Genomic DNA, 115,343 nt, shown 5'->3' on the forward strand with positions numbered 1-115,343 from the left:
GATCTGGAGCCGCTGTTGCAGCAGGCCACCATTGCGCCGATCGAGCCGGTCAAGCTGGTCAGTCACACGCATACGCCGCGTGCGCGGCGCATTCTCGAAAGCACCGCGCGCAAGGCCATGTACGTGGTCATCACCGGCGTGTTTGCGGTGCCGGTCTGGTACGCAACGCGCTCGCATCTGGATGGCAAGGCGCCTAGCACGGTGTCCTTGGACAGCATGCCGGAGGCTGCAAAGTCCGCTGCGCCAGGTACTCCGGCAACGCAGCCGGCCGCCGCGCCGCGCGAGCAGCCGGCGCCGTATATCGCGTCGATGACCCCGGTGCCGCGTGCGACCGCCGACGCCAAGGCGCCTGCGGCGGCAGCTGCTCTCGGCGGCAGTTTGTCGCTGAGTTTCAGCGGCGACAGCTGGGTGCAGATTTTGGCACCGGATGGCAGTGCGGTGGAAAAAGCCCTGATACGTGCCGGTGAACAACGCACGTATTCGCCCGGTCAGGTGGGGCGCATCGTGCTCGGTAATGCCTCGGCGGTACAGGTTCAGCAAGGCGGCAGTATCGTCGACGTGAAACCGTTCCAGCGCGCTAACGTGGCCCGTTTTGCGGTATCCTCCGACGGCTCCGTGGTACCTGCTTCCGAGTGAAGCGGACTGCGGTTTTTCATTTATCCCTTTTGATGTTCCGTGCCTCCGGGATGACGGAGCGAGAGTACGCATGGCGATCGACGATCTGCTGGACGAACACGAACAAGGCGAACGCGTTCGTTCCTGGTTGAGAAAGAATGGCGCAGGTCTGGTGGGCGGTGTCCTGCTTGGTCTGGCACTGATCCTGGGCTGGCAGTGGTGGCAGACGCGCACCAATACCGCATTGGTCGAGGCCAATGGCCGCTACGAGGCGGTGGTGAAGTCGATTCAGGCCAAGGACCTGGACAAGGCCGCCAAGGACATCGTGGCACTGGACGACGGCAAGGGCGGTATTTATGCCGAGCTGGCGGCGCTGCGGCTGGCCAAGGCCCAGGTCGATGCCGGCAAGAATGCCGAAGCGATCAAGACCTTGCGCGACGTGCCCGCCGAAGGCGAGCTCAAGCAGATCGTGCAGCAGCGCCTGGCGCGCGTACTGACCGAAAGCGGCAAGCCCGACGAAGCGATCAAGCTGCTGGCCGACGCGCAGGACCACGCCAGCCTGGAGATTCGCGCCGATGCATTGGTCGCGCAGGGCAAGCCGGATGAGGCGCGTGCGCTGTACACCCGCGCCCTGACCACGGTGGATGTGGCTTCGCCGCAGCGCCGGTTGCTGGAAACCAAGCTGATGGATGTGGGCGGCAAGGTGCCCGATCCGGCGGAGCAGATTTGATGAAGCAGGTTGATATGTATAAGCGCGTTGCGTTGATTGCCGTGATGGGTCTGTCGCTGGCTGGCTGCAGCACCGTGAAGGGCTGGTTCGCCGGGAAGGACGCTGCTGCCAAGAAGGCGCAGGAACCTGCCGAGCTGGTGAAGTTCGAGCAGTCGGTCAAGGTCGAGAAGATCTGGTCTGCCGGTGTGGGCAAGGGTGAAGGGCATATCGGTGTCCGTCAGCGCCCGGCCGTGGCCGATGGCAAGGTGTATGCAGCGGCGATCACCGGTGGCGTGGAGGCACTCGACCTGCAGACCGGCAAGCGCGTGTGGGAATACAAGCCCAAGAAAGAAGAGCGTAACGACCGCAAGTTCAAGCAGCGCCTGTCCGGTGGTCCCGGTGTGGGCGAGGGCCTGGTGGTGATCGGTAGCCTGTCCGGCGATGTGATCGCCTTGAACCAGGCCGACGGCACTGAAAAATGGCGGGCCAAGGTGCCGAACGAAGTGATCGCTGCGCCGGCCATTGCACAGAATCTGGTGCTGGTGCGTAGCAACGACGGTCGCGTGACTGCGTTTGATGCGGCAACCGGCGAGCGTCGCTGGTTCCATGCCGAAGAAGGCCCGACCCTGTCCGTCCGCGGCAATGCGCCGATCGTGACCGGCCCGGGCGTGGTGTTCGTCGGTAACGACAGCGGCACCTTGAGTGCGCTGGCGCTGCAGGACGGTCGCCCGTTGTGGGAGCAGGCCATCGGCGTGCCGGAAGGCCGTACCGAGCTGGAGCGTATGTCCGATGTGGATGGTGCGCCGGTGCTGGATGGCACCACGCTGTACGCGACCAGCTTCAAGAACGAAACCCTCGCGCTGGAAGGCCCGAGCGGCCGTCCGCTGTGGACGCGCGATCACGGCGGCGCCGGTGGCGTCGGTGTGTCGTCGGCCGTCGTGGTGGTGTCCGACAATGCTGGATCGGTGTGGGGGCTGGACAAGAGCAGCGGTGCGGCGATGTGGTTGCAGGCTGCGTTGGCACGCCGTTCGCTGACCGGTGTGGCCATCCAGGGCGATTACGCCGTGGTTGGCGACTACAAGGGCTATCTGCACTGGCTGAAACTCAGCGACGGCGCACTGGCTGCGCGCGCACGTGCCGGACGCGATACGCTGCTGGCGCAGCCGCAGGTGGTCGACGGCATTTTGCTGGTACAAAACACCGACGGCGATCTCACCGCCTTCCGGTTGGCACAATAAGGACCTTGCGATGCTGCCCCTGGTCGCCCTGGTTGGACGGCCCAATGTCGGCAAGTCCACCATCTTCAATGCGCTGACGCGCACCCGTGACGCGCTGGTCCACGACCAGCCTGGCGTCACCCGCGACCGTAACTACGGGGTCTGCCGTCTCGACGAGCAGCAGCCCTTCATCGTCGTCGATACCGGTGGTATCGCCGGCGACGAGGAAGGTCTTGCTGGAGCCACGGCCCGCCAGGCACGGGCCGCCGCCGGCGAAGCCGATCTGGTGCTGTTCGTGGTCGATGGCCGAGAAGGCGCGTCCTCGCTCGATGACGAGATTCTGGCCTGGTTGCGCAAATTGGCGCGGCCGACCGTGCTGGTGATCAACAAGATCGACGGCACCGACGAAGAAACCGTGCGCTCGGAATTCGCGCGCTACGGCTTCTCCGACGTGGTGGCGTTGTCTGCGGCACATCGGCAGGGCATCGACGAATTGCTTGACGAGGTGGGGGCGCGGCTGCCCGAGGAAGGTGCCGGCGAGCTGCTGGACAACGATCCGGCACGCGTGCGGATCGCCTTCGTGGGCCGGCCGAATGTCGGCAAATCGACCCTGGTCAATCGCCTGCTGGGCGAAGAACGCATGATCGCCTCGGAAGTGCCGGGCACCACGCGCGATTCGATCGCGGTGGACCTGGAGCGCGATGGCCGTCAGTACCGCCTGATCGATACCGCCGGCCTGCGCCGGCGCGGCAAGGTGGAAGAGGCGGTCGAGAAGTTCAGCGCGTTCAAGACGCTGCAGGCGATCGAGCAATGCCAGGTGGCGGTGCTGATGCTGGACGCTACCGAAGGCGTGACCGACCAGGATGCGACGATTCTCGGCGCGATCCTGGATGCCGGCCGGGCGCTGGTGGTGGCGATCAACAAGTGGGACGGGCAAAGCGATTACCAGCGTGCGCAGGCCGAAGACCTGCTGTCGCGCAAGCTGGGCTTCGTCAATTGGGCAGAGGCGGTGCGGATTTCTGCATTGCACGGCTCGGGCATGCGCGAGCTGTTCCAGGCCATCCATCGTGCGCACGCATCGGCGACGCACGAATTCAGCACCAGCGAAGTGAACCAGGCACTGGAAATCGCTTACGAGACCAACCCGCCGCCGAGCATTCGCGGGCATGTCTCCAAGCTGCGCTATGTGCACCCGGGCGGCGCGAATCCGCCGACCTTCATCGTGCATGGCACGCGCCTGAAGGTGTTGCCGGAGTCGTACAAGCGCTATCTGGAAAACTTCTTCCGCAAGCGTTTCAAGCTGGTTGGTACGCCGGTGCGTTTCATCTTTCGCGAGGGCGCCAACCCGTACGAGGGCAAGAAGAATCCGCTCTCCGATCGCCAGGTGGCCCGCAAGCGGCGCCTGATGCGGCATGTCAAAGGGAAGTAAGGGCCCCAGGCTGCCTGAGGTGTGATGTTCAGGCGGTTCGGCAGGCGCGCAGATCGGTCAGGCTGCGCGTTCGCCGCTTGCAGGCAGGGTTCTAAACGTTCCGCGCATCCTCCTGATCGCTCGATCGATACGTGAGGCAGTTCCTGCCGCGTGCAGGCGTTCGTTCTTTGGCGCGGGTGGCGGCGCGTGCAGGTGCAATCGAATTCGCTCGCAGCGCGGCGTGTCGTTAAAGCCCATCTCCTTTGGCCGACGCGTGGCGCGGCCACCCTTCGCGTTGGCGATGCGCTGGTATCCTGCGCGGCATGACCGATTATCCTTCCCGCATTCCGTACGCGCAGGCGCTGCAGATTCTGCGCAGTGTCGCTGCCACCAACCGTTCGCCCGATGAAAACATCGCCACCTCGCGTGCCGATGGGCGGATCTCTGCTGGCGACCTGATCGCACCGCTGGCGCTGCCGCCGTTTGCCAATAGCGCGATGGATGGCTTTGCGCTGCGGCACGCCGATGTCGCTGGCGGCGATGCGTCGCTGCAGCTGGTTGGCGAACAGTTTGCCGGCGAGCGCTGGGCCGGCACACTGGGCGCCGGGCAATGCCTGCGTATCACCACGGGCGCGCCACTGCCCGATGGCGCCGATACCGTGATTCCCAAGGAAGATGCCGACGAACGCGATGGCATGGTGCGGTTTCAGACCGCGCCTGCATCGGGCGCAGCCGTACGCCTGGCCGGCAGCGACGTGCGTGCCGGCGACCTGGTGATCCAGGCCGGGCAGGTGTTGACGCCTGCACGTATCGGCCTGGCCGCTGCGCTGGGCGTGTCGCGGCTTGCGGTCGCGCCGCGCCCGACCATTGCGGTGCTGGCCACCGGCGATGAGCTGATCGAGCCGGGCATGCCGCTCGGCCCGGGTCAGATCTACAACAGCAACCGCGACATGCTGATGGCGCAACTGCGTGCACTGGGCTATGCGCCGACCGCGTGGCCGACCTTGCCGGACGACCCGCAACGCATTCGCACCATGCTGGAAGATGCGGCCGCAGCGTTCGATGTGGTCATCACCTGCGGCGGCGTTTCTGCGGGCGAAAAGGATTATCTGCCGCGTCTGATCGGCGAATTGGGGCGCATCCATTTCTGGCGTGTGCGGATGCGCCCGGGCATGCCGGCGGTGTTGGGGCAGATTGGCCGCTGCCTGGTCCTAGGCTTGCCGGGCAACCCGGTCTCTGTGCTGGCAACGCTGATCGCCTACGGCGTCCCGTTGCTGGATGGATTGCAGGGACGCAGCGAGCCGCGCCCGGTCTGGCATGCGGCGTTGGCAAGCCCATGGGACAAGCGCCACGAACGGCTGGAATTCCTGCGTGGGCGATTGGAATGCGGCGAAGATGGGCGGCTGACCGCGCTGCCGCACCGTGGCGATGCATCGCATCTACTGCGTGGCGCGGCCGACAGCAACGCATTGATCGTGCTGCCCGAGCAGGCGCGGCGCTTTGAGGCTGGCGAGATCGTGCGGGTGATTCCTTACGCGTTGTGAGTGTTTGCTCGATCGTTGGTGCCCGGCAGAATGATGCGCGCCCTGTTGGAGTGTTTACGTCATGGGCAGCGCATGCGACGTGCGTGTCGCGGCGTTTCAACATGTAGGGCGATCGTCAAACTGCTCAAGCGTCTTGGGCGTGGCCTGGAAGCGAACGCCTCGACAATGGGAGCCAATCGCTCGATAGCCGCTCTCCCGGTGGGAGAGTGGTGAGGTGGGGCGCAAGACAGCCATCCACGCAAACGTCGCCGAAGTGCTTGACGTATCGATATACCTCGCATTGCATCGGTGGCAAGCCAATCAGTCAGCGACCGACACCACACGCCGCTGTGGGCTCGCTCAACCAACCGCACTGCCGCAGAACGCCGCGTAATCCGCATAGCCGCGAAATGCCGCGCCAGGCGCGCACACCGGGCAGTGCGGGTCCGGCGGCAAGCGGATGTCGCGAAAGCGCATCGCCAATGCATCGAAACTGAGCAGGCGGCCAGTGAGGCCGTCACCAATGCCGAGCAGCAACTTGATCGCTTCGGTGGCTTGCAAGAGTCCGATCACTCCGGGCAGTACGCCGAGCACACCAGCCTCGGCACAACTGGGCGCAAATTCCGGCGGCGGTGGTTCGGGAAACAGGCAGCGGTAGCAAGGCGCATGACCGCGGTGGCGGCCGGCATCGAACACGCTGACCTGTCCTTCGAACTGCTGCACGGCGCCGTAAACCAGTGGTTTACCGAATTTGACGCACGCATCGTTGAGCAAATACCGCGCAGGAAAATTATCTGCGCCATCCACCACCACATCCACATCCTGCAGCAGCGCTTCGACATTGTCGGCCGTCACGCGGGTTTGCACCGCCTCGATGTCCACGCGCGGGTTGAGCGCGGCAATGCGCTGCGCGGCGGAGTCGACCTTTGCAGTGCCGACGCTGTCTTCGGTGTGCAGAATCTGGCGTTGCAGGTTGCTGCGGTCCACCACGTCGTCGTCGGCAATGCGCAGATGCCCCACACCGGCTGCGGCGAGGTAGAACGCGGCCGGCGAGCCTAGTCCGCCTGCGCCGATCAGCAACACCCGCGCGCGCGCCAGGCGCCGCTGACCTTCCAGGCCGACCTGGGACAGACGCAGATGGCGTGAATAACGCTCAAGAAAATCCTGCTCGTCCGCCGGCAACGTCGGGCGTACCAACGGCAGGCCGGCGCTGGCCCATGCGCTGGTGCCACCGGCCACCGACGCCACGTGCGCATAGCCGTGCGCGCGCAAGATGGCGGCCGTGTGTGCCGAGCGTTTGCCGCTCTGGCAGATCAACACGATTGCGCGGGTTTGCTCCGGCAGATGGGCTGCAGGCTCGGTTTCCAGGGAGTTCTGTGCGATCGCCAACGCGCCTTCGGCCTGGCCGCCGGCACGCTCATGCAGTTGCCGGATGTCGACCAGCAGGGCGCCTTGCAGGGCGCGGGCACGGGCGTCGGCGGGAGAGATGTCGTGGCTGCTCATGCGGCCATTGTCGCGCAAACGCAGCAGCTGCGATGTGCAGTCTTGCCCATGACACGCACGCACCTCGCCGTTGATGAAAGGCGCGTCATGATTGCGGCGCGATGGCGGACGCGATCACGCTGCACTGCGAGCGGCACCGCTGTAATTCGGCCTTGTTCAACACCTCGCGGCTCGTCCGGCCCGGTTTGCCTGACTTGCGCGGGCGCGCCCAGCCGCGCGTCATCGCACTGCTGCCCCAGGAGGCCATCATGCTTGTTCCGTCGCAGCATGCGTCTGTCGCGCGGCGTGCCATCACGTATCGGCCGCTGGGTGTGTGCATCGGTTTGGTCCTGAGTTGCAACGCGGCGGCGCAACAGGCCGCGCCCAACCCCGATCCCGCGGCGCCGGCCACATCCACGTTGGAAGCGGTGCAGGTCAAAGGGGTGCGCAGCAGCGTGGAAAGCGCCATCGCGATCAAGCAATCGAACGCGGAAATCAGCGATTCCATTGTCGCCGAAGACATCGGAAAGCTGCCCGACAACAGCGTGGCTGCGGCCCTGCAACGCGTGACCGGCGTGCAGGTGGCGCGCGCCGGTGGCGAAGTGGGGCAGGTGCTGGTGCGCGGCTTGCCGAACGTCATCACCACCCTGGATGGGCGAAACGTCTTCACAACGGTGGGTCGCGACATGGAGTTGGCCGATGTTCCGGCCGAATTGCTGCGCAGCGTGGATGTGTATAAGACCACTGGCGCGCAATTTCAGGAAGGTGGGATCGCCGGGGTGGTCGATGTGCATCTGCGGCGGCCATTCGATTTCGATCAGGACAGCACCATTGCCGGCAGCATCAGCGCCTTGCGGGGCGACCAATCAGGCAAGACCGTTCCCAATGGCAGCCTCACCCTCAGCCAGCGCCGCGACACCGGGCTGGGCCGCATGGGCTGGATGGGAAGCGTGTCCTATCAACGCCGCCCGTATCAGGAATCCAACACGTTGTACGGCACTTACGACCGGAAGGCGAACCCGCTCGATCCGGCCCAGCAGATTTACGTGCCTTACAGCGCAGGCGGATTGATGGCGCGCGGCGATCGCAAGCGCAAATCGGCGAATTTTTCGTTTCAATGGGCGCCAAGCGAGAACAGCGAGGTGTATTTCGACACGCTGTACATCGGGTACGACAACCGGCCCCAAGTGAATTACTGGTTGCCATTCCCGGGGCTGGCCACGCCAGAGAACACCGAAGCGGTCAGCCTGCGGCCGGGCAGTGATGTGCTGGCTGGCCTGGTGGCGCGCGAGGTGCGCACGCTCTCCAGCACGCAAGCGCACAAGAACGCATCCGATACCTACCAAGCTGCGCTGGGCGGGCGTTGGACCGGCGAGCGCATGCGTGCGAGCAGCGAGCTCGCCTATACCCATAGCACTGCCAGGAACCGCTCGTTCACCCTGGACATGACCACGCAGGCGCCGCGATTGAACATGCGTTCGTCAGGCGGCGCTGCAGATGTCTGGATCACCCAGGCCGATGGCAGCGCTTATGACGTCACAGCGCCAGGAAATTGGGAGCTGAGTCAGTACTACGACAGCTGGAACACGCAGAGAGGCGAAGAGTGGGCATGGCGGGCCGATGCCACCTTCGACCTGGAGCTGGGGCCGTTGCGATCGGTGGACGTGGGTGCGCGCGCAAGCCGGCGGACGGCGACCAATCACTCCGGCGATACCGGCGCGCGCAACAATCTGACCGGCGCACCGATCTACTTGAGCGAGGTGTCCGGCCTGGCATCGGTAACGCCCGGCAACATGCTCGACGGGGCGCGTGCATTCACCAGCGATCGCTGGGCATCGGCCAACCAGGACGTCCTGCTGCAGCAAAGCACCCGGTTGCGTACCGTGATGGGGCAGCCGCCGGGCCGGCCCGATGAAAACCCTGCCTTGTTCTTCGACGATCGCGAAGACAGCTATGCGATCTATGCGCAGGTGAATTACGGGTTCTCGCTTGGGTCCATTCCTGTCGATGGGCGTGTGGGGGCGCGCGCGACGCGATTGGATTCGCAACTGCAGGGCAGCCAGTCGGTGGATGGCGTGCTGAGCCCGGTCAGCATCGATCGGCGTATCGACAAGGTGTTACCCAACTACAGCGCCAACCTCACCTTGCATGACAACCTGATGCTGCGGCTGGCAGGCAGCACCACGATCACGCGCCCGGAATTTGCCGATCTCAATCCGCAGCTGGCCTTGTATCAGTCCACCGAATCGTTGCCGGCGCGCGGCAATGGCGGCAACCCGCAGCTGCGTCCGGTGGAATCGCGCAATGCCGATGTGTCGCTGGAATGGTATTTCCGTCCCGGCTCATTGCTGTCGGTTGCCGGCTTTCATCGCAAGATCGATGGCTATATCCAGAATTACGCAGCCGATGAATCCATCGGTGGCATCGTCTATTCGATCAGCCGGCCGCGCAATACCGGCGAGGGCAGCTTGAAGGGCGTGGAGGTGGGATACACGCAGTTCTACGACTTTCTGCCGGGTGGGTGGTCCGGCTTCGGCAGCCAGCTCAACTACACCTATATCTCGGCGAAGGCCGAATCGCCGGAAGGGATCAGCCAGCCGTTGACCAACGTCTCCAAAAATTCCTATAACGCGATCCTGATGTACGAATACGCGCGGTTCTCGGCGCGGGTCGCCTACAACTGGCGTGGCGACTATGCGGTGAGCTTCAACAGCTCAGGCGATCAGCCCGAGCAAATCAATCAGGGGCGGGAGCAATGGCTGGATGCCGCCTTCAATTACGAGCTCAACAGGCATGTGACCTTGTTTGCCGAGGCCACCAATCTGCTCGGCACCACGACCAACAATTATTTCGGTCAGCGGCATGGCGATTTCCCGCGCGAGATCGCATCGCCCGAGCGGACTTACACCCTGGGTTTTCGCTTCCGTTTGTGATGCGGATAACGTTGATGCGGATAACGCGGTCTGCGCACCACGTTGGCATCGGGCTCACCGGCGCAGCGGTAGCGTGAGCACAGCAGAGGAGACCGTGATGACACCTGACATCGATGCACAATTGAAGCAGCTTGCCGAAGCGTTGCCGGAGATGCGCAGTCAGCACCCGGACGATTTTTGGGATGTGTTCCGGGCCCGTTCCGAGAAGATCACCGGTGCGGCGCAATCGCAGGAGCAGGCAGCGCAGATCGTCAAACGTATCGACGAGATATTGGCCGCCAATCAGCTGGGGCCGGCGGATCCTGGCGCATGACACGGGACGCTGACGGGATGCGGTAGGCTCGACCCTATGCCGTGAATCGACGTTGCAGCGCCAAGCGCTGCAGCGACAGCTTGCCCGTGATTACGCCCTTGCTGCGGGACAAAGCGGCTCGCGGTGCGCGTGCATCGCCACAGCACTGCCAGTGGGACGATTGCAGCACAAAATGCACGTAGAGCCGATCCTCGATGTCTCGGGGGAAGCCGACCATTGCCTTGATGATTGCAGCGCCAGGCGCTGGCGGCGAGCGATTACGTTCCCAAACAGGGTTTTCGATAGCCGATGATGCGGTATCCCGCGCTGCCGCGCAGCGGCATGGTCGTCAGCGAATTCAAAGTTGGAGGAAAACCCCGACTGCGTGACCTTCACACAGTGTGACGATGCGTTGCGCTGCAGCACGCAGCCTTCGCCAGTTCTCGACGCTAGCGCGACGATCGAGTCACGCAGCCAAGCCCAGCATAGAGCTACATCATCCAGCTGGAGACTTCCATGAACACACGTCGCCCGATCATCCTTGTCCTGGCCCTGTGCGTTGGCGCCAGCATATCTGCGCAAGCACAGAACCGGACACAGTCTGCAATGCCCGCCGGGCAGCAAACCGCGGGTGCAGCGACACCCAGCGAGGACGAGCGCGAGGCGCTCGGTATGCTGAGTGCCATCAACACCAGCGAAATCAACGCGGCAAATCTGGCATTGCAGAAGCAGGTGCAAGGCGGCGCACGCGACTACGCCACGCGCATGATCAAGGAACACACCGACAACAACCAGAAGATCGCCAAATGGCAACCGGACACGTCCGCCGCGGGTGCAAAGCTGCAGATGACGAAGGGCAAGGCGGAGTTGGCCAAGCTGCAGAAGCTGGACGGTCATGCATTCGAAACGGCCTATATCACTGCGATGGTGAAAGACCACACCGACGCATTAACGGCGCTCGACAGCAAGCTGATCCCGCAGGCAAAGACATCGCCGGTGCTCGAACACCTGCAGACCACGCGCCATCACGTCGCCGATCATCTGAGCAGCGCCAAGGCATTGCAGGCCGACGACAAGAACGCCGGAGCCCGCTGAGCCATGGCTGTATTACCGACCGATCCGGTACGTACCGACGATGATGGTACGCACATCGTACGCAGCATGACCATCCGTGCCGAACCTCATCAGATACTGGATGCCTGGTGCGATGCGAATGTGCAGCAACGCGTGTTGGAAGGTGCTGCCGAGCTGGTCTCCGGCGACGGCCATGCGTCCCGCTGGAAGCTGCACGCGCCGCTGCGTCAGGATATGGAGGTGACCTTGCGCCGCGCAGATGCGCGGCTGGGCGAGTCGGTGCGTTACGAGGCCGAGGGCGAACATGGGCTGCAGCTCGCTATCGTATTGCAGGTGCGCCCTGCACGTGGGCGCGAAGCCAGCGAAGCGACGCTAAGCCTGCACTATGCGGTCGAAGGCCTGCTGGCGCAGGTGTTCACCAAGCTGGTGAATCCCGCGCCGTACGTGCTGGTCGGCAAGGGACTACGGCGATTGCGCGCATGGCTGGAGGCCGGCGAGGTGCCGACCTTGTTGCATACCCCAGCGGCGCGCGCGTCGACGCACGCGCATTCTTGAGGAGGGCTTTTCTGTGCGAGCACTGTGCTGGAATGGCATCAACGATTTGCGCGTGGAAACCGTGCCCGATCCGGTGCTGGTCAATCCCCGCGATGTGATCCTGAAGGTCGGGCTCACCACCACCTGCGGCTCTGATCTGCATTTCATCGATGGCTACCTGCCAACCATGCGCGAGGGCGATGTCATCGGCCACGAGTTCATGGGTACGGTGGTGGAGGTGGGCAACGCAGTGAAGAATGTGCGCGTGGGTCAGCGCGTGGTGGTGCCGTCGTTTATTTCCTGTGGCGGTTGCTGGCATTGCGAGCGCAAGGAATTTTCGCTGTGCGACAACACCAACCCCAACTGGGAAATGCAGGAACCCTTGCTTGGGCATGCGACCGCCGGGATTTACGGCTATACGCACGCCTTTGGCGGTTACGCAGGTTCGCACGCAACCTACATCCGCGTGCCGCATGCGGATGTGGGGTGTTTCGAGGTGCCCGATGGGGTCTCCGACGAAGATGCGCTGTTTCTCTCGGACGCGGGGCCCACTGGCTTCATGGGTGCAGACTTTTGCAATATCCAGCCCGGCGACACGGTGGCGGTGTGGGGATGCGGTGGCGTGGGGCTGATGGCCCAGCAAAGTGCACGTATTTTGGGCGCAGAACGCGTGATCGGCATCGACCGCTTGCCGGAGCGTCTGGCAATGGCGCGCGATGTGTTAGGTGTGGAGGTGATCGATTATTCGGCGGTCGACAGCGTGGTGGATGTCCTGCGCGAAATGACCGGTGGGCGTGGCCCGGATGCCTGTATCGATGCGGTCGGAATGGAGGCGCATGGCACCGGGATCGGCCATACCTACGATCGGGTCAAGCAGGCTTTGCACCTGCACACCGATCGCGGCCAGGCGTTGCGCGAAGCCATCCTCGCCTGCCGCAAGGGCGGCATCCTGTCGGTCTTGGGCGTGTACGGAGTGATGGACAAGTTTCCGCTGGGTGCCGTGATGAACAAAGGTCTGACGGTGCGAACCGCGCAGCAACATGGGCAGCGATACGTGCCCAGGTTGCTGGACCTGGCGCAGGCGGGACGTTTGAAATCCGGATTTTTGCTGACCCACAAGATGCCGCTGGAAGACGCCGTGCGGGGCTACGACATGTTCAAGCACAAACACGATGGGTGCGTGCGTGCGGGGTTTGTGCCCTAGCGTCGGAGAACCTTGGTCGCACTGAGTTGCGCTGCAGGCGCTGCCGGGAATCGCTTGGCATCTGGCGTGTGCAACAGGGCAGGGTACGTGCGTACTGCTAGCTGCATCACGCGTTTTTCCAGGCTCTAACGCATTGCCAAGTACGGCGCGCCAGGCCTGACCCTGCTGCACGTTGGTGCAGCAAGGTGTCTTCTGGGCTCAGGGGTGATTGCCCCTTGCGTCGGTCACCCCGGGTATGGGTTGGGCGTTGGGAAAATGGGCACGTAATGCATCCACGCCTTCTTGCGGCTTTGCCAGCGGCACAAGCTCTTGACGGTTGGCGCGGCGCTCTGCGGTGGATACAGAAACCGCCTGATCGCGTTGCGCAATCAACGGTTGCTGCAACTCACCATCGCGATTGAACGACCACGCCAGCATCGGCTCGCCCAGCGGCAAGGTGTCGCCAGGCGCGGTGCCCTTGCGCGAATGCCAGGTGTGCCAGGTCTTGCCGTAGCTGTTGATCTTGCTGCGCATCAGTTCCTTCTCTGCGACCTGCGGCAGGTTGGGAGCAGAGAGCTGGCCGGAAAGAATTTCACCGTTATGCGGATGCCAGAAGTTGCGCTCGTGTGCCGGCAACTGCGCAAATAACGTCTCCGAGATGATGTACTCGATACCGGTGAGGTTGGCACGGTCGGTGTTGCCGTCGTAGAGCGCGCATTGGGCAAGATCTTCATTGACCTGTTGGCAATAGTGATGCGCCTCCATTTGCTCATCTGGCGCATCCTTCATCGGATGGAAGCCGACCAGATAGATGTCCAGCTTGCCGACCGGGCCGCTGGGCTGCAGCACTTTCGCGCCGGCTTCCAGCACATTGGTTTTGGGCGTTTCCGGTGCGCCGGGCGGGGTGACCGACGGTGGGCTGCGCGAGCAACTGGCGCAGAGCGCAAGGCCGATCAACAGTGCGGAATGTCGCATGGCAATTCCCATCAATGAATGTGCTTCAAGCTAAGAGCGCCGGTGGTGTGCCACGCGTGAGTATGGGCCGGGGCACGCAGTGCAGCTTCACCTCGCTTGAGCATCGGCTTAATCAAGCGGCGGTCATGCTGTTGCACCACGGAAGCGGCCACTTGCACCCATGTCAGGTACCTTACGTAAGATCGCGACGTTCAACGTCAACGGTATTGCCAGCCGTCTGCCGCACTTGCTGGAATGGCTGCAGCGCGAGCAACCGGACATCGTGGGCCTGCAGGAATTGAAATCGACGCAAGCTGCGTTTCCGGAGCAGGCAATCCGCGATGCCGGGTACGGTGTGATCTGGCAGGGCGAAAAGTCCTGGAATGGCGTGGCGCTGCTCGCGCGGGGGACCGAGCCAGTGGAGATTCGTCGCTGGTTGCCCTGGGATCCACGCGATACGCAAAGCCGCTATCTGGAGGCGGCGATCCATGGTGTGGTGGTGGCCTGCCTGTATTTGCCCAACGGCAACCCGCAGCCCGGGCCGAAGTTCGACTACAAGCTTGCATGGTTCGAACGCTTGATCCGGCATGCGAAAACGCTGGTGGACCTGCCGCATCCGGTGGCGCTGATCGGCGACTTCAATGTGGTGCCGACCGATGCGGATATCTACGACCCCAAGGGCTGGCGCAAGGACGCCCTGCTGCAGCCGGAGAGCCGCGAGGCCTACCAGACCCTGCTGGCACAGGGCTGGACCGACAGCCTGCTGGCCATCCATGGCCACACGCCGATCTATACGTTCTGGGATTACTTCCGTCAGCACTTTGCGCGCGACCGTGGGTTGCGCATCGATCATCTGCTACTCAATCGCACGCTGGCGCACGGCCTGCAAGACGCCGGCGTCGACAAGTGGGTACGTGCGCTGGAAAAGGCCAGCGACCATGCACCCACCTGGATCAGCGTGCGCGTACCGGATGCGCCCGCCGAAGCAGCGGCGGATGCCATGCCGGCCGCGAAGGTGCGCAAGCCGGGCGTAGCGAAAAAGGCGGCCGTGCCCAAGGCGGCCGCCAAGAAGACGCCCAGTGTCATCGCGAAAAAAGCGGCCAAGAAGATCGCTGCGAAGAGGGCCACAGCCGCATCGGCAAGACCACACAAGTCGGCGAAAAGAACGGCTGACTAAGCTCGACCGGCCGGCAGGAGTCCACGCAGCCTGTCTACGCTGCGCGTTCCAGCCTGCGGCGCTTGACCCGCTGCAATGCATAGCCGGTCAGGGCCGTCAGCAGGATCAGCACATTGCTGACGATAAACACCGCGTTGCCAACCAGATAGCTGTAGAGGATAAACAACACCGAAGCACTGATCTGGCCGAGGAACAACCAGCGCGAGACGCCCTGCGCGGCGTCGGAGCGCCATTGTTTGTAGATCTGCCGGATCAAGGTGGCGATCAGGATGATGCTGGCGAGCCAGCCCACGACGTCGACGAATTGCATGCGTGCAGTTGATCAAGGAAGGCCTGCAACCTTGCAGCGCACACTGTCTGCATACCGTTCGAGCAGCTTCAAGCGTGGTGTCTACGGTGATGCCCATCATGTGGCGGATGGACACACGACGGCCCCGCACGGCCACGCCTGTACCTGCTGCGCCAGGGGCCGGTATCCTAGCCGGGTCATCCATTGGTCGGCACTGTCCTGCACATGATCAGCTATGCCGAAGCACTCGCGCTGGTCCACGCGCACGTCGCACCCCTTGCCAGCGAGTGGGTGGCAAGCGCCGATGCCGAAGGTCGCGTGCTTGCCGACGCCTTGTCGAGCCAGGCCGAGTTGCCGCCCTTCGACAACAGCGCAATGGATGGGTTTGCATTGGCGACCGCGGGGAGGGGGGCGTTGGCAGACCGCGAGTACGTGGTGAGCGGTACCGTTGCGGCAGGGCAGGACGCCGGTGCGGCTGCGATCGGTGCGGCCTGGGAAATCATGACCGGCGCCGGCGTGCCGCCGGGTGCCGATGCGGTAGTGCCGATCGAGCAAGTGCAGATCCTCGCGCACGACGGCGAGCGCCCCAGCCGCATCCGCCTGTGTCAGCCGGTGCGTGCGGGCCAGCACATCCGTCGTCGCGGCGAAGACGTGCGCTTGCACGATCGCGTGATCGACGCCGGCACCATGCTGCGCGGTGCGCATCTGATGCTGCTCGCCGGCCTGGGCTGCGCGCATGTGCAGGTGGTGCGGCGGCCGCGCGTGGCCTTGATCGCCACTGGACGCGAGTTGATCGGCGACCCTGCACAACCCCTGCAGCCGGGCCAGATCCGCGATGGCACCAGCAGTTATCTGCTGGCTCAGTTGCGTGCCGCCGGCGCCGATGTCGTGTGGCGTGGGCAGGTAGGCGACGACGATGCTGCGTTCGATGCGTCACTGGCACAGGCCCGCCATGCCGGTGCCGATCTCATCCTGAGCACCGGCGCCGTTTCGCGTGGTCGGTACGATTTCATCCCGGAGGCATTGGCACGCCACGCTGCCGAAGTGCTGTTTCATAAGGTCGCAGTGCGACCGGGCAAACCGGTGCTGCTTGCGCGCTTTAGCGATGGCGCGCTGTATATGGGTTTGCCCGGCAACCCGATGGCCAGCGCGGCCGGTCTGCGCTTTTTCGTCGAGCCGGCATTGCGCGGTTTGTTGGGCATGCCGGTTGAGCATGGCGTGCGCGTCGCATTAGAGGCACCGATGCAGGCCAGGCCGATCTGGCGGCAGCATCTGCGGGCACGCCTGCTGTGCAGTGCGGCCGGCGCGTTGTCGGTGCAGATCCTGCCGCAGCAGGAATCCTTTCGTGTGGCCCCGTTGCTGCAGGCCAACGTCTGGGCGGTACTGGAGCCACAGGACGAAGGCGCCGCAGCGAGCACGCATGCAGAGGTCTTCGGACTGGGCCACCTGCACCCGGCCGCGCCGGCCATCGAGCCATGAACACGCCGGTGGGTGCCGCCCATCCCGGGGCTGTCGCATGACGCTGCAGCAGCCGTGGACGGGCGTGGTGCTGGCCGGTGGACGTTCGTCGCGCATGGGGCAGGACAAGGCCTTGCTGCCCTGGCATGGACGTCCGTTGCTGGAACAGATGCAGGCGCTGCTGCGCCAGGCCGGTGCGCAGCACGTGGTGGTCAGCGGCAACCGGCCCGAATATGCCGGCATTGCCGACGTCCATCCCGATCTGGGCCCGCTCGGCGGGCTGGCAAGTGTGATCGCGAACGCGGCCGACGCGACCACGCTGTTGGTGGTGCCGGTGGATATGCCGCTGTTGTCGGCCGCGTTGCTGGGCAAGCTGCTTGCGCCGTCGCAACATTGCTGTGTGGCCTTCGAGGACCAGATGCTGCCGATGTGCCTGCGGCTGGATGCCAGCGTGCGCGAGGCGTTGACGGTGCTGATGGCGGGCGCTGCATCGTCACGCTCGCTGCGCGCCTTGCAGCATTCACTGCAGTGCCATCGCGTGACTGTCACTGCCAGCGAACGCGCTGAGTTCGTCAATTGCAATACGCCCGAGCAATGGAGCCGGCTGATCCATGAAAATCCAGATTGAAGGCCAACATCTGCGCTTTCGTATCGACGAGGACGAGCTGGCCAGCCTGCTGGCCGGGCGTAGCGTCGACAATCTCAGCCGATTGCCGAGCGGGCAGGGCGCGCGGTTGGTGAGACACAGCGTGAGCCTCACCGGCGGTCACGCCGCATGTAATTGCGCCACCGATCATTGGCAACTGGCGATCCCGCGCGACGCGCTGGAGGAACACGCACGCCAGCTACCGCGCCGTGACGGGCTTCAGTTCAGTTTCGATGCGGGCGCTGGGCATGCCGAGGCGATGACCTTGCAGGTCACCTTCGACGTGGATGTGCGCGACAGCACGCGCAAGCGTCTGTTGCGGGATTGATGGTTTGACGCGCCGGCAGCTGTTGGCTGGACCTGCACGTCATCACTTGCGCTAAAGTGCGGCCGAGCGGTTGAGGCCGCATTGTCGCGAGGACGCAACGCATGCAAGACGTTCGGCTCCGGCCGGCTTGTACCGCCACATGGCACGCGCTGCATTGTGGCGTTATTGGCTGCACGGCACGCTGGCACCGCGGCGAACGCGAACGCTCCGCGGAGCACTGCTGAGCATGCCGCGTGCGCGCGCGGCCGTCACCCGCAGCCAGCCCATCTCCGAGGTCGGCAACGCGCGTCCTGCGCCGGCCGATAACCGCCGCACCGCCAACATCGTTCCCAACACCGTGCGCTCGCTGCTGGGCCTGGTCGAAGATCGCGGACACGCGCCGGAGCGGCTGTGCAAGGGGTTGGGATTCACCGACCGCGACCTGCACGACCGCGACCTGCTGCTGTCCTACCAGCAGGTGCGTGCGCTGATCCTGCGCGCACGCCGTCTGCTGGACGAGCCGGCGATGGGCCTGGCGGCCGGCATGCGGCAACGGCCGGTGTCCTGGGGCCTGACCGGGCTGGCCATGCTCACCTGCGAAACCTTGGGCGAAGCGATCGCCTATGGCCTGGGGCATCAGCACGAAGCCGGGGCGATGATGCAGCACCTGTTCGCACAGCAAGGCCCCGAAGCCTGCATCGAACTGGTGCCGCATGTATTCGACCTGGAGATCGAGCCTTACCTCATCGAGGAAGCCTTTGCCGGTGCCCTCAATGTCAGTCGCTGCATGCTGGGGCCGGACATCCGACCGCGCGCGGTGGAACTGGCCTTCGCGCGATCGGCCCCGCTGGAGATCTACACGCGTTTTTTTCGCTGCCCGGTGCGGTTTGGCGCTGGTCGCAACCGGATGACGCTGGAGGCAAAGTGGCTGGCCGCGCGGTTGCCGGGCTACGACCGCACCACCTGCGGACTGTTGCGGCAACAATTGGAGACCCTGATTCAGCGGCCGTCGTCGCGCAACGAGTTGGTCGAATCGATCGCACTGCGGCTGCGCAGCGATGCCGAGCGTGCGCCGCGGCAACCGGAGCTGGCGCGCCAGGCCAATTGCAGCGAGCGCACGTTACGGCGTCGGCTCGGTGCGCAACAGGTCGGCTACCGGGCACTGCGCGATGCCGCCCGCTACGAACGTGCGCAGGATCTGCTGCGCAATTCGCAGATGACCGTGGCCGAGGTGGCGCAAGCGGTGGGATACGCCGATGCACGGGCGTTTCGGCGCGCCTTTCAACGGTGGTCCGGTCGTTCGCCCGGACAGGCGCGCGATCCGCGCTGAGGGTTCGACCAGACACGGTATTTGGCCGCACTGCGCGCCGGTTTGCCCTCCAACAGCGCTGCCGCCGCATGCGCTGCGTGTGCGGGCGCCAGCAGCGGCTCAGGTCCGCTGCGTAGTTGCTCGCGTTGCGGCGAGGGTGTGCGGGTCTTCGCGGTGAGCGGGCGGCACCACTTCCCATCCGTCCTGGCGCGGGCGAATCAGGCCGCGCTGCTGCAGCGACGCAAGATAGTTGCGATGCCCACGCTCGGCGCTGCGTGCGAACAGCGGCAGGGCGCGCGTCAGCAGGTTGGGCAGCAGCATGGCCAGCCGCACCGTCCACGATTCGCTGGGGCGCACGAAGCGCTCCAGGCACGGTGCGTCCAGGCACCGCAACACCTGCAATGCGACTTCGTCCGGTTGTTGCGGCCGATCCATGAACTGCAACTTGTTGCCGCCGTTGAGGGCCTCGCGCATCAGCATCGGGGTGTCGGTGGCCGACGGGTTGACGATGGAGACGCGAATACCCAGGCGTGCGCCGTCCAGTCCCAGGCAGAGCATGGCACCGCGCAGCCCGAACTTGCTGGCCGAGTAGACCGTCGATTCCGGCAACGGGAACATGCCGCCCAGCGAGACGATGTTCACCACGCGCCCGTCGCCACTGCGCTGCAGCAGCGGCAGCAACCGGTGCGTGAGCAACAACGGCGCCATCAGGTTCAACTCCAGTTCGCCGCGGATCGACGCCGGCGTGCGCTGCTCGAACGGCGTGGTGCCGACGATGCCGGCATTGTTGACCAACAGTTGCAACTGGCCCCAATCCGTGTCGAGCCGCTCGGCGAGACGGTCGCGCGCGGCCGGATCGGTCAGGTCGGCCACCTGCGCGCACGCCAACGGCCCCAGCGCCTGCACCGCACGTGCCAGTGCATCGGCATCGATATCCACCAGCAGGCAGCGCACGCCGCGCTGGATCAGGCGCGCGGCGGTCGCGCGTCCCAGCCCGCCGGCGCCGCCGGTGATCACCGCATTCCAGCCGCGCAGATCCTGCGGCTTAGCCATGGGCAACCTCGCTGTCGGCTAGCCGTGCGGTGGCGGTAGTGCGCATGCGTGGATCGCCACCGGCGTCGAGCTTGAGCGCGTCGTACATGTGTTCGCCCAGTTCGCCCCAGCCCAATCGCCTGCGCAGCTGATGCAGATAGCGTTTGAATGCATGCGCCTCGATGTAGACGGCGTGGCGCTGCGATGCCACGAAACGGATGCCGCCGGACAGGTCCGGTGTATCGTTTTCGATCAATGCATCGAAGCGGCGTGCGCTGGCAGGATCGCGGCGCTGCGCGGTCAGGTAGGACGCGATCATGTGGGCCTGGGTGTCGAACAGCTTGTACGCGCTGGAATTGGTTTCCAGGTAGCCGATCCCGAACAGATTGCGATGCGTGCGGTTGAACATCGACAGGTACATCTGCGGGCGTCCGCCGTTCCAGAGGAAATACTCGCTGGCATACGGGCAGCTCCAGCGGTAGCCGGTGGCGCACAGCAGCAGGTCGATCTGCTCGCGGCTGCCGTCCTTGAACACCACGTGCCTGCCGTCCAGTCGGTCGATATCGGGTTTGACGGCGATGTTGCCGTGCTGGAGATGGTGCAGCAGCTGGGCGTTGAGCAGCGGGTGACTTTCGAACAGGCGATGGTCCGGCTTGGGCAACCCCAGCCGGGCCAGGTCTCCGTTGACCAGCCGCAGCAGGGCCGAAAAGATCGGGCGTGCCAGCCACAGGGGCAGGTGCGGACCGGTTTCGGCGATCTGGTCGACCGGAATCCCCATCAGGTGCTTGGGGATGAAGTGATATCCGCGGCGCACGCTCAGAAAGGCGCGTTGCGCATGCATGGCCGCCTCGCAGGCGATGTCCGCGCCGGAGTTGCCGGCCCCCAGCACCAGCACGCGCTTGCCACGAAATTCGTCGCCATGCCGGAAACTCACCGAGTGGCGGATCTCGCCATCGAAGTGGCCCGGCAATTGCGGCATGCTGGGGTCCCAGTTGACGCCCGACGCGCAGATCACCGCGGCGTAGAGGCGCTGCGAGCCATCGGCCAACGTCACCTGCCAGCGCCCGTCCGCCTGTTTGTCGATGCGCAGGACGGCGGTGTCGAACTGGATCTTCTCGCGCAGACCGAACGTCTCGGCAAAGCTGCGCAGGTAGGCCAGGATCTGCCGATGCGACGGGTAGTCGGGGTACTGGCGCGGCATGGGATGGCCGATGAAGGCCGACAGATCGCGCGAGGAAATGAAATGGGTGGAGTCGTAGATCGGCGAGCCGGGGTTGCTGACGTCCCAAATCCCGCCCAGGTCGCCGTGGCGTTCGAACTGGTCGTAGTCCAGCCCCTGCGCCTTGAGCGCGCGTGCCGCACTGAGCCCACCCGGGCCAGCACCGATGATGCAGACCGCATCGCTGCGGTCGAGCGGGAACGTCTGGGACGGCGAAGGCGTCTGCATGGTGTGGCGATGTCCGAACCGGGATGACGTGCTCGACTGTAGGCGGATGCGCGCGCCGTGCTGGGGACTTTTTCGGCCAGGCAGGGGGTGAAATCGGTCACGCTGGGTGCCGTTGCCTGGCTTGCTGCACGCCGTGACGCGGTGCCGATGGCATGCGCCGGCGGGTAGCAGTCGAGCGCCATTGCGCGGCCGCGGGCCGTCATTTCCCTGGGATGGTATCGGCGGGTGCTCCGGCGATCGGTGTGTCGAACGCACGGGTTGGCAGCAGGACACGGCGCGCCGAGCGTTGCTGGCGCGGTAGGCAGTCGCGTTCAAGCGCGTCGAATCCGGCAACGCGCTTGGAAAAATCTAGCGGAGCGGCAAGCCCGGAACCCGCACCGACAGGATGCCCTGCGCGTGCAGCGCGGCGTCCAGCTCCGCCGGGATGGCATCGCCGCTGCCCATGCGCAGGACCACGACCTGCAGCCCGGCGCCAACCAACTCCACTACGACGGCCTGCTGCGCGCCCGGCGTCTCCGGCCAGGCGCGCCGTTGCGCATCCCGGCGCGCCAGTTCCATCACCGCGGCGGGCACGTCCGACGCCAGCAGCAGCACGTCGGCCAGGTTCAGGGCACGCAAGGCATTGAGCGTGAGCAGGCCGGGATCGCCCGGGCCGGCACCGACCCATTGCACGCTGCCGCGCGCCGGAACGCTGTCCACCGCGTCCAACGCAGCGGCAAAGGCGGCTTCGGCGGCGACGGTATCGCCGGCCTGCAGCAATTGCGGCACCTTCCCGTCGATCACCTGGTCGAACCAGCGGCGCCGCCGGTTCATGTCCGGCAACTGCTGACGAATGCGCTCGCGGTGCCGGGCGAACAAGGCCGCCAGCGTACCCACCGACGCATGCAGTTCGCGCTCCAGTCGCTCGCGCAGTCGGCGCGCCAGCATCGGCGCCGCGCCCGCCGACGAAATCGCAATCACCAGCGGATCGCGGTCGACAATGGCCGGCACCTGGTAGGTGGAGAGCTCGGCATCGTCCACGACATTGACCAGACGCTGGCGTGCGCCGGCCGCTGCGGCCACACGTTGATTCAGATCCACATCATCGGTGGCGGCGACGACCAGCCACACAGTGTCGATCCAGGCAGGATCGAACTCGCCTGTCATTTGCTCAAAGCGCCCGGCCTGCAGCAGCTGGGCAAGTTCGGGCGAAAGCGCATGCGCATACAGCCGGATGTGCGCCTGCGCCTTCAGCAGCGCCAGCACCTTGCGTGTGGCGACTTCGCCGCCACCGATCACCAGCACAGCGCGCCCCTGCAGGTTGGCGAACAACGGGAACAACGGCATCGGACACTCCGAAAAGATGGCTCGCACGAGCGGCATGTTGCATGGCACCATCAGGCCACGTCCATGCCTCGCTGCTGTCAATGCGTGTTTTGCTGGTCAACGATACCGAAAAGCCGATCGGCGAACTGCGCCAGGCACTGACGCGCGCCGGCTACACGGTGCTCGATGACGTGGCCTCGGTCAGCGCGCTGCTGCATGCCGTGCAACGCCAGCAGCCGGATGTGGTGGTGATCGACGTGGATTCGCCTTCCCGCGATACCTTGGAGCAGCTGTCGATGTTGCATGCGCACGCGCCGCGGCCGGTAGTGATGTTCTCCGGCGATGGCGACGATGCGTTGATCCATGCAGCGGTCGGCGCGGGCGTGACGGCGTACGTGGTGGATGGCTTGGCGCCTGCGCGGTTGGCGCCGATCGTGCAGGTGGCGCTGGCCCGTTTTGCGCAGGAAAGCAGCATGCGCAAGCGCCTGGACGAGGTCCAGCAGGCGCTGCAGGACCGCAAGCAGATCGACCGTGCGAAGGGCTTGCTGATGGAAAAACGTGGCCTGAGCGAGGCCGATGCCTATGCCGCATTACGCCAGCAGGCGATGAAGCAGGGCGTCAAACTGGCCGAAGTGGCGCGCCGCATCGTGGCCATGGCCGAGTTGTTGGGATGAATCTATGAGTCAAGCCGAATATCCCGTCCTGCGCGTGGCCTATCTGCCATTGATCGACTGCGCGCCGCTGGTCGCTGCGCAACACCTGGGTCTGGACCATCGACATGGTCTGCAGCTGGAGCTGCAACGACAGGCATCCTGGGCCGGCGTGCGCGACCGTTTGCTGGCCGGTGAAGTGGAGGCAGCCCACACCCTGGCCAGTTTGGTGTATGCGATCGACCTGGGCATCGCCGGCCCGCAGTGCCCGATGGCATTGCTGATGACGCTCAATCACAACGGCCAGGCGATCACGCTGGCGCCTGCACTCGCGCAGGCGTTGGCGGCCGGCCGCACGCTGCCACAGGCATTGGCAGGATTGGGGCGGCGTGCGGTGTTCGCGCAGACCTTTCCCACCGGAACGCATGCGCTGTGGCTGTACTACTGGCTGGCTGCAGGCGGGGTGGACCCGATCGGGGATGTGGATGTGCTCAGCATTCCGCCACCGCAAATGCCCGAGGCGTTGGCCAGCGGATTGGTCGACGGCTATTGCTCCGGCGAGCCGTGGGCGGCGGTGGCCGAAGCGCAGGGCACGGGGCGGCGTGTGATCCGCAGCGGCGAGTTGTGGCCTGGCCATCCGGAGAAGGTGCTCGCCTGCCGCCGTGAATTTGCAGCACTGCAGCCGGAGTTGAGCGAGCGCTTGACCGCTTGCGTGCTGGAGGCCTGCCGTTGGCTGGACGCGGCGCCAGCCAATCGCGCGCACTGTGCGCAGTGGCTGGCCGAGCCGCAGCATATCGGGGTGCCGGCGACGCGCCTGGCGGTGTGTCTGGGGGCGCATCCCGAGGTTGAGTCGCATGTTGGTTGCGTCGCTGCCGCCGATGATGCGACTGCGCTGGCCTTTCACCGCGGCGGGGTGGTGAATATGCCGTGGCTGTCGGACGGCGAGTGGTTCCTGGGCCAGTTCCAGCGCTGGGGATGGCATGACGTTCAAGACGACGACATCGCCCGGCTCGGCGATATCCACCGACTCGACAACTATCGGCGTGCCGCCGCACGTGTGGGTGTCGTCGCGCCGGACAGCGATCATCGCAGCAATCGGTTGTTCGATACGCCGTAACGCGATGGAACAGGCGTGCTGGAGTCTGCGGTGATGGCTGCAGAGCGTAGAGGGATCGCAGGGAGAGCGGCTGGTCTGCAGTTTGGCTGCAGGGCCCTTGCCGGCCCACCAGCGCAGGACAGGCTGCAAGTACGTCCATGTAGGCTCTACACGGCATCCATGCCGCGTAAGCTCCCGCGACGGTGGGCCGGCAAGGGCCAGTGGAGATGGTCGGTGCGCCAGGTTTCAAACAGAGCAAACAGCAAGCCGCACGAGGCGGTTTCCTCGCTCTTCCACAAACCGCCGGCCAACTCCCAGGTGCGGTGTCCTCGCCGCTTGCGGCATGGATGCGGCCATCGAGCCTGCACGGACGTACTTGCAGCGTGTCTGCGAGCGGTGAGGGCGCCGCGCGCTCCATCGGCCAGGCGTTTGATCTCGGCAGTCGCGCCAATGCGTTCGACTGCACCCAGTCACGCCGTCTAGCTTCCCTGACGCGCAATGGCCGGCCTGGCGCCACGATCATGCGTGGAGGGACGGCGTGTCGCAGGAATATCGATCGATCGCGTCCGCCAGCAACGCACGTTGTTGGTGCATTGCTGCACGAAAGCCGGGAATGGTGAGCTGCGCCAGCGGCTACCCGTTACCTCGCGCGAGACCGGCAACCAGCCGCCAACCCTTAATTTATCAAGCGCTTGCAGCGCAGTGAGGCCGCGGTGAGAAAGTTGGCACGTTGATTGCGTAGGACGCACGTGCAGGTACAACGGCGTGCCTGCAACAACATGCAGACGATGCCAGCGGCTCAACGGCGAGCCGCATGCATCCAGGACAACGGCGTCCTTCCGGTTTACCGGAGGGCGCCGTTTTTTTTTGGCCATCGCACTCGAAGAGGTCTCTATGCAGCGCTCGTTCTGGCGATCAGGGCATACGCCCACGTTGTTCGCATCTTTCCTGTATTTCGACCTGAGCTTCATGGTGTGGTATCTGCTCGGTCCGCTGCAGGTGCCGATCGCGCAATCGCTGGGGCTGGATACGCAGCAGCGTGCCTTGATGGTGGCAGTGCCGATCCTGTGCGGCGCCGTGTTGCGCCTGGTACTGGGCATGTTCGCCGACCGGATCGGCGCCAAGCGTGCCGGCATGGTCGCGCAGCTGGCGGTGATCGCAGCACTGTTCGGTGCATGGCAACTGGGCGTGCACAGCATGGGGCAGGTGCTGTTGCTGGGCGTGCTATTGGGGATTGCCGGTGCATCTTTCGCGGTGGCATTGCCGCTGGCTTCGCGCTGGTATCCGCCCGAGCATCAGGGCACCGCGATGGGGATTGCCGGAGCCGGCAATTCCGGCACGGTGCTGGCGGCGTTGTTCGCCCCGATGCTGGCGGCCGCTTTCGGCTATCAGAACGTGTTCGGCCTGGCGTGCATTCCGTTGGTGCTGACGCTGGTCGTGTTCGCAACCATCGCCAAGGAAGCACCCACGCCGGTCGCGCGCAAGCAGTGGTCCGACTATGGCCGCGTGCTGGTGGGCAACCGCGATGCATGGCGCTTCATGTGTTTCTACGCGATCACCTTCGGTGGCTTCTCCGGCTTTGCCAGCGCACTGCCTGGTTACTTCCACGACCAGTTCGATTTCGATGCGCGTACCGCGGGGTGGGCCACCGCAGCGTGCGTACTGGCCGGCTCGGTGATGCGCCCGCTCGGCGGCGTGATTGCCGACCGCCTCGGCGGCACGCGCGCCCTGTTGGCGGTGTATCTGCTGGTCGCCGGGCTGGTGGCAATCGCCGGATTTGGTGCCGGCGGCGCCACGATCACGCTGGCGCTGTTCGTGCTGACCTTGTTGTGCCTGGGCGCCGGCAATGGCGCGGTGTTTCAACTGGTGCCGCAGCGCTTCGGCCAGGACATCGGCGTGATGACCGGCCTGATCGGCATGGCAGGCGGCATCGGTGGATTTGCGCTTGCCGCAGGGCTGGGCGTGCTCAAGCAGCACACCGGCAGCTACGCGATCGGCATGTGGTTGTTCGCTGCCTTCGCGCTCGGCGGCTGGGCGTTGCTGGCCGGCGTGAAGGCGCAGTGGCGCAGCGAATGGTCAACCGCAGGCGCGGCGCGCGTCTGATATGTCGACAGGAGCCCAGGCAATGAAGCAACCCAGACTCGTCGTCATCGGCAATGGCATGGCCGGTATCCGCACCGTGGAAGAACTGCTCAAGCTGATGCCGGGCATGTACCACATCACCGTATTCGGCGCCGAGCCGCATCCCAACTACAACCGCATCCTGCTCTCGCCGGTGCTGGCCGGCGAGCAGGAATTCGACGACATCGTGCTCAATCCGTTGCAGTGGTATCAGGACAACGGCATCCACCTGCATTTGAACAAGGAAGTCACGCGCATCGACCGCGTGCGCCGCCGCGTGATTGCGGCCGATGGTACGCAAGCCGAGTACGACCGGCTGCTGATCGCCACCGGCTCGGTGCCGTTCGTGCTGCCGATTCCCGGTAACGACCTGAAAGGGGTGATTGGGTATCGCGATATCCAGGACACGCGCACCATGATCGATACCGCGCGTACCAAGCAGCACGCGGTGGTGATCGGTGGTGGGCTGCTCGGACTGGAAGCGGCCAATGGGCTCAAGCTGCGCGGCATGGAGGTGACGGTGGTGCATCTGGCCGGCTGGTTGCTGGAGCGCCAGCTCGACCCGGTGGCCGGCAACCTGCTGCAACAGGCCCTGCGCGCGCGTGGCCTGCACTTCAAGCTGAGCACCTCCACCAGTGCGCTGCTGGGCAATGCGCAGGGCGAGGTGATCGGGGTGAAGTTCGCCGACGGCAGCGAGATTCCCGCCGATCTGGTGGTCATGGCGGCCGGCATTCGCCCGAACACGCGTCTTGCCGAAGAAGCAGGGATTCATTGCTCGCGCGGCATCGTGGTCAACGACAGCCTGCAAAGCTTCGACCCACGCGTGTACGCGGTAGGCGAGTGCGCAAACCATCGCGGCATTGCCTACGGCCTGGTCGCGCCGCTGTTCGAGCAAGCCAAGGTCTGCGCAAACCACCTGGCGCAGTTCGGTATCGGCATTTATCGCGGTTCGGTGGCATCGACCAAGCTCAAGGTCACCGGCATCGACCTGTTTTCTGCCGGTGATTTCATGGGCGGCGACGGCTGCGAAGAAATCGTGCTCTCCGACCCGGCCGGTGGCGTCTACAAGAAGCTGGTCATCCGCGACGATGTCCTGGTGGGCGCGTGCCTGTACGGCGATACCAGCGACGGCGGGTGGTACTTCAAGTTGCTCAAGGACGGCACGCCGATCCAGGCGCAGCGCGATCAACTGATCTTCGGCGAAAGCGCGCTGGGCGATGCCGGCACCGGTGGCCAGGACCGCGCCAGTGCGATGGCCGACAGCGATGAAGTGTGCGGCTGCAATGGCGTCTGCAAGGGCACGATCGTCAAGGCGATCAGCGAGCAAGGCCTGTTCACCGTGGACGAGGTGAAAAAGCACACCAAGGCGGCCAGTTCGTGCGGCTCGTGCACCGGCCTGGTCGAGCAGATCCTGATGAATTGCCTGGGCTCCAACTTTCAGGAAACCCCGAAAACCAAGGCGGTATGCAGCTGTACCGACCTCAGCCACGGCGAGGTGCGCCGCGCCATCCGCGAGCACAAACTGCTCACGCATGCACAGGCCTATGCCTTCATGGAATGGCGCACACCCAACGGTTGCGCCACCTGCCGGCCGGCAATCAACTACTACATGCTGTCGACCTGGCCACATGAGGCCATCGACGATCCGCAGTCGCGTTTCATCAACGAGCGTGCGCACGCCAATATCCAGAAAGACGGCACGTTTTCGGTGATTCCGCAGATGAAGGGCGGGGTGACCAATGCCAGCGAGCTGCGCCGGATTGCCGATGTCGCCGACAAGTATGCGGTGCCCATGGTCAAGGTGACCGGCGGCCAACGCATCGATCTGCTTGGGGTCAAGAAGGAAGACCTGGTCGACGTGTGGCGCGATCTGGGCATGCCCTCCGGCCATGCGTACGGCAAGTCCATCCGCACGGTGAAAACCTGCGTGGGCAGCGAATTCTGCCGCTTCGGTACCCAAAACAGCACGCAGATGGGGATCGATCTGGAAACCATGCTCGCCAACATGTGGAGCCCGCACAAGGTGAAGCTGGCGGTGTCCGGATGCCCGCGCAATTGCGCCGAATCCGGCATCAAGGACGTGGGCATCATCGCGGTGGATTCCGGCTGGGAGATCCATATCGGCGGCAATGGCGGCATCAAGACCGAGGTGGCACGCTTCCTGGTCAAGGTGGCCACCGCCGACGAAGTGCGCGAATACACCGGCGCGTTCCTGCAGCTCTACCGCGAGCAGGCGTATTACCTGGATCGCACGGTGCACTACATCGCGCGGGTAGGGCTGGATTACATCCGTGCGCAAGTGGTGGACGACGCCGCCAACCGGCGTGCGCTGTACGAGCGCCTGCTGTATTCGCTGGAGGGTCTGGTCGACCCGTGGAAGGCGCGTATCGCCGGCGAGCGCCGACAGGAATACCAACCGCTGCGCGTTGCGGCGCCGGCCGCCACGGTGGAGCAATGAGCATGCATAAGCCGCCTGCCTGGATCCGCATCTGCGCTTTGCAGGAATTGCCCGCATTGGGCGCACGCGTGCTGGAGATCGAGGGCATCGAACCGATCGCGTTGTTCCGCACTGCCAGCGACCAGGTATTCGCGCTACGCGACCGGTGCCCGCACAAGGGTGGACCGCTGTCGCAAGGGATTGTTGCCGGCGACACCGTGACCTGCCCGTTGCATGGTTGGGCCATCGCGCTGCAGAGCGGGCAGGCATGTGCACCGGATGTGGGTTGCGCGCCGCGCTATCCGGTGAAGGTGGAAGCCGATGCGGTATGGATCGTGTTGCAGCCGGTGACCGCGCCGGATGCCGTCGCCGAGCCCGCCGTATGAGCGAAGGCCTGCAGCATCTGTCAAGCGACGAAGTCGCGCAGCCGCAGGCCGCGTTACCGATGCACCGCATCACGCGTTCGACCTGCTGCTATTGCGGGGTGGGCTGCGGTGTGCTGATCCACAGCGAGCATGACGCCGATGGCGAACGCATCGTCGGCATCGAAGGCGACCCGCTGCACCCGGCCAATTTCGGGCGCCTGTGCAGCAAGGGGCTGGCACTGCCGCAGACGGTGGCCAGCACGCAGGGGCGTGTGCTCCAACCGCAGCTACGCCGTCATCGCCAGGCGCCGCGTACCGCAGTGGGTTGGGAGCACGCACTCGACCACGTGGCCCACAAGCTGGCCGCCATCATCCAGGAGCATGGCCCGGACGCGGTGGGGTTCTATCTCTCCGGGCAGCTGTTGACCGAAGACTATTACGTCTTCAACAAGCTGGCCAAAGGCCTGCTCGGTACCAACAACATCGACACCAATTCGCGGCTGTGCATGTCCAGCGCGGTGACCGGCTACAAGCTTGCGCTGGGTGCCGATGGCCCGCCCACCTGTTACGACGATCTGGAGCTGGCGCACACCGTGCTGTTTGCCGGCAGCAACATGGCCTATGCGCATCCGGTGCTGTTTCGCCGGCTGGAAGAGGCACGCGCGCGCAACCCCGACATTCGCTGGATCGTGATCGATCCGCGGCGTACCGACACGGCGGCCATGGCCGATCTGCACCTGGCGATCGAGCCCGGCACCGACGTCGCCTTGTTCAACGGCATGCTGCATCACCTGATCTGGGAGGACCTGGTAGACGCGCGTTTCGTCGCGGCACACACCGAGGAGTTCGATGCCCTCAAGCGGATGCTGCGCGAGTACACGCCGCGCATGAGCGCCGAGATCTGCGGCATTGCGCACGAGGATCTGGTGCAGGCGGCCGAGTGGTTCGGGCGCAGCCCTGCAGCGTTGTCGCTGTACTGCATGGGCTTGAACCAATCCGTGCACGGCACCGACAAGAACCTGGCCCTGATCAACCTGCATCTGGCCACCGGGCAGATCGGCAAGCCGGGCGCGGGGCCGTTTTCGCTGACCGGTCAACCCAATGCGATGGGCGGACGCGAGGTCGGCGGCATGGCGACCATGCTGGCGGCGCATCGCGAGATTGCAAATGCCGACGACCGCGCCGAACTGGAACGGCTGTGGGGCGTACCAGCCGGGCGAATCTCGCCAACGGCAGGCGCACCGGCCGTGCAATTGTTCGAGCGGCTGCGCGCGGGCACGCTCAAGGCGGTGTGGATCGTGTGCACCAACCCCGTGCATTCGATGCCGGAGGTTGCCGGCATTCGCGCCGCGCTGGAAAACGCCGAATTGGTGATCGTGCAGGAGGCCTTTTCCGGTACCGACACCGTGCCGTATGCCGACGTGTTGCTGCCGGCCGCCAGCTGGGGCGAGAAGGACGGCACGGTGACCAACTCCGAACGCCGAATCACTCGCGTGCGCAAGGCGGTGGAAGCACCCGGGCAGGCACGTGCGGATTGGTGGATTGCCAACGAGGTGGCGCGCCGGCTGGAAGCGCGCCTGGCACCAGTGCGCGGGCAGGGCCTGTTCGCATTCAAGCACCCTGCGCAGATTTTCGACGAGCATCGCGCGCTCACGATTGGCCGCGACCTGGATATCGGCGGCCTGGATTACGCGCTGCTGGATCATGGCCCGCAGCAATGGCCGTTTCCGGCAGGCAGCACGCAAGGGCAGGCCCGGCGTTACACCGACGGCGTATTCGCGCACGCCAACGGGCGTGCACGCTTCCACGCCACGCCGTATCGCAAGGTGGCCGAAGCCACTTCGGCACGGTTCCCGATGCGGCTGCTCACCGGACGCCTGCGCGACCAGTGGCATGGCATGTCGCGCACCGGGCGGGTCGCGGCGGCATTCGCGCATAGTCCCGAGCCGGCGCTGCGCATGCATCCAGGCGATGCACAGCGGCGTGGGCTGGTGGCCGGCGAACTGGTGCAGATCGCAAGCAAACGCGGTGCGCTGGTGCTGCCGCTGGAACTATCGGACGAACTGCGCTCGGGCACGGTGTTTGCCCCCATGCACTGGAGCGGGCAGAGCCTGTCCAGCGGCGGCATCAACGAAGTCAGCACGCCGGCAGTGGATGCGCGTTCGCAACAGCCCGAACTCAAACACACGGCCGTGCGGGTGGAAAAGACCGCGTTCGGCTGGCATCTGCTGGCGGCGCGGCGTGGGGATGCACTCGCCTTGCAGCAGGCGTTGCAACCGCTGTTGCGCGACTGCGACTATGCCTCTCTGCGCCTGCATGCCGAGCCCTCGAGCGGCACCAAACGCCGTGCAGCCGGGGATTGGGTCGTGTTGCATGCCGCCTGCGAACGCGCACCCGATGCCAGCTGGATGGATCGCCTGGTCGTCGCCTTGCAGCTGCCGGCCGGCGCGGATGTGCTGGAGTACCGCGACCTGCGCCGCGGGCTGATGCGCCGCGTTGGCTGGCGCATGCAAGACGGGTATCACCATATCGACGGCGTGCTGCTCACTGCCGCGCAACCCGGCGACGCCGATCGCTCGTTGCTTGCCACCGCACTGGCCGGTGAACCGTGGCGGGGTGCGCGGCTGTCGGTCTTCGCCCATACCCACAGCGCACCGAGCGACCCGATTGTGTGCACCTGCATGCATGTCTCGGCCGCCGCGATTCACGCGGCCATCGACGACGGCGCCGATGTTGCGCAGCTCAAGCAACGCCTGGGCTGCGGCACCGTGTGCGGCTCCTGCGTGCCGCAACTCACTCGGCTGTGCCGGCAAACGCGGCTTGCGTGAGTGCACCTGTCCTCTGAATGCACCGTCCCTCCACACCCAACGAGAACTCCCATGTCAGTCACACCTTCCTGCGCACGTGATGTGGTGTTGTTGTCCGCCGGCCCGGGCGACCTGGAATTGCTCACCATCAAGGCGGTGAAGGCCCTGGCGTCGGCGCAGGTGCTGCTGCTCGACGATCTGGCCAACCCGGAGATCGTCGAACTTGCACCGCAGGCGCGCGTGATCCGGGTGGGCAAACGGGGCGGATGCCGTTCGACACCGCAGGAGTTCATCTGCCGGCTGATGCGTCGCTACGCGTTGCAGGGCCTGCGCGTGGTGCGCGTGAAGGGGGGCGATGCGCTGCTGTTCGGCCGCGCTGGCGAAGAGATCGCCTTTCTGCGGCGTGCCGGCGTCGGCGTGCAGGTGATCAACGGCGTGAGTGCGGCCTTCGCTGCGGCGGCCGCACTGGAGGTCTCGCTGACCCATCGCAGCCATTGCCATGGCATCACCTTCGTCACGGCGCACACGCACGACCACGGCGAGCCGAATTGGGGTGCGCTGGCGGCTAGCGGCACGACGCTGGGTATCTACATGGGCCTGCGCCGCGCGGATGCGCTGGCCGCTGCATTGCTGGCGCATTTGCCGGCCAGCACGCCCGCCGCCATCGTGCAGGCCGCCACACGGCCGGAGCAGCAACGTCGCCTCACCACCTTGGGCGAGCTGGGGATGACAGCCGCCGCGCTGCCACCGGGCCTGCCGACCTTGTTGCTGGTGGGCGGTGCTCTGTCCGAAGCTGCGGCAGCGTGCGACGACCGCGATGGGCCGATGGTGGTGCAGGCCGTGGGGTGAGGGCGGCGCACCGCCGCTGACGCGGCTGCGGGGCAGGGCGATTCGGGCTCACGGTTGCCGCCCGACATGGTACGTGCGCGTCCGGAGACTGCTTGTCCAGCCTCTGGGGCAGCCGCATCCGGGCGTGGACGGCACGGCTAATGGTTCCGGCCCGGCGTCAACATCGGCCAGTGGTACCCACTTGCACACAACCGCTAAGTCTTTCGCAAGGCGGGTAGCAACGCCTGAGGCGTTGATGGCGCATCAGTGTGCGCCCAGATCCACGCGCAGTCTGTGTGCGGGCCCTGCCTGTTTCAACCTGTGGCTGCGCCGCTGTCTGGCAGTCCAGTGGGGAATTGGCCGGGCGATCTGCGGCATCGGCAGCACACGCCTTGCGAGGCGCTGCGCACGCCTGCACCGAGGCAACTGGCGCACGCAGACGATAGTGAGCTGTGCGCTGACGGCTGTTCCCGCACCGTGCGTCGCAGCCGGACTACGCGAAATTGCAACACACCTGCATCAGGGGCGGGCGCTTGGTCCAGGCATAGCGGCTGATCCCTGCGACGCCAGCGCAACCCGTCCAGCGGCTGCAGACGGACTGCGCCCCGTGATAGCGCTATCCACCTAAGAGGTAGGCCGAATCGTCCGGCGATGCGAAGGTGTGCAAGATTTGCGCAGCGAGCGCAGCCGTTTTTTCCTGCATCCATCCGCAATGCACCGCGGAGCCTGCCTTTCCGGGTTGGCACGAATGTTGCGGTTAGCCAAATACCCAGGCGTAACCGAAGCATCGAGAGGAGGCACAGTGGAAGACGGACAAAACACGACCCGTAGCCGGCGCGGCTTTGCCGCATTGGATCCGGAGAAGCGCCGCCTGCTGGCGAGTAGCGGCGGCAAAGCCGCGCATGCCAGCGGCAATGCACACGAATTTACCAGCGACGAAGCGCGCGAAGCTGGCCGCAAGGGTGGCCAGGCCGTGAGCCGCGATCGCGATCACATGTCGCGGATCGGCAGCAAGGGCGGGCGTTCCAAGCAGGCCAAGCCGCAGGAAGAATCCGCTTAATCCAGCCATCGGCGCGCCATGGCGCGCCGGTTTGGGAGCGAATCTTGCGGAAGGCTGGACACAGGCGCTACGCCAATGCGGCTAGCGCCTGTGCTGTTTTCGGTTTGAAGCAAGCCGATTGCTGCACGCGGTAATGCGCAATCGATTGCAGATTTTTGCACGCCGTCATCGTGCGTGATGGCCTGTGCACCTGGAAAGATTCATGAGCGCCTGCTGTGCAACGCATCAAGCGCAAGCGAGAAATTTTTGCAGTCGTGCATTGATGTCCGACATCGATTGCATGGAAAAATTTCACTCCAGCCACGATGCCGTTTCCAACATCGGCAGGATTTGCAGCCCACCCGGTTTGGGGCTCACTTGCGCCACGGCGGCATGAAGCGTCCCCACCATCGCTCGCAGGGCCCCGGGGCCTTAGATGGTCAGCGCGGTCAGTGACCCACGCATTGCATGCAGATCCCTCAGCGATCGCCGCGCAGATCCTCGGTTCCGTGCGACGACATACAGACAGGCTGTGGAAGGCGGAGCCGCCAGTGCCTCCGCGTCATGTCAATGCCACGTAGACGTCGCACGCAGCGTTCACTTGGAACAGTCACATCTTTCATCCGCGCCGCTGCAGGCTGGACATATCGCAAACACACAGGAGAACCCCATGGCCGAACCCCAAGAAAACCTGATGGACTGGCTGCGCGATGCGCATGCGATGGAGCAGCAGGCCGAGCAGATGCTCAAGGCCCAGGCCGCACGCATCGAGCACTACCCCCAGCTCAAAGCCCGCATCGAGCAGCATCTGGAAGAGACGCTGGGGCAACAGCGCCTGGTCGAATCGTGTATCGAGCGCCTGGGCGGTTCGCCGTCGATCATCAAGGACGCCATGGGCAAGATGGCCGCGTTCGGGCAGGCAATGGGCGGCATGACCACCTCCGACGAAATCGTCAAGGGTGCCATGGCCAGCTATGTGTTCGAGAACCTGGAGATCGCGACCTACACCGCCTTGCTGGGTGCCGCCAAGACGGTGGGCGATACCGAAACGCAGCGCGTGTGCGAGCAGATCCTGCCCCAGGAACAGGCCATGGCCGATTGGCTGTTGGCGCATCTGCCGGAGTTGACCGAAGAGTTCCTGGTCCGCGACGCCACCCCAGGGGTCACGGCGAAGAAGTAAACATCAGCGACGCAGGTTTCATCGGCCCCGCAGCGCGGGGCCTTTTTGCTTCTGTGCGCAGAGCGCTTACCCTTGGCGGCTCCTTCGCACCGGTGTCTGCAATGACGACAAACCCAACGTATCCGATCGGCACGCCCGGGCAACCGTGGGGTGAGCCGGAACGCGCCCTATGGCGCGCACGCCAGCTGCAGCAACGCAGCTATGCGGAGGATGTCGTGCAGCAGGTCGCCGCACTGGCCGAACAGTACGAGCGCGTGCAGTACGGCACCATTACCCATGCGCAAGGGGAGTATCCGTTGCTGGCACTGCGCAGCGCGCAGTGGGACGACAGCCTGCCGTGCGTGTTGGTCACCGGCGGCGTGCACGGCTACGAAACCAGCGGCGTGCAAGGTGCGCTGCAATTCCTGCAACAGCGTGCTGCCGACTACGCAGGCAAATGCAATCTACTGGTGGCGCCGTGCATCAATCCCTGGGGCTATGAACGCATCCAGCGTTGGAATGCCGATGCAGTCGATCCGAATCGCGCGTTTCGCCACGACAGCCCGGCCGAAGAGTCGGCTGCGCTGATGCGGCTGGTGGCCGCGACCTCCGGGCGAATGCTGGTGCATATCGACCTGCACGAAACCACCGATAGCGACGAGAGCGAGTTTCGCCCGGCGTTGGCGGCGCGCGACGGCGCGGTGTTTGTGCCGGGGAGCATTCCGGACGGGTTTTACCTGGTCGGCGACAGTGAAGATCCGCAGCCCGCCTTCCAGCAAGCGGTGATCGCAGCGGTGGCCGAGGTAACGCATATCGCGCCTGCCGATGCGGATGGGCAGCTCATCGGTGCACCGGTGGTGGGGCATGGGGTCATCAATTATCCGGTGCGGCGACTGGGCTTGTGCGCCGGCGTCACCGATGCGCGGTATCGCACGACCACCGAGGTCTATCCGGATAGCCCACGCGCCACACCCGACCAATGCAATGCTGCGCAGGTGGCGGCAATCTGCGCGGCAATCGATTACGCACTGGCGCAGCACTGAGGGCATGGCACCTGGAGCAGCTAACAAAACGACTGCACAGCCGCCAGGCCCACCTGACGACTGTTCGCTACGTTTGTTGGCCGCTCTTCGGCGCCACGCGGCAGGGTTGGCCGGCAAATCGCTTTACGTCGCGCGCCCGCAATTGCCCGCGCGGATTCGGGCCTGGGTTTTGCGGCGACTTCGCATGTATGCGGCCCATCTGCACGGCTGCGCATCGTCGAAGCACGAACCGGCGCCTTGCCTGCATGGCGAACAGAGGAGGGGCCGCACCCATGCGGCCTTGCGCGTACAGCACGTAAACTACGCGTTCATAAGTCGCAGGAGCGCAGATCCATGCAACACGATGCATTCAATGGCGCACGCAGGCGGGTGTTGGCTGGCATGGTCGGGATGACGCTCAGTGGTGGCGCGTTTGCACAACAGAACAATCCGAGGAAAACCATGGCGCAGGACAGCAGCTGGCACGCCGGAACCTGGCTCAACCGGCCGAAGACACTCGATATCAACGGCGACACGTTGGATGTGGTGACCGACCAGGCGACCGACTTCTGGCGCAAGACGCATTACGGATTCACCCGCGACAGCGGGCACTTTCTGGGCATCAAGGCGGGCGCAGGCTTCACCGCGCAGTTGCGTGTGCGCGCGCAATACGAAGCCTTGTACGACCAGGCCGGCATCATGGTGCGGGTGGACGAGCAGCACTGGGTCAAGGCCGGGATCGAACTCAGCGACGGGCGCGCCATGCTCAGCAGCGTGTTGACCAACCCGGTTTCAGATTGGGCAACTGGGCCGTACGAAGCCGACCCCAAGGATTTCTGGATCCGTGCCACGGTTGCCGATGGTGTGCTGCGCCTGCAGGTCTCTGCGGATGGCCGTCACTGGCCGCTGGTGCGGCTGTGTCCGTTTCCGCCGGCAAGCGCCTATCTGGTCGGACCGATGTGCTGCACGCCCGAGCGCTCAGGTCTGAAGGTGCGGTTCTCCGATTGGGCACTGAGTGCGCCGCTGGGCAAGGACCTGCACGATCTCAGTTGAGCGCTAGGAGCATTGCTGCATTGCAGGCAGCAGGTTGGACGTGCATCGCATCGCAAGGCATCGTGCATGCATCCGCACGGCGCGGCGTGGTGCGATTGCCTGTCCGGCGCATCCGCGCACCGCCGCGGCTCTACGGCAGACGCTGCAGCGCCCCGGTTTGTTTGACGTAGTCGGCCACCAGATGCGCCTCCATGGGTTTGGCGAGCAGATACCCCTGTGCCTCATCGCATCCCCAGCTCCGCAGCAACGCAATCTCATCGGCGTGCTCGATGCCCTCGGCCACGGTGCGATAACCCAACGCGTTGGCCAGGCGCACCACCGCCTCGGCGCGCATCTGCATGCCGGTTTTGGTGGCGATGCCAGTCACCAGCGACCGGTCCAGCTTGAGCACATTGACCGGCAACTCGGTGAGATAGCCGAAGTTGCTATAGCCGGTGCCGAAATCGTCGATGGCCACGCTCACGCCTGCATCGCGCAGCGCGCGCAGCCGCGGCACCGCTTCGACATTGCTGCGCAGCCAGCGGCCTTCGGTGATTTCCAGCTCGATGCATGTGGTGGGAATCGCCAGGTCCTTGCAGCGGTTGATCACATCCGCTGCCAGGTTGATGTTGCCGAAATCGCGCGACGACAGGTTGATGGAGATGGAAAAATCCAAGCCCTGAGTACGCCATTCCGCCAGCTGTACCAAGGCGCTTTCGATCACCCAATTGGTGACCGTGCACATCAGTGCGGTTTTTTCGAAGAGCGGGATGAACTCGTCGGGACCGATCGGGCCGAGGCTGGCGTGATGCCAGCGCAGCAACGCCTCGAAGCCGGTCACCGATAAGTCTTCAAGGTTGATGCGTGGCTGGAACACCAGCCGGAAATCGCCGGCTTTCAGGGCCTGTTCGGCATCCAGCGCCAGGCGGTACGAGCGTTGAATCGCATCGTCGTGCGAAGCGCTGTACCAGCACACGATGGCATGGTTGTTGATGGCATCGCCCAGCGCCACCAGGCCCTTGCGCATCACATCGTTGGTGTCCGGCTGCTGCGGGGCGAAGCGCACCACACCGGCATGAAAGGTCAGCGACATCGGTACGCCGGCGGCATCCACCGGCTTGTGCAGCATGTCGCGCAGATCCAGCAGCAGGTCTTCCATCTCGTCCGGCGCGGAGTTGAGCAGAAAGAACGCAAAGCGCATCGAGGCCACGTGGTAGACGGTGGCCTTGCCGCGCAAGGCGCGGGTCAACACGTAGCTGGCGTGGCGAACCAGCTCTTCCAGCGGCTGCATGCCCAGCGCCTGGCGCGCCTCGTTGGCGGCCTGAGTGTCGTAGACCTCAATGAACGCTGCAATGGTAGGCACGCTATGGCTGCCGAAGGCGAGGGCGTCCAGATCCGATTGCAGCTGACGCGTATTGAGCAAGCCGCTGTGCGGCTCGCGTCGGCCCGCACCGAACTGCAGTTCCAGCTGTGCGGCAGCCACGTTGGCGAACATCAGCAGTTGCTGATGCTCCTGGCTTGCCAGCCGGCGCTCGCGCGTGTCGATCACGCACAGGGTTCCGGAAATTCCTGTCTGCGGCGCACCCACGGGCACGCAGGCGATGAAGCGCGCGGGCAAGCCGGGGAACGCGGCATCGCCGAGTTGAATTTGCGCAAGCGTTGCATGCTCGATCAACTCGGTCACGCCATTTGGCGCTGGCGGAACCTGCTGGCACAGCTCCATGGCCTGTTTGACATGACTGCTGCTGATGCCACGCGCTGCCAGCACACGCAGGCGCCCGCCCTCCGTGATGGTCAGCGCAGCAGCCGGCGCCACCAGGGCATGGCAGAGCAATCGTGCGATTTGCTCCAGGGGCTCCATGCCGCCCAAGTCGATCGGCACGCCTGACCAGTCGAAGTGGCGATCCTGCGGTTTGTCGTCCGGGGCAAGCGTCATGGCATCGGGTTCCGTGTCGAAGATCACACACTGCACCGCTACTAGAAACAAACCGAGGTCATCGATAGGTGACGGAAACTCCACGAACTACGTGTCGAGCCAATCACTTTCGATTTTTTCTGCAAACGTCGAGCAGCCTGGCAGTCCCGACAATAAACCATGCTGTTGCGCTCGCGATATACAAATACCGCACTCCACTGTCCGCTGTCGACTACAAAATGGTCTTAATCTCTAAAGCAAACTCCGAAACTGATTAGCACCCTGCTGGAGGGTGTGTCGGGCTTTGCAACGCAGCAAGTTTCGTTGAACGCGATTGTTATAAGTCACAGTTGCCGGCCCAGCTCAATTGCGCATCAGTCTGCTTTATCAAGCTCGGGCTCATCCGTTCAAATCACTTCAAAAAATCCAAAATGCCGCTTTGCAAGTGATGAATCCGGCATAGATGGTGTGGGTCAGTACAGATGAGGCTGCAAAACCTGCATTTAGCGGGCACGAGCAAACCAGTCCACAGATCTGGCCTGTGTCATGGATGAGGTGAGAGTTAGTGATATTCAGCACAGTTTCAATCGTATTGAATCGCCTATTAATTTAATGGCGCGGCGAATGGAGAGTGGTATTAACTCAACTTCTCCCTGCAAGCGATGTTCGCGGCTACTCGCCATTATTCGTCGAGGCGGCCTGGCTGCTTTAAACCAGCTCTACCGTTATTCCAATCCCGTCTTTGGAGGCGCGCGCATGGGTGCGCGCTGGTCTCTGCCCGGCAATCAGGGGGAATTCAAATGAATCGTGCATTTGCGCTGGTCTGGAACGCAGCCATTGGCAATTGGGTGGTGACGCATGAATTAGTGCGTCGGCGTCGCAAGCCTGGCTCAACCCGTCGTCAATTGCCGGCCCTGGTGGTCCTTGCGGTGGGGGCCGCCGCACCGATGCTGGCCTGGGGCGCATGCACGCCGGCCATCCCCGCGGCGGGCGCAACCGTCACCTGCTCGGGTACGCCGGTCACCAGCAACAGTTTTTCCAGTAGCGCCAACAACCTGACCGTGAATGTCGCCTCCGGCAGCCAGATGACCGCAGGCCTGTTGGGCGGCACCGCCATCGCCCTGAGCGGTACCAATTCCACACTCAACAACGCCGGCACCATCGACCCTTCCGTGCTTGGGCTGCTCTCGGTACTGAGCAGCGGCGTGACCATGGGCAATGCCAGCTCCACTGCAGTCACCGTCAACAATCTTGCCAGCGGAACGCTCTACGGCACCGGCGGCTTGCTGGGCGCCAATCTGCTCAATCTCGACGGCATGGCGCTGGGGCTGACGTCGGCCAGCAACGGAACGGTGCAGATCAACAACGCTGGCGTGATCGATAGTCGCCCGTTGCTGGGATTGTCAATTCTGGGGTCGGACACCCCGGTGATCGCGGTGACCGGTGGAGGCACCGTCAACGCGGTCAATACCGGCACCATCAACGGACGGGTGGGCTTTCAGAGTTCGGCCAACGGCAACACGTTCGTCAACTCAGGCACCATCAACGGCAGTGTTTCGATGGGGGCGGGCAGCACCAACAGCTTCACTGCGGTCACCGGTGGCAGCGTCAACAGCGGGGGAGGCCTTGCACTGGAATTGCTCGGCCCGGGCGGTTTGCTGAGCTTCGCGCAAACCGGTGTGGTGGATGGAGGCCTGGGCGGAAACAACACGTTGATCCTGCAAAATTCTGCGGTGGGTACCGGCAGCGGCAGCACCGGCAACGGAACGTTGAGTACCGCGCAATACATCAATTTCGGAAATTTGCGCGTCAATAGCGGCACCTGGTCGGTGGGCGGGGCGAGCAACTTCGCCAACAGCGCGCTCAATGGTGGCGTGTTGCAGTTTGCCAATCCTGCGCAGTTGGGCACCACCATCACCGCCAACGGCGGCACGCTCCAAGCCACGGCTGCTGGCCTGACCCTTGCACCGACCAATGGCATTGCGCTTGGCGCGGGCGGCCTGACCGTGCAGGGCACCAATAACCTGACCGTTGGCAGCGCAATTACCGGCACCGGCGGATTGACCAAGACCGGCACCGGCGGACTGGCGCTGACCGGTACCAGCACGTTCAGCGGTGGCGTCAATCTGGTCGATGGCGCGTTGACGGTGGGCACCAACAGTGCCTTGGGCACCGGCACGGTCACCGCATCCGGCGGCAGCTTGTTGGCAGGTGCCGCAGTGAACCTGGCCAATGCGTTTTCGCTAAGCAACACGGTGGGTATTGGCGGCGCAAACGCGCTGCGAATCGGAGGGACAATCAGTGGCACCGGGGCGCTCAACAAGGTTGGCGCCGGCACGCTGACCTTGGGCGGCAGCAATACCTACAGCGGTGGCACCACCCTGGGTGCAGGCAGCGTGCTGCTGGAGACTTCCGGTGCGCTCGGCACTGGCACGGTCACTGCGGCAGGCGGTTTGCTGGATAACACTGCACCACTGACCCTGACCAACAACTTTGCGCTCGCCAATGCGCTGGGCCTGGGAGCCAGCGGCAACGCGTTGACCTTGAGCGGCACGCTGGCCGGCGCTGGCGGTGTCAATAAAACCGGCACCGGAACGCTGTCACTCAGCGGCACCAATACCTATAGCGGCGGCACCACGCTGGCAGCGGGCACGCTGCAACTGGGTACCGCGTCCGCGCTGGGCACGGGCGCATTGAATGTCACCGGCGCATCCAGCCTGAGCACCACTGCGCCGTTGACGGTGACCAATGGCATCAGCCTTGCCGCACCGTTGAACTGGACCGGCGCACAAGCGCTCACGCTCAGCGGCGCCATCAATGGTGCCGGCAGTTTGATCAAGAGCGGTACTGGCGATCTCACCCTGACCAACGCCAACACCTACACCGGCGGCACTACGCTCAGCACCGGGCGACTGGTGGTCGGTTCGAATGCGGCCCTGGGCACCGGCACGCTCACCGCCAGCGGAGGCGAGCTCGATGCCACGGCCGCGTCCACGCTGGGCAACGCGATTGCGCTGACCGGAAACCTGGGCGTCGGCAGTAGCGGCAACGCGTTGAATCTCACCGGCACCATCAGTGGCGCCGGTGCATTGAACAAACTCGGTGGCGGGACGCTGACGCTGGCTGGTCTGAACACCTATACCGGCGGCACCAGCCTCAATGCCGGCACCTTGCAGGTGGCCAGCGGCACCGCACTGGGCACCGGTACGTTGAATGTCACTGGCTCTGCGAGCTTGCAAAACACCGCCGCTGCCACGCTGAGCAATGCAGTGACGCTGAGCACCGGCGCGCTGACCCTCAATGGCGCGCAGGCGTTGACCTTGGGTGGCGCCATCAGCGGTGCAGGCAGCCTGGTCAAGGCCGGCGGCGATCTCACGCTCAGCGGCAACAACACCTATACCGGTGGCACCGCGCTCAACACCGGCAAGCTTACGGTGGGCAGCAATACCGCGCTGGGGAGCGGGACCTTGACCGCAGCGGCCGGCACGACGCTGGACAACGCAGCAGTGAGCACGCTCGCCAATGCCATTGCACTGGCAGGGCAGTTCACTGTGGCTGGGAGCAACGCGCTCACGCTGACCGGGGGCATCAGTGGCGCCGGCAGCCTGGACAAACTCGGCCCGGCCAGCTTGACCCTCAGCGGCAACAACACCTATCTGGGCGGCACCCGCCTGACGGCAGGCAGCCTGATTCTGGGCAGCGATGGCGCACTCGGGACGGGCAGCCTGAGCGTGAGTGGCGGCCTGCTCGATAGCACCGCTGCACGCGTGCTGGCCAACAACGTGGTGCTGGATGCGGATCTGCAACTTGGCGGCAGCCAGGACCTGACCCTCACCGGTGGCATCAGCGGCATCGGTGGCCTGGTCAAAGACGGTGCAGCAGCGCTGACACTGACCGGCGCAAACACCTTCGGTGGCGGCGTGGATCTCAACGCGGGGAGCTTGTCGGTCGGCAGCGGCGCGGCGCTGGGCAGCGGTGTGTTGACCGCAGCCGGCGGAACGCAACTGCAGGCCACCACCGCCACCACGCTTGGCAACGATGTGGTGCTCAATGGTGCGTTGTCATTGACCGGCAACAACAACCTGGGCTTGAGCGGTACCGTGAGCGGCGCCGGCAGCCTGGTCAAGCAAGGCACCGGAGCGCTCACGCTCAACGGAAACAACAGTTACACCGGCGGCACCGCGTTGAACGACGGTGCCCTGGTCGTGGGCAGCAATACCGCACTCGGTAGCGGCGCACTTACTGCTGCCAACGGCACGCTGCTCACCGCTGCCTCTGCGGTGACCTTGCAGAACGCGCTCACCACCAACGGTGCGCTGACGATCGATGGACAAAACCTCACGCTCGATGGCGCGATCGATGGCACGGGCAGCCTGATCAAGACCGGCGCGCAGACGCTCACCCTCAATGGCAACAACACCTGGAGCGGTGGGCTGCAACTGCAGGGTGGTTCGTTGCTGGTTGGCAGCGACACGGCATTGGGCGCAGGTACCTTGACTGCCGCAGGCGGTACCACGCTGGATGCAAGCACCGCCGTGGCGCTGGGCAATGCAGTCGCCTTGAATGGCACGCTGACCCTGCCTGGCACGCAGAATATTGCGCTCAACGGCGTCGTCAGCGGCATCGGTGGCCTCGACAAGCAGGGCAGCGCCACCCTGACGTTGAGCAACGCCAATACCTTCACCGGTGGCGTTGCGCTGGATGCGGGCAGGCTGGTGCTTGGGAACAATGCCGCGCTTGGCGTGGGTGATATGCGAGTCAACGGCCCTGCCGAACTGGATGCCACTGCCGCGTTGACGGTAGGCAACAACCTCGCGTTGAACGATCAACTGACGTTGGTGGGCAGCAACGATCTGGTCTTGAACGGCAGCGTCAGCGGCACCGGCAGCCTGGTCAAGAATGGCGCCACCACCCTGTCGCTCACGGCCAGCAACAGCTACAGCGGCGGTACCAGCCTGACCGCAGGCACCATCGCGGTGGGAGCCGACAATGCGCTCGGCACCGGCAGCCTGTCGGTGCTCGGCAATTCGGTATTGAGCAATGCGGTCGCCGTGGCGCTAGGCAACGACATCGCGCTGGGCGCCGCGCTCACCGTGGATAACGCCGCAGACATGTTGGCAAGCGGTGCCATCAGCGGAAGCGGAAGCCTGGTCAAGACCGGCCTGGGCACGTTGACCTTGAGCGGTAACAACAGCTACACCGGCCCGCTGGCGATTCAGGCCGGCACCGTGGTGGCCAGTACCGCGGCCTCATTGGGCAACGCCAGCAGTGTCGATGTGGCAGTAGGTGCGCTGTTGAACCTGACCAACGGGGGCTTGATCAACACGCTCACTGGTGCGGGCGGTGTAGACACCGATACCGGCGCCACGCTGCAACTAGGCGGCGGCGATTTCGCCGGCAGCCTCGGCGGTGGCGGCAACCTGGACAAGGTGGGGGCCGGTACCGTGCGTTTGCTCGGTACCAGCGCGATCGGTGGCAGCACGCAGGTCAGTGCGGGCACGCTCGATGTGGTCGGCAGTCTCGGCACCAGCGCCTTGAACGTCGCATCGGGCGGCACGCTGACCGGCACCGGCGCCGCCGGTAATGTGGGTGCGGCGGTCACCGTCAGCGATGGCGGCAGGCTCGCACTCACCAGCGGTTCGTCGTTGAGCGTGGGCGCGTTGACGCTCGCGCCAGGCGCGTTTGTCGATGTGGCGTTGGGCGCGCCAAGCGCAACCCGCTTGCTGGCCGTCAATGGCGATCTCACCCTGGACGGTACGCTCAACATCACCGATCTCGGCGGCTTCGGGACCGGCGTGTACCGGTTGATCGACTACACCGGCGCGCTCACCAACAACGGCATGCTGATCGGCCTGTTTCCGGGCAGCGTGGACATCAGCCAGCTCGCCCTGCAGACCGCCATCGGCCAGCAACTCAATCTGGTGGTGACCGCGCCGGGCAGCATCGTGCAGTTCTGGGATGGGGTACAGACCACGGCCAATGGCGCTGTCGATGGCGGCGCCGGCACCTGGGGTGCAGCCACCAACTGGACCGGCCAGGACGGTAGCGCCAACAGCACGTGGCAAGGCGACTTCGCAGTGTTTTCCGGTACGGCCGGCACGGTGGGCGTGCAGGGTACGCAGAACACCGGCGGCCTGCAGTTCGTGACCGATGGATATCAGTTGACCGATGCCGGCGCGGGCGCACTGGCGGTGAGCGACCCGTTGACCGCCATCCGCGTCGATCCGGGTGCCACGGCAAGCATCGATGTGGCCATCACCGGCACCGGCGGCGTGCAGAAGCTTGATACCGGCACGCTGGTGCTGAGTGGTCCCAACACCTACACCGGTGGCACGGCGCTGGGCGGCGGCAGCCTGGTGCTGGGCAATGCGCTAGCGTTGGGCAGCGGCACGCTGACCGCCGCAGCGGGCACCACGCTCGATACCAACCAAGCATTGGCCCTCGGCAACGCGGTGGTGCTCGATGGCGCGTTGACGCTGCCCGGCAGCAACGACCTGACATTGGCCGGCGCCATCAGCGGTGCAGGCAGCTTGATCAAGAACGGCACCTCCACGCTCACGCTGGGAGGCAGCAACAGCTACCTCGGCGGCAGCGTGTTGAATGCCGGCACCCTGGCGGTGGGCAGCAATACCGCACTCGGCACGGGCAGCCTGTCGCTGCTGGGCGATGCGACGTTGAGCAATGCCATTGCCTTGGCCCTGGGCAACAACGTCAACCTGGGCGCCAACCTGACCATCGCCAGTGCGGACGATCTGGCGTTGACCGGCGTGCTCAGTGGCGCGGGCGCGCTGACCAAGACGGGCCTGGGGACCTTGACCCTGTCCGGCAGCAACCTGTTCAGTGGCCCGGTGTCGGTGCAGGGCGGCGTGCTGGCCACCTCCGCCACCGGCACGTTGGGGACCAGTGCCAGCGTGGACGTTGCGGCAGGGGCGGGGCTCTCGCTCGGCAGCAATACCGCATTGAGCAGCGTGACCGGCCTGGGCAATGTCGCGATCCAGGGGGGCAGCACCTTGCAACTGGGCGTTGGCAACGTCGGCAGCACCTTCGCAGGTGCGTTGAACGATGCCGGCAATCTCGAAAAAGTCGGCACCGGCACCGTGCAACTCACCGGCACCAGCGCGATCGGCGGCACCACGCAGATCACCGCGGGCACGCTGGATGTGGATGGCACGCTGGGCAGTGCCGGTGGCGTCACCGTGGGCACCGGCGGCACGTTGAGCGGCAGCGGCGTGGTCAATGCCGCGGTCACGGTGAATGACGGTGGCCGCCTGGTAGTGACCAGCGGTGCGCTGCTGACCACCGGCAGCCTGAACATGGCGCCCAATGCCACGCTCGATGCGTTTTTGGGGATACCCAGCCAGACCGGTGTGCTTGCGGTCAACGGCGACCTCACGCTGGATGGCACGCTCAACATCACCGACATCGGCGGCTTCGGCACCGGCGTGTATCGCCTGATCGATTACACCGGCACCTTGACCAACAATGGCATGGGTTTCGGCACCTTGCCGGGCACGGTCGACCCCGCCCAGCTCACGCTGCAGACCTCGCTGGCGCAGCAGGTCAACGTGGTGTTGTTGGCTTCTGGCAGCAACGTGCAGTTCTGGGATGGTGCGCAGACCGTCGCCAACGGCAGCGCCGAGGGCGGTACCGGCACATGGACCGCCGGCACCACCAATTGGACGTCGGTCGATGGGCTGATCAACAGCGATTGGCAGAACAGCTTTGCGGTCTTCGCAGGCACAGCGGGCAACGTGGGCGTGCAGGGCACCCAGGGCATCACCGGCATGCAATTCATCACCGACGGCTATGTGCTGAGCGATGCAGGCGGTGGCGCATTGAGCGCCAACGCAGCGAACACCATCATCCGCGTCGACCCCGGCGTGACCGGCACCATCGACGTCGCCATCGGCGGCAGCGGCACGCTGCAAAAGCTCGACACCGGCACGCTGGTCCTGACTGGTGCCAACACCTATACCGGCGGCACCGCGCTCGGCGGCGGCAGCCTGGTGCTGGGCAATGCGCAAGCGCTGGGCACCGGCACGCTGACTGCCGCAGCGGGCACCACGCTCGATACCGATCAAGCATTGGCGCTGGCCAATGCGGTGGTGCTCGACGGCGCGCTGACGCTGCCGGGCAGCAACGACCTGGCATTGACCGGTGCAATCAGCGGTGCAGGCAGTTTGATCAAGAACGGCACCTCCACGCTCACGCTCAGCGGCAACAACAGCTATGCCGGCGGCACGACGCTCAGCGATGGCACGCTGGCGGTGGCCAGCAACACCGCCCTGGGGAGCGGCACCTTGTCGGTCACCGGCGATGCGGTGCTGAGCAATGCCATTGCCGCGGCATTGGGCAACGCGGTCACGCTGGGTGCGGCGCTTACCGTCGACAACCCGGCCGACCTCACCCTTGCCGGCAACATCAGCGGCAGCGGTGCGTTGATCAAGACAAACACCGGCACCCTCACGCTGGACGGCAGCAATACCTACAGCGGTGGCACGACGCTCACTGCGGGTACGCTGGTGGGCGACAGCGCAAGCCTGCAAGGCGCCATCGTCGATAACGCAACATTGGCGTTCAACCAAGTAGCCGATGGTGTGTTCAACGGCTCGATCACCGGCACCGGCACCGTGGTCAAGGATGGTGCCGGCGCGTTGTTGCTCAGCGGTGCCAATGGCTACACGGGCGGCACCAGCATTGTGGCCGGCACCCTGATCGGCGACACCGCCAGCTTGCAGGGCGATATCACCAACAATGCAGCGTTGGTGTTCAACCAGACCACCGGTGGCGTGTATGCCGGCGCGGTCAGCGGGACTGGCTCGCTGGAAAAGACCGGCAGCGGCGTGCTGCAATTGCTTGGTGCCAATACGTATACCGGCGGCACCGTCATCAGCGCCGGCAGCTTGGTCGGCAATACCACCAGCTTGCAGGGCGATGTGGTCGACAACGCGACGTTGATCTTCGATCAGGCCAGCGACGGCGTGTTCGCCGGCGCGGTCAGCGGCACCGGTAGCGTGATCAAGCAAGGTGCCGGCGCGTTGACCTTGGTGGCGCCCAACACCTACAGCGGCGGCACCACCGTCGCCAGTGGCAGCCTGATCGGCACCACCGACAGTCTGCAGGGCAACATCGTCGACAATGCAGTGCTGGTGTTCGACCAGGCGACCGATGGGACCTACGCCGGCAACGTCACCGGCAGCGGCGTGCTGGTGAAGAACGGCACCGGTACGCTCACCCTGGACGGCGTCAACGGTTACCTGGGCGGTACGACCGTCAACGCGGGCACGCTGGTTGGCAACACCGCCAGCCTGCAGGGCGACATCACCAACAACAGCACGCTGACCTTCCTGCAAAACAGTGCCGGCAGCTATGCAGGCAGGTTGTTCGGGGGCGGTCGCTTCATCAAGCTGGGGACCGGCACGCTGTTGCTCACCGCCAACAGCAGCACCTTCACCGGCCCGACCGAGGTCAACGCCGGCACCCTGAGTGTCGGCAACCTGGCCAACCCGGGCGCGGCGCTGGGCGGGCCGGTCACAGTGGGTCCGGGCGGCACGCTCGCCGGCAGCGGCAGTGTCGGCAGCCTGGTTTCATCGGGCACGGTCGCCATTGGTGGCGCCGGTGGCACCATCAGCGTCGGCGGCAATGCCACGTTTGCACCAGGCTCCACGTTGCAAGTGACGCCCGGCGACGGCGGTGTGGTGACGCCGGTGACGGTCGGTGGCGCAGCCACCGTGGCCACCGGCACCACCCTGGAGTTGGTGCGGGCGACCGACTTGCCGCTGTTTACGGAAATTCCGGTGATCAGCGCCGGCGGCGGCCTCACCGGGCAGTTCACCAACGTCGTTTCCGATTACGCATTCATCGAGCCGAGCGTGAGCACCACCGCCACTGCGTTGTCGGTGACGTTCGGGCGCAATACGGTAGGCATGGTGGACGCGGTCACCACGCCGAACCAGCAGTCCACGGCGGCGGCCGTGGATGGCCTGCCCAACACCAGCCCGATCTATCAGGCCGTGGTGCGTTTGCCCGACGACCCGGAGGCGGTGCGCACCGCGTTTGCCTCGCTGTCGGGCGAAAGTCATGCCAGCACTGCAACGGCCCTGCTGGACAGCCGCTTTCTCTACAGCGGCATCGCCAACCATCTGCGTGGCGACAGCCAGGACACGCTGGTCGGCGACACCATGGTCTGGATCACCGGGCGCAGCCTGCCCACCCGTGTCGATGGCGATGCCAATGCGGTGTCGGTACGTCGCGAGGACAACGGCGTGATGGCCGGTGCGGAACGCCGCTTCGGCGAACGCAGCGTGGTGGGCATTGCGGTCGGCAACCAGGATATCGAGAGCTGGTCGCGCGAATGGGGCGACCGTGCCGATGTGGATGGCACGCATGCCGGCGTGTATGGCCGGGCCGACTGGTCTGCGTTCTCGCTGCAGGGTGCGGTGGACTACGCCAGCTATCGCGTCGACAGCACGCGCCGGGTGATGTTGCCCGGCGTGCTCGAAGAGCGCATGGACAGCCGCTACGACGCCACCGCCGTAACGGTGTCGCTGGAAGCGGCCTGGAATCTGCGCACCGAAGGTGCGGTGTACAGCCCGTTCATTGCGGCCGATTACACCCGCCTGAAGACCGACGGGTTCACCGAAAGCGGCGGCATCTCCGCGCTGTCGGTGGACAGTGCCAGCGACACCTTCAGTACCGCCACGCTGGGCGTACGTGGTTATTGGGACCTCGGCCAGAAGGCGGCGTTGTATGCGTCGGCAGGCTGGCGGCATGCCTTCGGCGACCGTTCCGTGCAGCGCTCGGCCGGCTTCGTCGGCACCGCCTCGGAGTTCTCGGTGCAAAGCGTCACCCTGGCCAAGAATGCGGCCATCGGCGAGCTGGGCGTGAGCCTGGTCACCTCGCCACGCAGCCGGCTGGCACTGTCGCTGCAAGGGCTCAGCGGCGACGGGCAGACGGCGTACGGTGGTCAGGTGACCTGGGGAGTGAGCTTCTGAAGTCTTGTCTTGCGGCATGCCTGACACCGGAAACAAAAACGCCCCGGATACCGGGGCGTTCTTTTTGCCCGCATTCCTGTGTCTGTCGCGCGCGCCGCAAGATACGCACCGGAGCGTCAGGTGCGTTGCGGTGACCAGCGACGTCCCCCCGCTCTGAGTAGCGGCCGGGTTTAGAGTCCGGGGTTGATGATATCGGTGTTGGCCAGCTGTTGGGCATACGCAGATGGCGTCATGCCGCCAATGGCCTTCTTGGGTCGCTCCTCGTTGTATTCGCGTCGCCAGCGTTCGATCTCGGTACGCGCATGCAGCAGGGTTGGGAACCAGTGCTCGTTGAGGCATTCGTCGCGCAGCCGGCCATTGAACGATTCGACGTAGGCGTTCTGGTTTGGCTTGCCAGGCTGGATCAGCCGTAACTGCACGCCACGCGCATGTGCCCAGGCCACCATCGCTTTGCCGCAAAACTCCTTGCCGTTATCTGTGCGGATCACCTGTGGCAAGCCGCGACTGTGCGCCAGCCGATCCAGCACGCGTGTCACGCCATGGCCCGAGATTGCGCGCTCCACCTCGATGGCGATCGCTTCGTGGGTTGCATCGTCCACGATCACCAGACACTTGATCACTCGGCCTTCGGCGCTGCGGTCGAACACGAAATCCATCGACCACACCTGATTGGCCTGCGATGGCCGCAGCAGCGGCTGACGCTCTCCTATCAGCACCTTTTTGCGCTTGCGGCGCCGGACCTGCAGCTGCTGCTCGCGGTACAACCGCTCCACACGCTTGTAGTTCACGATGCGTCCTTCCTGTCGTAATTTGAGATAGATCATCCCCACACCATAACGGCGATGGCGATGCGCCAACGCACAGATGCGTTCGCGCAGTTCGACGTTGCGATCTTCGCGCGGGCAATATCGCAGCGCACTGGCGCTCATGCCGATCACTGCCAACGCACGACGCTCGCTGGCACCACGCCCGATCCACTCGCGCACCAGCATGCGACGCGCCGGTGCGCTCACCACTTTTTTCGCAGTGCATCCTTGATCAGGTCGTTCTCGAACAGCTGCTCGGCCAGCAACTTCTTCAGCCGCGCGTTCTCGGACTCAAGGTCCTTGAGCCGCTTGGCATCGGGCACGCTCATCCCGCCGAACTTGCTGCGCCACAGATAATAGGAAGCCTCGCTGAAGCCATGCCGCCGGCACAGGTCCTTGATCGCCACACCGGCATCAGCTTCGCGCAGGAAGCCGATGATCTGTTCTTCAGAAAAACGCTTCTTCACGTCCAATCTCCTCGAGTTAGGGAATTGGACTCCAAACTGAGGTGCTACTCAAAATCGGGGGGGCGTCGCCAGGTCAATGCATGACATCGAGAGCCGAAAAAGCGCTGCGTGGGTGCTGCGTCATGGCGCTGTCATCCTGGAGCACGCAGGCCGTCATGGCGGCTGGATGCCCGCCGATGGCGCGTGCGCGGGCAGCTAGCACAGCACGCCTGCGCACCGGTCACACAGCGCGCATCACAGCCCGATGCGTTCGGCCAGGCGCACCAGTTCGGCCAGCGAGCCAGCCTGCATCTTGCGCATGGCCTGGCCACGCCGCACTTTCACGGTGATCTCGCTCAGGTGCAGGCGCGCGGCGATCTGCTTGTTCAACAGACCTTGCACCACCAATCGCGTGACATCCTGCTCGCCGCTACTCAGCGACTCCCAACGTGCACGCAATTGCGCGGCCACCGCCTCGCTCTGGCGGCGCGCACGGTCACGCCGGATGCCGTCCTGAATGGCATCCAGCAGGGCCTGATCGCGGAACGGTTTGGTCAGGAATTCGATCGCGCCGTTCTTCATCGCCTCCACGCTCATCGCGATATCGCCATGGCCGGTAATGAAGATGGTGGGCAGGGCAACGCCGGATTCGACCATGCGCCGATGGAACTCCATCCCGCTCTGGCCCGGCATGCGAATGTCCAGCACCAGGCAGGCGGGTGCCTCGTGCAACCGGTGCGCGAGGAATTGATCGGTGGAACCGAACGCGTAGACCTGCAAGCCGACCGAGGCGAACAGATCCTCCAGTGCAGCGCGCATCGAGGCATCGTCGTCGATGAGATACACCACCGGGGCCGGCTCGCTCATGGCCTGCGCTCCGTCGCGACCAGGGGCAGACGCAGGCCGAAGCGCGCGCCGCGTACACCGGCCGGCTCGGCCCAGATCTGCCCGCCGTTGGCTTCCATGATGGTGCGGCTGATGCTCAAGCCAATGCCCATGCCATCGTCCTTGGTGCTCCAGAATGCTTCGAATACATGCGCCAGTGCGTCATCGGACAAGCCTGGGCCGGTGTCGTCGATGCACAGGCATGCCCACCCACCATCGGTGTGCGAGCGTACATGGATGCTGCGCGCCTCGTCCGGCAAGGTCGCCAGTGCCTCCACGGCGTTGAGCAACAGATTGCCGATGACCTGCTGGATCTGTACGCCATCGGCCAGCACCGCGGGCAGGGCAGGGTCCAGCTCCAGCGACAGCGCGATGCCATGGCGCTCGGTTTCGCCACGGGTGAGGGCAATCATGTCGAGCACGGTGCGGTTCAAATCCAGCGGCTGGCGTTGGCTGGCTTCGCCACGCGCCAATGCACGCATGCGCGCGATGATGGCGCTGGCGCGGCCGGCGTCGGCGAGCATGCGCTCCAGTGCTGCATCGGCCTTGGCCAGGTTGGGCGGTTGCTGCGCCAGCCAGCGCTGGCAGGCATTGCCACTGGTCACGATGGCGGCCAAGGGTTGATTGACTTCGTGGGCGATCGATGCGGCTAGCCCGCCCATGCTGCCGCTGCGGGTGAGCCGCAACAGCCGTGCCTGTGCGGCATGTGCGCTCGCCTTGGCCGCTTCCATCTGCACCGCCAGATAGGTGGTGACCGCCACCACCACCGCACTGATGCAGGAGTTGATCACGCCCACGCGGTAGCTGCCGGCCGGGGTGAGATGGAAGCTGAGCACGATCAGCGCCAGGCAGGTGGCCGCCAGCAGCACTACGCCCGTGCGCGTCAGCAGGCGTACCGACAGCAGCACCACCAACGTATAGAACAAGGCTGCCGCCACCGCATAGTCGGTGAAGGTATCGGCCACGAAGATCGCTGCCATGCCCGCCACCAGCCCGACCATGCCGAGCAGGTCGGTACGCGTGGGTGGCGAGCGGAAGAGAGAGGTCATGCGCATGGCGGCGATTGTCTCAGCTGGCGGCGCCGCCGTTACACAACCGGCGCTGGCTGCGGTGCGTGATTCATGGAGCCGCGGGCTTGGGCGTCTGGGCCGCTGGCGACCACCACGGCCCGCCACCCAGGGCCTGATACAGCGCCACGGTGTCGGTGTAGCGGGCGGCTTGTGCCTGGACCGTGGCGGCCTGCGTGCTTTGGTAGGCCTGCTGCGCCTGCAGCAGATCTGCCATGCCCACCGCACCGACCGCCTGTTGGCGTTGCACCAGCGCCAGCGTGCGCTCCGCAAGGGCCTGCGCATCGGCACAGGCGCGCAGGTTCTGCGCGTCGCTCTGCAGCGCGGTGAGCGCGTTGGAAACCTCGCCAAATGCGTTCAGCACTACGCTGCGGTATTGCGCCATGGCCTGCGCGTAGCCAGCTTCGGCCGCCCGTTGCTGATGCGCGAGCGCGCCGCCATGGAACAGCGGTTGCAGCAGGCTGCCGGCCACCGACCATTGTGTATTGCCGGCCGCGAACATGCGCCCGACACTGGATGCAGAGCCGCCGCCGGCCGCACTCAAGGTAATGGATGGCAAGCGCGCAGCGGCCGCCACGCCGATCAATGCGCTGGCAGCATGCGCCTGCGCTTCGGCGGCGCGGATGTCCGGGCGGCGATCGACCAACCGCGAGGGCAGCGATAACGGCAATTGCGCCGGTAATTGCAGCGTGTCCAGCGTAAACGGCGCACCCGCAGCGTCGCCAGGCAACTGCCCGCCCAGAATCGCGAGCAGGGTCCGTTGCTGTTCCAGCTGTTTTTCCAGCCCCGGCACCGCGGCCTGTGCCTGTGCCAGCGCAGTGCGTTGGGCCAGCACCTGCGCTGCACCGAGCGCGCCAAGCGCCTGCTGGCGTTCGGTGAGCGTGCAGAGCTGCTCGGCGATGGCGACCTGGGCGCGCGCAGCCTCCAGTTGCGCGCGCACGGCCGCCTCGCCAATGGCCGCGTTCACGACGTTGGCGGTGAGGCTCAGGTACGCCGCATCGCGCTGATCGCGCTGGGCCTGTGCTTGCGCACCGGCCGCTTCCACTTGCCGCCGCGTACCGCCAAAGACGTCCAGCGTGTAGCTGACGCTGAGTTGGGCGGTGCGTAGCGCATACGGTGTGTCGATGCCGGCATCTGGCGCCGGCACCACCGAATCGCGTTGCCGGCTGGCATCCACATGCAGATCCGCTTGCGGTAGCCAGGCACCGCGTTGTGCAGCCAGCGTCTGCTGCGCCTGCCGGAGCGCTGCGTCGGCGGCCTGCAGGTCCGGATTGGCACGTAAGGCCCGCTCCACCACAGCATTGAGTTGCGGCGAGCCGAAGGCGCGCCACCAGGCGGCCGGCACGTCCTGCCCGGGCTCGAACTGCTGCGCACCACCATGTGCTGCGTCGGCGGCCACGGTCGTTGCCGGTAACGCATTGGCGGTATAGCGATCGGCATCAGGTGGAGCGGGGCGCTGAAAGTCCGGTCCCACTGCGCAGGCGGCGAGCGATACCGCCACGGCACTGGCGAGCAATGCGTTGCGAACGTCGGTCATGCGGTCGTCTCCGGGCGGCCCTGGCGCGTTGCGACGAAGGCTTCCATCAGGTAGTAAAGCGATGGCAACAACACCAAGGTGAGCACCGTGGCGGTGACCAAGCCGCCAACCACCACGGTGGCCAACGGGCGCTGCACATCGCTGCCCAGGCCAGTGGCGAGCATTGCCGGTGCCAGGCCAAGCGCTGCCACCGTCGCGGTCATCAGCACCGGACGCATGCGGCTCACCGCACCGGCCACCACCGCCTCGCGCAAGGACATGCCCACGTCCTGGCGCAGCCGGTTGATCTGCGCGAGCATCAGCACCGCGTTCAGGACCGCCACCCCGAACAGGGCGATGAAACCTACCGCGCTGGAGACATTGAGGGTCATCCCGCGCAGGTGCAATGCAGCCAACCCGCCGATCATGGCCAGCGGCACGGCGGCAAGCACCAATGTCGGCTGGCGCAGGTTGCCGAATGCGCCAAACAGCAACACGAACATGATGCACAACGTGGTTGGCAGCACCACCAGCAAGCGCGCCTGGGCACGCTGCAGGTTCTCGAACTGGCCACCCCACACCAGCTGCATGTGCTGCGGGTCGAGGTGCACTTGCCGCGCGAGCGTGGCCTGCGCATCGCTCAGGAAACTGGACAGGTCGCGGCCGCGCACGTTGAGCCGCACGATGATGTTGCGCCGGCCCATCTCGCGCACGATCACGCTCTGGCCACTGGTGGTGGTGATGCTGGCCACCGCCGAGAGCGGTATCTCGGCGCCGGCAGCGGTGCGCAGGCGCAACGCGCCGATGGCCTGCGGATCGTTGCGATACCGTTGCGGAAAGCGCACGGTGAGGTCGTAGCTCTTCTCGCCGATGTACATCTGCCCGATCGGGCTGCCGCCGATGCCGGTGGAAATCAGATCCGACACATCGGCCGCATTGATGCCATAGCGTGCTGCCGCCGCGCGGTCGAAACGTACCTGCAGGTTGGGCAGGGGCGGCTCTACATCCACGGCGATGTCCGCAGCGCCCGGCACCTTGTGCAAGGTTGCAGCCACCTGGTCGGCAACGCCGCGAACCTGCTGCAGATCGTCGCCGAACACCTTCACGGTCAGATCGCTGTGCGCGCCGGAGAGCTTGTCCTGCACGCCGTCGATCATCGGCTGCATCATGCTCACCGTGTAACCGGGCATCCGTGCATAACGTGCGCCGAGCGCAGCGATCAATGCCTGCTTGTCCATGCCGGCCGGCCAGTCTTTGTAGGGACGCAGGCCAACGCTCGCTTCGATATGCGAAGGCGTCCAGTAGTCGGTGCCATCGTCGTTGCGCCCGGTCTGGGTCACCACGTACGAAACCTCGGGAAATTCCAGCGTGGCCTTGCGCAAGGCATTGGCCATGGTGGCGGCCTTGTCCAGAGTGATGCCTGGCGGCATCTGCACCTGCAGCCACAGCGATCCTTCGTCGATATACGGCAGGAAGTCGCGGCCGATGCTGCCCCCCAACACCGCCAGCACGCACAGGGCCAGCGCCGCGCAAGCTAGCAGCCAGCCGCGTCGGCCCACGCTGCGTTCCAGCAATGCGCGGTAGCGCTGCCCCAGTGTTTCCAGCACGCGGTTGTGCATCATCTTGCGCGGCCTGCGGAACGCCAGCCACGCCAGGCCAGGAACCAATGTCAGCGCCACCAGCAGCGCACCGATCAAGGCCGCGCCCACCGCATAGGCCATCGGCGAAAACAGCTTGTATTCGATGCGTTCGAACGCCAGCAGCGGCAGGTACGCACAGCCGATCACGGCCATGCCGAAAAAGATCGGCCGCGCCACCTGCAGGGTGGCGTCGATCGCATCGCGCGCCGTCAATGCACGCTGGCTGTTTTCTTCGCGCAGGCGCAAGACGTTTTCCACCAGCACCACCGCGCCATCGACCAGGATGCCGAAGTCGATCGCGCCCAACGACAGCAGATTGGCCGGAATCTTGAGGTGGTGCATGAAGATGAAGGCGATCAGCAACGACAGCGGGATGGTCAGCGACACGATCGCCGCCGCACGCGGGCTACCCAGGAAGATCAACAGCACCACGCACACCAGCAGCATGCCTTCGGTCAGCGTGGCGCTCACCGTATGCAGCGTGGCGTCGATCAACGCGGTCCGATCCAGGTACGGCACCACCTTGACGTCCCTGGGCAGCACGCCGTTGTTGAGCTCCTCCACGGCGCTGTGGATGCCTTGCAAGGCCACCGACGGGTTGCTGTCCTTGAGCAGCAACGCGATGCCTTCGATCGTGTCCGGGTTGCCGTCCTTGCCCAGAATGCCGCGTCGCTCGACATTGTCGTAGCGCACCTGGCCCAGGTCCTTGACCAGGACCGGTACGCCATTGCTGCTGCTCACCACCACATTGCCGATGTCCTGCAACGAATGCAGCAGGCCGATGCCGCGGATCACGTAACTTTGTTCGCCACGATCCATCACGCTGCCGCCGCCATCGGCGTTGTTGCTGGTGATGGCGCTCTTGACCTGCTGCAACGACACCCCGTACCGGGTCAGGCGGTCCGGCTCCAGCGCCAGCGAAAACTGCGTGGTGAGGCCGCCGAAATTGGTCACATCGGCCACGCCTGGCACTTTCTGCAGGCGCGGAATCACCGTCCAGAATTGCAGGTCCGACAGCTCGCGCAGGCTGCGTGTTTTCGATTCCAGCGTATAGCGATAAATCTCGCCGGTGGGCGAGGTGTATGGGTCGAGCCCGGGAATCGCGCCATAGGGCAGGGTGACCGCCTGGATGCGTTCCAGCACACGCTGGCGCGCGAAGTAGCCTTCGGTCCCATCGTCGAAGACCAGCGTGATCAAGGAAAGGGCGAACAGGCTGCGCGAGCGCAACACATGCAGGCCGGGCGTGCCCATCAACGCACGTTCCAGCGGCACGGTGATCTGCTGTTCCACTTCTTCTGCACCCAGGCCCGGGACCTGCGTGACCACCTGCGAGGTGACATCGGCGATGTCCGGGTAAGCCTCCACCGGCAGCTGCGTCCAGCTCCATGTGCCGTATAACGCAATGAGTACGAAGACCAGCCAGACGATGCCGCGACGCTGGAAGCAGGTGGTGATGATCGCCTCAATCATTGAGCAAGGCTCCGTCCTTGATCACCACACGCTCGCCGGCCTTCAAGCCGGACAGGATTTCGGTATAGCCCTCCATTGCGCGGCCGGTGGCCACGATGCGCGAGCGATAAGCGAACGGCGCGGTTTCGACAAACACCCGCGTGTACAGTCCCATCTGCAAGAGCGCGCTATCGGGCACCACCAATGCCTGCTGCGGGCGCGACTGGAAGTGGGCGCGCGCAAACATGCCCGGCTTGAGCAGGCCGTCGCGGTTATTCAAGGCCACCCTGACTTTCAACGTGCGGGTGGCGGGGTCGAGCAAATCGTCCAGGTGTTGCACGTGGCCGACGAAGCGTTGGCCAGGATAGGCATCCAGGCTGGCAGTGACCGGCTGACCTTCGAAGACCTGGCCAATCTCGCGTTCCGGCACGCTGGCGGTGAGCCACACCTGCGAGATATCGGCCACCGTCATCAGTGACGCCGACGTGTCGTTCCAGAAGCCGCCCAGCGCAGCGCTCAGCTCCGCCACGCGGCCGGCAATGGGCGCACGCACGACATAGCGCCGGTGCGAGCTCGCCTGAGCAGCCACACCCAGCTGGGCCAGGCGATCGCTGGCCGCCCGTGTATCGTTCTGCGCGCTGTCGAAGGCCTGCTGCGCCGCCTGCAGATCGCGTGCAGCGGAAATGCTGTCCGCTGCCAGCGCCTTCTGCCGGGCCAGTTCCAGGCGCGCCTGTTCCAGCGTGGCGCGCGCCTTGCCGGCATCGCTGTAGGCACTGGCGAGTTCGGCAGAATCCAGCACGCACAGCACATCGCCCGCATGCACGGTGTCGCCCAGGGTCTTGGGCAGTGCGACCACGCGCCCGGCCAACGGCGGCACGACGCGCACCAGGCGCTCGGGCAGCACGTCGATCACCGCCGGCATCTGCAGCAGCGGGGCGATGGGTTGGCTGCGCACCGCCTGCACGCGCAGGCTGGCACGCAGGGGCGAGTGCGCCGGCACCATCACCTGCGTGTTGGTGTGGATCAGCAGCGGCGAGGGAGCAGCCGGCGGCGGCGTGGCTCCGCAGCCGGCCAGCAAGCTGCACACACAGGCAGCTGCCAGCGTAGAACGCAGGAAGGGGGACGACATGCGATGACTCGTACGGGGAGAGGGAAGGCGTTGCACCCGCAGCCTGCGATGCGCGAACGCAGGCCGCGGTTGCATCGGCGATGGATCTACGCGCGCTGCCGGCAGCGGCGTACATCGGCATCGCCTGGCACCCATGGCGCATCGCCACAGGTGTGAGGTTGCGCGCCAGCCATCCGGGCCGGCGCAGTTGCAACGCGTGCTGCAGCCGCGTCGATGGCGTGCATGGTGCCAGCCGTCAGCGCGCGAAACCAGGGGTTTTCGGGCGTTTTCGCCAGTCCATGGACATCGCATCGATATACTTTCGTATCGTCTGCGCGGGGCCGGTACGCAAGATGCCGTGTCAGCCAAGCGCTTGGCAGTTCCGCCATTGGCACGCGGCCGTCAACGAAAAGGCCCCGGACATGCCGGGGCCTTCTTTTAACTGTCACGCAGCAGTATGCGTGACATCGTCACGTGCATCGCCTGCAGCACTTCTGCATCGGCTGCGATCAGAACTGCCAGCGCAGACCGATGTTGGCGTTGATGCTGTTGGTGTCCGAACGAGCGCGCTCGGCACCCACGTTGCCGTAGATGGAGAACGCATCGTTGAGCTGGTAACGCAGGCCAACCGAGGCGCGCAGCGACTGCTTGGACACCGGCTCGCCGGCGACAGTGAAACGCGCTTCCGGCAGGCCGGTGAACCACGCAGAGAAGTCGGCATTCGGGTTGCCCAGCAGCGAGCGATACGCCACCAGACCATCGAAGCTCCAGTTGCCGCGCGCCAGATGGCCACGTACACCCACCTCGCCGTACCCTGCGCGCAGGGTATCGCTGTTCGCGCTCAGGCCCAGGCCCGTCACCGAGGCTTCGCTGAAGGCATCCTGGGTCTGGCTCACCGCACCGGCGGCCACGAACGGCGACAACCCGGCATGCGGCATGAGGCCGATTTCCGCGCGCGCCGACCAGTTGGTGTCGTGGCGACGGTCCTGCAAGCGCTCGCCGATGCTGCCGGCCTGCACGTTGCGTTCGGTCTGGACGTTGCTCATGCCGTACGAACCGATCGCCGACAGATACGCCTGGCCGATCGGCTGGTACAGGTACGCGGTCATCGCATACCGGTCCGAGCGCAGACGGCTCGAAGACGCGGCGATGTGCGCACGGTCCTGACCGGAGGTCACGGCCGCACCGACGATGGTGCCGCCGCTGCCCATCGGCAGATCCACGCCGAAGGTGGTGGCCTGCTGGGTGTAATCGGCCGAAGCGAAACCGCTACGGCCCAGATTGCCGTCCAGGTAGCTGCCCTGCATCCAGGTGGTCAACGTGGTGGTGTCGGCCAGGTAGGGCAGGCGGTCGGCGGCCACACGTGCGTCGTTGAGCGCGGACTGGAAGCCCAGCATGCGCTCGATGCCGTGTACCTGGCCGGTCAGGGTCGGCAGCGACGCGGCAACCTGCGCATCGGATGCTGCAATCAGCGAACCGGTGGCGCTGATCAGGCCACCCAGGTTGTCGGTGTCGCCCGAGGCGACCCGGGTATCGAGCACCTTGACCAGCGCGTCGGCCTGGTTGGCACCGTTGACCACCGACTGCGGTGCACCGGCCGCCTGTGCGCTGGCCGCGGAGGCATTGCGGGTCAGGGTTGCGGTGACGGTGGTCGGGTCGTAGGACAGTGCCGCGGTCCAGAAGAAATTGTTGGCGTACTGCACGCGGTCGAACGTGCCTTGCAGGACGCCGGCCTTGACGATCTTCTCGGTGCTGCCGACGGTGTAACCGGCCGCTTCCGGTAGCAACAGCAGATTGCCCTTCAAGCTGGCCCGGCCGGTGACGGTGAGGCCCCTGCCCAACTCGAGCGCGGTGGTGCCGGTGTTGTTGACCAGGCTGTAGTTGCCGTTGATCACACCGCCGCGCGATTCGAACGTGGCCGAGTTCAACACGATCACATCCGAACGCAGGCTGCCGGACAGTGTGAGCACGCCGTCGCTAATGCTGGTGCCGCCGGTATAGCTGTTATTGCCGCTCAGGGTGAGCTTGCCGGCCCCGTTCTTGGTCAGGCTGCCCGCGCCGGAGATGTCGTTGCTGAAGGTGCTGTCGTAGCCAGCGGTCACATTGGCCGCCCAGTTGCTTGCGAACTGGCCCGGGCCCTTGATCGCCTTGGCCGCATTGACCAGGCCCCAGCCGTACAGCGCGTCCACGCCCGGGTCGCCCAGGTCGGTGGCGGTGGTCAGCAGGGTTTGCTGCAGGTTGGAAGCGCTCATCCACGGATACACGCCCAGCACCTGCGCGGCGACACCGCTGACGGCGGCGGTGGAGAACGAGGTGCCGGCAATCTGGCCCTGCAATTCGGTGCCGGCCAGGGCCGGGGCGGTGTAGCTGCCCGGCGCGACCAGGCACCACTGCGCGGCGGCGCCGCAGTGATTGGAATAGCTGGTCAAGCCAGCGGCATTGCCGGCGCTATCGATGTTGATCGCACCGACGGCCAGCCAGTTGTTGCGCACACTGGCTTCCTGCACCGGCGTTGCCGCCGGGTAGGAAGCTTCTGCCGCGCCTTCATTGCCGGTGGATGCCACGATCAGCGCATCGGCCTGCACCAACGGGGTCAGTGCGTATTTCCAGGCCAGCGCAGCGTTGGCACTGGAGGCGGCATCGGGGTAGGAGGCACCGATGGAGAGATTGGCGATCCGCACGCCAGCCGCGGCCAGGTCCACCGCCGCACGACGGGTCTGCTGCGTGCCGCAGGAATTTTCGGCGCAGATGCGCGCATAGAACAGGTCTGCATCCGGCGCGACACCACCGGCGAAGCCGTCCTGCGCGGAGCCCAGCACCAGCGCAGACACAATCGTTCCGTGGCCGCGCAAGGCATTGGCCGACGACTCGGGCGTGCCTGGGCTGGCGGTGTAATCGTTGAAGCTGTCGACCTTGCCGCTGATCGGTGCGTAGCTGGGCACCAGGTTGTCGTCCAGCACGGCCAGCTTCACGCCCTGGCCCCGCGCGCCCGCCTGCTGCGCCAGATCCGCGTTGGTCGGCACCAGCAGATTGCTGCCCACGCCCTGATAGCGTGGCGGGGCCGGCGTCGGCGCGGGCGTGGTCTTGGGCAGCGGGTCCGCTGCCGGCGGCGGGGTCGTCGGGGTCGGCGCGATCACCGTGGTTTGCGGTGCGTCGCTACGCACGTTGCCTCCACCACCACCGCCGCCACAGGCGGTCAGGACGAGGCAGGAGGCGATGGTGGTTGCCAGTAGCGAGCGATTCATTGGTTGGTCGGTTCCAGTTATTGAGTGCGCCGCTACTGCTGGTGATTCAATTTGGCGCAGAAGGACCCCGCGCCGGCGATCGCCAGCGAAGGCATTAATTTCACGCGTTATTCATTTCTCGACCGCTGCGCTTTTTCCCCACGAGTGCGCCCGCGGAGCATCTGAAAAATACGTTTGGTATTACTCAGTGCTTGCGAGATTGTTTAACGGCGCTATCTGAGATCTCTGAAATCTGAATGGACAGTTGCTATTCAGAGAGAAATCGCCCAAATAGGATCTGCCGATTTAATCCATAGCCAGAACGAATTAGAGGCGCATCAGCAGGTGAGCCTGCAGATTATTGTCGGAGCGTACTCAACAATAATACGTCACAAATCTCGCGGGGCGACAATCCTAAATGCGACTGCGGTCTTCGTGAATCAGGGAATCGCATCCGCCTTGTCGGTGAAATCACTACGCTGGGTAGCGAATTCAAGCGCGAGTTAGCGGATCTAACGGGCTCTAGCACAGGACGTTCGTGGCCGAACTGATACGGGCAAAATTATACTAATTTGCTCATTTCCTCTTGCCGATTAATTGAATATATTCTCGGGAATATAATAAATAAGGTCAGGCGCGAACCTCCATTGTGCGTAATCCTGCACTTCAGATGGGTCAAATTCACTAGTTCGGCACCTTGCTTAAAGATCGGGCAGCAATTTCGAATAAATCTCGCAGCCAGGTCGTTGATCTTTCAGACGGGGGCGCAGCTGAATGGCGCGTGTTTTTTTCCTGTGTGTGGATTTAAATTCCGACACGCGCAGCTGCATTCCCCGACGGCAGGCCGGGTCAAACGCCAGCGATGACGCTTACCGTCATGGGCGGGAAGCGCATCGCCTGCCGCTGCGCGGCTGCGTCCGGTGTCGCCGTTCGGCGCACGCTGGTGGCCAGGCTCTGCCAGGCTCCATCGCGGTTCCACATCACACAAGGCCGATCGCCGCGCAACACCACCTGTGCGGGCGACAGGTTTGTCGATGCTCGCTGCAGCGCAGACTGCGGTCGCGTAAACGGTTCAAGGTGTGCTGCTGCCGCGCTGACCGATCGTCGCTATGCTCGCTGGGGATGAGCACCACATCGCCCGAGGATCTGCTGACGATGGAAGGCACGCTGCATGGCATTGCCTATGCCGTGGTGGCCCGTCAGCTAGAGCGCCAGCGCGTGGTACTGGACACCTTGCAGGTAGGCGGGCAGTCGGTGCCGTTGACGGGCTCTCCCACCTTCGGTTCGCTGCAGGCTGCAGTGGACATCGGCAGCAAACTGGCCCGGCAATACATCGGCGAATTGCTGAAGAAGCAAACGCGCCCGCACTCGACCCCGCCCGGCAACGCACGGGGCTAGCGCGCAGACGCCAGCACACGGCGGCTACGTTGTCGCCCGGTGCGATGCAGCGATGCAGCGAGAAAGCATCGGCGGTCATCCACATCGTGCAATCGCCTTCACTCGGCCCTATTCTCTGCCCGGGCATCGGTGGCAACGCGTCGCTGGCATGCCGGACGGAGATGAGGCTGCGTGACAGAGGCAAGGAAAGACCCGGCATGCGCGGAGTAGGGCGCATGTTCTGGCTGATGCAGGCATTGGGCTGGTCGCTGTTCCTGGCGATTGCCTACGTGGCTCGGCCTAGCGAGGAAGCGGTGCCCGATGGGCTGCAGTTGGCCGCAGTGGCTGGCTTCAGCGTGGGCGGGTTGCTGGGCAGCCTGCTGCTGCGCCGGCTCTATCGAACACTGCAAGCCGATGGCTACGGCGAAGTGCGTTGGCTGGGCCTGTTGCTGGTCGCCAGCCTGCTGGCGGCGCTGGGCGTGGATGTGGCGGTCCACGGCTTACTGCTGGGCTTGCGCGGCTTCTCCCCGGGGTTGATGGCGCTGTCCGAGGCGCAGCCGATGATCGCGGGCACGGCCCTGCTATGGCCGGCCTACATTGCCTGGAGCCTGCTCTACCTGTCGATCAGCAGACAGACGCGGCTAGCCGAAGCGACTCGCCACCAGAACGATCTGCGGCTGGCGCTCAAGGAGGCGCAGTTGCAACGTCTGCTCGGCCATATCAGCCCGCATTTCACCTTCAACACGCTCAACAATATTCGAGCGCTCATCCTCATCGATCCAGAGCTGGCACGCGAACAGATCACCCGCTTCGCCAGCACGCTGCGCTACCAGTTCACCGGCGGCGAAGAAGCCCTGGTGACCGTGGACGAAGAAATGGCGGTCGTGCGCGACTATCTGGGCTTGGTCGGCATGCAACTCGGCAAGCGCCTGCGCTATGCCGAACACGTGGATGCAGCCGCATTGCTGCGACGGGTACCACGATTCTGCGTGCAGCTGCTGGTGGAAAACGCGATCAAGCACGGTCTGGGGCTCAGCAGCAGCGTCGGCGATCTGCAGGTAGGCATTGCCGTGCAGGATGATGCGCTGCATATCCATGTGCGTAACAGCGGGCAATTGCAAGCCGGCGGCAGCGGCGGCACGGGACTGGCGAACCTGCGGCAACGCCTGCAACTCTCGTTCGGATCACATGCCGGCCTGCAATTACATGAAGAAGGCACGTGTGTGGTGGCACATGTATGGATTGGAGAGGGCGCGTGATTGAAGCGGTGATCGTGGAAGATTCGGAGCTGGCCCGCTTCGAACTGGAGCATCAGCTCAAGGGTTACCCGCAGCTGCGTGTGCTGGGCCATGCCGATGATGTGGACAGTGCGGTGCAGTTGATCGAATCGGCTACGCCGGACGTGGTCTTTCTGGATATCGACCTTCCCGGCGGCAACGCGTTCGATGTGCTGGAGCGCCTGAGTCGGGTTCCGCGCATCATCTTCACCACCGCCTTCGACGCGCATGCGCTCAAGGCGTTCGGCTACAACACGGTGGACTACCTGCTCAAGCCAATCGAACCGCAGCGGCTTGCCCAGGCAATCGAGAAACTAGGCGACGCGGTTGCCGCCCCGCCGGTGCGGCGTGCGATGGACAGCGCCATCTTCATCAAGGACGGCGAGCGCTGCTTCCTGGTCAAGCCGCGCGATGTGCGGTTGATCGAGGCGGTCGGCAACTACAGCCGGGTGTACTTCCAGAACCACGCGCCACTGCTGTATCGGCCGCTCGGGGCGATTGAAACGCAGCTGGCGCCGGACAAATTCTTTCGCGCCAGCCGCAAGTACATCGTCAATCTGGACTTCGTGGAGCAGGTTGCACCGTGGAGCAACGGCGGCCTGATGCTGACCCTGCGCGGTGGGCTGGAAGTGGAAGTGTCCCGCCGCCAGAGCGCACGCTTCAGAGAGCTGCTTAGCCTTTAGCTTTCGGCGGTTTCTGGGTGGCTGGCAACGTGGGGGCAATTTGCCAGATCAGTGCCGATGGCGCACGCGAGCCACGGGGCATGCGTGTGGCATATGCCCACTCTGTGCACCGATTCCGCCGGAGGGCAGCCGCGCAGCCGCTTGTCAGTTGTCCCCGGTCGGTTCGCGAGTGCCGCTGCTGTCACCCATCAAGCGGTCGTGCATGGTCATGACTGCGTTGCCATTGCCGTCTTTGTTGAAGCTCAACGCATCCAGGCTCTCGTCCAGGTAGTAACGGCCGTCGGCATGCGGCAGCACGGCAACCGGGTCTTCTCCCTCGCGCTGCAGTTGCAGCGCGCCGTCCACTTCCGCAAGCACGCGTACATCATCTGCAGCAAAGCGATAACGGCCCAGCCATGCGCGGTCCTGGCTGCGCAGCGCGACCGTCGCCGCATAGGCATGCCCGGCGGCGATGGCGGCCAAACGCACGCTCAGGTTGGTCGGATCCAGGAACTCGGCATTGGTCAACACGGTCACGAAGACGTCCGGCTGCGTCACCCGCACCACATAGCTGTTGAAGCCGTTGATGAAGCCGCCATGCTCCACGTCGGCCATGCCGTTTACCTGGCCGATGATCCAGCCGAAGCCGTAGGGCGAGGCGCTGCCATCGGCCAACGTGGTCGTGCGCATCGCCTGCGCCAGCAGCGATGCCGACACCGGCAAGCCGTCGCGCAATGCGCGGTGCCAGATCGCCAGATCGTCCACCGTGCTGATCAGACCGCCCGCGCCTTGCGGCTGCGACATGCTGATGAAGTCGGCGTTCTGCAACTGGCCCTGCGCGCGGCGATAGCCATGCGCGCGTTTGGCGATCACGGTGAGATGGTCATCGTAGCGGGTATGCAGCATGCCCAGCGGCTGGAACAGCGACTGCTGCATATAGACCGGGTAGGGCTGAGCAGTGATACGTTCGATCAGATAGGTCAGCACGATGTAGTTGGAGTTGCTGTAGCGAAAGCGCGTGCCCGCAGCAAACTCCAGCGGCAGGTCCTTGAAATAGTTCATCAGGCTCCGCGCATCGGTGTCTTCCCGTCGCGCGGCGCGCGAGGCAGCGATGCTGCTGACATTCTTGATGCCGGAGGTATGCGTGAGCAGTTGCTGCACGGTGACCTTGGCGAGCGGGCCGCTCAGCGCCGGGTCCACTGACTCCAGGCAGGTATCCAGTTGCAGCTTGCCCGCCTGCACCAGTTGCAGTACCGCCATGGCGGTGAACTGCTTGCTGACCGAAGCCAGCCGCATTGCCGCGTCCGGTTGCATGGCCACGCCATTTCGATGTCCGCCATGCCGTAGGCCCGGCGCAGCAGCACCTGATCGCCACGCGTCACCAGCACCACGCCGCCCGGCTGGCTGTCCTTGAAAAACGCAGCGGCCTCGCGCGCCAATTCGGCCGTGGCTGACGCCGGCGGTGTGGTTCCCGTCGCGCGGGTCGTGCCGGCCATGCTCAGCGCGGTAGCCAGCAGCATCATCGCAATTGTCTTCATACACCTGCTCCTTCAGTGGATGGAGCGCAGCTTGGAAGCGGAGCCGTGCAGCGCCCAGCGATGCATGACGTGCGGTCGAGACAGGCATCGAACGGTCGACGGAGCGGATGAGCGTGAGCCGTAAGTGACGATCTGCGCTGCACGTGGCCCGGCATCGTGTGGGGTCAGGGCGTGGGCGCTATGGATGCGGTGGCACCTCCAGGCAGCCCGGCAGCAGGCTGCCCAGGGATCGAACGCGACAATAGATGCAGCCTGCGTGCGTTCGAAAGGCACCAGGCAGCGCCAGCTTCGGTTATCTGCACGGGCACGAATTGCGCCAATATCACGCTGCTCATCACATGCAAGCTGTCAGCATCGGGGGCACGTTTCGCCATTGCCCCAATGAGTCCGCTATGAATTCAACGACCGTTCCGGCCCGTCCATGGGCCGTCCACCCGTTCCACGCAGCCGTGCTCGGCGGTGTGTGGCCGCTGTTTCTCGGCGCCTTGCTCAGCGATTACGCCTACTGGAGCAGCTACCAGATCCAGTGGAGCAACTTCGCATCCTGGCTGCTGGTAGGCGCGATGGTGTTGACCACGATTGCGCTGGTGTGCGCCATCGTCGCGCTGGTGCGCGGAAGCCGTAACCTGATCTACATCATTGCGCTCATTGCTACGTGGATCGTGGGCTTTTTCGATGCCTTGCATCATGCCCGCGACGCATGGGCCGTCATGCCGGCAGCCCTGGCGCTGTCCGCGATTGCGACGTTGTTCGCATTGGTTGCGACCTGGGCAGGATTGTCCGGTCTGCGCGTAGGAGGTGCACGATGAAGCGTCAGACCACCAGTCTCATCACCGTCTCCATTCTTGCTGCAGCGCTGGCCGCATGCGGCAAGGCGCCGGAGGTCAGTCAGCGCGGCGCAACCCCGGAACTGCCGGAGCCGGATCGCGGCTTGCTGCCCGACATGAAGATTGCCGAGCCAACCGCCTGGAACGAGCGCAAGCCCACCGTGCCGGCAGGCTATCGCATCACCGCGATCGCCAAGGATCTTGGCATTCCGCGCCAGACACTGGTGCTGCCCAATGGCGACATCCTGGTGGCAGAAGGCCGTGGTGGCAGCGCGCCAAACCTCAAGCCAAAGGATGTCATTGCCGGCGCGATCAAGGCCAAGGGCACCTCCAAGGCCAAGAGCGGCAATCGCCTGACCTTGTTGCGCGATGCTGATGGCGATGGCACCTACGAACTGAAAACGGTGTTTGCCGACAAACTCAACGCGCCCTACGGGCTGGCGCTGATTGGCGAGGCGCTGTACGTAGCGAACCAGGATGCGTTGGTACGCTTCGAGTATCGGCAGGGCCAGACCCAGGCGAGCGGGGCGCCCACCAAGGTGACCGACCTGCCGTCGGCCATCAATCATCATTGGACCAAGGCGCTCACAGCCAGCGCGGATGGCCGCTATCTGTATGTGGCCATCGGCTCCAACAGCAACATCACCGAACGTGGCATGGCCGTCGAGCTCGACCGCGCGCAGATCTGGCAGGTGGATGCCGCAACCGGCGCGCACAAGCCGTACGCGACCGGTATCCGCAATCCCACGGCGCTGGCCATCCAGCCGGGTAGCGGTGCGTTGTGGGCAGTGGTCAACGAGCGCGATGAAATCGGCCCCAACCTGGTGCCGGACTACCTCACCTCGGTACGCGAAGGCGGTTTCTACGGTTGGCCCTACAGCTATTGGGGCAAGAACGTAGACGCGCGCGTCATGCCGCAAGATCCGCAGAAGGTGGCATCGGCGATCGTGCCGGACTATGCCCTGGGTTCGCATGTCGCCGCACTTGGCGTTGCGTTTTCTTCCAGCGCAATGGGCGCCAAGTTCGCCGATGGCGTCTTCGTCGGCGAGCACGGTAGCTGGAACCGAAATCCGCCGGTTGGCTACAAGGTCGTGTTCGTGCCGTTCCGCGACGGTCGCCCGGCAGGCGACCCGATCGACTTCGTGTCCGGCTTCCATGGCGAAGATGGCAAGACCCGCGGCCGGCCGGTGGGTGTCACGGTCGACCCGCGTGGTGCATTGATCGTTGCCGATGATCTGGCCAACATCGTCTGGCGCGTCACACCAGACGCCGCGGCCGCTGCGCCCCAGTAGGCAGGACCAGCCGCGCAGTGACGATCCCGGTGTTGCAGCTCCGGTATCGTCGCTGCAGTCGGCGATGCTGATTGCTGCTTCCAATGGGGCGCGATGTCGATTGCGTGCACTGTCATGCCATGAAGACTTCGCGCTCACTCAGGTGTCGATGCCCTGCAAGTGACGCATCCTGGAGAGCATCGTCGTTGACATCGTCGGCGCTTTGCTAGCATCACCACACCCCCGATGCAGAGCACATCCTCATGCTGCCGACCACATTCCCGACGCCGGACCTGTTCTTGCCAGGCCAGGGCGAACCGGCATTGCGCTGGGGCGTGCTGGGTCCCGGCAAGATCGCATCCGCATTCGTCGATGCCTTGCGTCGCAATACCCGCCAATGTCCATTCGCAGTGGCCTCGCGCAGCCGCGAACGTGCCCAGACGTTCGCCGATACCTGGGCGATGGAACACGCCTGTGACAGCTATGAGGCGCTCGTCCATCACCCGGACGTTGACATCGTCTACATTGCGACCCCGCACAGCGAACATCTGGAACATGGCCTGCTCGCACTTCGTGCGGGCAAGCATGTCCTGATCGAAAAGCCCATGACCACCTGCGCGCAGGACGCCCGCATCCTGGTGCAGGAAGCGCGTGCGCGCGGACTGTTCCTGATGGAGGCCATGTGGAGCCGTTATCTTCCACACACCTCGGTAGTGCGCAAGCTACTGGCAGATGGAGCGTTGGGCGATGTCCGCCACGTGTTCGCAGACCTGAGTCAAGCGGGGCCTCGCGATCCGTTGCATCGGCAACGCAATGCTTCACTCGGGGGAGGGGCGTTGCTCGACCTGGGCGTCTATACCGTGCAGTTCTCCTCGATGGTGTTGGGCGCGCCCAGCGCAATCACGGCCGTGGGCGCGCTCACCCAGACCGGCGTCGATGCCTATTCGACCGTGGTGCTGTCGCATGGCGGGCACGCGCAATCCACCCTGGTCAGTTCCATCGTGGCCCGTAGCAGCTCCACCGCCTATGTCACCGGTAGCGCCGGCCGCATCGATCTGGCAGGCGATTTCCATAACCCGACCACGCTGCGTCTGGTCGGCAACGGCGACGCCATTGAACCGTTGCTCTGGACCGACCCCACCGGTGTTGACGGCTATCGCGCACTCTCCTGGCAAGCCACTGCAGCTGCTCGCTACATCGGCCAGGGATTGATGGAATCGCCGCTGCATCCGCTCGACGAAGTCATTCAGATCATGACGACTTTGGACGTGGCGCGCTCGCAGCTAGGGATGGTGTAGGACCGCGCCACCCGGTACGACGCGCGGGCAGGGCGGACATCCATCCAGGAAGAATCTGCTCTTGGAGGACTGCAGGCAGAGGATCGCAGCACGTACCTCTGGTCAATGGCCGCGCATTCTCTGCACGCATGCATTGGCCATTTCAGCCAAGAACATTGTAGAACGGCCTGTGATTGTCCTGGTGGCGACGAGAAAGCGTCTGGCGCATGTCACGCATTTCAAGATCATGAAAAAGGCGCCCCCACTACAGCAGGGGCGCCAGTCCAGTTGCACGTTGCAGTGAGTCAATATTGCGGTGCAAGCAATCGAAACCGAACTTACTGCGGCAGATCGCACTTGAGTTTGCCGTCGACGTAATACGGCTTGGGAACATCCGGATTCTTGCTGGTCTTCTCGAACACCACTTCAAATGAGCCAAGATCCGGCGTGCCGTTGCGCGATGTGCAGGCTTCCTGCAATTTCTTCTTCACCGCCGCGATGCCTGCATCGCGATTGGCGCCTTCGGCGCTGTTGGTCAGGTTGGCAACTTCGGCGTAGGCCATCGAGCTTAGCCCCATCAGGCAACCAGCCAGGATCATCGTCTGTAGCTGCTTCATACAATCTCCTTTGTCGTGTCGCTCATGCGCTGCAGCTACCCTGCAGCGCCGACAGCATAGGCGGTTCGCGTTAAGCGCTCGTGGGCACTGGAATCTGGCCCTTTCGGGTCATCAGCATCAGCAACGGCAGGCAGTCATCGCGCAACCGCAAGCGTCGCCCATGCAACCACGGCATAGCGTGCGGTCTTGGCAACGACCAGCAGAGGCACCACCGCACGCAGCGGCTCGCGCATGAACCCGGCGGCGAGCGTGAACGGGTCGCCGATGACCGGCATCCAGCTCAGGAGCAGCGGCCATTTGCCATCTCCTAAGTTAGATGGGTCAAAGCCTCACGGCCGCTCTAGCTTCATGAGGAGCGCATTTGCCTTGGCCATGCGCGCTTGGACCGATGTCGAGGCGAGTGGGTCGAACCGCGCAACGACATTGCCGGAGCTGTCGCGTATCCAGATCGTTAATCCGACACCTAAACTCTTCGATAGCTCGCGCCAGGCGATAAGCTCCGCAAAGTCTTCGCCTGCCGAAGCGGTGGAGTACAACGACACAAATGGAGATTCGGCCAGAGCCCGATAAAGCATTGGTGCCTGTGACAGGGGCTGAGCTGGTTTGCGCCGGTAGACGCGACGCCCCCCCGATTTTGAGTAGCACCTCAGTTTGGAGTCCAATTCCCTAACTCGAGGAGATTGGACGTGAAGAAGCGTTTTTCTGAAGAACAGATCATCGGCTTCCTGCGCGAAGCTGATGCCGGTGTGGCGATCAAGGACCTGTGCCGGCGGCATGGCTTCAGCGAGGCTTCCTATTATCTGTGGCGCAGCAAGTTCGGCGGGATGAGCGTGCCCGATGCCAAGCGGCTCAAGGACCTTGAGTCCGAGAACGCGCGGCTGAAGAAGTTGCTGGCCGAGCAGCTGTTCGAGAACGACCTGATCAAGGATGCACTGCGAAAAAAGTGGTGAGCGCACCGGCGCGTCGCATGCTGGTGCGCGAGTGGATCGGGCGTGGTGCCAGCGAGCGTCGTGCGTTGGCAGTGATCGGCATGAGCGCCAGTGCGCTGCGATATTGCCCGCGCGAAGATCGCAACGTCGAACTGCGCGAACGCATCTGTGCGTTGGCGCATCGCCATCGCCGTTATGGTGTGGGGATGATCTATCTCAAATTACGACAGGAAGGACGCATCGTGAACTACAAGCGTGTGGAGCGGTTGTACCGCGAGCAGCAGCTGCAGGTCCGGCGCCGCAAGCGCAAAAAGGTGCTGATAGGAGAGCGTCAGCCGCTGCTGCGGCCATCGCAGGCCAATCAGGTGTGGTCGATGGATTTCGTGTTCGACCGCAGCGCCGAAGGCCGAGTGATCAAGTGTCTGGTGATCGTGGACGATGCAACCCACGAAGCGATCGCCATCGAGGTGGAGCGCGCAATCTCGGGCCATGGCGTGACACGCGTGCTGGATCGGCTGGCGCACAGTCGCGGCTTGCCACAGGTGATCCGCACAGATAACGGCAAGGAGTTTTGCGGCAAAGCGATGGTGGCCTGGGCACATGCGCGTGGCGTGCAGTTACGGCTGATCCAGCCTGGCAAGCCAAACCAGAACGCCTACGTCGAATCGTTCAATGGCCGGCTGCGCGACGAATGCCTCAACGAGCACTGGTTCCCAACCCTGCTGCATGCGCGTACCGAGATCGAACGCTGGCGACGCGAATACAACGAGGAGCGACCCAAGAAGGCCATTGGCGGCATGACGCCATCTGCGTATGCCCAACAGCTGGCCAACACCGATATCATCAACCCCGGACTCTAAACCCGGCCGCTACTCAGAGCGGGGGGACGTCGCTCGGAGGACGCAAGCGGGCCGCGATCGAGTGGAGCGGCCAAGCTGCGGTAGTCGGTCCATATCTCGCGGAAAGGGCCGCCGTCGGCGGTGATCTTCAAGGTGCTGTCGACGACGTGAGTTGCTTCGTGCAGCAGCAGATACTCCAGAGCAGGAACCGCACCTGCATCCAGTTGAATGCGATATCCCGACGCGTCTGTAGTGAAGAGGCGGGCATCCTTGCCGGTGAGAAAGTCGCTGAGCGAGGTGTCGAGGACATCTCCACGCAAGGTAATCTCGAAGAGCGGTTTGCCATCGGCGCCGTCGTACTCGCGTGTCAATGCCGTACCCGGGCTCCAGGGCGCATCAACGAAGCTCAGTCGCGCCAGACGCTGTTGCAGGATCTGACGGTGCAACGCAGGCAATGCGTCAATCGCGCGTTCGACCAAGGCCCACTCGCGGTCGCTTAGCTGATGCACCTGTGCGCGCTGATCGTTACCAGAGAAGGCGCTCAGGCTGTCTTCGTGTGCAGGCTGGACCCGCGCGCGCAAGGACGTGCTGGACAGATCGACGTCCGCCTTCGGTGGCGTACCCGAGACCGGCGCGGGTGCGCCAGCCCAACCGACATTCGCACACATCAATAAAGACGCCAACAGGCAACCTGCCAATGGGCCAGACGTGTATTTCGGCAAATCAGACATGAGAGGCACCCGACAGAGACGGTGTTGCATCCGTATGTAGCGGACAAGTGATGTAGTGCCCGTGGATCGTAGCCTAGGCGGCACGAGGTGGGGTCGTATGGCACCTATGCACGCATCCGATTGAAGCTATCTGCCCCGCAATAGTGCACTGATCATCTTGATGCCCAGTTCCATATCCGCTTGCCTGCATGCAGGCAAGCGGACATTGCGCAGCGTGATCAGCGTCTTCGCCGCCATGCCATGACGCATGCTCGCATCGTGCCGCCTGCTCGCACGGTCTAACCACGGCGCGTGCCACGCGTGTCCATCGCGAAAATATGCCAGCGATTCGCTGTGCGCAAGATCCGACTCCCATCGAAGGCTGCGCGGACTGCGATTACCTGAACGAATGCGTGGCCGTGGGGATTGCCTCGCCGCTTGACGCAATGGGCAGCGGCTAGCCAGCGATTGGATGCCGCACGGAAGAAGCCAGCGCATTCGAGTGCTCCGCCGGCGTGCGCTGTGGTTGTCATTGGATCCTGCGGGAAAGCCCATCACGCACACCCATACCTGCCATCCCGGCGTTCGATTTCATTCCGCCGACGGCAACGCACACGATGCACATCCGGTGCAAGGGATACGCCTTTGCCACACGGCCGCTGCAACCGCAGCGTCCAGCAACCACGCAGATCATCGGAGGCCGCATGTCCGTTCGCAGCAGCAGTCAGAAGTTCATTGCCAGGAATCGCGCGCCTCGCGTGCAGATCGAATACGACGTCGAGATCTACGGCTCGCAGAAGAAGGTGCAGGTTCCGTTCGTCATGGGGGTGTTGTCGGACCTGTCCGGCGCCAATACAGAAAACCTGCCGGCGCTGGAAGCACGCGAGGCATTGGAAATCGATGTCGACAATTTCGACAGCCGGCTGCGTGCCATGCAACCGCGGGTGGCAATGAGCGTTTCCAACACCCTCACCGGCAGCGGCGAATTACCTGTCGATATCACCTTCGACAGCCTGGACGATTTTTCGCCCACCGCCGTGGTGACAAAAGTGGCACCGCTGGCCGAGCTGCTGGAAGCGCGTACGCAACTGGCCAATCTGGGCACGTATCTCGACGGCAAGGCCGGCGCCGAGCGCCTGATCGCCGATGCGATCAAGGATCCCACCTTGCTGCGCTCGCTGGTCGCGGCCCCCAAGTCGACGGATGAGTAACCCCATGGCGACCCAGAATTCTTCCGCTGCCCAAGACCTTGCCGATGCCCAGCCGCTAACCCGTCAATCCGACGACTTTGCGGCGCTGCTGACCCGCGAATTCCGTCCGCGCAGCGAACGCGCCGGCGAAGAAGTGCGGTTGGCTGTGCGCACCCTGGCCGAACAGGTGCTGGAACGCAGCGACATCATCAGCGACGACCTCGCGCAGACCATCAATGCGTATGTTGCCGAGATCGACCGCAAGATCACCGAGCAACTCAATCTCATCCTGCACGCACCGCAGTTCCAGGCGCTGGAGGGTGCATGGCGCGGCCTGCATTATCTGGTGAGCAATACCGAATCGGACACGCAGTTGAAGATCCGCGTGCTCAACGTGTCCAAGAAGGAGCTCGCCAAGAACCTCAAGCGCTTCAAGGGCACAGCCTGGGACCAAAGCCCGGTGTTCAAGAAGATCTACGAAGCCGAGTATGGTCAGCTGGGTGGCGAACCGTATGGCTGCCTGATCGGCGATTACCACTTCGACCACAGCCCGCAGGATGTCGACACGTTGCGCGGCATCAGCCAGATTGCGGCCGCCTCGCATGCGCCCTTCATCGCCGCTGCGGGTCCCGGACTGATGGGGATGGAAAGCTGGAGCGAGCTCTCCAACCCGCGCGATCTGGCCAAGATTTTTTCCACACCCGATTACGCGGCATGGCGGTCGTTGCGCCAGAGCGAGGATGCCAAATACCTGGCGCTGGCCATGCCACGCACGCTGGCACGGCTGCCGTACGGCGCCAAGACCGATCCGGTGGAAGCGTTCGACTTCGAAGAAGACACTCAGGGCGCCGATTCGTCGCGCTACACCTGGCAAAACGCAGCCTACGCAATGGCGGTCAACATCAACCGCTCATTCAAGCAGTACGGTTGGTGCACGCGCATTCGCGGCGTGGAGTCGGGTGGGGCGGTGGAAGGCCTGCCGACGCATACCTTCCCGGCCGACGACGGCGGTGTGGACATGAAGTGCCCGACCGAGGTGGCCATCACCGACCGCCGTTCGGCGGAACTGGACAAAATGGGGCTGATGCCGCTGGTGCATCGCAAGAACACCGACATGGCCGCCTTCATCGGTGCACAGTCGCTGGGCAAGCCCGAGGAGTACGACGACCCGGATGCCACCGCCAACGCAGCGCTGAGCGCACGGCTGCCGTATATGTTCGCTTGCTGCCGTTTCGCGCATTACCTCAAGTGCATCGTGCGCGACAAGATCGGCTCGTTCAGCACGCGCCAGCAAATGCAGAGCTGGTTGACCGATTGGGTGATGAACTACGTCGACGGCGACCCGGCCAATTCCAGCGAAGAAACCAAGGCACGCAAGCCCTTGGCCGCCGCCGAAGTGGTGGTCGAAGAGGTCGAGGGTAACCCCGGTTACTACACCTCCAAATTCTACCTGCGCCCGCATTACCAGCTCGAAGGCCTGACGGTATCGCTACGCCTGGTCTCGCGCTTGCCATCGGCGCAAGCCGCCTGACCGCTTTCAGGCTTGGCTTTCAACACTAACGACCTGCGGCTGGCATAGCCGCCGGGTCGGCTCTGCCTTTCCTGCACCACCCACCACTGGAGAAGTTCCATGGCTTTCGATATGCATCTCAAATTCGGCTCGGGCGACGTCGAGATCAAGGGCGCGTCCAACCATTCCAAGCACAAGGATCAAGTGCCGATCATTGCCTGGTCGTGGGGCACCAGTAACACCGGCAACCTGCACACCGGCGCCGGCTATGCGGCCGGCGGCAAGGCCAACGTGCAGGATATTTCCGTCACCAAGTACGTCGACAGCTGCTCCAACGCCTTGCTCAATGCCTGCTGCACGGGTGCGCGTGTGGATTCGGCCACGTTGTACGTGACCAACGCCACCGGCGAGCAGACCGACTACGTCACCATCGAGCTGAGCGAGGGCGTGATGATCACCTCGGTGTCCACCGGCGGCAGCGGTGGCGAAGATCGTCTGACCGAAAACGTGACGCTGCATTTCGGCAAGTTCAAGTACTCGTTCCAGCCGCAGGACGACAAGGGCAAGAAGCAGGGCGGCACCAAGGACTTCACCTTCAACATGCAGGAAGTGAAGAAGTCCTGAGCCAACGCAGTCCGACCGGAGCGCCAATGTCGATGTCCACCGTCCATCCCGAACATGCCTGCGCCCGCCTGATCAAGGCAGACAATCCCGAGGCCTCGTTGGCCACCGCCAAGGAGTGGGTGCGGCAATGCCCGGCCGATGCCCAAGCGCGCATCGGCTTGTTCCAGCTGCTGGCCGTGGTGGGCGACTGGGAGCGGGCGCGGCAGCAGTTGCTGCTGGCGGCAGACCTGGATCAGGCCTGGATCGGCGTGGCTGGCGCGTATGCGCGCATCCTCGACGCCGAACGTGAGCGCGAGCAGGTGCTGGCCGGTCGGATGATGCCACTGATGCCTGGTCAGGTACCGCAGTGGCAACACGATCTGCTGCAGGCATTGCAACACGATCGCGACGGCGAGCCAGCGCAGGCCGCACGACGGCGTGCGCTGGCGCTGACTCAAGCCGATGCCATCGCGGGGCACGTCGATGGCGAACGTTTCGACTGGTTGGCGGACGCCGATCCACGGTTTGGGCCTTGCCTGGAGGTCATCCTCGAAGCGGGCTACGCCTGGCTGCCGTTCGCCCAACTGCGCAGCCTGCTGTTCGAGGTGCCTGGCAGTCTGCGCGACATGCTGTGGCAATCGGTGGAAATTCAATGGCGCGACGGCACGCACAGCCGTGGCGTGGTGCCTTGTCGTTACCCCGGCAGCCACCACAGCGACGACGGCGCGATCCGTCTCGGCAAGCGCACCACCTGGCAGGGCGAAGACCTGTCTGCCTGCGGTCTGGGGCAACGCCTGCTGGCCGGCAGCGAAGACGACTACCCCTTGCTCGATATTCGCCATATTGCATTCGACACCGCCGCGGTGGCAGCGCCATGGCCGAACTGACCCAACAAGAGCGGCTGCAGCCCTCGCTGCTGGACCGTTTGATCGACGACAGTCGGCATGAGCTGGCCGAGAGCCGCGACGCGCGCGCGATCGGTCCGGCCAAGCTGCGCGACTGCGTCATGCGCGACCTGACCTGGTTGCTCAACTGCACCCGCCATTGGCATGAGGACGCACTGCAAGCGTATCCGCATGTCGCCACCTCGGTGCTCAATTACGGCATTCCCGATCTGGCCGGCGCGCGCCTGGCCGGACTGGACGTGGTCGAGCTGCAGAACCGTATCCACGCCGCCATCGTGGCGTTCGAGCCGCGGCTCGCTGCGGCCAGCCTGCAGGTCACCGCCAAGGTCGATACCGGCCGCATGGACCGCATGTCGCTGTCCTTCGTCATCGACTCCGAACTCTGGGCGCAGCCATTGCCATTGGCGCTGTATCTGCGCACCGATCTCGACCTGGAAACCGGTCGCTTCAGTCTGTCGTCCGGAGCGCACTGAGCATGGATCCGCGCCTGCTCCACCACTACAACCGCGAGTTGCAGCATGTGCGCGAGATGGGCGCGGAGTTCGCGCAGGCGTATCCGAAGGTCGCCGGCCGGCTCGGCATGAGCGGCATCGAGTGCGCCGACCCGTATGTCGAACGCCTGCTGGAAGGGTTCGCGTTTCTGTCCGCGCGCGTGCAACTCGAATTGGAGGCACAGCAACCGGTATTCGCCCAGCACCTGATGGACATGCTGTATCCGCATTTCCTGTCGCCGGTGCCGTCGATGGCCGTGGTGGAGCTGCAACCGGAGCAGGGCGAGGGCATCGGTCCGGCGGGGCATCTTGTGCCGCGTGGCAGCGCGCTGCGCTCGTTGATCGGGCACGGCGACCGCACGGCCTGCGAGTATCGTACGGCGCATGCGGTGACGCTGTGGCCGCTGCGTCTGACCGCCGCCAGCTACCTGGCCTCGCCGGCGGCGCTGGCCACGCTTGGCGTGCCGGTCGAGTCGCGCGCGCGCGCCGGCCTGCGGTTGGTTTTCACTGTGAATGCCGGGCTGCGTCTGGACATGCTGGCGCTGGACACACTGCCGATCTTCATCACCGGCGCCGACGGACTGGCCGGCAGCCTCTATGAGCAACTGCATGCCAATGCGTTGGGATTCGTGGTGCGTGCCCGCGCCGCGGATGGGCAGGTGCTCAGTCGCAACTTCGGCCCCGAGCATCTGCAGCCACAGGGCTTCGACGATGAGCAGGCATTGCTGCCGCGCAGTGAGCGCTCCTTCAGCGGCTATCGTCTGTTGCAGGAATACTTCGCTTGCCCAGAGCGCTTCCTGTTCGCCGCCTTCGATGGCCTGGCACAGGTGCTGCCGCGCGCGGCCTGCACCGAGTTCGAGATTGTGGTGTGGTTCGATCGTGCCGTCGAACGGCTCGACAATGCCGTGGATGCGAGCAATTTCCGCCTGCATTGCACCCCGGCCATCAACCTGTTCCCCAGGCGCGGCGATCGCATCCATCTGCAGCCCGGCATCTGCGAGCATCATGTGCTGGCCGACCGCACGCGGCCGATGGACTTCGAGATCCATGGCGTGGAGCAGGTCGAGGGCTTCGGCGATGGCAATACGCCGATGCAGCGTTTCGAGCCGTTCTATGGCGCGCAGCCGCGTAGCTGGCATGAGCGGCGCTCGGCGTTTTATGCGCTGCGGCGTCAGCCGCGGCGGCTGTCGACCGGGCAACGCCGCACCGGGCCGCGCTCGAGCTACGTCGGCAGCGAAGTGTTCCTGTCGCTGGTCGATGGCGATCAGGCGCCGTATCCGCATCAGCTGCGGCAATTGGGCATGCAGCTGTGGTGCAGCAACCGCGATCTGCCGCTGCATATGCCGGTGGGCAAATCCAGCACCGACTTCGTGCTGGACGATGGCGGCCCGGTGGCGGCGATCCGCTGCGTGGCCGGTCCAACGCGACCGCGCTCGGGCGTGACCGCCGGCGATACCCGCTGGCGCCTGATCAGCCATCTTCAGTTGAACTATCTCTCGCTGCTGGAGGCCGGCGACGACGGCGCCACCGCAGTGCGCGAGATGCTCACGCTCTACCACGACCCGCACGATGCCGCGGCGCGGCGCCAGGTCGAGGGCGTGCGCCGCATTGCCTCACGCCCGATCGTGCGCCGCATTCCGGTGCCGGGCCCGGCCACCTATGGCCGCGGGCTGGAGATCACCTTGACCTGCGACGACGCCGCGTTCGAAGGGCAGGGCGTCTACCTGCTCGCCTCGGTGCTGCGGCATGTCTTCGCCCGCCAGGCATCGCTGAATTCCTTTACCGAAACCGTGCTGTGCACGCTCGAACGTAACGAGGTCGTCCGATGGCCAGCCCATCTCGGCAATCGGCCGATCCTCTAGCGTTGCTGGCGCACCTGGAGGCGCAGCCGCAGGACTTCGAGTTGTTCGAAGCGTTGCGGCGGCTGGAGTGCGAGCATCCGGCGCAACCGCGTCTGGGCCAGGCAGCACGGCCGTTGGAGGAGCCGGTGCGCTTGGGGCAGCGCGCCTCGCTGGAGTTCCCGCCGCGCGATATCGACAGCCTGCAACCGGGCCCGGACGGTCTTCCGCCGACGCTGCGGACGCTGGCCTTGGGTTTGTTCGGCCCGCATGGCGCGCTGCCGCTGCATCTGACCGAACACGCGATCGAACGCGAAGGGGCTGGTGACCCGACCTTCGCCGCCTTCGCCGACATCTTCCACCACCGCATGATCGCGCTGTGGTACCGCGCCTGGGCCGATGCGCGCCCGACCGTGCAGATGGATCGTCCGGGCGAGGACCGCTTTGGCGCGCGGCTGGATGCGCTGACCGGCGTGGACCAACCCGCGCTGCGCGGCCGCGATGCGATGCCGTTGGCCGCACGCCGGCACTTCGCTGGCCGCTTCGTCGCCCAGGCACGCAATGCCGAAGGCCTGCGTGCGGTGCTGATCGGCCTGTTCGATGTCGCCGTGCAGGTGCAGGAATTCGTTGCCAACTGGTTGCCGTTACCCGAAGAAGGACGGCTGCGGATGGGACGTGCTGCTGCGCGCATGGGGCGTGACGCCACGCTAGGCGCATCGGCGCGCAACGCCCAACACCGCTTTCGCCTGCGGATCGGTCCCTTGGAGATCGCCCGTTACCGCGAGTTCCTGCCGGGCGGCCAGGCCCTGGAAGTACTGACCGCCGCAGTACGCGGCTACGTCGGCGACGAGCAGGCCTGGGACCTGCAATTGGTGCTGGCGCGCGAAGACGTCCCGCTGCCGCTGATGGGGCAGGGCCAGCGCATCGGCCTGTCGCTCTGGCTCGGCCACTATCGCCGCCCGCGCGATGCCGACCAGCTTGTACTCGCACCGTCCTGATCGACCTCTGTATCCACTTTTCTGGAGTTCCCATGGCAGACATCAGTCGCGCCGCCTTGTTCGGCAAGCTCAACAAGACCACGTATCGCGGCATCGAATCGGCCACCGCCTTCTGCAGGCTGCGTGGCGACCGCGAGGTGGATCTGCTGCATTGGCTGCATCAGTTGCTGCAGGCGCAAGACGGCGACCTGCATCGCATCGTGCGTCATTTTTCGCTCGATGCGGCGCGACTTGCGCAGGAACTGACCGCAGCGCTCGATCGGCTGCCGCGCGGCGGTGGCGGGCACTTCGATCTGTCGGCCAGCGTGGAAGAAGCAGTGGAACGCGCCTGGGTGCACTGCACGTTGCGCTACGGCCGGCAACGCATCCGTGGCGGCGACCTGCTGGTGGCGATCCTGCATACGCGCAGCCTGCGCAACGGCTTGCTGGCCATGTCCAGCGAGTTCGGCAAGCTGCGCGCAGAGGCGCTGGCCGACGATCTGGACGCCATCGTCGCCGGCTCGCCGGAGGACGATGCCACCGATATTGCGGCGGCCAGCGCTCCCGCCGGACCAGCCGCCGCTGGTGGGACTGCCGCGCTCGCGCTGTATACGGTCGACCTCACCGCACAAGCACGCGAGGGCAAGCTAGACCCGATCATCGGCCGCGACGACGAGATCCGCCAGGTGGTCGATATCCTGATGCGCCGCCGCCAGAACAACCCGATCCTGGTCGGCGAGGCCGGTGTCGGCAAGACCGCGGTGGTGGAAGGCTTCGCACAACGCATCGCGCGCGGCGATGTGCCGCCCGCGTTGAAGGATGTGCAGCTGCGCACGCTGGATGTGGGCCTGCTGCAGGCCGGCGCCAGCATGAAGGGCGAATTCGAGCAACGCCTGCGCGCAGTCATCGACGAAGTGCAGGCCAGCCCCAAGCCGATCATTTTGTTTGTCGACGAAACCCACACCCTGGTCGGCGCCGGTGGCGCGGCCGGTACCGGCGATGCGGCCAACCTGCTCAAGCCCGCACTGGCGCGTGGCACCTTGCGCACCGTGGGGGCGACCACGTTTGCCGAGTACAAGAAGTACATCGAAAAGGATCCGGCATTGACGCGGCGCTTCCAGGCCGTGCAGGTGGACGAGCCGGACGAGGCCAAGGCGGTGCGCATGATGCGCGGCGTCGCTTCGATGATGGAACAGCACCACCGTGTGCAGATCCTGGACGAAGCGCTGGAAGCGGCAGTCAAGCTCAGTCACCGCTACATCCCAGCGCGGCAGCTGCCGGACAAATCGGTGAGCCTGCTCGACACCGCCTGCGCGCGCGTGGCGGTGAGCCTGCACGCTACGCCTGCGGAAGTGGACGACAGTCGCCGCCGCATCGAATCGCTGGAGACCGAGCACGCCATCATCGAACGCGAGCGTGCGATTGGCATCGTGGTGGATGAGCGTGCTGCAGCTTGCGCCAGCCTGCTGCAAAGCGAGCACGGCCGCCTGCACGAGCTGGAACAGCGCTGGGTTGGCGAGAAGGCATTGGTGGACGAGCTGTTGTCGTTGCGCGCACAACTGCGTAGCGGTAATTCATCGGTGGAAGGCACCGGCAGTGCGTTGGAAGCAGAGGCCGACACCGACGCAGATGCCGCCGCAGATGCCGCTGTCGCGCAGTCGGCGTCTGGCGACACTGTCGTGCTCGACGCACCGGTACAAGTTGATCGCGACACGCTGCTCGCACGCCTGCAACTGGTACAGGCCGAACTGGCCGCACTCCAGGGCGAATCGCCTTTGATCCTGCCCACCGTCGATTACCAGGCGGTGGCCGCCGTGGTCGCCGACTGGACCGGCATTCCGGTCGGGCGCATGGCGCGCAACGAGATCGACACCGTGCTGCGCCTGCCCGACCTGCTGGCCAAGCGCGTGATCGGCCAGGACCATGCCATGGAGATGATCGCCAGGCGTATCCAGACCAGCCGCGCCGGCCTGGACAACCCGGACAAACCGATCGGCGTGTTCCTGCTCGCCGGCACCTCCGGCGTGGGCAAGACCGAAACCGCACTCGCCCTGGCCGAAACCTTGTACGGCGGCGAACAGAATCTGATCACCATCAACATGAGCGAGTACCAGGAAGCGCATACCGTCTCCTCGCTCAAGGGCGCACCACCGGGCTATGTGGGCTACGGCGAAGGCGGCGTGCTCACCGAAGCGGTGCGACGCAAGCCGTACTCGGTGGTGCTGCTGGACGAAGTGGAGAAAGCCCACCCGGACGTGCACGAACTGTTCTTCCAGGTCTTCGACAAGGGCTGGATGGAAGACGGCGAAGGTCGCCGTATCGATTTCCGCAACACCTTGATCATCCTGACCAGCAACGCGGGCACCGACCTGATCGCCAGCCTGTGCAAGGACCCGGAGCTGATACCCGACCCGGGAGCCATGGCCAAGGCCATCCGCGAGCCGTTGTTGAAGGTGTTTCCGCCGGCATTGCTCGGGCGGCTGGTGGCGATTCCGTATTACCCGCTGAGCAACGACATGCTCGGGCAGATCGTGCGACTGCAGTTGAATCGCATCAAGAAACGCATCGAAGAGCGCTACAAGATTCCGTTCGAGTACGACCACTCGGTGGTGGAGCTGGTGGTATCGCGGTGCACTGAAAGCGAGTCGGGCGGACGAATGATTGATGCGATTTTGACTAACTCGATGTTGCCGGAGATCAGTCGGCAGTTTCTCACTCGGGTGATTGAGGGCAAAAAAATCAATCATTCGCGCGTATCGGCCGTGGCGGATGGCTTTTTCTACGAATTCTGAGGGCAGAAAACATGGTGGCCAAGGCGACGGTGTATCTGAATGGTATCGAGCGCGGCAGCAGCGATGCCGCCATGGGTGGCGGGAGGCGGGGAGGGCCGGTCAACGATCTCGCCGATCACGCCGAACGCAAAGCCTGGCGAGAAGCATGGCCAAGGATCTGTCGTGAAGTACGGGCGACCGCGGACGGAACGCCATTCGAGATCACCATCGAAGTCAACATGACGATCTGCGCGGACTGCCAGAAATGGATGATTGTTGAAGTTCGTCGCCATCTCGGCCAGTTGGGTCGAGCTTTTACCTTTTATGCCACGGTGGGAAAGGAAAAGCCGGTTGTCGTGGCGCGTGACACGGTATGGAACGCGAAGGTCGGTCAATGCCGACTTTGGAAGGCTGATCGAAGCGATCTGCAGATGGGTCGTGTACGAAAGCACGAGGTGATCTATGAAAAGACGCGAGGATAGATGCGTACTCATTTGATCGCCGGCCGTGCATGCAATTGCAGAAAAGCTGCGATCCGAGGACGTCCGCTGCCAGACCCAGTCGCGCAGCGCGCATCTGACGCGAAACGTCGGTTCGCGTCTAGTGATAGTTGGCTGCAAAAGGTGTGCTTCGACGCTTCTCCATCGCTGCATCAACAAGAACGGGATCCGAAATGGTCAATGCAAAGTACATCACAGAAGAAACCGCAGCCCATGGTCGCGTGCTGGCCTTTCCGAACGTCAGTTCATGCGTGGCGGTAGTCGTCGTGTTGCCGGATGAACTCGTCGGTTGGCACGTCACGGTGAAGACGCTCGACTCGATCGACAAGGGCATGGCCGCGCAGGGGGCCGCAAAGTTTCTTGACTATGCCAGAAGCGGGACACCCCGCAGGCTGCTCATCGTGGGTCACGTCACCCACCATGACCCCACGGCGCTGCGCGATTGGGTGCGGGCTCAGCTGGCTGTCGACCTGCCCACGCAGTCTTTCGATATCACCAGGCACCGCAAGGCAGAGACGAATGTCGCGTACCACCTCTTCTTTGAGCATAACGGCCACGACATTCCGCAGATCACCTTCAAGAATTCGACGAAGGTGGGAGTAAGCAACGTCACCAATGGCGAGAGCGGAGTGCCGAATGGAGGGCTGCCCGTTCACAACCGCAGTGCGGACTTCACGGTCAGTCGCTGGCACACGCTGCGGCGCCATTTCGTCGACGTATGACCTCCGGAGCTAGCAAGACAAAGAACGCGCCAGCGGACATGCATCGCATCTTCCCGCCGCAGAGAGAGCGATACCGCAAAGCGCCCTCCGGAAAACTTGGGTCAGAGTGAACTTCCTTTAGCTCGGTGGACGACATTCATTGATAGCTGCCAGGCAGGGCGATACCCCGCGACAAAGAACACATGTGCACATGAGAGGAGGCTTACATGTTGGAAAAGAAGATCAAGGTTGGCGATGACGCCAGCTGGCTTCCTAGAAAAGAAGGGGAGCTAACAGGCAGCGGTGGCTTGATAGAGGTGCCCGGCACGGTACTGGAGGGGTACGCCACGAAGTACCTTCCTTTCATCCCGAATGCCATCAGTGCAGTCCATTCGGGAGGACTGGATGTGATCAGTTACAACTTTAGCGGCTGCTTGATGGCTGCCTACACTGCTCAGGACGGGCGGAGAATGGTTTGCCACGTGTCGACGGGTGAAGGAAATGATTGCAAGAGCGCCTGGGACCAAATTAGGAGTACTTCGACGAACGTCCTTGAGTTTCGTCCATCCGATTACATCGACACCAAGGGACGTTCCTTGGCCGGGTGCTACGGACTGATCACAAACGATGATCGGAGTCTGGCCATTACCGTGGTTTCAGGTAAAGACCCGAGCTCAAGGTTCATCTCTGCAATTACCGTGGTTTCAGGTAAAGAGCCGAACTCAAGGTTCATCTCAGCGATTAAAAAGATGAGGTTCTGGCGGGATTAATGCGTTCCGCCCCTGGCGTGATGCGCAGAGTGAGGGCGATGCGTGGATCGACAGTTCGCGCAACGACAAGAAGATGCTGCCGTTCGTGGCGCTGAACACGGCGCTGTTCAAGGATGGCGACACAGACACAAGGATCTGATCACGCAGAGCCAGTACGACGCGGGCATGGCGCAGATGGGACTGCCGAAGGACTTCAGCTCGCGCTACGTCGAGGAGTCCGGCTATGCGCTGAGCAGCGAGGACGGCCTTGTGGAGGAGTGGATCAAACCCGGCCTGCGCGCGGAAGGCAGCGTCTGGCGGCGGCACGTGCTGAATCCGATCGGGGCATTCCTCGGTTGATGCGTTGCACGATTCAACGACTATTACGGAGAACGACATGGACAACGCAGTGACAGGGGCGCACGGTCAAGCCGGCTTGCATTGGGTAGGCCATGTAGGCCACGGACGAGTTGGATTCCGGGAGCACTGTGGAGCAATGCTGCGATCGCGCGTGCAGGATCCTGCAAGACGATTAAGCGCATGAGCTGCAGAATCCTCACCAGCTTCGCCATGGCCAACCATGGCTCGACCTTCATGCACTGGCTGCGTAGCGAGTTGATGAAGAGCCTTGGGCTCTACGACATCGATGCGGTGTATGTCGATTCGATCGTGTCGCGGTCCATCGACGATCGTGCCACGGTCGCTCCCGATACCCGCGCGCACATGCGTTCGCCGACGGGCGCACTGCCGATCGGTGCGATGCGCGAGGACTGGAATGCGCTGTACCAGGCGGCGATGCGCCAGGCGCAGTTGATGCTGTTTTGCTACACGGACGAGTTCAGGGACAGCCAGTGGTGCCGGCAGGAATGGGACCAGTTCATCGGTCAGAAGGCGGGGCGTCCTGCAGATCGACCGCTACGCGGGCTGATACTGGAATTCACCACTGATGCATGCACGCTGCCTGGGAGTCGTGGTGATGGCGTGACCCGGATACCGGTCGCCAAGACCGATGGCGGGCGCTGCGGGCTGGCCTGGGACAAAGGGGACTACATCCTGTCGAGCACGGATTATGCACGGGTGCTCGCCCAGATCCAGCAGCTGATCCGTTGAGAGGGCATGCCGGGCATCGAGGCGATGCCATGGCGTGAGCGGGAAGACCTACTCGTCGCCGGTATGTGTGGCATCGCGATTTTCGATTTCCTGCGAGCCAGCGCGGCCGGCAAAGTCATCGCATGCCATCGACCTCCGCGCCGATGTACCGCAAGACCACTCCGGGAGCCTGATCATGGCCCACGCCATCACCCTGCAGTCGCCGCTGGGCAAGACGCTGCGCTTTGTGCGGATGAGTGCGCACGAGGCGCTGGGGCGCCCGTATGCGTTCGCCTTGCATGGCATCAGCCGCGATGTGGCGATCGACCTGCGCGCTCTGCTGGGCAAGCCGATGGCGGTCAAGGTCACTTCGCCTCAGGGCTATGTGCGGCACTATCACGGCATTGTCGCCGAAGCCGAGCAGACCGGTTTCGAGCAGATCGAGGGGCTGCGCTACGCCACCTATGCCTTCTCGCTGGTGCCCAAGCTGTGGTTGCTCGGGCAGCGCCGCGATTGCCGGATCTACAAGAACAAGAGCGTGCCGGAGCTGGTGCGCGCATTGCTGGCCGACGTTGGCTGCACCGACGTCAAGTTGCGCCTGAGCGCGAGCTACCGGCCGCGCGAATATTGCGTGCAGTACCGCGAGAGCGGGCTGGACTTCGTCAGCCGGCTGATGGAGCAGGAGGGCATCTACTACTACTTCGAACACAGCGCCAGCACCCATACGCTGGTGCTGGCCGATAGCCTTGGCGGCCACGAGGCGGTGGCGCCGTTCGCGCAGATTCCGTACTGCCCGCCCGGACAGAAGGGCAGCCGGATGAAGGACGCAATCACCGACTGGTCGCTGGCGCGCAGCGCGCACAGCACGCGCGTGCGGTTGGACGACTACGACTATCTCAAGCCCAAGGCGTCGCTGCGGGTGAACGAGACTCCTGCCGAGTCCTCCGGACCGGCGTTGGGTGAGCTGGAGGTGTTCGACTATCCCGGCGAGCATCTCGATGTCGCCGCCGGCCGCCGCCACGCACAGGTGCGTGCCGAAGCACTCAACGTGGCGCAGGCGCAGTACCAGGGCTGGACCGATGCCTGCGGTTTGCAGGTCGGTGCGTTGTTCAAGCTACGCGACTTCCCGCTGGCCGAGCACAACCAGGAATACCTGGTGACGAGCGCGAACACCGAATTGGTCGAAGTGGATTATGTGTCCGGTGGCGAGACGGTTGCCGAGCCGTTTGCGTCCACCTTCCGAGCGCTGCGCAGCCGGCAGCCGTACCGCAGCCCGCAGACCACACCGCGTCCCAGCATCGCCGGATTGCAGACCGCGGTGGTCGACGGCAAGACGCCCGAGGACATCGCGGTCGACCAGCACGGCCGCGTCCAGGTGAATTTCTTCTGGTGCCCGCCGGGAACGCCGAACGCCGACTGTTCGTGCCCGGTACGTGTGGCGCAGGCGTGGGCGGGCAAACGCTGGGGCGCGCAGCACATTCCGCGTGTTGGCCAGGAGGTGGTGGTGAGCTTTCTGGAAGGCAATCCGGATCGTCCGCTGATCATCGGCAGCGTCTACAACGCCGACCAGATGCCGCCGTATGCACTGCCCGAGCACCGCACCCGCAGCGGAGTGAAGAGCCGCAGCTTGTTGGGCGGCGCCGAGGACTACAACGAGATCCGTTTCGACGACAAGAAGGGCAACGAGGAGCTGCTGCTGCATGCGCAGCGCGATCTGCGCCACGAAGTGGAGAACGACCATTTCGTCACTGTCGACCGCAACGAGACCGCCGAGGTCAAACGCGAACGCAGCCACATCGTGGGCGGCAACGACCGTCTGGACGTGGGCAAGGCGCTGCGCATCCAGGCCGGCAGCGAGATCGAGCTGGTGACCGGCATGGCCCGCCTGCAGCTGAAGGCCAGCGGCGAGATCGTGCTCAGCGGCACCCGGCTCACGCTCGATGGACGCGTCAGCGTCGGCATCCAGGGCGGCGTCAGTGTCGATGTCAGCGCGATGGCCAACCTGACCCTGCGCTCGAATGCGTCGGTGCTATTGCAATCCAACGCCGTGACCACCGCGCGCGCCAACGCGGCGCTGCTGTTGCAGTCGTCCGGTCCGGCCGTGCTCAAGGGCACTCCGCCCATCATCGCCTGAGGACCGCCATGTTGCAGATTCTTCCCGCCGCGCGGCAGATGCGGCTCTCTCCCTGCGCGCATGCCGCCCTGGCGCCGGAGATGGCGCCGGAGACTGCCGTGCGCGAATTGCTGGCGCGCGGGCTTGCCCAGGACGCGTTGCCGTTGGCGTTGCGCTTGTTGCCCAGGCCGTATGCGGTGGCGTGGTTGTGCCAGTGCATGCGCGCGCAAACGCTCAGCGGCCACGACAGCGAAGGTCTGCGGTTGGCGCAGGCGTGGGTGCAGCAGCCGGGCCCCAGCCAGCGCGAGAGCGCACGCGCATTCGCTGCCGACGACGACTATCAATCGGTCGGCGCCTGGCTGGCGGCGGCCGCGGCCTGGAGCGATGGCAGCCTGAGCGAGGAGGACGGCCCGCCGGTGGCCGATCACCTGACCGCGGCGGCGGCCGTGGCGGCGTTGCTGCATCTGGCTGGGCGCGAGCCTGCAACCTTCGAAGCGCAATTGGTGCGCTGGAGCGAAGATGCCGCACGGCTGCTGTCCGGATTGCGCGTGCGCGAGCGTACGCCATGAGCGCGGCGTCGCCCAGACTGACGCTGACGGTGCGCGATGCGCAGACGGTGTCGGGCAGCACGCAAGCGCAGGCCAGCTTCGCGGCAGAAGGCGGGCGCATCGGCCGCGACGCCTCCTGCGACTGGGTGCTGGAAGGCGAAGGCGTATCGCGCCTGCATGCCAGCGTGCGCCATCTCGATGGCATGTATTTCATCGAGGATCACAGCACCAACGGTGTCCTGCATAACGGCGTGCCGCTGCGTGCCGGCTTCCCGGTGCCGCTGCATGCCGGCGACGCCTTGCGCATCGATGCCTTCGAGATCGACGTGGCGGTGGAAGGCGCAGGCGTCACCGCTGTTCCGGCGGCCACGCAGACCTGGAATCACGCCGAGCCGTGGACACTGTCGCCGACGCCACCACCGCAGCCATCCCAGCAACCGCCGCTGGAGCGCGAGCGCGATGTGTTTGCCGAACTTGGGGCAGCGTCGACGCAACCGGCCGACACCGACCCGCTGGCCTTGTTCGCCACTTCGTTCACGCTGGCCGGCAGCCAGGGCGATGCGGCGGCGTTCGGGCTGGGGCATGCGCCGGCAACGGCTGACGCCTACCGTGCCCCCGTGGCCGTGTCGGCTGCCGCTGGCGTCGTGTTGCCCGAGCATTGGGATCTGACACGCAGCGAATTCGCGCTGCCGCCGGCTATCGATGCAATCGCGGCCGTGCCAACGCCGTTGCAGCCCGCGCCAGTTTCCATCGTCGCCGCGGCGCCAGCACCGACACCAATGCCGGCCTCGGCAAGCGAAGTCGCGCCGGCATCGACGTCCGCTGCGATCCCCGACGCGGCGCAGCCTGTCGTCACACAGTCGCCGGATGCACCCGAACTGCCTGCGCTGTTCGCCGCCATGACCGCAGGCCTGATGGATGTATTGCGCGCACGCGCCGAGCTGAAGAACAGCCTGCGCCTGCCGGTGACGCTGATCCAGCGCACGGAGAACAACCCGCTCAAGTTCGCCGCCACCGTGGACGAAGCGGTCGCTCGCCTGTTGGCGCCAGCAGGCCCCGGCTATCTGACCGGTGCGGCTGCGATCGACGAAGCGATGGAGGACATCGGGCGTCACCAGGTGGCCTTGCTGGCCGGCATGCGTGCGGCCTTCGAGCATGTGTTCACCCAGTTCGATCCGGCACGCTTCGAGGCAGACGCCGCCGGCCATTCCGCGCTCGCCGCCTGGGGCAACCGGCCCTGGCGACGCTACGCGCAGCACTACCGCGAGCTGCTCGGCGATCCTGACGAGCGCTTCCGCCGCCTGTTCGGCGAAGAGTTCGCCCGCGCCTACGAACAACAGCTGGCCCGCGCCAAGACGCAGGCCCAACCCGCAAACGGCGACCGAGCATGACCCCCTACAACAAGGTGATCTGGAGCGAGGGCCTGTTCCTGCGCCCGCAGCACATGCAACAACAGGAGCGCTATCTCGAGCGCTACATGGAACTGCAGGCCGGTGCGCTGCGGCCGCATGCGTGGGGATTCAGCCAATTGGAGCTGGAGCCGGAACTGCTGGCCATCGGCAAGCTCGGCATCCGTCGCGCCCGCGGTTGCTTTCCTGACGGCACGCCGTTTTCCATTCCCGATCGCGATCCGGCGCCGCCAGCCTTGGACGTGCCGGCCAACTGCCGCGACCAGGTGGTGAGCCTGGCGCTGCCGCTGCGCGCAACCGCCCAACCCGATAGCGCCTGGCCTGATGGCGATGGCAGCCGGCTGGCGCGCTATCGCGTGGGCGAAGCGGAAGTCGGCGATGCCTCCGGCAGCATCGCCGGCACCGTGCTGCTGGAAGTGGGCGTGCTGGCCAGTCGCCTGCGCCTGCAGTCCGAACCGGGCGAAGGGCTGGTGGAGGTGCCGATGGCGCGCATCGTCGAATGCCGCGCCGATCGACGGGTGATTCTCGATGACGCCTTCATCCCGACCGCCAGCCGGATCGAAGGCGCAGCGCGCCTGTCTACGCTGCTGGCCGAGTTGCTGGGGCTATTGCACCAGCGCGGCCAGGCGCTGGCCGAACGCGTGGCCGGCAGCGACCGGGGTGGCGTGGCGGAAATCGCCGACGTGCTGATGCTGCAGGTGATCAACCGCTACCAACCGCTGGTGGCGCATTGGGCGAGCGCGCCGCTGGAGCATCCCGAAGCGCTGTACTGCGTGCTGCTGGGGATGGCCGGCGAACTAGCGACCTTCACCCGTGCCAGCAAACGCAGCGGGCCATTCCCGCCGTATGCACACGATGCGTTGCAGGCGAGCTTCGAGCCGGTGGTGGCGTCCTTGCGCGAAAGCCTGAGCGCGGTGCTCGAACAGTCGGCGATTGCCGTGCCCTTGCAGCAACGCAAGTACGGCGTATGGGTGGGCATGGTGCCCGATCCGGCCTTGCTGGACTCGGCGGCGTTCGTGCTGGCGGTCAAGGCCGATCTGCGCGCCGAAGACTTGCGCAAGCGGCTGCCCACCGAATCGAAGATCGGCCCGGTGGAGAAGATTCGCGACCTGGTGAACCTGCAATTGCCAGGGGTGGCCGTGAGCGCGCTGGCGATGGCGCCGCGGCAGGTGCCGTATCACGCCGGTTGCGCCTACTTCGAACTCGATCGGCAATCGTCGCTGTGGAAGACGCTGCGCACCTCCGGTGGCGTGGCGCTGCATTTCGGCAGCGGTTTTCCCGGCCTGGAACTGGAGCTGTGGGCGGTGAGGAATTGAGATGAGCAATACGGTCGACCAACACGACGACGATGCCACCGTGGTCCGCAGCGCGACGCCGGCGCCGCGGCCCGCTGCCGCCACGCCGGCTCGCCAGGCGACGACGCGCACCGTGCCACCGCCCGACCTGGATGCCGCCATGCGTGCGGCGCCGGGCGCGATGCAGGGCAATGCGGTGGTGCGCGCCGCCACGCCGCTGCTGTTGCTGGCGGTGCAGTTGCGACACTCCACGCAGACGCCGGACATCGCCACCTTGCGCGAACACTGCAGCACGCGCCTGCAGCGCTTCGAGCAGGAGCTGCGGCAACAGGGCATCGACGACAAGACCGGCATCGCCGCGCGCTATGTGCTGTGCACGCTGCTGGACGAAGCCGTGCTGGCCGCGCCGTGGGGCGAGGGCAGCGGCTGGTCGCAGCGCACCTTGCTGGTGACCTTCCACGGCGAGACCTATGGCGGCGCCAAGGTCTTCGACCTGCTCGATCGGCTGGCGCGCGATCCGGCGCGGCACCTGGACCTGCTGGAGCTGCTGTATCTGGCCTTGGCGCTCGGCTTTGGCGGTCGCTATCGGGTGGAACAGGGCGGGCGCGCGCGGCTGGCCGATCGCCAGGCCGAGCTGTACCAACTCATCCAGCGCCAGCGCCTGCCGGCGCCCGCCGAGCTGTCGCCCAACTGGCAAGGCGCGCAGGCACCGTTGCTGCGCAATACGGCGGCCACGCCGCTGTGGATCGCGACGCTGGCCTCGTTGTGCATCGTGCTGCTGGCGTTCGTGTGGTTGCATGCGCGCCTCAATGCGCTGACCGCGCCGATCAGCGCGCAGCTGGCGCGCATCGGCCTGGAGCGGGTGACGTTGCCGATCCCGGCGGCGGCCACACCCGCAACCAGCGCAGCGCTTGCACCGCTGCTGGCCGCCGAGCAACGCGCAGGATGGCTGACCGTCCAGACCGAGGGCGATGGTCGCAGCACCGTGCGCCTGGCCAGTGCGTCCATGTTCCCCAGCGGGAGCGCGGAGTTGGATGCCGATCAGACCCGCCTGCTCGAACGCGTTGCTGCGGCGCTGAAACAGGTGCCGGGGCGGGTGGTGGTGGTGGGACATACCGACGACCAACCGGTGCGCTCGCTGCGCTTCAAGGACAACTTCGCCTTGTCGGCGCGTCGCGCCCAGAGCGTGGGCGCCGTGTTGGCGGCCGGCTTGCGCGACCCGCGCCGCGTCCAGACCAGCGGCGCGGGCGATTCCCAGCCCATTGCGTTACCGCCGCAGCTGCCCGGCAACCGTGCGCGCAATCGACGCGTCGAAATCCTGTTGATTCCCGAGACCTGACCCATGCGATTTGTGCTCGATTTCCTGCGCACCCGCCACGTCGCCAGTGCTGCCGTCCTCGCGCTGTTGGCCATGCTCGTCTGGGTCGGCGGACCCTATCTCAGCCTGGGCCGCTTGCAGCCGCTGGCCAGCGTGAGCGGGCGCCTGCTGGCCGTGGCCGTGCTGCTGCTGGTGTGGGCGGGGTGGCGCTATCTGCGCTGGCGCCGCGACAACGCCAGGCAGCAGCGCATGGCCGGCGAACTGGTCGGGCAGGGCGCAAGTGCCGAGGACGCCAGCGGCAACGACAGCCGCGCACGTGCAGCGCAGGAACAGGTCCGCCTGCGTGCGCGTTTCGCCGAGGCGATGGCGGTGCTGCGGCGACGCCGTCGCAACGGTCCCGGCCTGCACGTGCTGCCCTGGTATCTGCTGATCGGCGCACCCGGATCCGGCAAGAGCACCTTGCTGCAGTCTTCGGGCCTGGAGTTTCCACTCAAGGAACATGGCAACCACGCTGCGCTGGAAGGCGTTGGCGGTACGCGCAACTGCGATTGGTGGTTCGCCGACCAGGCGGTGTTCCTCGACAGCGCCGGGCGCTATACCACCCAGGATTCGGACGCCATCGCCGATGCCGGTGCCTGGCACGGCTTTCTGGATCTGCTGCGGCGGCATCGACGGCAGCCGTTGAATGGCGTGATCGTGACCGTGAGCGTGGCCGAGTTGCTGGAGCTCGATGGCGATGCCGGTCTGTCGCATGCGCGCGCGGTGCGTCATCGGCTGGACGAACTGGTCGACAAACTGCGCGCCCGCGTGCCGGTCTACCTGGTCGTGACCAAATGCGACCTGGTGTCGGGCTTTGCCGAGTTCTTCGCCGATCTGGATGCCGCCGGCCGCGCGCAGGTGTGGGGAGTGTCGTTCCCACAGGCGCAGGCCGCCGCTGAGACCGATCCGCTGACGCTGTTTCCCGCCGAACTCGAACGCCTGCTGGAGCGGGTCGATCACCGTGTGCTGGAGCGCTTGCATCGGGCGCGCGATGCGCGCGAGCGTGCCGCGGTGCTGTCCTTCCCACAGCAACTGTGGCTGCTGCAGCCGGCGTTGATGGCGTTCGTGCAGACCGCGTTCGGTCGCCATGGCTATGCCGGCCAGCCGTGGCTGCGTGGTGTCTATCTGAGTTCGGGGACGCAGCAAGGCCATCCGATCGACCGCGTCATCTCGGCAGTGGCGCGACACTTCGGCGTCGCCGCTGCCGGCCTGCCGCCGGCCATCAGCGCGCCACGCAGTTACTTCCTGCCACGCTTGCTAAACGACGTCGTCTTCGCCGAGGCGGGCCTGGCCGGCAGCCAACCCGGCAGCGCGCAGCGCCGTCGGTTGCTGCAGCTGGCTTGCTGGGCCGTGTTGACCGCCACCACCCTGGGCGTGCTGTCGGGCATGGCCGGCAGTTACGCCCGCAACGTGCAACTGATCGGGCAGGTGCGCGATGCGCTCGACGCCTATCCTGCCGGCGCGCTGCCTGCCGATGCCGGCGAGGCCGCCTTCTATGCCAAGGCCTTGCAGCGTTTCGACGCGCTGGCGCGCGCGCGCGATGTGGCACTGCCACCGGGTCAGTCGATCCCGTGGTCGCGACGCTTCGGTCTGCACCAGGGCAGCGCTTTGGCGCGCGATGTGCAGGACGCCTATCTGCGCGACCTCAATGGCGCGTTGCTGCCGGCATTGGCGCAATCGCTGCGACGCAAGCTGGAGCAGGCCAGCAACGATCCGCAACGCTTGTATCCGCTGCTGAAGGGCTACCTGATGCTGGGCGACCCGGCGCGCCGCGACGTCCTGCATCTGGCCACGCTGGCAGGCACGGTCTGGCGGCAGATATTTCCCGACGATGCGTCGGTGCGTGCGGGATTGAACCGGCATCTGCGCGCCCTGCTGGGTCCGGTGGACGGTGCCCGCGCGCTCGCGCTGGATCGGCAGCAGATCGAGCAGACACGGGCGAGCCTGCGAACCGCCGAACTGCCGGCATTGGTCTACGGTGGCCTCAAGCTGACGCAACCCGGCGTCGATGCCGGCCAGGCGCCACGTCTGGATCGCCGCCTGGGCCTGTTGGGCGATGTCTTCGAACGCCGCAGTGGCCTGCCGTTGTCTGCGCCATTGCCGCCGCTGTTTACCCGCCAGGCGTTCCAGGCACAGACCGGTGGCGGCATCGCGCGTGGTGTGCAGCAGTTCCTCGCCGACGATTGGGTACTGGGCACGGCACCGCTGGACCCGCTGGCGCGTTCGCAGCTGGAGCGCCAGGTATTGGCGCTGTATCAGCGCGATTACATCGCTGCCTGGGACAGCCTGCTGGCCGACCTGGTGCTGCGGCCGGTCGCCCAGACCGGGCAGGCGAGTGCGGTGGCCGCCAAGCTGGGCGGGCCGGCATCGCCGTTGAAGGCCTTGCTGGTGCTGCTGCGCGAACACACCCACGCACTGGGGCGCACGCCACCGGCCAAGGGCGGTGCGAGTGCTGCAGCGGGTGGAGAGGCCACCGCCGCGGCCGAGCCCGATGTGGCGGCCGACCCGATCGAACGCCATTTCGAGCCGCTCAACCGCTTGCTCGATGGCGGCCCGGGCGCCAGCGCGCTGGACGAAACCCTGGCCGCGCTGACCCAGATGAGCCGTACGCTGTTGGGCGCTGCTGCCGGCGTTGCCGCCGACCAGAACGATCCGGCGTTGCTGATCGCCGCGCAACAGGCCGAACAATTGCCGCCGCCGCTGGGAAACTGGATGGCGACCCTATCCGGCCGCGGCCGCGCATTGACTGCCAGCAGCGCCGGCGAGGCGCTACGCAACGCGCAGCGGCAGACGGCCGGACGCGAGTGCGCGCTGCTGGTGAGCGGGCGCTTTCCGTTCGTGCCGGGCAGCCGCAACGACATCCCGTTGCGCGACTTCGCCGAACTGTTCGGACCCGGCGGGCGCATGGACCGCTTTGCGCAGCAATCCTTGCTCGGCAAGGTCGATACCAGCGGGCGCCGCTGGCAATGGAATCCGGGCATGGCGGCGGTCGGTGCAGACGACGTGCTGGAGCGCGCGCAACTGGCCGACGAGATCAAGCAAGCGTTCTTCGCGGGCGGCGGCGCGCAGCCGCAGGTCGCCTTCACTGTCTCGATCCCACTGCAGGCGTCAATCAGCCGGCTGCAACTGGAGGTGGATGGGCAAACCCTGGACGTGCGCGAGGGCGCGCGTGCCAGCCAGTCGATGACCTGGCCCGGACCCAATCCGGGCCTGGTGCGTGTCGCGGCGTGGGACGCCAGCGGGCAGGCCTTGCCGGTGCTCGAATACCGCGGTCCCTGGGCCTGGTTTCGGGCGCTGCAGGCCGGGCGGCTGCGCCGCAGCGGCGATCTGGACTACACCGCCAGCCTCGCCCTGGCCAGCGCCACGGTACGGATGGACGTCCAGCCGGCGAGCCTGCGGCATCCCTTTGCGGCGTCGGCCGTGCAGCGGTTCAGTTGCCCATGAGCGCCATGCAACGCCCGCCGGGCTTCTACGGCAAGCTGCCCGCGGTTGGCGATTTCGTGCATCGGCGCTTGCCGGAGAGCTTTGTCGACCCATGGCACGCGGCGATGCAAGGCGTGCTGTCTGCCGCCGGGGCAGTGAGCAGGGCGCCTGAGGGCCAGGCACCGGTGTGGCGCTTCGTGCTGCTGCCGGGCCTGGCTGGGACGGCCGCATGGGCCGGGGCGATGCGTGCCAGCGTCGATCGGGTCGGCCGCGCCTTTCCCCTGGTCATCGCCGCACCGCTGCCTGCAGGCGATGCCGATGGCACGACGGCTGCGGTCATGCCGACCTATCTGCATTTGCCAACGTGGCTGGATGCTGCCGACACAGTGTTGTGCAACATCGGGGCAGAGCGACAGCAGGACGGTGCCTGGTTGGACCGCGTCTGCGTGACACTCGCACAGCAGGCGCACGACGAGACAACCATGTCGGCGTCGCCGCCGTCGCCGCCGTCGCCTGCTGGCGCAATCACCGCTGGCAGCAGCCTGTGGTGGACGGCCATGACAGGATCTGCGCCGGGTGCCTGGATGCAGTTCGCCGGCTGGCCTGCGGCCTGCCATGCACACGTCCTGCTTGGCGCATTGCAAACAGCGAACGCATGCGTTGCAGAGCACATGCAATGAGCGCCTGTTACGTGTCCGCCGGGCGTACCGAGCAAGGCAATGTCAGGCGCCAGAACGAGGATGCGATCCTGCTGCGCGACGATCTCGGTCTGTGGGCAGTGGCCGATGGGCTGGGTGGCCACAGTGCCGGCGATCTCGCCAGTCGCATGGTCGTCGATGCACTGGGCGCGTTGCGGCGCGACGGTGACCTGGCCAGCTTCGTCGACGCCATCGATGCGCGGCTGAGCCAGGTCAACCAGCAACTGCGTGCCTTGGCGCGCGCGCGGCGGGTGGACGTGATCGCCAGCACCGTGGTGGTGCTGGTGCACGACCACGACCTGCTGATGTGCGGCTGGGTGGGCGACAGCCGTGCTTATGCGTTCGAAGAAGGCCGGCTGCAGTTGCTGACCCGCGACCACGTGGCCGGCGACAAGGACGAGTTGACGCAGGTGGGACGAACGCAGCCGGCCGGCGGTGCGCTCACCCGCGCGATCGGCGCCGACGATGCGCTGTACGTGGACTGGATGGTGCGCGCGCGCCGGCCGGGGCAGCACTACCTGCTGTGCTCGGATGGCATCAACAAGGAACTCAGCGACGATGAGATCGCCGCCCACTGCCGGCGCGAGCAGCAGCCCGCTGCGCTGGTGGCGCGCCTGTTCGATACCGCGCTCGGCCGTGCCGGGCGCGACAACGTCTCGGCCGTGGCTGCGCCTGGCCCCACGGAATGCTCTGCCATGACCACCCGCGATCACGACACGACCGGCCGCACCTCGCCGCCGGACGACGACCGTACCCGCGTACGACCGGCCCGCGACCTTGCCGATACGCCACCACAGCCGCCGGCTGTGGATGACGATGTCACCCGCATCGCACCGCTGACCCAGCAGCGCGCCGCGCAGGCGTCGGCGGACGCGGCGACCCGGGTCAACCCGCCAACGCACAGCGATGACAGTGCCGGCGCATCGAGCTGGCGGCGGGTCGCGCAATTGCAGCGCGAGTCCCAGGTGGGCGTGGGCATGCTGCTGAAGGCACGCTTTCTGCTGGTGCGCGAAATCGGCCGTGGCGGCATGGGCGTGGTTTACCTGGCGCGCGACGAACGCAAGGTGGAGGCACGTGACCGCCATCCCTATATCGCGGTGAAAGTGCTCAACGACGATTTTCGCCGTCATCCGGATTCGCTGATCGCACTGCAGCGCGAATCGCGTCGCGCGCAGAGCCTGGCCCACGACCATATCGTGCGCGTGTACGACTTCGACAAGGACGGCGCCATCGTATTCATGACGATGGAGTACATCGAGGGCGACGACCTGCGCGGGCTGATCCGCAGCCGGCTGGGCGAGGGCATGCCGCTGGCCGAGGCATGGCCGCTGATCGAAGGCATGGGGCGCGCCCTGCAACGCGCGCATGCGGCCGGCATCGTGCATTCGGATTTCAAGCCGGGCAACGTCATGGTCGGCGCAGGAAACGTGGCCAAGGTGTTCGACTTCGGTATCGCCCGTGCCGCGAAACTGGCCGGCGCCGAATCCGGCGATGACCACACGCTGTTCGACGCCGCGACGCTGGGCGCACTGACACCTGCCTACGCCAGCCTGGAAATGTTGCGCGGCGACGAGCCGGCGTTCGCCGACGACGTCTACGCGTTCGGCTGCGTGGTGTATGAACTGCTGTCCGGCCGCCACCCGTTCGGCAAGCAATCGGCGACGCAGGCGCAGGCGCAGCAGCTGCGCGTGGCGCCGTTGTCGACGCTGAGCCGCCGGCAGAATCGCGCAATGCGCAGCAGCCTGGCGTTCGCGGCCGCGGCACGGCCGACGATGACGGTCTTGCTGGAGCAACTGCGCCCACGTAGCCGCAGCGAGCGTGTGTTGCCGTACCTGCTGGCGGGCGTGCTGTTGCTGGCCGGCGGCGCCGGTGCGGCGGTGTGGCTGCAGGTGCATGCGCAGCGGGAGAAGGTGGCCGGGGTGCTCGAGCGCTTCTCGCCACAAGCGCCGAACCGGTTCGTGCACGAGGCGCATGCACGGGCGGCATTGTGGGCGCTGGGAGAGGACGACCGCCGGCGCTTGATCCTGGACCGCAGCAGCACCATCGAGGCCTTCCTGCTGAGGCGGCTGGATCACTATTGGCAGCCGGCACGCGGCCGCGAAGACTATGTGGGCGCGCAGCGTATTTTGATCCTGCGCGACCAGTGGAAGCTGTTTTCGCCACGCCTGGATGCGCGTCGCAGTGCCATGGAGCAGGAGCGCGATCGCCTGCTCAATGGTCTGGACACCGCGTTGACCGGCGCAATCGACGCCGGTGCCCTGTTCGAGGATCAACCCGGCAACGTGGTCGCGCTGCTCGACCGCGTGCGCCGCCTGGCACCGGACAGCGGCCTGCTGCGGCATGCCGAACTCGAATTGCGCTACCGGCGTGGATGCGCCGATGCGCTCAGCGCAGGTCGCGTTGATGAAGCACGCCGCTGGCTCGCGACCGGGCGCCGCGTGTTCCCGCATTCCACGCTGCTGCAGGAATGCGCACACGAGCTCGACGCGGCAACCGTCACCGCGTCTGTCGCGCCATCTGTCCCGCCGGCGCCGCTGGTGGACGATGCGCAGGCCCAGCGTGCCGCGCAGATCGCCACGCGCATCGAGTCGGTGCGTACCGCAGCGGCCGCCAATGACGTCGTTAAGGTGAAGAATCAACTTGCGCAGATCGCGGCCAGCAGCCCGGAGCATCCGTTTCTGCGCAGCGAAGGCGCGCAGCGGCTGACCGATGCCTATCTGGGGCTGGCACGCGGGCTTTGCCGCGAGGGACGCTGGAAAGACGCCAGCGCCGTCGTTGGGCAGGGACTGGACGCACAGGACGCGCCGCGCCTGCGTCAGGCGTTGGCGCGTTACCAGTTTGCGCTGGAGCTGGAACAGCTCGGCACCGCACTGCCTGCGCCGGCAGTGCTGCAGCGTCTGCGCGAGCGCAGGATGGCGCTGCAAGCGCAGGACGCCGACGGCTTCCGCGCCTTCCAGAGCGATGTCGCCAAGGCGGGCCGGCAACGCGCGTCCTATACCGCAACACTGCTGCCGAAGCTCGAGCCGGTGGCGGCTGCGCCTGCACCGCCGACGAAGCCGGAAGATCCCTGCCGTGTCTCGGCACCGCCTGGCGGTACGGCCCTCTGCAGCGACGAGCTCGGCAAGCACGGCCGTGGTCCTGAGCTGGTGGTGCTGCCCAAGCCCGGGCGTGCGCTGGCGATGATGCGGCGGGAAATCAGCGTGGCCGACTTCGCGTTGTTCTGCGCCGACACCAAGCGCTGCAGCGTCTCGCGCTGGACACGCAGGTCGGCGCCGGTGGACGAGGTGCGCTTTGCGCTGATCGGCGATTACGCCGCCTGGCTGAGCAGTGTCAGCGGCCGCAAATACCGACTGCCGCGCGATGCCGAGTGGCTGCGTGCGGCACGCGCCGGCGAGCGCGCCTGCACAGCGACCGTCTCCAACAGCTGGGGGCTGCTCGACATGGCCGGCGGCATCGCCGAGTGGGTCCAGGACGGCGAGGGCGTGGCCGTGCGCGGCAGCCAGCGCGGTGCGGCTGCCTGTATCGGCCCCGGTGCGGTGAGCTCCGACGGCGAGGCTGCGCGCGGGATCGGTGCACGCCTGGTGAGAGAGCTGGAATGAACGACTGGGAAACCCGGGCCAACCTGGTCCTGCAGGACTTGAACGCGGCACAGGCGGAGCGCCGCCTGGATCCGGCCGAGTATCGGTGGCGGCGCCTGCAATTGCTGCAATCGATCGTGCGCTCGGCAGGCCAACCGACCGAGCGCCGCCGGCGTGTCGCGGCGCCGCGCAACTTGCCGACCCCAATCGTGACGGTACGGCGCGATCGCCAGCCGCCGAACGCCCTGCAGGCGGCGTTGCGCTCGTGGAAACTGCGCTTATGGGCGGCGGTGATGCTGCTGGGCGCGGCCTGGGTGTACTGGCATGGCCTTTCTACGTTGTGACGCCCGCCATGCAGGCCGGCAACGCGGCTAGCGCGTTTGACCGACAGCCGCGAGCAGCCGCCAGGCGAGCGTGGATGGCGCACAAAAACCACAGTGCAGACGTACTGCATCAGGATCCAGAGCGTCGTCCACGCCCGCCCGGCGGCGGTGCGGTGGTTCTGTCAGCCGCTAATCGGAATGGTCCTGGCCCGACACCACCTGCAGCTCGTCGATCCCGCGTGGCGCCAGGTCGCGCATCAGCGCGGCAAAATCCAGGCCGACCAGCCGTTGCGCGCGCCGCAACAACAACGGCACCGGGCTGGAAGGCTCGCGCCGCGCGTAGTAATCGCACAGCTGATCGAGCATGCGGCGAACGTCGTCCGGATGCTCCACGGCGTGCGCCCGCGGTGCAGATGCATTGGCATCATCGGTGCCGGATGCTGCATGCTCGGTCGGGTCGGCCGTGGAGCCGGAACGCTCGGCGACATAAGGCCGCAGGAACGCGCGCAACTGGCCCAGCTCGTGCGTCAACGGCGCCAGCTCCGGGCCGTATCCGGGGGTGCGCTCGGCGAATACGCCGGCAATGGCGGCGATATCGTCCTGCGCAGCGGCCAGGGCCGCATCCAGCTCCAGCAGCACCTCCAGCGGACAGTCGCGCAGGCAGGCATCGATGGCGGCCGGCTCTGGCGCTTCGCTGGGGTCGTCCGCAGCGCGCTTGAGCGTGCCCTGCACGATGCGCAGATCGCGCAGCGAAAAATGCCCAGGATGCAGTCCCTTGAACAGGCGGACGTTGCGCAGCTGCGTCAGCGTGCGCTCGCTGTCGGCCAGCGCCGCGATGGCGTTGACGCGTTCGGTCGGGTCGTTGTCCTCATCGGCATCCAGACCAGGATGGACGTCGTCCCAGAACCGCTCCAGCAGTTGCCGGAGCAGGCTGACGCCGCTGGACCAGCCCACCAGCCCGTCCTGGTGCAGGCGGGCAATGCTCAGCAAGATGCCCAGCCGCAAGTCCTTGGAGCGCAGCAACAAGTGCTCGGCGCTGTCGGCGACCTGACGCCATTCCGGCGCCTCGGGCACCAGCACGCCCGCGCCCAGTGCGCGTTCCTGACGCGGGCGCGCCAGTTCTTCCAGGCTCTGGAACTCCGGGGTGTATTCCAGGTTCGGACCGGACGGCGCCTGTGCGTCCACCGGCTGCAGTAGCTGTTCGCTGTCGATCTGCATGGCGCCGCTCACGAGACGGACAGCATGAGGTCGCCACGGCCGGCGGTGCGTCGCGCTGCCGGCGGCGCTACCGGCGCGGCGGGCGCTGCTGGAACCAGCAGTTCCAGCACGCGCTCGCGCAACCAGCGATGCGCGGCATGGCCATCGTTGCGGCGGTGCCAGGCCATTGCCAGCGCCATGTCCGGCAGCGGGAAGGGCAGGTCGAAACAGTCCAGCGGTGCATGCCCGCTCTCCGCTGCCAGCGTGGCCGGCACCGTGGCGACCATGTCGGTGCCGAGCACGATGTCGCGCGCGGTCGCGCACTGCGACACGGTCACCGCGATCTGGCGGGTGTGGCCCAACTGCTGCAGTTGCGCGTCGATGGCGAGGTTGCAGGCCTGTGCGTGTGCCACCTGCACATGCGACAGCCGGCTGTAACTTGCCGCGCTCAGCGCTGCGGTACCGCGCGGATGGCCACGGCGCTGCACCAGCACGTAACGTTCGTCGCGCAGGCGGCGCAGACGCAGCGCGGAAGGAACTGCCTGCGCATGATCGATCAGCAGATCCAGCTCGCCGCTTTCGAAGGCGTCCAGGCTGGTGTCGGCACCGATCTGCACGAACTCCAGGCGCATCTTCGGATTGCCCTGGGCCTGGATCGATCCCGCCAACCCCGCACCCAGCGTGCCGATCGCATCGGCGGCGGCGGCAATGCGGAAACTCGCCGAAGACGTCGACGGATCGAACGCACTGTCCTTGCCGAGCAGACTCAGTTTGCCGATGGCTTCGCGCAGTGGCGATGCCAGTTGATCCGCACGCGGCGTGGCCACCATGCCGCGCCCGGTGTCCGAGGGCATCAGCAAGGGATCCTTGAACAGCACGCGCAACCGTGCCAGTTGCGAAGACAGTGCCGGTTGGCTCATGTGCAATCGCTGCGCTGCGTGGGTGACGTTCTTCAGCTCGAGCAATGCGTCGAGGGACACCAGAAGAGGTAAGTCGCTTGGTCGGATATTCATGTCGTGGATCGCTCGTAGTGGAATGCAGGCGGTCTGCTGCGCCTGGGCATCCGCTACGCTAGGCAGCCCGCGCTACGTTCCGGTGTCGATCCGCAGCGACTGTGTTTCATTTGTCACAGAGCAGGGGTGCCTTCATCCTGCGTTGTAACTTCTAGCGTGCGACCCAGTGCACGTTCCAGCGCCATGGCCAGCGCGCCAAGATCGAACGGCTGCGCAATGATCTCGGCGATGGCGCCGCCCAAACCCTTGCGTGTCGCCAGGCTCGCACGTGTGGCGAGGATCAGCGGCAGCGTGGGTGCCGCGGCGTGCAGCGCGCCGATGGCCTGTTCGGCATCGCCGGCGCGATCGCGTTTGAGCAACACGCCATCGAAGCGCGCCGGATTGGCAGCCGCCATCGCGACGGCGGCCGGCAGCTCCAACATGCCGACCGGTTCGTGCCCGAGTGCGGCCAGCATTTCTTCCAGACGGTCGAGCTCGGCCGCGTCGTCGCACAACAACAGCAAGCTCGCATGGCGCGAGCGCGTCTTCGGCAGGGGAGCGGCCTGGGGCGCGGCTGTGATGCCCGTGCGCAGCGGCAGCTCGACCACGAAGGTCGTGCCGACACCGAGTGCGCTGTCCACGTCGATCCGCCCGTCGTGGTTATCGATGATCTTGCGAACCGTTGCCAACCCCAACCCGGTGCCGCCGCTGCGGGTAGTGAAGAACAGATCGAAGATGCGATCCAGTTGGTCGGGCGGGATGCCGATGCCGTGATCGCTCACACGCAATTGCGCGATGCGCCGGGGCGTGCCGTCGGTTGCAGTGCCTTTTCCGGCGGACAGTTGGATCGTGACCGTGCCGCGCATGTCCATCGCCTGCGCGGCGTTGCTGGCCAGATTCAGAATGATCTGCTGCAGTTGCGCCGGATTGCCCAACGCGTGCAGCGGCTCCTGCTCCTGCTGCAGGTCGATGGCCGCCGTCGAGGGCAGCGAGACCGACAGCAGCGAGACCGCGCCCTGCAGCAAGGCGTTCAATTCGACCGGCTGCACGTTGTAGTTCTGCACGCGGCCGAAGCTGAGGATGGATTCGATCAGATCGTAGGCGTGGGCGGTGGTCTGGCTGATCTCGAGCAGGTGCTCCGAGGCCGGCGAGTGCGGGTCCAGTTTGGACAGTGCGATCTCGGCATTACCGCGGATCGCGCCGACGATGTTGTTGAAGTTGTGCGAGATACCGCTGGCCATGGTCCCCAGCGTTTCCATCCGTCGGGCCAGTTCCAGGCGATGTTCCAGCGCCAGCGCTTCGTCTTCGAGTCGTCGCCGCTCCAGCGCATCGAACAGGGTGTCGAGCGCGATATGCAGCTGCGGCAACAGTTCGGCCACTGTCGCCAGGCCGCGATCGCGGCGCGGGGCGCGTGGCGGCAGCCGCAAGCACAGCAGCGCAACCGTCCCGGCGTCTGCGTGTTGCCGCAGGCACAGCCACTGCGCGTCGCGCACGCGTTCGGGCCTGCCCAACACGGCGACGGTGCCGTTGGCGTCGACGACCAGCACATCGCTGGCGGCGATCGGTTGGGTGGACGCCATCGCGGCAAGCATCGCGCGGAAGGTGTCGTCCTGCGGATCGGGCCAGATCCGCGCGTCGCTGCCGACCGGGACCAGACCCAGGCGAGCGCTTGGCAGCTTGGCCCACTTCGCCAACCGCACCAGTCCGGCCTCGATGCCGGCGTCCAACTGATGGCGATCGTTGGCCACCAGGCGGCGCGACACCGCGACCATCAAGCGATCGAATTCCGCGCGTCGACGCAACACCCGCGCGCGTTGCCGCAGCAGCTTGCCCAGGTACAGCAAGGCGCCCAACATGACGACGGCCAATGCCAGCAACAGGAAGCGAACCTGGCGTGCAGTGGCCTGCTGGCTGGCATGCTGCTGTTGCAGATACGTCTTGAGCTGTCCATACGAGGCCAGCGAAGCGATCGGACGCATGCGGCGGATGGTGGTGTCTGTCTCCGGCAGCAGCTTCAACAGCATGCGTCCATGCGGGAGCAGTGGCGCGCTTGTTGTGCGTTGTGCCGCTTCGTCCAGGCGTCGGCGTGCCAGTGCCACTGCATCGCCGGTCGTGTCCAGGCTCAGGCGTTGTACCGCGCTCGCCAGCATGCTCGCTGCGCGCGCCTCAGCGGGATCTTCGCCTTGCCGGATCTGCGCGCTGCTCTCGCTCCAGAAGTAGGCCAGCGAATTGGACAGCAGCGAGTTCTGCGATTTGAACAGTTCCCGCTGCAGCGATTTCTCGTTGTAGTCGGCGTCCAGCGCCGCGATCGCCCGGAACAACGCAGGGTCGTGATCGGCCAGGTGGCGCAAGTGCTGCAAGATGTCGCGTGCGCGGGCATCGCCGCTCACCAGCGAATCGTAGTCGCGCAACAGGCCAATGCGTGCCTTCAGCACGTCGTTGTCCAGATTGGTATCGACCATGTCCAGCGCGTCCAGTGCGTCCAACGCATGACCGTAACGCTGCGTGTCGCGATCCAGCGCCGCCATGCACAGGCTGAAGAAGATCAGCCCCGCCAGCAGCACGGCGCTGAAGATCGTCGCCCACCTCACGGCGCCGGCGCCGTCAACTGCCGGCCCTGGTGCTTGCCGGTCAATGTCTGCAGGAATGCGGCAATGTCGGCCACATCCGCCGGGCTCAGTGTGACGCCCAGTTGCGCCGTACCCATGGCCTTGATTGCCTGGGGCAGGGTGGTCGCGCTGCCGTCGTGGAAGTAGGGCGCGGTGGTCGCGACATTGCGCAGGCTGGGAACCCGCAGGATCGGGGTGCCATGCCGTGCGGCGGGAGCGAAGATGCCGCTGCGCTGGAACAGGTTGCCGCCCACGTTGACGCCCTGGTGGCAGGAGATGCAGCCGATCGATTTGAAGGTGGTGTAGCCGCGCAACTCCTGTGCGCTGAGCGCAGTGTCGCTGCCTTGCAGCCAGAGATCGAAGCGACTGCCCGGCGTGACCAGTGAGCGTTCGTAGGCGGCGATGGCATCGAACAGCGCGGCCCGATCCGGTGGCCTGCCATAGGCCGCGCGAAAGCGCTGATTGAGCACCGTGTCTTGTTGCAGTCGTCCTACCACCGTCGCGATATCGGCGCGCATGACGCTGGGGTTTTCCAGCAACGACGCCGTTTGCGCTTCCGGGCTGCGGAAATTGCCGCGCCAGCCCAGGCGAAAATTTGCGGTGGCATTGAAGACGGTCGGTGTGTTGAACGCTGGCGTCGCGCGCCCGGGCATTCGGGTCATCGCATCGGCGGCAGCACCGTTGCTGGCCAGGTGATGACATGAGGTGCAGGCAACGCGATTGTCGCCCGACAGCCGGCGATCATTGAACAGCAGCGCGCCGAGTGCGACCTTGCGGCTATCCAGGCCGGTCGCTGGCTGGATGGCGTGGATGGGCTCGCCTGTGCGCACCGACGGGGCTGCAATTTCAGCTGCCGGCACGAGCGGCATGACGAGTAACGCTGCAGAAGCGAGCGCGACGTTAAGGATCGGCGCCGGCGACCAACGCCATTTGCGATGGTCTGGCCTGGCTCGCGCCGGCGGCTGTGTCATCGAGCGTGCTCGACCGGCGGCGTGAAGACATAACCGGCGCCGCGCTGGGTCACGATCAGCGTCGGCTCGCGCGGATCCTGTTCCAGCTTGCGTCGCAGGCGCAGGATCTGCACGTCGATACTGCGATCGAACACGTCCTCATGCAGACGCGTGGCACGCATCAGGTGCTCTCGGCTCAGCGCTCGTCCAGGCGCATCGACAAAGGCGCGCAACAGCGCGTATTCGCCCTTGGTCAGCGGAATGGCGGGCGTACCCGCGCGCGCCACCGTGCGGGCCTGCAAATCGAATTCCCAGGCAGCGAAGCGCACCCGGCCTTCGCCCGCGTCACGCGCCACCGCCACCTTGGAGGCGATATGGCGACGCAGCACGGCGCGGATCCGTGCGGTCAGTTCATGCAGCCCGAACGGCTTGGGCAGGTAGTCGTCGGCGCCCAGCTCAAGCCCTACCACGCGATCGATTTCGTCGCGGCGATGGCCGGTCATGATGATCACCGGAATGTCGGATTCCTTGCGCAAGGCGCGCAACAAGTCCAGACCGTCTTCGTGCTTGAGCATCAGGTCCAGTAGCAGGATATCCGGTTCGCGCCGACGCAAGGCCTCGGCAACCTCGCTGCTGCTGGTGGCGACAAAGGCTTCCATGCCGTGGGAGCGGATGTGGCCCATGACGACGTGTGCCATCGCCTGGTCGTCGTCCACCACCAGCACCTTGGCGGCGGGTGCGGGACGTGCAACGGATACGTCAGAGGAGGAGGGGGAGTTGGAATGCAGCTTGATCATCGACTCTCTATCCCGGCATGACCGCGTTCGCGGACAGATTCCGAGTGTCGACCGGCTGGGGTGACCGAATCGACCGCGTTGGGGAAGTGCGTCCATGCGCGGCGTGCCACGATACGCCGTCGCGGGGACAGCATCTTCACGCACGATGCTAGGGTGTTTTTGTGTCGGCTTGCCACGTCGACAAGCGGGTGGTCACGCTCCGTGCCGTGGTCGATGACGACTTTTCTTCGATCTTGTGACCAGCCACTCGCTCTGCGACGACATGGGCGAGGGGCCGATCCCATCGCCAGCCCGATCCGACCACGAGGTTTTCGAATGAACCGCATTGTCGAGTCTGCTTCTGTAGCGGGTGGCCGTCGCCGATGGTCGGCGACGGTCCCGTTCGCTATCGACCTTGGCGTCAGCCTGTCTTGGCGCTGCTCTTGGCTTTGGAGGTCGACTTGGCTTTTGTCGCAGCACCACGCGCTGCGCGGTCGATCACCTCGGACACGGTCTGCGCCTGCGTGATGAACAGCGCGTGGCTTCCCGGCACTGTGGTGACGTCCGCACCGATGCGCTTGGCCATGTGCAGCAGCATCGCCTGGTCGAACGCCTTGTCCTCGGTGGCGATCACGGCCCAGCTCGGTTTGCTCTTCCAGGCCGCATGGTGCAGCCGCTCGCCGAATGCGGACATCTTGATCGGCACCTGCGACGCGGCCATGAATGCGGCGTCGGCATCGCTCACATCATTGGCGAAGCCGGCCTTGAAGTTGGCCGGGCGCACGAAGCCGAAGCCGTCGGGCCGGGTGTCGATCACGAACTCCGGCGTTGGTGCGAAGCCCTGGTACAGCTGTGCGGTGGTCTCGCCGGCATCGGGCGCGAGTGCAGAGACGTAGACCAGGCCGATGACCTTGTCGTGCACGCCGGCTTCGCTGATCACCGTGCCGCCCCAGGAGTGTCCCACCAGGACCGTTGGGCCGTCTTGCTGATCAAGCGCGCGCCGGGTGGCGGCGACGTCGTCGGCCAGCGAGGTGAGCGGGTTCTGCACGATGGTCACGCGATAGCCGCGCTTGACCAAGCGCTCGTAGACGTTGCGCCAACCGGAGCCATCGGCGAAGGCGCCGTGCACCAACACGACATTGCGTGCAGCATCGGCCGGCAGCGCTTCAGTGGGGGCAGCGCCCTGGGCAGCACTCATGGTGGCGGCAGCCATGGTGGCTGTCAGCAGTAACGGGAACGGAAAGCGCATGGTGGATCTCCTTGGTTGAACGAGCGTGGGTAAACGCGTCAGACGGCTCAGAGGCGATGGGCCGCTTTGATGATGTCGGCGGCGCGTTCACCGATGACCACGCACGGGGCCATCGTGTTGCCGCTGGTGACATTGGGCAGGATCGAGGCATCGGCGATGCGCAGGCGGTCGATGCCGTGCACGCGCAGTTGGCCATCGACGACGGAGAGGGCATCGCGGCCCATTCGCGCCGTGCACCCCTGGTGCCAGAAGGTGATGGCGGAGTTGCGCAGGTATTGGTCCATCTCCGCACCCGAGAGCGGCCCGGGCATCGCTTCGCGCTTCAGTAATGCGTCGAACGCCGGTGCATGGGCAAGCTCCCGGGCAATGGCAACGCTGGCACGCGCCGCCCGTAGATCGTCGGGGTGGGAGAGCGTGTTGGCGTGGATGCGCAGCGGCGCGCCCGGATCGCTACCGGTCAGGTGCAAGCTGCCGCGGCTCTTGGGATGCGACAGTCCGGCGAACACCATCCAGCCGTGGTCCGGCACGCCCATGTGCGCGGTTTCGGGCGTAGCCACCGGAAATTCCAGCTGGCAGTGGAACACGTCCGGTAGCTGCAACGCCGGGTCGGTCTTCCAATAGAGCGTGGCTTCCGAGCCGCCATACTGCGCAGCGATCGGCGCCCTGGATTCGAAGATGCAGCCGAAGGCCACATGGTCCTGATGGTTGCGGCCAACGCCCGGCAAATGCTGGACGACGTGGATGCCATGGGGACGCAGTTCCGATTCGGGGCCGAGCCCGGACTGCATCAGCAGCTTGGGTGTATTGATCGCGCCCAGCGACACCACCACCTCGCGGTCGGCCATGAACCGTTGGCGACGATCGCCAACGATCGCTTCCACGCCCACCACCGAGTGGCCGTCGAACAGCAGTCGGCTCACCTGCGTCTGCAGCAGCACGGTCAGGTTCGGCTGGTGGCGCTTGGGCCACACGTAAGCGCGAAAGATCGACGCGCGGCTGCCGTCCTTGACGATCAGTTCGGTCAAGGCGACGCCGCCGCGGCCTTCCATCATCTCGCCATTGGGACTATCGAACGTCGGCAGGCCGGTCGATGCGGCGGCCTCGACCATGGCGCTGGCAACCGGATGCGGATCGCGTGCGGTTTCGACATGGACCGGGCCACCGCTCCCGCGTCGCAGCGGATCGGCAATGCCCTGCCAGTCTTCGATGCGGCGGTAGACATCCAGCACCGAGCGATAGCTCCAGCCCTCGTCGCCGGCCTCCTGCGCAAAGCTGTCCCAATCCGCCTGGTGGCCGCGTGCCCACACCATCACGTTGATGGCCGAACCACCGCCCGCCACCTTGCCCATGTTGAGCGGAATCGCGCGATCGTTCAGATGCGGATTGGGCTCGGCAACGAATTGCCAATCGCGCTCGGAGCCAAGATTGAGCGGCCATTGGGTCGGGGTCATCACCTCCGGAACCTCATCGCTGCCGCCAGCTTCGAGCAGCAGAACCTCGACCTGCGGATTTTCTGCCAGCCGCGCGGCGAGAGCGCTGCCGGCGGGGCCTGCGCCGCAGACGATGAAGTCGTAATGACGTGTCAGTTGCGGTGTATCGGCCGTCAATCGGATTGGATCGAAAATCATTGGCATCTCTTGAATCCGGTAGAGAAGCGGCAACGCAGTGCCTTTGCGCTTCCGAAAAGGGTGGGGGATGCATGCATGGCGCAAGCCAGCACGGCGCGATCCTGTCGACTCGGCGCATGCGCCAGGCAATTCCTGCGCTAGAGCGATCAAGGACGCTTGATGGCGGCAGCACGGCCAAGGCACAAAGGCGCGGCATCACGTCGCATGTCGATGCCGCTTCGGATACTGCAAGCGCACCACGGCAGGTCGGCCGCAGCAGTATCTGCACTGCGCGTGCCGAGCGATATTCGATATTCATCGTATGAAGCGCGAGGCGTACGGTATAGCGCGCGTTACTCCAAAGGGGTAAATCGACCGCGCGACTTCCGGGCGATGCGACATCCTTTGCGTGCGCACTACCATGCGCGTCCGCTGCAATGCCGCTGCCATCGGAAAAGAGGCGCACGGGCGGCCCGCCTTGTCGCACAGCCCTACAGGCTGTCTCAGTGCTCGCGTCGTTCCCAGGTCGACACGCGTTCGCCGCTGGTATCCCTCTGGCTCTTACCGACGGTGCATGCAGCACTGTCCAATCGAAGTGGATTCCCTCGCATCCCCCCACACGAGATGATCATGCAGCAACCTCTGAAATGTACGAGCGCCGAACTGCAGGCCAATACTCAGATCGTATTCGCACGCTTGCGTCCGCTGACGCCCGTCCTGCAGCGCGACGACGGACTCTATGTCGCGATACGTGCGCAGGATGTGCAGCAGCTGCTCGTCGACCCGCGAACCAGGCAGATGGAAACCGAGATCGCCACCGCGCGCGGTGTCACCGATGGTCCTTTGCTCGAGTTCCTGAAGCACACCATGGTGCTGAGCAATGGAACGGCACATCGTAACCGGCGCCTACCGCTCGTTCAGGCATTTGCGTCGCGCTTCGTCCAGGACGTACGCCCCTACGCGCGTCGCGTTGCCGAACAACTGATCGATGCGCGCTACGACGCGGGTGCAATGGACGTCATCGGCGACTTCGCAAGCTGGCTTCCTGCGCGTGTCATTTGCCACATCCTGGGATTGCCCGAGACGGATATCCCGGCCTTCACCCGTTGCGTTTACAGCTTGTCACGCGCGTTCAATTCCACCTTTACCCCTGACGAAGTCCCCGAGCTACAGCAAGCTTCAGGCGAGCTCGATGCCTATGTGCGGGGCTTGATCGCCCACCGTCGGCGTCACCCACGCGAGGACTTCATCACCAGCTACATTGCTGCCAGCGATGCATCCGGGCAGCTCTCCCAGACCGAAGTCGTGGCGCAATTGATGTCCATCCTGCTCGCCGGGAGCGACACCACGCGCAGTGCACTTGCAATCCAGACCTCGCTCTTACTGCAGCATCCGGAGCAGTGGCAAGCGGTCTGCCGCGACTCAGCATTGATTCCGGCGGCAGTACGCGAATGCCTGCGTTATCAGCCGGCGGTGGCATCGGTGCCGCGTATCACGTTAGAGGACATCGTGCTGGATGACACCTTGGTGCCTGCAGGAAAGATCCTGTCTTTGTCCACGCTATCGGCGCTACGCGACCCGGCGCTGTATGCGGAACCGGAGCACTTTGACATTCATCGCACTGACGCTCCCAAGCGCCAACTCGTATTCGGCGGTGGTGTCCATCGCTGTCTCGGTGAGGCATTGGCCATGATCGAGCTTGAGGAAGGCCTGGCTGCAATGGCGCAACGGCTACCGGACATGCGACTCGACGGCAATCCGGTCGTGGTCCAGGGTGGGTTCGGCATTCGGACGGCGCAAGACTTCCGCGTCAGCTGGGGCAGTGCCCGGACGGGTTGACGCATCGCGCAGCGAAGCACTCACTGCCGATCCGATGCTCGGCTATTACCCTAAGGTGCAATGCAGCTGCTGGACTTGAGAGCATTGTGGGGGTGGGGACGCGCAGTTACGGTAGTAGGCGTTCCAACGGGACCCATCCGCATGCAACAGCCTCCTCCGATCATGTTCGTCCTGGTCGATGCCAGCCGCTGGCAAACACCAGGACTTCCGCTATCGTGCGGTGAGGTGGCCGCCCGGCGCGATGCAGCAGTCAAGCCGGCCATGCTGGTGATGGGGGATGGCGCACACGCCCCCTGTGTGTTGTTGCGATCGGACGATCTCGATGGCATCGATGCGCAGCTCGACGAGTGGATCGTGGCGACGGCGACCAGGTTCGCGGACGCAATGGCGCGCTACGCAGCATTGACGCCGCGCGAGCGGCAAGCATTACAGCTGGTCACCGATGGCCTGCTCAATAAGCAGGCTGCCGCAGCCATGGGCATCAGCGAGGCGACACTGCAGATCCATCGCAAGCGTGTCATGGATAAAATGGGTGCGCGTTCGTTTGCCGAGCTGGTGCGCATTGCCGATCTGCTGGGCCTATCAGGCGATGCTTGCCACCCTCCCGTGCCTCCCGACCGTCACAACGCACGGGTTCCACCTCGTCCACGCCGGCTTGGCGCACGCGCGGCGTGAGCGTGTCTCGTGCACCAGCGTTGGCATTTCGGCTTGTGCTGGGGTGGGCCCTGACGCTGTGCGCATGTCTGCCGGCATTCGCACAGCTGGCGGAGGTCCCGCTTTTCCAGTTGCACCAGATGCACTGGACGGTCCAGACCGGCGCGCCGAGCGGCATGATCGCCATGACCCAGACGCGCGATGGCTATATCTGGGTTGTCGCCAGTGGAGGCTTGTTCCGATTCGATGGGGTCAAGTTCGAACGCGTCCGGCAGGTTGCCGGCGTTCCTTTGCCGACATCGCAAATCTATGCACTGTGGGCAAGGCCAGCGGGGGGCTTGTGGGTCGGCTATCTGTTCGGCGGCGCCAGCTTCATCGGTGAGGATGGAACATCGCAGCACTATTCCACTCAGGATGGCTTGCCACCTAACACGGCGATGAGCTTTGCCGAGGATGGCGGCCGCATGTGGATCGGGACCTCACGCGGCTTGTTCCGGTTAGAAGGCGGGCGGTGGACGCAGGCGGAAACGGCCTGGCAGTTTCCGCCGGTGCAAGTCAACCAGCTGGAACTCGACGGCGCGGGCACGCTGTGGGCTTATACGGACGATTCGCTGTACTTTCGCCGGCGTGGAGAGCGTCACTTCGAACTTGGCCTGAGGCAGGCGAACCATACCAAATGGAGTTACTTGCTGAAATCGCCGGATGGGCAGGTCTGGTTGGCGCAGCATCGATTAGGGCTCAGTGAACTGAAAGCCCCACAGGTCGGAAACGCATTGGCAATGACCTGGCAGAACTTTCCAGAGTCTGCCGCTGAGCTGCTGGTATTGATGATCGACCGCGATCGCATGCTTTGGCATGCGTCCTCCAATGGCCTCAAGCGGATTCCACTGCTCCGGCAAGACCGCACGGCAACACAGAGCACCCCGGCGAGCAAAGATGTCACTGCCCCCATCCGTCTGTTGGGCGAGACGCCGATCGCGCTCATGCAGGACCGCGAAGGCAACGCCTGGGTAATCTCTGATGGTGGGTTATCGCGATTTCGTAGCTCTGCCTTCTTGCGAGTTGGGCTTGAGCGCGCTTCACGCGGCGCGGCATTGACTGCAGCGGGAGATGGCTCGATCTGGGTCAGTGATTCGGACCATGGACTGCACCGATTACGGGACGGATTAAGGCAAGAATCGCTGCCATCGTCCCATGAGAACTTTTCAGCCCTGCACCGGGATCACAACGGCACCTTATGGCTGGGTGGACGCCACAGTTCCATTTATCGCAGCAGCAGCAAGGGACTTGTCGAATGGCGTCCCCAGCACACACACAAAGCCAGCGGCATCCAGGCGATTGCCAGCCAGAAGGATGGCACGCTCTGGGTGTCGGTGATCCGGGGAGGCGTGTACCGGGTCGTCGACAATCGCTGGATGTTGTGGGGCGGGTTGGCCGCGTTGCCGCGCGAGCCGGCGACATCGATGACCGTGGATGCAGCTGGGCGGCTCTGGCTTGGCTATGTGCACAATCGCCTGGCGGTCGTCGATGGCGACCAAGTTAGGGTATACAGCGCTGCGGATGGGTTGGCGACAGGCC

The 115,343-nt window shown here is 65.2% G+C and carries 86 protein-coding genes, 1 other RNA gene and 2 pseudogenes (2 of these 89 running past the window's edge); 60 read left to right on the forward strand and 29 right to left on the reverse strand.

The window, feature by feature from the left end:
• The 5 genes from ACCQ16_RS10280 to ACCQ16_RS10300 form a co-directional block, all read left to right on the forward strand.
• A protein-coding gene (locus tag ACCQ16_RS10280) for a RodZ domain-containing protein (protein WP_014090149.1) crosses the window boundary here: on the forward strand, positions 1-636 show its 3' portion. The gene continues 225 nt to the left of window position 1, outside the view; the window shows 636 of its 861 coding nt (coding positions 226-861); its start codon lies off the left edge, out of view; the stop codon is at positions 634-636.
• Between the two features lie 70 nt (positions 637-706).
• Entirely contained in the window at positions 707-1,345 is a 639-nt protein-coding gene (locus ACCQ16_RS10285) for a YfgM family protein (protein WP_008575358.1), read from the forward strand.
• On the forward strand, positions 1,345-2,562 hold the full coding sequence (bamB, locus tag ACCQ16_RS10290; protein WP_372380332.1) for an outer membrane protein assembly factor BamB: 1,218 nt from the start codon (positions 1,345-1,347) through the stop codon (positions 2,560-2,562). Before ACCQ16_RS10285 ends, bamB begins: the two co-directional genes overlap by 1 nt.
• A 10-nt stretch (positions 2,563-2,572) precedes the next feature.
• A complete protein-coding gene (gene der, locus ACCQ16_RS10295; protein WP_003482878.1) occupies positions 2,573-3,970 on the forward strand; it encodes a ribosome biogenesis GTPase Der in 1,398 nt (465 codons plus the stop codon).
• Positions 3,971-4,272: 302 nt separating this feature from the next.
• Entirely contained in the window at positions 4,273-5,493 is a 1,221-nt protein-coding gene (locus ACCQ16_RS10300; protein ID WP_057681704.1) for a molybdopterin molybdotransferase MoeA, read from the forward strand.
• A gap of 339 nt (positions 5,494-5,832) precedes the next feature.
• On the opposite strand, the gene moeB is transcribed toward ACCQ16_RS10300, so the two are convergent.
• Both moeB and ACCQ16_RS10310 read right to left on the reverse strand, forming a co-directional pair.
• On the reverse strand, positions 5,833-7,038 hold the full coding sequence (gene moeB, locus ACCQ16_RS10305) for a molybdopterin-synthase adenylyltransferase MoeB (RefSeq protein WP_008575364.1): 1,206 nt from the start codon (positions 7,036-7,038) through the stop codon (positions 5,833-5,835).
• A 22-nt stretch (positions 7,039-7,060) separates the two neighbouring features.
• A complete protein-coding gene (locus tag ACCQ16_RS10310) occupies positions 7,061-7,225 on the reverse strand; it encodes a hypothetical protein (RefSeq protein WP_154671618.1) in 165 nt (54 codons plus the stop codon).
• Between ACCQ16_RS10310 and ACCQ16_RS10315 the strand changes: the two genes are divergently transcribed.
• The 5 genes from ACCQ16_RS10315 (at position 7,224) to ACCQ16_RS10335 (ending at position 12,991) form a co-directional block, all read left to right on the forward strand.
• Positions 7,224-9,887, forward strand: a complete 2,664-nt coding sequence (locus tag ACCQ16_RS10315; protein WP_277573097.1) for a TonB-dependent receptor — start codon at positions 7,224-7,226, stop codon at positions 9,885-9,887. The genes ACCQ16_RS10310 and ACCQ16_RS10315 overlap by 2 nt on opposite strands.
• A 97-nt stretch (positions 9,888-9,984) precedes the next feature.
• Positions 9,985-10,200, forward strand: coding sequence for a hypothetical protein (locus tag ACCQ16_RS10320; protein ID WP_008575367.1), 216 nt, complete (start codon positions 9,985-9,987; stop codon positions 10,198-10,200).
• 495 nt (positions 10,201-10,695) lie between these two features.
• On the forward strand, positions 10,696-11,274 hold the full coding sequence (locus ACCQ16_RS10325; protein ID WP_029819392.1) for a DUF4142 domain-containing protein: 579 nt from the start codon (positions 10,696-10,698) through the stop codon (positions 11,272-11,274).
• 3 nt (positions 11,275-11,277) lie between these two features.
• On the forward strand, positions 11,278-11,808 hold the full coding sequence (locus ACCQ16_RS10330; protein ID WP_277573096.1) for an SRPBCC family protein: 531 nt from the start codon (positions 11,278-11,280) through the stop codon (positions 11,806-11,808).
• A 13-nt stretch (positions 11,809-11,821) separates the two neighbouring features.
• Complete coding sequence (locus ACCQ16_RS10335; RefSeq protein WP_011347320.1) at positions 11,822-12,991, forward strand: zinc-dependent alcohol dehydrogenase; 1,170 nt, start codon at positions 11,822-11,824, stop codon at positions 12,989-12,991.
• A gap of 198 nt (positions 12,992-13,189) precedes the next feature.
• Here ACCQ16_RS10335 and ACCQ16_RS10340 read toward each other — a convergent pair whose 3' ends face one another.
• The gene (locus ACCQ16_RS10340; RefSeq protein WP_218488807.1) at positions 13,190-13,960 is read right to left on the reverse strand and encodes an OBAP family protein; all 771 of its coding nucleotides are present in this window, start codon (positions 13,958-13,960) and stop codon (positions 13,190-13,192) included.
• A 145-nt stretch (positions 13,961-14,105) separates the two neighbouring features.
• Between ACCQ16_RS10340 and xth the strand changes: the two genes are divergently transcribed.
• Positions 14,106-15,101: an exodeoxyribonuclease III gene (gene xth, locus ACCQ16_RS10345; RefSeq protein WP_277573095.1), complete on the forward strand. Its 996-nt coding sequence runs from the start codon at positions 14,106-14,108 to the stop codon at positions 15,099-15,101.
• Between the two features lie 34 nt (positions 15,102-15,135).
• On the opposite strand, the gene ACCQ16_RS10350 is transcribed toward xth, so the two are convergent.
• Complete coding sequence (locus ACCQ16_RS10350; protein WP_031422621.1) at positions 15,136-15,411, reverse strand: PQ-loop domain-containing transporter; 276 nt, start codon at positions 15,409-15,411, stop codon at positions 15,136-15,138.
• A gap of 183 nt (positions 15,412-15,594) precedes the next feature.
• Between ACCQ16_RS10350 and ACCQ16_RS10355 the strand changes: the two genes are divergently transcribed.
• The 4 genes from ACCQ16_RS10355 to ACCQ16_RS10370 all read left to right on the forward strand — a co-directional run bounded on the left by ACCQ16_RS10355 (position 15,595) and on the right by ACCQ16_RS10370 (position 19,131).
• On the forward strand, positions 15,595-16,869 hold the full coding sequence (locus ACCQ16_RS10355) for a molybdopterin molybdotransferase MoeA (protein WP_218560616.1): 1,275 nt from the start codon (positions 15,595-15,597) through the stop codon (positions 16,867-16,869).
• Positions 16,870-16,906: 37 nt separating this feature from the next.
• Complete coding sequence (locus ACCQ16_RS10360; protein WP_014090163.1) at positions 16,907-17,476, forward strand: molybdenum cofactor guanylyltransferase; 570 nt, start codon at positions 16,907-16,909, stop codon at positions 17,474-17,476.
• Positions 17,460-17,822, forward strand: a complete 363-nt coding sequence (locus tag ACCQ16_RS10365; RefSeq protein WP_008575384.1) for a hypothetical protein — start codon at positions 17,460-17,462, stop codon at positions 17,820-17,822. The genes ACCQ16_RS10360 and ACCQ16_RS10365 overlap by 17 nt, the downstream gene beginning before the upstream one ends.
• A 226-nt stretch (positions 17,823-18,048) precedes the next feature.
• Positions 18,049-19,131 (forward strand): AraC family transcriptional regulator, encoded by a 1,083-nt coding sequence (locus ACCQ16_RS10370; RefSeq protein ID WP_372380333.1) that lies wholly within the window; start codon positions 18,049-18,051, stop codon positions 19,129-19,131.
• Between the two features lie 99 nt (positions 19,132-19,230).
• On the opposite strand, the gene ACCQ16_RS10375 is transcribed toward ACCQ16_RS10370, so the two are convergent.
• From ACCQ16_RS10375 to ACCQ16_RS10385, 3 genes are all read right to left on the reverse strand, one after another.
• Positions 19,231-20,163, reverse strand: coding sequence for an SDR family NAD(P)-dependent oxidoreductase (locus ACCQ16_RS10375; protein ID WP_029819400.1), 933 nt, complete (start codon positions 20,161-20,163; stop codon positions 19,231-19,233).
• The gene (locus ACCQ16_RS10380; RefSeq protein WP_008575390.1) at positions 20,156-21,589 is read right to left on the reverse strand and encodes a flavin-containing monooxygenase; all 1,434 of its coding nucleotides are present in this window, start codon (positions 21,587-21,589) and stop codon (positions 20,156-20,158) included. Before ACCQ16_RS10380 ends, ACCQ16_RS10375 begins: the two co-directional genes overlap by 8 nt.
• A 348-nt stretch (positions 21,590-21,937) precedes the next feature.
• Positions 21,938-22,915, reverse strand: coding sequence for an NAD(P)-dependent oxidoreductase (locus tag ACCQ16_RS10385; protein ID WP_008575392.1), 978 nt, complete (start codon positions 22,913-22,915; stop codon positions 21,938-21,940).
• A gap of 80 nt (positions 22,916-22,995) precedes the next feature.
• On the opposite strand from ACCQ16_RS10385, the gene ACCQ16_RS10390 reads away from it, so the two are divergent.
• The 8 genes from ACCQ16_RS10390 (at position 22,996) to ACCQ16_RS10425 (ending at position 34,258) form a co-directional block, all read left to right on the forward strand.
• Complete coding sequence (locus tag ACCQ16_RS10390) at positions 22,996-23,568, forward strand: ANTAR domain-containing response regulator (protein WP_008575394.1); 573 nt, start codon at positions 22,996-22,998, stop codon at positions 23,566-23,568.
• A gap of 4 nt (positions 23,569-23,572) precedes the next feature.
• Complete coding sequence (locus ACCQ16_RS10395; protein ID WP_029819403.1) at positions 23,573-24,661, forward strand: CmpA/NrtA family ABC transporter substrate-binding protein; 1,089 nt, start codon at positions 23,573-23,575, stop codon at positions 24,659-24,661.
• Positions 24,662-25,573: 912 nt separating this feature from the next.
• Positions 25,574-26,743, forward strand: coding sequence for a nitrate/nitrite transporter (locus ACCQ16_RS10400; RefSeq protein WP_029819404.1), 1,170 nt, complete (start codon positions 25,574-25,576; stop codon positions 26,741-26,743).
• A 58-nt stretch (positions 26,744-26,801) separates the two neighbouring features.
• Positions 26,802-29,219: a nitrite reductase large subunit NirB gene (gene nirB / locus ACCQ16_RS10405; protein WP_277573145.1), complete on the forward strand. Its 2,418-nt coding sequence runs from the start codon at positions 26,802-26,804 to the stop codon at positions 29,217-29,219.
• Positions 29,216-29,584, forward strand: coding sequence for a nitrite reductase small subunit NirD (gene nirD / locus ACCQ16_RS10410; RefSeq protein ID WP_008575400.1), 369 nt, complete (start codon positions 29,216-29,218; stop codon positions 29,582-29,584). Before nirB ends, nirD begins: the two co-directional genes overlap by 4 nt.
• Complete coding sequence (locus tag ACCQ16_RS10415) at positions 29,581-32,391, forward strand: nitrate reductase (RefSeq protein WP_277573093.1); 2,811 nt, start codon at positions 29,581-29,583, stop codon at positions 32,389-32,391. The genes nirD and ACCQ16_RS10415 overlap by 4 nt, the downstream gene beginning before the upstream one ends.
• A gap of 81 nt (positions 32,392-32,472) precedes the next feature.
• On the forward strand, positions 32,473-33,219 hold the full coding sequence (gene cobA, locus ACCQ16_RS10420) for a uroporphyrinogen-III C-methyltransferase (protein WP_008575402.1): 747 nt from the start codon (positions 32,473-32,475) through the stop codon (positions 33,217-33,219).
• A 781-nt stretch (positions 33,220-34,000) separates the two neighbouring features.
• The gene (locus tag ACCQ16_RS10425) at positions 34,001-34,258 is read left to right on the forward strand and encodes a KGG domain-containing protein (protein WP_005916070.1); all 258 of its coding nucleotides are present in this window, start codon (positions 34,001-34,003) and stop codon (positions 34,256-34,258) included.
• A gap of 81 nt (positions 34,259-34,339) precedes the next feature.
• On the opposite strand, the pseudogene ACCQ16_RS10430 reads toward ACCQ16_RS10425, so the two are convergent.
• Positions 34,340-34,540: pseudogene (locus ACCQ16_RS10430) on the reverse strand (hypothetical protein).
• A 367-nt stretch (positions 34,541-34,907) separates the two neighbouring features.
• Between ACCQ16_RS10430 and ACCQ16_RS10435 the strand changes: the two are divergent.
• The 3 genes from ACCQ16_RS10435 (at position 34,908) to ACCQ16_RS10445 (ending at position 37,471) form a co-directional block, all read left to right on the forward strand.
• A complete protein-coding gene (locus ACCQ16_RS10435; RefSeq protein ID WP_008575404.1) occupies positions 34,908-35,417 on the forward strand; it encodes a ferritin-like domain-containing protein in 510 nt (169 codons plus the stop codon).
• A 101-nt stretch (positions 35,418-35,518) separates the two neighbouring features.
• Positions 35,519-36,439 carry a M14 family metallopeptidase gene (locus ACCQ16_RS10440; RefSeq protein WP_277573092.1) on the forward strand — a complete coding sequence of 307 codons (921 nt, stop codon included), beginning with the start codon at positions 35,519-35,521 and terminating at the stop codon, positions 36,437-36,439.
• Between the two features lie 333 nt (positions 36,440-36,772).
• Positions 36,773-37,471 (forward strand): DUF1349 domain-containing protein, encoded by a 699-nt coding sequence (locus ACCQ16_RS10445; RefSeq protein WP_008575406.1) that lies wholly within the window; start codon positions 36,773-36,775, stop codon positions 37,469-37,471.
• A 130-nt stretch (positions 37,472-37,601) separates the two neighbouring features.
• Here ACCQ16_RS10445 and ACCQ16_RS10450 read toward each other — a convergent pair whose 3' ends face one another.
• Positions 37,602-39,413 carry an EAL domain-containing protein gene (locus tag ACCQ16_RS10450; RefSeq protein ID WP_008575407.1) on the reverse strand — a complete coding sequence of 604 codons (1,812 nt, stop codon included), beginning with the start codon at positions 39,411-39,413 and terminating at the stop codon, positions 37,602-37,604.
• Positions 39,414-39,911: 498 nt separating this feature from the next.
• Between ACCQ16_RS10450 and ACCQ16_RS10455 the strand changes: the two genes are divergently transcribed.
• Together ACCQ16_RS10455 and ACCQ16_RS10460 are read left to right on the forward strand one after the other, a co-directional pair.
• Positions 39,912-40,169 carry a hypothetical protein gene (locus tag ACCQ16_RS10455; RefSeq protein WP_277573091.1) on the forward strand — a complete coding sequence of 86 codons (258 nt, stop codon included), beginning with the start codon at positions 39,912-39,914 and terminating at the stop codon, positions 40,167-40,169.
• A complete protein-coding gene (locus tag ACCQ16_RS10460) occupies positions 40,166-50,359 on the forward strand; it encodes an autotransporter-associated beta strand repeat-containing protein (RefSeq protein WP_277573090.1) in 10,194 nt (3,397 codons plus the stop codon). Before ACCQ16_RS10455 ends, ACCQ16_RS10460 begins: the two co-directional genes overlap by 4 nt.
• 170 nt (positions 50,360-50,529) lie before the next feature.
• Here the strand turns inward: ACCQ16_RS10460 and ACCQ16_RS10465 are convergent.
• The 7 genes from ACCQ16_RS10465 to ACCQ16_RS10495 form a co-directional block, all read right to left on the reverse strand.
• Positions 50,530-51,632, reverse strand: a protein-coding gene (locus tag ACCQ16_RS10465) for an IS3 family transposase (RefSeq protein ID WP_094030629.1) whose coding sequence is annotated in 2 segments (ribosomal slippage) — positions 50,530-51,374 and positions 51,374-51,632 — 1,104 coding nt in all. Because the reading frame shifts where the segments join, the coding sequence is not laid out codon by codon here.
• A 234-nt stretch (positions 51,633-51,866) separates the two neighbouring features.
• Entirely contained in the window at positions 51,867-52,478 is a 612-nt protein-coding gene (locus ACCQ16_RS10470; protein WP_008571961.1) for a response regulator transcription factor, read from the reverse strand.
• The gene (locus ACCQ16_RS10475; RefSeq protein WP_029819413.1) at positions 52,475-53,497 is read right to left on the reverse strand and encodes a sensor histidine kinase; all 1,023 of its coding nucleotides are present in this window, start codon (positions 53,495-53,497) and stop codon (positions 52,475-52,477) included. The genes ACCQ16_RS10470 and ACCQ16_RS10475 overlap by 4 nt, the downstream gene beginning before the upstream one ends.
• 118 nt (positions 53,498-53,615) lie before the next feature.
• Complete coding sequence (locus ACCQ16_RS10480; RefSeq protein WP_218505503.1) at positions 53,616-55,100, reverse strand: efflux transporter outer membrane subunit; 1,485 nt, start codon at positions 55,098-55,100, stop codon at positions 53,616-53,618.
• On the reverse strand, positions 55,097-58,189 hold the full coding sequence (locus ACCQ16_RS10485; RefSeq protein ID WP_277573089.1) for an efflux RND transporter permease subunit: 3,093 nt from the start codon (positions 58,187-58,189) through the stop codon (positions 55,097-55,099). Before ACCQ16_RS10485 ends, ACCQ16_RS10480 begins: the two co-directional genes overlap by 4 nt.
• The gene (locus ACCQ16_RS10490) at positions 58,182-59,297 is read right to left on the reverse strand and encodes an efflux RND transporter periplasmic adaptor subunit (protein ID WP_033837289.1); all 1,116 of its coding nucleotides are present in this window, start codon (positions 59,295-59,297) and stop codon (positions 58,182-58,184) included. Before ACCQ16_RS10490 ends, ACCQ16_RS10485 begins: the two co-directional genes overlap by 8 nt.
• A 488-nt stretch (positions 59,298-59,785) precedes the next feature.
• Complete coding sequence (locus ACCQ16_RS10495) at positions 59,786-62,521, reverse strand: S8 family serine peptidase (protein WP_372380334.1); 2,736 nt, start codon at positions 62,519-62,521, stop codon at positions 59,786-59,788.
• Positions 62,522-63,622: 1,101 nt separating this feature from the next.
• On the opposite strand from ACCQ16_RS10495, the gene ACCQ16_RS10500 reads away from it, so the two are divergent.
• The 3 genes from ACCQ16_RS10500 (at position 63,623) to ACCQ16_RS10510 (ending at position 65,837) form a co-directional block, all read left to right on the forward strand.
• On the forward strand, positions 63,623-63,898 hold the full coding sequence (locus ACCQ16_RS10500; protein WP_277573087.1) for a hypothetical protein: 276 nt from the start codon (positions 63,623-63,625) through the stop codon (positions 63,896-63,898).
• Positions 63,899-64,113: 215 nt separating this feature from the next.
• Positions 64,114-65,136 carry a sensor histidine kinase gene (locus ACCQ16_RS10505; RefSeq protein ID WP_029819420.1) on the forward strand — a complete coding sequence of 341 codons (1,023 nt, stop codon included), beginning with the start codon at positions 64,114-64,116 and terminating at the stop codon, positions 65,134-65,136.
• Positions 65,133-65,837 carry a LytR/AlgR family response regulator transcription factor gene (locus ACCQ16_RS10510; protein ID WP_057681690.1) on the forward strand — a complete coding sequence of 235 codons (705 nt, stop codon included), beginning with the start codon at positions 65,133-65,135 and terminating at the stop codon, positions 65,835-65,837. The genes ACCQ16_RS10505 and ACCQ16_RS10510 overlap by 4 nt, the downstream gene beginning before the upstream one ends.
• 144 nt (positions 65,838-65,981) lie before the next feature.
• Here ACCQ16_RS10510 and ACCQ16_RS10515 read toward each other — a convergent pair whose 3' ends face one another.
• Positions 65,982-67,112, reverse strand: a complete 1,131-nt coding sequence (locus ACCQ16_RS10515; protein WP_277573086.1) for a serine hydrolase domain-containing protein — start codon at positions 67,110-67,112, stop codon at positions 65,982-65,984.
• Entirely contained in the window at positions 67,001-67,354 is a 354-nt protein-coding gene (locus ACCQ16_RS10520) for a hypothetical protein (RefSeq protein WP_277573085.1), read from the reverse strand. The genes ACCQ16_RS10515 and ACCQ16_RS10520 overlap by 112 nt, the downstream gene beginning before the upstream one ends.
• 392 nt (positions 67,355-67,746) lie before the next feature.
• On the opposite strand from ACCQ16_RS10520, the gene ACCQ16_RS10525 reads away from it, so the two are divergent.
• From ACCQ16_RS10525 to ACCQ16_RS10535, 3 genes are all read left to right on the forward strand, one after another.
• Complete coding sequence (locus tag ACCQ16_RS10525) at positions 67,747-68,163, forward strand: hypothetical protein (RefSeq protein ID WP_011347345.1); 417 nt, start codon at positions 67,747-67,749, stop codon at positions 68,161-68,163.
• On the forward strand, positions 68,160-69,473 hold the full coding sequence (locus ACCQ16_RS10530; protein ID WP_218560602.1) for a PQQ-dependent sugar dehydrogenase: 1,314 nt from the start codon (positions 68,160-68,162) through the stop codon (positions 69,471-69,473). The genes ACCQ16_RS10525 and ACCQ16_RS10530 overlap by 4 nt, the downstream gene beginning before the upstream one ends.
• Positions 69,474-69,715: 242 nt before the next feature.
• Positions 69,716-70,750 carry a Gfo/Idh/MocA family protein gene (locus ACCQ16_RS10535; RefSeq protein ID WP_031422667.1) on the forward strand — a complete coding sequence of 345 codons (1,035 nt, stop codon included), beginning with the start codon at positions 69,716-69,718 and terminating at the stop codon, positions 70,748-70,750.
• Between the two features lie 317 nt (positions 70,751-71,067).
• Here ACCQ16_RS10535 and ACCQ16_RS10540 read toward each other — a convergent pair whose 3' ends face one another.
• Entirely contained in the window at positions 71,068-71,346 is a 279-nt protein-coding gene (locus ACCQ16_RS10540) for a hypothetical protein (RefSeq protein ID WP_029819423.1), read from the reverse strand.
• Between the two features lie 134 nt (positions 71,347-71,480).
• Positions 71,481-71,648, reverse strand: a pseudogene (locus tag ACCQ16_RS10545) (DedA family protein); the annotation flags it as partial.
• A gap of 384 nt (positions 71,649-72,032) precedes the next feature.
• On the opposite strand from ACCQ16_RS10545, the gene ACCQ16_RS10550 reads away from it, so the two are divergent.
• A protein-coding gene (locus ACCQ16_RS10550; protein ID WP_094030629.1) for an IS3 family transposase occupies positions 72,033-73,135 on the forward strand; the annotation gives its coding sequence in 2 pieces (ribosomal slippage) (positions 72,033-72,291 and positions 72,291-73,135; 1,104 coding nt in all).
• Here ACCQ16_RS10550 and ACCQ16_RS10555 read toward each other — a convergent pair.
• On the reverse strand, positions 73,132-73,845 hold the full coding sequence (locus ACCQ16_RS10555; RefSeq protein ID WP_372380335.1) for a hypothetical protein: 714 nt from the start codon (positions 73,843-73,845) through the stop codon (positions 73,132-73,134). The genes ACCQ16_RS10550 and ACCQ16_RS10555 overlap by 4 nt on opposite strands.
• A 683-nt stretch (positions 73,846-74,528) precedes the next feature.
• On the opposite strand from ACCQ16_RS10555, the gene tssB reads away from it, so the two are divergent.
• From tssB to ACCQ16_RS10665, 22 genes are all read left to right on the forward strand, one after another.
• Positions 74,529-75,035, forward strand: coding sequence for a type VI secretion system contractile sheath small subunit (gene tssB / locus ACCQ16_RS10560; RefSeq protein WP_277573082.1), 507 nt, complete (start codon positions 74,529-74,531; stop codon positions 75,033-75,035).
• Positions 75,028-76,545, forward strand: coding sequence for a type VI secretion system contractile sheath large subunit (gene tssC / locus ACCQ16_RS10565; RefSeq protein ID WP_031422679.1), 1,518 nt, complete (start codon positions 75,028-75,030; stop codon positions 76,543-76,545). The genes tssB and tssC overlap by 8 nt, the downstream gene beginning before the upstream one ends.
• A gap of 99 nt (positions 76,546-76,644) precedes the next feature.
• The gene (locus tag ACCQ16_RS10570; RefSeq protein ID WP_031422681.1) at positions 76,645-77,148 is read left to right on the forward strand and encodes an Hcp family type VI secretion system effector; all 504 of its coding nucleotides are present in this window, start codon (positions 76,645-76,647) and stop codon (positions 77,146-77,148) included.
• 32 nt (positions 77,149-77,180) lie between these two features.
• Positions 77,181-78,014 (forward strand): type VI secretion system accessory protein TagJ, encoded by an 834-nt coding sequence (locus tag ACCQ16_RS10575; RefSeq protein ID WP_343237589.1) that lies wholly within the window; start codon positions 77,181-77,183, stop codon positions 78,012-78,014.
• The gene (tssE, locus tag ACCQ16_RS10580) at positions 78,002-78,505 is read left to right on the forward strand and encodes a type VI secretion system baseplate subunit TssE (protein WP_277573080.1); all 504 of its coding nucleotides are present in this window, start codon (positions 78,002-78,004) and stop codon (positions 78,503-78,505) included. Before ACCQ16_RS10575 ends, tssE begins: the two co-directional genes overlap by 13 nt.
• Positions 78,506-78,507: 2 nt before the next feature.
• Positions 78,508-80,385, forward strand: a complete 1,878-nt coding sequence (tssF, locus tag ACCQ16_RS10585; protein ID WP_008571950.1) for a type VI secretion system baseplate subunit TssF — start codon at positions 78,508-78,510, stop codon at positions 80,383-80,385.
• A complete protein-coding gene (gene tssG, locus ACCQ16_RS10590) occupies positions 80,349-81,359 on the forward strand; it encodes a type VI secretion system baseplate subunit TssG (protein ID WP_008571951.1) in 1,011 nt (336 codons plus the stop codon). The genes tssF and tssG overlap by 37 nt, the downstream gene beginning before the upstream one ends.
• Positions 81,360-81,391: 32 nt before the next feature.
• Positions 81,392-84,130: a type VI secretion system ATPase TssH gene (gene tssH, locus ACCQ16_RS10595; protein ID WP_372380336.1), complete on the forward strand. Its 2,739-nt coding sequence runs from the start codon at positions 81,392-81,394 to the stop codon at positions 84,128-84,130.
• Positions 84,131-84,141: 11 nt separating this feature from the next.
• Positions 84,142-84,591: a hypothetical protein gene (locus ACCQ16_RS10600; protein ID WP_218495373.1), complete on the forward strand. Its 450-nt coding sequence runs from the start codon at positions 84,142-84,144 to the stop codon at positions 84,589-84,591.
• 191 nt (positions 84,592-84,782) lie between these two features.
• A complete protein-coding gene (locus ACCQ16_RS10605) occupies positions 84,783-85,331 on the forward strand; it encodes a hypothetical protein (RefSeq protein ID WP_218495372.1) in 549 nt (182 codons plus the stop codon).
• A 206-nt stretch (positions 85,332-85,537) separates the two neighbouring features.
• A complete protein-coding gene (locus ACCQ16_RS10610) occupies positions 85,538-86,080 on the forward strand; it encodes a hypothetical protein (RefSeq protein WP_008577832.1) in 543 nt (180 codons plus the stop codon).
• Between the two features lie 42 nt (positions 86,081-86,122).
• Complete coding sequence (locus ACCQ16_RS10615; protein WP_277572773.1) at positions 86,123-86,419, forward strand: hypothetical protein; 297 nt, start codon at positions 86,123-86,125, stop codon at positions 86,417-86,419.
• Positions 86,420-86,629: 210 nt separating this feature from the next.
• A complete protein-coding gene (locus ACCQ16_RS10620) occupies positions 86,630-87,169 on the forward strand; it encodes a toll/interleukin-1 receptor domain-containing protein (protein WP_228733824.1) in 540 nt (179 codons plus the stop codon).
• 175 nt (positions 87,170-87,344) lie between these two features.
• On the forward strand, positions 87,345-89,282 hold the full coding sequence (locus tag ACCQ16_RS10625) for a type VI secretion system Vgr family protein (RefSeq protein ID WP_277572772.1): 1,938 nt from the start codon (positions 87,345-87,347) through the stop codon (positions 89,280-89,282).
• 8 nt (positions 89,283-89,290) lie between these two features.
• Positions 89,291-89,830 (forward strand): DUF6931 family protein, encoded by a 540-nt coding sequence (locus tag ACCQ16_RS10630; protein ID WP_277572771.1) that lies wholly within the window; start codon positions 89,291-89,293, stop codon positions 89,828-89,830.
• Complete coding sequence (gene tagH / locus ACCQ16_RS10635; protein ID WP_277572770.1) at positions 89,827-91,200, forward strand: type VI secretion system-associated FHA domain protein TagH; 1,374 nt, start codon at positions 89,827-89,829, stop codon at positions 91,198-91,200. Before ACCQ16_RS10630 ends, tagH begins: the two co-directional genes overlap by 4 nt.
• Complete coding sequence (gene tssK / locus ACCQ16_RS10640) at positions 91,197-92,534, forward strand: type VI secretion system baseplate subunit TssK (protein WP_011347364.1); 1,338 nt, start codon at positions 91,197-91,199, stop codon at positions 92,532-92,534. Before tagH ends, tssK begins: the two co-directional genes overlap by 4 nt.
• A gap of 1 nt (position 92,535) precedes the next feature.
• Positions 92,536-93,852 carry a type IVB secretion system protein IcmH/DotU gene (icmH, locus tag ACCQ16_RS10645; protein ID WP_277572769.1) on the forward strand — a complete coding sequence of 439 codons (1,317 nt, stop codon included), beginning with the start codon at positions 92,536-92,538 and terminating at the stop codon, positions 93,850-93,852.
• 3 nt (positions 93,853-93,855) lie between these two features.
• A complete protein-coding gene (gene tssM, locus ACCQ16_RS10650; protein ID WP_372380337.1) occupies positions 93,856-97,314 on the forward strand; it encodes a type VI secretion system membrane subunit TssM in 3,459 nt (1,152 codons plus the stop codon).
• A complete protein-coding gene (gene tagF, locus ACCQ16_RS10655; protein WP_057681774.1) occupies positions 97,311-97,973 on the forward strand; it encodes a type VI secretion system-associated protein TagF in 663 nt (220 codons plus the stop codon). Before tssM ends, tagF begins: the two co-directional genes overlap by 4 nt.
• A complete protein-coding gene (locus ACCQ16_RS10660; RefSeq protein WP_372380338.1) occupies positions 97,970-101,590 on the forward strand; it encodes a protein kinase domain-containing protein in 3,621 nt (1,206 codons plus the stop codon). The genes tagF and ACCQ16_RS10660 overlap by 4 nt, the downstream gene beginning before the upstream one ends.
• Positions 101,587-101,913 (forward strand): hypothetical protein, encoded by a 327-nt coding sequence (locus ACCQ16_RS10665; protein WP_277572765.1) that lies wholly within the window; start codon positions 101,587-101,589, stop codon positions 101,911-101,913. The genes ACCQ16_RS10660 and ACCQ16_RS10665 overlap by 4 nt, the downstream gene beginning before the upstream one ends.
• Before the next feature lie 25 nt (positions 101,914-101,938).
• On the opposite strand, the gene ACCQ16_RS10670 is transcribed toward ACCQ16_RS10665, so the two are convergent.
• The 8 genes from ACCQ16_RS10670 to ACCQ16_RS10705 all read right to left on the reverse strand — a co-directional run bounded on the left by ACCQ16_RS10670 (position 101,939) and on the right by ACCQ16_RS10705 (position 111,293).
• Positions 101,939-102,023: non-coding RNA, sX9 sRNA (locus tag ACCQ16_RS10670), on the reverse strand.
• A 58-nt stretch (positions 102,024-102,081) separates the two neighbouring features.
• Complete coding sequence (gene tssA, locus ACCQ16_RS10675) at positions 102,082-103,110, reverse strand: type VI secretion system protein TssA (protein WP_372380352.1); 1,029 nt, start codon at positions 103,108-103,110, stop codon at positions 102,082-102,084.
• An 8-nt stretch (positions 103,111-103,118) separates the two neighbouring features.
• A complete protein-coding gene (locus ACCQ16_RS10680) occupies positions 103,119-104,102 on the reverse strand; it encodes a LysR family transcriptional regulator (RefSeq protein WP_277572763.1) in 984 nt (327 codons plus the stop codon).
• 113 nt (positions 104,103-104,215) lie between these two features.
• On the reverse strand, positions 104,216-106,645 hold the full coding sequence (locus ACCQ16_RS10685) for a two-component system VirA-like sensor kinase (protein WP_277572796.1): 2,430 nt from the start codon (positions 106,643-106,645) through the stop codon (positions 104,216-104,218).
• 23 nt (positions 106,646-106,668) lie between these two features.
• Positions 106,669-107,661, reverse strand: a complete 993-nt coding sequence (locus tag ACCQ16_RS10690; RefSeq protein ID WP_277572762.1) for a cytochrome-c peroxidase — start codon at positions 107,659-107,661, stop codon at positions 106,669-106,671.
• A complete protein-coding gene (locus ACCQ16_RS10695; protein ID WP_008575747.1) occupies positions 107,658-108,437 on the reverse strand; it encodes a response regulator in 780 nt (259 codons plus the stop codon). The genes ACCQ16_RS10690 and ACCQ16_RS10695 overlap by 4 nt, the downstream gene beginning before the upstream one ends.
• Positions 108,438-108,837: 400 nt before the next feature.
• Complete coding sequence (locus tag ACCQ16_RS10700; protein WP_277572761.1) at positions 108,838-109,665, reverse strand: alpha/beta fold hydrolase; 828 nt, start codon at positions 109,663-109,665, stop codon at positions 108,838-108,840.
• Between the two features lie 47 nt (positions 109,666-109,712).
• Positions 109,713-111,293 carry a GMC family oxidoreductase gene (locus ACCQ16_RS10705; protein ID WP_277572760.1) on the reverse strand — a complete coding sequence of 527 codons (1,581 nt, stop codon included), beginning with the start codon at positions 111,291-111,293 and terminating at the stop codon, positions 109,713-109,715.
• 609 nt (positions 111,294-111,902) lie between these two features.
• On the opposite strand from ACCQ16_RS10705, the gene ACCQ16_RS10710 reads away from it, so the two are divergent.
• The 3 genes in view from ACCQ16_RS10710 to ACCQ16_RS10720 are tightly spaced (at most 60 nt apart) and all read left to right on the forward strand, a layout consistent with a single transcriptional unit that may run on beyond the window.
• On the forward strand, positions 111,903-113,111 hold the full coding sequence (locus ACCQ16_RS10710) for a cytochrome P450 (RefSeq protein ID WP_277572759.1): 1,209 nt from the start codon (positions 111,903-111,905) through the stop codon (positions 113,109-113,111).
• A 60-nt stretch (positions 113,112-113,171) separates the two neighbouring features.
• The gene (locus ACCQ16_RS10715) at positions 113,172-113,786 is read left to right on the forward strand and encodes a response regulator transcription factor (RefSeq protein ID WP_228735616.1); all 615 of its coding nucleotides are present in this window, start codon (positions 113,172-113,174) and stop codon (positions 113,784-113,786) included.
• Positions 113,783-115,343: the 5' portion of a sensor histidine kinase gene (locus ACCQ16_RS10720; RefSeq protein ID WP_506175335.1), read on the forward strand. Its footprint extends 1,517 nt past the window's final position; 1,561 of the gene's 3,078 nt are visible here — the first part of the coding sequence; its start codon is at positions 113,783-113,785; its stop codon lies off the right edge, out of view. The genes ACCQ16_RS10715 and ACCQ16_RS10720 overlap by 4 nt, the downstream gene beginning before the upstream one ends.

This window comes from Xanthomonas sp. NCPPB 1062, assembly GCF_041481705.2.
GTDB classification, from domain to species: Bacteria; Pseudomonadota; Gammaproteobacteria; order Xanthomonadales; family Xanthomonadaceae; genus Xanthomonas; species Xanthomonas euvesicatoria.

What these genes read in the sequence shown, in the direction of transcription:
- ACCQ16_RS10680 (WP_277572763.1), bottom strand. Translation starts at nt 104,102, where the DNA reads ATGAATATCCGACCAAGCGACTTACCTCTTCTGGTGTCCCTCGACGCA.
- bamB (WP_372380332.1), top strand. Translation starts at nt 1,345, where the DNA reads ATGAAGCAGGTTGATATGTATAAGCGCGTTGCGTTGATTGCCGTGATG.
- ACCQ16_RS10610 (WP_008577832.1), top strand. Translation starts at nt 85,538, where the DNA reads ATGTTGGAAAAGAAGATCAAGGTTGGCGATGACGCCAGCTGGCTTCCT.
- ACCQ16_RS10530 (WP_218560602.1), top strand. Translation starts at nt 68,160, where the DNA reads ATGAAGCGTCAGACCACCAGTCTCATCACCGTCTCCATTCTTGCTGCA.
- nirD (WP_008575400.1), top strand. Translation starts at nt 29,216, where the DNA reads ATGAGCATGCATAAGCCGCCTGCCTGGATCCGCATCTGCGCTTTGCAG.
- ACCQ16_RS10300 (WP_057681704.1), top strand. Translation starts at nt 4,273, where the DNA reads ATGACCGATTATCCTTCCCGCATTCCGTACGCGCAGGCGCTGCAGATT.
- tssB (WP_277573082.1), top strand. Translation starts at nt 74,529, where the DNA reads ATGTCCGTTCGCAGCAGCAGTCAGAAGTTCATTGCCAGGAATCGCGCG.
- ACCQ16_RS10695 (WP_008575747.1), bottom strand. Translation starts at nt 108,437, where the DNA reads ATGATCAAGCTGCATTCCAACTCCCCCTCCTCCTCTGACGTATCCGTT.
- ACCQ16_RS10705 (WP_277572760.1), bottom strand. Translation starts at nt 111,293, where the DNA reads ATGATTTTCGATCCAATCCGATTGACGGCCGATACACCGCAACTGACA.
- ACCQ16_RS10365 (WP_008575384.1), top strand. Translation starts at nt 17,460, where the DNA reads ATGAAAATCCAGATTGAAGGCCAACATCTGCGCTTTCGTATCGACGAG.
- tagF (WP_057681774.1), top strand. Translation starts at nt 97,311, where the DNA reads ATGAGCGCCATGCAACGCCCGCCGGGCTTCTACGGCAAGCTGCCCGCG.
- ACCQ16_RS10325 (WP_029819392.1), top strand. Translation starts at nt 10,696, where the DNA reads ATGAACACACGTCGCCCGATCATCCTTGTCCTGGCCCTGTGCGTTGGC.
- nirB (WP_277573145.1), top strand. Translation starts at nt 26,802, where the DNA reads ATGGCCGGTATCCGCACCGTGGAAGAACTGCTCAAGCTGATGCCGGGC.
- ACCQ16_RS10690 (WP_277572762.1), bottom strand. Translation starts at nt 107,661, where the DNA reads ATGACACAGCCGCCGGCGCGAGCCAGGCCAGACCATCGCAAATGGCGT.
- tssK (WP_011347364.1), top strand. Translation starts at nt 91,197, where the DNA reads ATGACCCCCTACAACAAGGTGATCTGGAGCGAGGGCCTGTTCCTGCGC.
- icmH (WP_277572769.1), top strand. Translation starts at nt 92,536, where the DNA reads ATGAGCAATACGGTCGACCAACACGACGACGATGCCACCGTGGTCCGC.
- ACCQ16_RS10380 (WP_008575390.1), bottom strand. Translation starts at nt 21,589, where the DNA reads ATGCAGACGCCTTCGCCGTCCCAGACGTTCCCGCTCGACCGCAGCGAT.
- tssE (WP_277573080.1), top strand. Translation starts at nt 78,002, where the DNA reads ATGGCCGAACTGACCCAACAAGAGCGGCTGCAGCCCTCGCTGCTGGAC.
- ACCQ16_RS10715 (WP_228735616.1), top strand. Translation starts at nt 113,172, where the DNA reads ATGCAGCTGCTGGACTTGAGAGCATTGTGGGGGTGGGGACGCGCAGTT.
- ACCQ16_RS10460 (WP_277573090.1), top strand. Translation starts at nt 40,166, where the DNA reads ATGAATCGTGCATTTGCGCTGGTCTGGAACGCAGCCATTGGCAATTGG.
- ACCQ16_RS10455 (WP_277573091.1), top strand. Translation starts at nt 39,912, where the DNA reads ATGGATGAGGTGAGAGTTAGTGATATTCAGCACAGTTTCAATCGTATT.
- ACCQ16_RS10605 (WP_218495372.1), top strand. Translation starts at nt 84,783, where the DNA reads ATGGTCAATGCAAAGTACATCACAGAAGAAACCGCAGCCCATGGTCGC.
- ACCQ16_RS10445 (WP_008575406.1), top strand. Translation starts at nt 36,773, where the DNA reads ATGCAACACGATGCATTCAATGGCGCACGCAGGCGGGTGTTGGCTGGC.
- ACCQ16_RS10625 (WP_277572772.1), top strand. Translation starts at nt 87,345, where the DNA reads ATGGCCCACGCCATCACCCTGCAGTCGCCGCTGGGCAAGACGCTGCGC.
- ACCQ16_RS10475 (WP_029819413.1), bottom strand. Translation starts at nt 53,497, where the DNA reads ATGGTCGGGCTGGTGGCGGGCATGGCAGCGATCTTCGTGGCCGATACC.
- ACCQ16_RS10500 (WP_277573087.1), top strand. Translation starts at nt 63,623, where the DNA reads ATGAGCACCACATCGCCCGAGGATCTGCTGACGATGGAAGGCACGCTG.
- der (WP_003482878.1), top strand. Translation starts at nt 2,573, where the DNA reads ATGCTGCCCCTGGTCGCCCTGGTTGGACGGCCCAATGTCGGCAAGTCC.
- ACCQ16_RS10415 (WP_277573093.1), top strand. Translation starts at nt 29,581, where the DNA reads ATGAGCGAAGGCCTGCAGCATCTGTCAAGCGACGAAGTCGCGCAGCCG.
- ACCQ16_RS10360 (WP_014090163.1), top strand. Translation starts at nt 16,907, where the DNA reads ATGACGCTGCAGCAGCCGTGGACGGGCGTGGTGCTGGCCGGTGGACGT.
- tagH (WP_277572770.1), top strand. Translation starts at nt 89,827, where the DNA reads ATGAGCGCGGCGTCGCCCAGACTGACGCTGACGGTGCGCGATGCGCAG.
- ACCQ16_RS10315 (WP_277573097.1), top strand. Translation starts at nt 7,224, where the DNA reads ATGCTTGTTCCGTCGCAGCATGCGTCTGTCGCGCGGCGTGCCATCACG.
- ACCQ16_RS10485 (WP_277573089.1), bottom strand. Translation starts at nt 58,189, where the DNA reads ATGATTGAGGCGATCATCACCACCTGCTTCCAGCGTCGCGGCATCGTC.
- ACCQ16_RS10350 (WP_031422621.1), bottom strand. Translation starts at nt 15,411, where the DNA reads ATGCAATTCGTCGACGTCGTGGGCTGGCTCGCCAGCATCATCCTGATC.
- ACCQ16_RS10375 (WP_029819400.1), bottom strand. Translation starts at nt 20,163, where the DNA reads ATGGCTAAGCCGCAGGATCTGCGCGGCTGGAATGCGGTGATCACCGGC.
- ACCQ16_RS10470 (WP_008571961.1), bottom strand. Translation starts at nt 52,478, where the DNA reads ATGAGCGAGCCGGCCCCGGTGGTGTATCTCATCGACGACGATGCCTCG.
- ACCQ16_RS10700 (WP_277572761.1), bottom strand. Translation starts at nt 109,665, where the DNA reads ATGCGCTTTCCGTTCCCGTTACTGCTGACAGCCACCATGGCTGCCGCC.
- ACCQ16_RS10660 (WP_372380338.1), top strand. Translation starts at nt 97,970, where the DNA reads ATGAGCGCCTGTTACGTGTCCGCCGGGCGTACCGAGCAAGGCAATGTC.
- ACCQ16_RS10555 (WP_372380335.1), bottom strand. Translation starts at nt 73,845, where the DNA reads ATGTCTGATTTGCCGAAATACACGTCTGGCCCATTGGCAGGTTGCCTG.
- ACCQ16_RS10435 (WP_008575404.1), top strand. Translation starts at nt 34,908, where the DNA reads ATGGCCGAACCCCAAGAAAACCTGATGGACTGGCTGCGCGATGCGCAT.
- tssC (WP_031422679.1), top strand. Translation starts at nt 75,028, where the DNA reads ATGAGTAACCCCATGGCGACCCAGAATTCTTCCGCTGCCCAAGACCTT.
- ACCQ16_RS10490 (WP_033837289.1), bottom strand. Translation starts at nt 59,297, where the DNA reads ATGTCGTCCCCCTTCCTGCGTTCTACGCTGGCAGCTGCCTGTGTGTGC.
- ACCQ16_RS10480 (WP_218505503.1), bottom strand. Translation starts at nt 55,100, where the DNA reads ATGACCGACGTTCGCAACGCATTGCTCGCCAGTGCCGTGGCGGTATCG.
- ACCQ16_RS10385 (WP_008575392.1), bottom strand. Translation starts at nt 22,915, where the DNA reads ATGCCGTTGTTCCCGTTGTTCGCCAACCTGCAGGGGCGCGCTGTGCTG.
- ACCQ16_RS10440 (WP_277573092.1), top strand. Translation starts at nt 35,519, where the DNA reads ATGACGACAAACCCAACGTATCCGATCGGCACGCCCGGGCAACCGTGG.
- ACCQ16_RS10600 (WP_218495373.1), top strand. Translation starts at nt 84,142, where the DNA reads ATGGTGGCCAAGGCGACGGTGTATCTGAATGGTATCGAGCGCGGCAGC.
- ACCQ16_RS10525 (WP_011347345.1), top strand. Translation starts at nt 67,747, where the DNA reads ATGAATTCAACGACCGTTCCGGCCCGTCCATGGGCCGTCCACCCGTTC.
- ACCQ16_RS10620 (WP_228733824.1), top strand. Translation starts at nt 86,630, where the DNA reads ATGGCCAACCATGGCTCGACCTTCATGCACTGGCTGCGTAGCGAGTTG.
- ACCQ16_RS10520 (WP_277573085.1), bottom strand. Translation starts at nt 67,354, where the DNA reads ATGAAGACAATTGCGATGATGCTGCTGGCTACCGCGCTGAGCATGGCC.
- tssF (WP_008571950.1), top strand. Translation starts at nt 78,508, where the DNA reads ATGGATCCGCGCCTGCTCCACCACTACAACCGCGAGTTGCAGCATGTG.
- tssH (WP_372380336.1), top strand. Translation starts at nt 81,392, where the DNA reads ATGGCAGACATCAGTCGCGCCGCCTTGTTCGGCAAGCTCAACAAGACC.
- tssG (WP_008571951.1), top strand. Translation starts at nt 80,349, where the DNA reads ATGGCCAGCCCATCTCGGCAATCGGCCGATCCTCTAGCGTTGCTGGCG.
- xth (WP_277573095.1), top strand. Translation starts at nt 14,106, where the DNA reads ATGTCAGGTACCTTACGTAAGATCGCGACGTTCAACGTCAACGGTATT.
- ACCQ16_RS10570 (WP_031422681.1), top strand. Translation starts at nt 76,645, where the DNA reads ATGGCTTTCGATATGCATCTCAAATTCGGCTCGGGCGACGTCGAGATC.
- ACCQ16_RS10395 (WP_029819403.1), top strand. Translation starts at nt 23,573, where the DNA reads ATGAGTCAAGCCGAATATCCCGTCCTGCGCGTGGCCTATCTGCCATTG.
- ACCQ16_RS10320 (WP_008575367.1), top strand. Translation starts at nt 9,985, where the DNA reads ATGACACCTGACATCGATGCACAATTGAAGCAGCTTGCCGAAGCGTTG.
- ACCQ16_RS10535 (WP_031422667.1), top strand. Translation starts at nt 69,716, where the DNA reads ATGCTGCCGACCACATTCCCGACGCCGGACCTGTTCTTGCCAGGCCAG.
- ACCQ16_RS10665 (WP_277572765.1), top strand. Translation starts at nt 101,587, where the DNA reads ATGAACGACTGGGAAACCCGGGCCAACCTGGTCCTGCAGGACTTGAAC.
- ACCQ16_RS10505 (WP_029819420.1), top strand. Translation starts at nt 64,114, where the DNA reads ATGTTCTGGCTGATGCAGGCATTGGGCTGGTCGCTGTTCCTGGCGATT.
- tssM (WP_372380337.1), top strand. Translation starts at nt 93,856, where the DNA reads ATGCGATTTGTGCTCGATTTCCTGCGCACCCGCCACGTCGCCAGTGCT.
- ACCQ16_RS10575 (WP_343237589.1), top strand. Translation starts at nt 77,181, where the DNA reads ATGTCCACCGTCCATCCCGAACATGCCTGCGCCCGCCTGATCAAGGCA.
- ACCQ16_RS10310 (WP_154671618.1), bottom strand. Translation starts at nt 7,225, where the DNA reads ATGATGGCCTCCTGGGGCAGCAGTGCGATGACGCGCGGCTGGGCGCGC.
- ACCQ16_RS10390 (WP_008575394.1), top strand. Translation starts at nt 22,996, where the DNA reads ATGCGTGTTTTGCTGGTCAACGATACCGAAAAGCCGATCGGCGAACTG.
- ACCQ16_RS10540 (WP_029819423.1), bottom strand. Translation starts at nt 71,346, where the DNA reads ATGAAGCAGCTACAGACGATGATCCTGGCTGGTTGCCTGATGGGGCTA.
- ACCQ16_RS10330 (WP_277573096.1), top strand. Translation starts at nt 11,278, where the DNA reads ATGGCTGTATTACCGACCGATCCGGTACGTACCGACGATGATGGTACG.
- ACCQ16_RS10710 (WP_277572759.1), top strand. Translation starts at nt 111,903, where the DNA reads ATGCAGCAACCTCTGAAATGTACGAGCGCCGAACTGCAGGCCAATACT.
- ACCQ16_RS10370 (WP_372380333.1), top strand. Translation starts at nt 18,049, where the DNA reads ATGCCGCGTGCGCGCGCGGCCGTCACCCGCAGCCAGCCCATCTCCGAG.
- tssA (WP_372380352.1), bottom strand. Translation starts at nt 103,110, where the DNA reads ATGCAGATCGACAGCGAACAGCTACTGCAGCCGGTGGACGCACAGGCG.
- ACCQ16_RS10515 (WP_277573086.1), bottom strand. Translation starts at nt 67,112, where the DNA reads ATGCGGCTGGCTTCGGTCAGCAAGCAGTTCACCGCCATGGCGGTACTG.
- ACCQ16_RS10630 (WP_277572771.1), top strand. Translation starts at nt 89,291, where the DNA reads ATGTTGCAGATTCTTCCCGCCGCGCGGCAGATGCGGCTCTCTCCCTGC.
- ACCQ16_RS10495 (WP_372380334.1), bottom strand. Translation starts at nt 62,521, where the DNA reads ATGAATCGCTCGCTACTGGCAACCACCATCGCCTCCTGCCTCGTCCTG.
- ACCQ16_RS10285 (WP_008575358.1), top strand. Translation starts at nt 707, where the DNA reads ATGGCGATCGACGATCTGCTGGACGAACACGAACAAGGCGAACGCGTT.